We start from the raw sequence: 111,660 nt of genomic DNA, 5'->3' as shown, positions 1-111,660 counted from the left end.
CCGGGTATGCGATCGTGACGTTGTCGCTGAAGCCCGTCGGTGGCCCCCCGGGCGACGCCACGGCCGAGCAGATGGATGCCATTGCCGACCTCGCGGACCGCTACTCGTTCGGCGAAATCCGTGTTGGCCACGAGCAGAATCTGGCGCTGCCGCACGTCGCCCAGCGCGACCTGCCGGCGCTGTGGCGGGCGCTCGACAAGATCGGCGTCGCCACGCCGAACGTCAATCTGGTGTCCGATATCATCGCTTGCCCCGGGCTCGACTATTGCTCGCTCGCGAATGCGCGCGCGATCCCGATCGCCCAGGAACTGACCAAGCGGTTCGCCGACCACGAGCTCGCGCGGATGATCGGCAAGCTGCATGTCAATATTTCCGGCTGCATCAATGCCTGCGGCCATCACCATGTCGGCCACATCGGCATCCTCGGCGTCGAGAAGAACGGTGAGGAGTTCTACCAGATCACGATCGGTGGCCGTGCCGACGAGAAGGCGACGCTGGGCACGCTCATCGGTCCGGCGGTCCCCTATAACGACGTCGCCGATGTTGTCGAGGACGTCGTCGAAGCCTATCTCGCGCTGCGCGCGCGGCCGAGCGAACTGTTTATCGATACGGTGAAGCGCCTCGGCGTCGAGCCGTTCAAGGAGCGTGTCTATGCCACTCGTTAAGGACAATGCCGTCACCGCGGACGATTTCGTGCGGGTGGCCGACGACGATGCCATTCCCAGCGGTGCCGTGCTGCTGCCGGCGGCGCGTTTCCTGGTCGATCCCGAAGGCGTCCTGAAGCGCAACAGCAAGGTCGGCGTGATCTGGCCGAACAACAAGCCGATCGCCGAGCTCGCGCCCTACCTCGACCGGCTCGCGGCCGTGGCGCTGGTGTTTCCGACGTTCCGGGATGGCCGGGCCTATTCGCAGGCACGGCTGCTGCGCGAGCGGTTCGGTTATGCTGGCGAGATGCGTGCCACCGGGCAGGTGCTGCGCGACCAGTTCGTGTTCATGCTGCGTGCCGGCTTCGATGCCTTTGAAGTCAAGAAGGACAGCGACGCGGCGGCGTTCGCCAAGGTGGCGCAGCGCTATTCGGTGTTCTATCAGCCGACCGGCGATGGCCGTCTGACGGCGTCACGCCGCAGGCTCGCCGATCAGACGGAGGGCGTGCGGCTGTGAGCACGGTGGCGTCGCAGATCGAACAGGCCGGTGCGGCGGGCGCGCCGCGGCTGCTGCCGCAGGCGGCGGATCTCGACCGGCTGCTTGCGGATGCGGCGCCGGCGGCCGTCGTCGAAGCCGCGCTGAACGCGATCGGGCGCGACCGGCTGGCGGTGGTGTCGTCCTTCGGGGCGGAATCCGCGGTGCTGCTCAAGATCGTCGCTGATGTCGATCCCGCGATCCCGGTGGTGTTCCTCGATACCGGCTGGCTGTTTCAGGAGACACTGGATTACCGCGATGCGCTGACGAAGCAACTCGGCCTGCGCGACGTGCGGACCATTCATCCGTTGCCGGATGCGCTGGCGGCGCAGGACGCCGAGCGCGAGCTATGGTTCTCGGATCCGGACGCATGCTGCCGCATTCGCAAGGTCGAACCGTTGATCCGCGCGTTGCAGCCGTTCGACGGCTGGCTCAACGGGCGCAAGCGCTTTCAGGGCGGTCTGCGCACCGCGATGTCGGTGGTCGAGGCCGACGGTGCCCGTCTGAAATTCAATCCGTTGGCCAATGCCACGCCGGAGCAGCTCGCGGACATCTTCACCGCGGCGCAGTTGCCGCCGCATCCCCTTGTCGCATCGGGTTTCCGCTCGATCGGGTGTATGCCTTGCACCAGTCGCAGCGCGGCAGACGAGGATTCACGTGCGGGCCGCTGGCGCGGCCGCGGCAAGACGGAATGTGGTATTCACACCACCGCGACTTCCTAGCATGTTGCTCCCTCTTCGCCGGGAAGAATGAAATCCGGTTTCGTTGACTTGCAGGACGATCTCCCGGAGTTTGATCCGCGCTGTCGATGACGAAGATGTTGTCGAGCTGAATGGAGACTGAGATGCTGCGTCGTATTCTCCCCGTCATCGCGGGTATTGTCTGGGCGGGGTCGGCGTTCGCTGCCGATTTTTCCTTGCTGAACGTGTCGTACGATCCGACGCGTGAGCTCTATGTCGATTTCAACAAGGCGTTCGCTGCGGCCTATCAGAAGGAAGCTGGCAAGAGCGTCGAGATCAAGCAGTCGCACAACGGCTCGGGCGCGTCGGCGCGCAGCGTGATCGACGGTCTGCAGGCCGATGTCGTGACGCTCGCGCTCGCCTACGACATCGACGCGGTTGCGGCCAAGGGGCTGCTCGACAAGGACTGGCAGAAGCGCCTGCCGCAGAATTCGTCGCCGTATACCTCGACCATCGTGTTCCTGGTCCGCAAGGGCAATCCCAAGGGCATCAAGGACTGGGACGACATCATCAAGCCGGGCGTCAGCGTCATCACGCCAAACCCGAAGACCTCCGGCGGGGCGCGCTGGAACTACCTCGCGGCCTGGGGTTACGCGCTGAAGAAGTTCGGCTCTGAAGACAAGGCCAAGGCCTTCGTTGCCGACATCTTCAAGAACGTCCCGGTGCTCGATACCGGCGCGCGGGGCTCGACCGTGACATTCGTCGAGCGCGGCGTCGGTGACGTGCTGCTGGCCTGGGAAAACGAGGCTTACCTGGCTGTCAAGGAATTCGGCAAGGACAAGTTCGAGATCGTGGTGCCGTCGGTGTCGATCCTCGCCGAGCCGCCGGTCGCTGTGGTCGACAAGGTCGTCGACAAGAAGGGCACCCGCGCGGTTGCCGAGGCGTACCTGAAGTATTGGTACACCAAGGAAGGCCAGGACATCGCCGCGCGCAATTTCTACCGGCCGCGGGATTCCGAAGTTGCGGCGAAGTACGCCGGCTCCTTCGCCAAGGTCGGCCTGTTCACCATCGACGACGTGTTCGGCGGCTGGACCAAGGCGCAGAAGGATCACTTCTCCGACGGCGGCGTGTTCGACCAGATCTACAAGAACTGACATTGAGGCCTGGGGCGCCGCCGGTTCCGGCGGCGATCCCATCGCAGGGCAGAGGGCATCGTGAGCGGAGCATCGAGACGGAGCGTGTTGCCGGGGTTCGGCCTGACCATGGGCGTGACCCTGACGTGGCTCTCCATCCTCATCCTGATTCCGCTCGCGGGCCTGTTCGTGAAGACGACGGAGCTGTCGCTGGCGCAATTCATCGCCGTCGTTACCAGCCCGCGTACGCTCCATGCGCTGGCGGTGTCCTTTGGCCTCGCGTTCGCGGCGGCGCTGGTCAATCTCGTCGCCGGGGTCATCGTCGTGTGGGCGCTGGTGCGTTATCGTTTTCCCGGCAAGCGCCTGTTCGATGCCATCGTCGACATTCCGTTCGCGCTGCCGACCGCGGTCGCAGGCGTGGCACTGTCGGCGCTGTTCGCCCAGAAGGGCTGGCTCGGGGCGCCACTGGCGGCGCTCGGCATCAAGGTGGCGTTCACGCCGCTCGGCATTTTCGTCGCGATGATCTTCATCGGCATTCCCTTCGTGGTGCGCACCGTGCAGCCGGTGCTGCTCGACCTCGAAGTGGAGCTCGAAGAGGCGGCCGCGAGCCTCGGCGCCAGCCGCTGGCAGATCATCAGCCGTGTCATTGTGCCCAGCCTGACGCCCGCCATCCTCACCGGCTTCGCGCTGGCGTTCGCCCGCGCGGTCGGCGAGTACGGTTCGGTGATCTTCATCGCCGRCAACCTGCCCAACGTGTCGGAGATCGCACCGCTGCTGATCGTCATCCGTCTGTCGGAATTCCGCTATGCCGACGCCACCGCCATCGCGGTGGTGATGCTGGTCGTCGCCTTCCTGATCATTTTCATCATCAATCGCATTCAGCGCTGGGCGCAACTGCGCGCCGCGGCCGTTCATTGATCGCCATGACCCTGATCGCAACCAATCCATCCCCGACCGAAGCCAGCGCCCCGCCGTTCGACGGCGGCCGGCCGCCGGTGGTGCGCGTCGCCCCGCTGGCGCGCCGTGATGCGCGAACCGAGCCGCGCTGGGTGCGCCTCGCCATCATCGGTTTCGCCGTCGCGTTCCTGTCGGTTTTCGTGCTGTTGCCGCTGATCCTGGTGTTCGCCACGGCGTTCTCGCGGGGAGTCGGCGAGTATCTGTCGGCGCTGTCGGGATCGGAGGCGCTGGCGGCGATCAAGCTGACTTTGCTGACGGCCCTGATCTCGGTCAGCCTCAACCTGGTGTTCGGGCTGATGGCGGCCTGGGCGATCGCCAAGTTCGAGTTTCCCGGCAAGACCTTTCTGATCACCCTCATCGACCTGCCATTCTCGGTCAGCCCGGTGATTTCTGGCCTCGTGTTCGTGCTGCTGTTCGGCGCGCAGGGCTATCTCGGCCCCTGGCTGCAGGCGCATGACCTGCAGATCCTGTTCGCGCCGCCGGCGATCATTCTGGCGACGACGTTCGTGACGTTTCCGTTCGTGGCGCGGGAGCTGATCCCGCTGATGCAGGAGCAGGGAACGCAGGAGGAGGAGGCCGCGATATCGCTGGGAGCATCGGGCTGGCGGACGTTCTGGCGCGTCACCTTCCCCAACATCAAGTGGGGCGTGCTCTATGGCGTGCTGCTGTGCAACGCCCGCGCCATGGGCGAGTTCGGCGCCGTGTCGGTGGTCTCAGGCCATATTCGCGGCGAGACCAACACCATGCCGCTGCTGGTCGAGATCCTGTATAATGAATATCAGCTGGTGGCCGCGTTCGCGATCGCGTCGCTGCTCGCCTTCCTGGCATTGATCACGCTCATCGTGAAGACCGTGCTGGAAGGTCGTCTCGCAGAGGAAAAGCCAAGTGACCATTGAAGTCCGCAACCTGGTAAAGAAGTACGGCGCATTTGCCGCGCTCGACAATGTCGACCTCAAGGTCGACACCGGCGAACTGCTCGCGCTGCTCGGCCCCTCGGGATCCGGCAAGACCTCGTTGCTGCGGATCATCGCGGGCCTCGACTGGCCGGATTCCGGCACCGTCAGCTTTGATGGCGAGGACGCGCTGTCGCGCGGCGCCGGCGAGCGCCATGTCGGCTTCGTGTTCCAGCACTACGCCCTGTTTCGTCACATGAGCGTGTTCGAGAACGTGGCGTTCGGCTTGCGCGTGCAGCCGCGCGCCGTGCGCAAGAGCGAGGCGGACATCCGCAAGCGCGTCAAGGAACTGCTCGATCTCGTGCAGCTCGACTGGCTCGCCCACCGCTATCCCAGCCAGCTCTCCGGTGGCCAGCGCCAGCGCATCGCGCTGGCCCGCGCGCTGGCGATCGAGCCGCGCATCCTGCTCCTCGACGAGCCGTTCGGCGCGCTCGACGCCAAGGTCCGCAAGGAGCTGCGGCGCTGGCTGCGCCAGCTCCACGACGAGATCCATGTCACGTCGATCTTCGTCACCCATGACCAGGAGGAGGCGCTGGAAGTCGCCAACCGCGTGGTGGTGATGGACAAGGGCAAGATCGAGCAGATCGGCTCGCCGAGCGACGTCTACGACAATCCGGCGACCGCTTTCGTTCACGGCTTCATCGGCGAGTCCATCGTGCTGCCGGTCGATGTCGTCGACGGCCAGCTGCGGCTTGGCGACAAGGTGCTGGACCTGCAGTCGCAGGGCGCGGCGGCCGGCCCGTCGAAGTTGTTCATCCGCCGCCACGACGTCGTCGTCGGTCCGGCCGGCTCGGGGTCCCTGGAGGGCGCGGTGAAGCATGTGCGGGCGTTCGGCCCGACCCAGCGCGCCGACGTGGCGCTGCGGGCCAATGGCGACGAGACCCTGATCGAGATCGATGCGCCGCGCGACCGCGAGCTGCGCCCCGGCGACATCGTCGGGCTGCAGCCCAAGCGCTACCGGATCTTCGGCGCGCAGGCCTGACTGTTCCGTCGGTTCCGGCCCCGCGCCGGCTGCCGGCGGTCGGCGTTCACTTTTCAGCCACGGTTGGTGTGCAACAACCCCCTCCGAGTCGATGGTTTGGGCGGGGGTAGACTGAATGTTGCGCGCGACGATCGCGGTCTCGGTTCTTGCTGGGGTCTTTCTGCTGGGCGGCTGCGCCAGCGATCGGGACATTCCGGCGGAACAGCCTGCCTTCTATCTGAGCATGGCCCATGGCGGCGCGAAGGTGGATGCGGCGGTGGCCGCCTCGATGATCTCCGGCTATCGGCACAACAATGGTCTTGGCGCGGTCGAGGTCGACCCGGTGCTGATGCAGGTAGCGGAAGCCCAGGCGATGGCCATGGCGACGCGCAACAAGCTCGATCACAATGTCGTCGGGACGCTCGGCCAGCGCATCAAGACCTCCGGCTATGATGCCAAGGTGGCGGTCGAGAACGTGTCGGCCGGCTATCATACGCTCGCGGAAGCGTTTTCGGGCTGGCGGGACTCCCCGCCGCACAAGGCCAACATGTTGAACGGTGGTGTCACAAAATTGGGCATTGCCGCGAGTTATGCTCCAAATACCAAATACAAAGTGTTCTGGGCGCTCGTTCTGGCGGCACCCGACGCCCGATAACCTTGGTTTGAAACCATTTTGGCCGGAGCTGATTGACGGCATGGGGAACTGACGCCACGCTGAGATCCGCCTGAAACATTCATTCATTGGCCTTCATGGATACGCTCACGTCCTCGTCGCCGTCTGACGCCAAAACGCCCGCACAAGCCCAGCGCATTCTTGTGTTGCAGGGTGGCGGCGCCCTGGGATCATACCAGGCGGGCGCCTATCAGTCGCTCTGCCGCCATGACTTCGAGCCGGACTGGGTCGCCGGTATCTCCATTGGAGCGATCAATTCCGCGATCATCGCCGGCAATCCCCGGGAGAAGCGGCTGGCGCGGTTGCGGGAGTTCTGGGAGCTGGTGTCGTCACCCGTTCCCTGGCAGCCGCTGATCGGCGGCGATCGTGCGCGCCTCGCCTTCAACGAAACCAGTGCGGCGCTGATCGCAACCTTCGGTGTCCCCGGCTTCTTCATGCCGCGAATTCCGCCGGCGCTGCTGTGGCCTGCAGGCAGCGAGCAGTCGCTGAGCTTCTATGACACTGCGCCGCTGCGCGAGACGCTGGAGCGGCTGGTCGACTTCGACCGCATCAATGCCAAGAAGACGCGACTGAGCGTCGGCGCTGTCAATGTCAAGACCGGCAACTTCACCTACTTCGACAATGCCCGCCAGGAGATCCGGCCCGAGCACATCATGGCGTCGGGGGCACTGCCGCCGGGTTTTCCCGCCATCGAGATCGACGGCGAATATTACTGGGACGGCGGCGTCGCCTCCAACACCCCGCTCGACTATGTGCTCGATCAGGAAACGCGAACCGACCTACTGATCTTCCAGGTCGATCTGTTCAGTGCGCGCGGGCGGCTACCCTCGACATTGCTCGAGGCAGCGGAACGTGAAAAGGACATCCGCTATTCCAGCCGCACGCGGTTGAACACCGACATGAACAAGCGGATTCACAACACCCGTCTGGCGCTGCGCAACCTGATTGCCAAGCTGCCGGTGAATCTCAGGAACGATCCCGACGTCGCCCTGCTCAACGAGGCGGCCAAGGAGAACACCGTCACGGTGGTCCACCTGATCTACAAGAGCAAGAATTTCGAGACGTCGTCGAAGGACTACGATTTCTCGAATTTCGCCATGCGTGAGCACTGGGCGGCCGGCGAGCACGACGTCGACTGCTCGATGCGCCATCCGGAATGGCTGCAGCGGCCGCAGAACGGCGAGACCATGGTGACCTACGATCTCATCGGCGATGAACCCCTCACGCCGGATGACACAAAGGAGTGAGATGATGGCGAACTTGAAAGGCAGGACGGCGGCGGTCACCGGATCGACCAGCGGCATCGGGCTTGCGATTGCGCGCGCGATGGCAAAAGCCGGAGCGAACATCGTCATCAACGGCATGGGCAATATCGCCGACATCGAGAAGGAACGCTCGGCGATCGAGACCGATTTCGGCGTCAAGTGCGTCTATTCGCCCGCCGACATGACCAAGCCGGTGGAGATCGCCGAATTCGTCGCGCTCGGCGAAAAGACCTTCGGCTCGGTTGATATCCTCGTCAACAACGCCGGCATCCAGTTCGTGTCGCCGGTCGAGGAATTCCCGATCGAGAAGTGGGACGCGATCATCGCCATCAACCTGTCGGCCGCGTTCCATGCGATCCGTGCCGCGGTGCCCGGCATGAAGAAGCGCCAGTGGGGCCGCATCATCAACACCGCGTCCGCCCACTCGCTGGTGGCCTCGCCGTTCAAGTCGGCCTATGTGTCAGCGAAACATGGCATCGCCGGCCTGACCAAGACGGTGGCGCTGGAAGTCGCGACCTCCAAGATCACCTGCAACTGCATCAGTCCCGGCTATGTCTGGACGCCGCTGGTCGAGCGCCAGATCCCGGAGACGATGAAGGCACGCAATCTGACCAAGGAGCAGGTCATCAACGACGTGCTGCTGGACGCGCAGCCGACCAAGGAGTTCGTCACCGCCGACCAGGTCGCTTCGCTGGCGCTCTACCTGTGCGGCGACGACGCGGCCCAGATCACCGGCGCCAATCTGTCGATCGACGGCGGCTGGACTGCCGAATAAGCGCAACGCTCCGAGCGAGCCCTGAAATGCCAAGGCCTGCCCCGGATAACGGGGCAGGCCTTTGCGTTCCGTTCGCGGAAAATCAGCGTGACGCTTTGCCGAACACGAACACATGCAGGCCAAGGCGGCGGCGGGTGATCCAGAACAGCAGCACCGTCTCGAATACCAGCGACAGCGAGGTCGAGGCCGCCGCGCCGTAGCCGCCGTAGCGCGGCACCAGCATGAAGCACAGCAGCACGTTCATCGCGAACGAGGTGGCATAGGCCATCGCGCAGTAGTGCTGGTGGCCGAGCATGTTGAGCAGCCGCTCCACCGGGCCGATGGCGGCGCGGACGACAAGGCCGATGGCGGCGACGAACATGATGCCGTAGCCGCCGGTGAACTGGGCGCCGAACAGCCACAGCAGTGGCTTGCCGAGCGCGAGCAGGACGAGGGTGGCCACGAGTGAGGGCCAGAACGTCCACTTGATCGCGTAGGCGACGTAGGCCGACAGCCGTTCGGTGTCGCCGGACGCATGGTACTGGGTGAAGCGATGGGCCGTCACGGCCGACATCGCGTAGTGGATGAACGACACCAGCGCCAGCGTCTTGACCACGGCGAAGTAGACGCCGACCTCCTCGGAGGAGCGGAACTGCTGCAGCATCAGCACGTCGGTGTAGGACAGCAGCAGGTAGAAGCTCTCGACCAGCAGGATCGGCAGCGACACCGCGAGCCAGCCCGGCACGTCGTGGGTCTTCGGCCCGGGCTCGACCGTGGTGGCGAGGCGGCGGTTCAGGGCGATCATTTGACCGGTCATGGCGATCCACACCGCCGCCGCGCTCGCCAGCATGGCTTCGGTGGCCGTGAGCTGGAAGCCGAGGCCAAGAGCGCCGGCGGTGAAGCCGATGATCAGCGACTGCCGCACCACGAACTGCGGCATCAGGCCGAGGCGCATCCAGTCGTGTGAGCGCGCGAGGCCGTCCTGCACGTTGGCCACCACGAAGGCGGGCAGCGTCAGGCAGCCGACATAGAGCGGCACCACGGTGTCGGCGCCGATCCATGGCGACAGCAGCCAGACCAGGCCAGCCGCGAGCAGGGCGAACACGATGGCGACGGCAAATGTCAGCCAGCGCGATCCGGACAGGAAGCCGCGCAGCAGCGCGGTCTGGCCGGCAGCGCGGTATTCGGGAATGAGCTTCTGGGCGGATCCGGCGATGCCCAAGTCCATCATGCAGCCGAGCAGCAACACCCACGTCCAGGCGTAGACATAGACGCCGTAGTCGGAGCCGCCCATCCACCGGGCGAGCAGCACCTGGGAGAAGTAGGCAAGGCCGGCGCTGAACACACGGATGATGAACACGGTGCCGGCGAGCCGCTTGGTGACGGAGGCTTCGTGCGAGCCGCCGCTGAACAGCGCGCGCACCCGCGCCAGCAGGCTCGTCCGGTCCAGTGTCGTCGTTTCTGTTTCGATCACAGCCAAAGTCGTTCACCCCGCCGGCCCGCTTGCGGCGAGGTCTATCAACCCTTCGTTAAGAATCGGTTGGAGCCCCGCGGGCGGGGAACCAGGTTCCTAGTCCTCAGTCGCCTTGAACCGGGCCAGCCCCTTCAGCGCGAAGGGGGCGATGAGGGCGATCAGCGCTACGCCGAGCAAGGTGGCCGAGATCGGGCTCTGCAGCAGAGCCATCGGATCGCCGAGGCTGATGGAGAGGGCCCGCCGCAGCTGGCTCTCGGCGATTGGCCCGAGAATGAGGCCGACCACGACCGGGGCGATGGGGAAGTCGAACCGGCGCATCAGGAAGCCGAGCACACCGAAGCCGGCGAGCATCGACAGTTCCACCACGGATGGCTTGGCGGCAATGGTGCCCATGGTCGCGAATACTAAAATACCGGCATAGAGCCAGGGCTGGGGGATCGCCAGCAGACGCACCCACAGGCCGACCAAGGGCAGGTTGAGCACCAGCAGCATGCCGTTGGCGATGAACAGGCTGGCGATCAGGCCCCACACCAGATCCGGCCGTTCGGCGAACAGCAGAGGCCCCGGATTGAGGCCATACTGCTGAAAGCCGGCCAGCATCATCGCCGCGGTCGCGGAGGTCGGCAGGCCCAGCGTGAGCAGCGGCACCAGCGTGCCGGCCGCGGAGGCGTTGTTGGCGGCCTCAGGCCCGGCGACGCCTTCGATCGCCCCTTTGCCGAACTCCTCGGGGTGTTTGGCGAGCCGCCGTTCGGCGGAATAGGACAGGAAGGTCGGGATCTCGGCACCGCCGGCGGGCAGCGCGCCGATCGGAAAGCCGAACAGCGTGCCGCGCAGCCATGGCTTCCAGGACCGCTGCCAGTCTTCCCGTGTCATCCACAGCGAGCCGCGCACCGGCTCGAGCTTCTCCTCGGTGTGGTGACGGCGCGAGGCCACGTAGAGTGCTTCGCCCACCGCAAACAGGCCGACCGCGAGTGTCGTCACCTCGACGCCGTCGAGCAGCTCGGGCACGCCGAAGGCGAGGCGCGCCTGGCCCGTGAGCTTGTCGATGCCGATGAGGCCGAGCGTGAGGCCGATGAACAGGCTGGTCAGGCCGCGGACGGGAGAATCGCCGAAGGTCGCCGACACCGTGACGAAGGCGACGCACATCAGCGCGAAGTAGTCCTCCGGGCCGAACTTCACGGCGACGTCGACCAGCCAGGGCGCGAGGAAGGCGAGGCCCAGCGTCGCCAGCGTGCCGGCGACGAACGAGCCGATCGCCGACGTGGCGAGCGCCGGGCCGCCGCGTCCGGCCTTGGCCATCTTGTTGCCTTCGAGGGCGGTCGCCATCGAGGCGCTCTCGCCCGGGGTGTTGATCAGGATGGCGGTGGTCGAGCCACCGTACATGCCGCCATAGTAGATGCCGGCAAACATGATCAGCGAGCCGCCGGGATCGAGCTTGTAGGTGACCGGCAGCAGCAGCGCCACCGTCAGCGCCGGGCCGATGCCGGGCAGCACGCCGACGGCGGTGCCGAGGAACACGCCGACCAGGGCGTAGAGCAGGTTGATCGGCTGCAGCGCCACGGCCATGCCATGCGCGAGTGCGGCAAATGTATCCATCACAGCAGCCTTTCCAGCGGGCCTGCGGGAAGGCTCAGCGTCAGCAGGCGGTCGAAGGCGAGGTAGATCAGGAGGCTCAGCACGAAGGCGATGACGAAGTCGGTCATGGGGGCGCGGCGTCCGAAGGCGGTGGACGTGGCGACGAACAGCGCGGTGGTGGCGAAGATGAAGCCGCCGCCGAGGCCGATGATCGCGATCAGCAGGGCGAGGCCGCCGAGGATCAGCAGCACGGCGCGCGGATCGGCGCTCTCGCGCGGTGGCAGCTGGCCGCGGAGCGCGTCGAGCAAGTTGGCGATGGCAAGCAGGCCGAGCCCGCAAGCGATCACGATCGGCATCGCCTCCGGGCCCATGCCGTAGACGGTGTTGGCCTGCAGGCGGCTGGCATCCCAGACGAGGATTCCCGCGACGACGGCGAGCAGCGCAGCAATCACGATGCCGGCCGGATCGGCGCGATGGCGCGTCGGCCCAGATGACGGAGGGGTGGCGAGGGTCATGCCGCGCTCACGATTTGACGAGGCCGATCGACTTGAGCACGTCGGTGACGCGCACGGTCTCCCTCTTCAGAAAGTCCGCGAACGCGTCGCCGCCGAGATAGGCATCGTCCCAGCCCTTCTGCTTCAGCGTCTCCTTCCAGGCGTCGGACCTGACCATCTTCTCCACCGCGTCGGCGAGCACCTTGCGCTGCTCCGGCGTGATGCCGGGAGCCGCGACCACCGAGCGCCAGTTCGCCAGCACGAGGTCGATGCCCTGCTCCTTGAAGGTGGGGATGTCGACGCCGGGCAGGCGCTTCTCGGAGGTGACGCCGAGCGCGCGCAGCTTGCCGGACTTGATCTGGCCCTCGTACTCGCTGAAGCCGGAGATGCCGGCGGTGACCTTGGCGCCGAGAATGGCGGCGAGGGACTCGCCGCCGCCGGAGAAGGGAATGTAGTTCACCTTCCTGGCGTCTGCGCCCACGGTGCCGGCAAACAGCGCCGCCATGACATGGTCGACGCCGCCGGCCGAGCCGCCGGCGAACGTGACCTTGGCGATGTCGGCCTTGAGCGCGGCGGCGAGGTCCTGCGCGGTCTTGATCGGCGAACTGGCCGGCACGACGATGACCTGGGTTTCCTCGGTCAGTCGGGCGATCGGCGTCACCTGGTCGAGAGTGACCGGCGACTTGTTCATGGCCAGCGCGCCCACCATGACGAAGCCGTTGACCATCAATTGGTTGCCGTCGCCCTTCGCGCCATTGACGAACTGGGCGATGCCGACGCTGCCGCCGGCGCCGGCGACGTTGGTGACCTGGACGCTGCGGGCAATGCCTGCGGTGACCAGCGCCTGCTGCATGGCGCGGGCGGTCTGGTCCCAGCCACCGCCCGGGGCAGCCGGCGCCATCAGCTTGAGTTCGAGCTGTTGCGCGAGGGCGGGCGCTCCGCCGCCGAATGCGCCAGCCGACAGACATAGCGCGACGAAGGCGCCGGACAGGCGCAGGGCAAATGAACTCATGGGGTATCCTCCCGGCGGGCGCAGCCTGCCGGGCGGCGACCTGCTAGTTATGTTTCTGAAAATTTCAACCGGAGAAACCGCCGCTGTCCAGAAACGACTGTTCCTCGGAGGTCATCACCCGGTTGAGTACGCGGTTGCGGTGGGGAAAGCGTCCAAAGCGGTCGATGATGTCAGCGTGGATCTCGGCGTATTTTAGATTGTCCGGATCGCCGTGTGCCTGGAACAAGTTGACGCAGGCCCGCTGATCGGCGGGATCTTCCGAATGCATGAAGGGCATGTAGAGGAAGGCCCGCAGGTCCGGCTCGATGCGCTGGTCGACGGCGCGCCCGAGCGCCCGCCGTGCCACGTCGCGCGCCGAGGCATCACTGGAAAATGCTCGGGCATCGTCACGGAACATGTTGCGCGGGAACTGGTCGAGCACGATCACCAGCGCGAGCGTGCCGTCATCGCTCGTCTCCCAGTCGGCGAGTTCACCGCGGCTGGCACGCTCCCACAGGGCACGAAACTGCGCCGTGATCGCCGCGTCGAAGCCGTCGTCGCGGGCGAACCAGCGGTCGGCACCAGCATCCCGCCAGAATGCCAGCACATCGGCGGGGCCGATCTCGTGCCCCCCGCTCATGGCCGGCTGCCCGTCGTCCGCAAGCGCCTCAGCTTGCGGCCGCCATCTTCGGCTTGTCGTCGCGCAGCTCGCGGCGCAGGATCTTGCCGACATTGGTTTTCGGCAGCTCGGTCCTGAACTCGATCTGCTTGGGCACCTTGTAGTTGGTGAGCTGGGTGGCCGCGAACTTGATGATGTCCTGGGCGGTGACGTTGGGATCCTTCTTCACCACGAAAGCCTTCACCGCTTCCGTCGATTTCTCGTCGGGTACGCCGATGACAGCGCATTCGAGCACGCCCGGATGGCCGGCGATGACTTCCTCAACCTCGTTTGGATAGACATTGAAGCCCGACACCAGGATCATGTCCTTCTTGCGGTCCACGATCTTGGTGAAGCCGTCGGCATCCATGACGCCGATGTCGCCGGTGCGGAAGTAGCCGTCCGTCGTCATCACCTTCGCGGTTTCCTCCGGCCGGTTCCAGTAACCGATCATCACCTGCGGGCCCTTGGCACAGATCTCGCCGGCCTCGCCGAGCGGCACCTCGTTGTTGTCATCGTCACGGATCGACAGGTAGGTCGACGGCATGGGAAGCCCGATCGAGCCGCTGAAGCGGTCGGTGTCGGCGGGATTGCAGGTCAGCGTCGGCGAGGTTTCCGAAAGGCCATAGCCTTCCGAGAGCGGGCAGCCGGTGGTCTTCAGCCAGGCTTCGGCGACCGGCTTCTGCACGGCCATGCCGCCACCGAAGCAGATCTTGAACTTGGAGAAGTCGATCTTCTTGAAGTCGGGATGCTGCAGCAGCGCGTTGTACAGCGTGTTCACGGCCGGGAAGCTGTGGACCTCGTATTTCTGCAGCTCCTTGATGAAGCCGCCGATGTCGCGCGGATTGGGGATCAGCAGGTTGACGCCGCCGGCGCGGACCGCCAGCAGGTAGCACGCCGTCAGCGCGAAGATGTGGTAGAGCGGCAGCGCGCAGACGATAAACAGCTGGTCGACCACTGGTGGCTTGCGCAGCGCCGGCTGCAACCATGCGTCGTTCTGCAGCACGTTGGCGACGATGTTGCGATGGAGCAGGGTGGCGCCCTTCGAGACGCCGGTCGTGCCGCCGGTGTATTGCAGGAACGCAACGTCGTCGGGGCCGATCGCAGGCTTGGTGAGCTTGAGCTGGCGACCCGCGGCCAGCGCGTCGTTGAATGACACCGCGGTCGGCAGTGCGAACGCCGGCACCATCTTCTTCACCCGGCGCACCACGAAATTGACGATCACGCCCTTGAAGCCGAGCAGGTCGCCCATGCTGCCGACGATCACGTGCTTGACGCCGGTATGCGGCAATACCTTCTGCACGGTGGTGGCGAAATTCTCCAGCAGCACGATGGCTTCAGCGCCGGAATCCTGGAGCTGATGCTCGAGCTCGCGGGGCGTGTAGAGTGGGTTGACGTTGACAACGGTGTAGCCGGCGCGCAGCACGGCGGCCGTCGTCACCGGATTCTGCAGCACGTTCGGCATCATGATGGCGACGCGGGCGCCCTTCTGCAGCCCTTTGCTCTGCAGGTAGGCGCCGAGGGCGACCGACATCTCGTCGAGCTCGCCATAGGTGATCGCCTTGTCCATGCAGATGAAGGCCTTGCGGTCGCGAAATTTGGCGAAACTTTCCTCGAGCAGGGCGACAAGCGAGGCGTATTGGGTGACATCGACGTCGGCGGGAACGCCAGCGGGATAGTGCTTCAGCCAGATGCGGTCCACGGAATCTCCCCCTCAAAGGTTGGCGGTTCGTTCTTGCTCGTTCTCACGACGAGGTGGGCGTCAACCGGTCGGAAGGCCGCCATCAAGAGCAGTATCGGGCAAAGCGGCGCTGGGTTGCAAGTCGGTGCGCAATCGCCCCCGGCGCGAGCTGCGCCGGCCGCTCCGGAGTTTATCTGTCGTGGAGCGGACGTTAAAGGCTTTTGCGTGCGCGGGGCGCTGCCGTCTCGCTCAGGAGTGCGGCGTCGGATCGGTGGCGCGTTGGGTCACCGGCTTGCCGTCGGTCTTGCCGTCCTTCTTGCCCGCGGGCTTCTGCGCGTCGGTGCGCTTGGGATCAGGCTTCCTGGCGTCGGTCTTCTTGTCCCCTTTGGCGCTCTCGCTTCCGGATGCCGCGGCGGCGGTCTTGGGAGCCGTCTTGGGAGAGGCTTTGGGCTTGTCACCGGCAGCGGCAGGCTTGTCCGCGGTCGGCTTGGCGCTGGCGGAGCGCGAGGGCTTCGCGGCCGGCTTGCCCTCGGATTTTGCATCCGGCTTGGCGGCCACGGTCTGGGCGGCGTCCGGCTTCTGCCGGCCCTTGGCTCGCTTGCCCTTGGCCTTGGGGGTCTGCGCTTCCGTATCCGCGGCATTGACGGCGATCAACGCGGCGCCGGTCCGCTTCGGCCCTGTATAGACGATCACCGGTTCGGCCGCGCTGGGCGCTGCTGCCAGCAACTCCGCGGCCTTGGCCTGGCTGGGCTGCAGGCCGGCGAACAGCGACACGCCGCCCTCGCCGGCAGCCACGGTGCCGGCATTGTCGTCATCGGATTCGGGGGCCTGCTGGCGCTTGCGATGCGGTCCGCACATGTCGTCACGCAGGTTGGGCGGATCGGCGTTGACCGGCACCAGCGCGTCGACGGTGCCGAGCGACGGCGTCAGCCAGGCGAGGCCGTTGCCGGAGAAACCGCGTTCAAGCAGCTGTGCGGCCTTGTAGGCGCGCATACTGGACGACGACGCGCCGAGCACCACGGCGATCAGGCGCTTGTTGTTACGGGTCGCCGAGGCGACCAGATTGAAGCCGGAGGCGCAGATGAAGCCGGTCTTCATGCCGTCGGCACCGGGATAGCGCCCGATCAGGCTGTTGAAGTTGCGGGTGACGCGGCGGCCGAATTTGATCGCCGGGATATGCACGTAATATTCATATTCCGGCAGGTCGTGGATGATGGCGCGGGCCAGGATGGCGAGGTCGCGCGCCGAGCTGACATGCCCGTCCGCCGGGAGGCCGTTCGGGTTGACGAAATGGGTCTGCGTCATGCCGAGGCGTTGCGCAGTGCGGTTCATTTCGTCGGCGAACCCCTCGATGGAGCCGTCGAGACCTTCGGCGAGCACCACCGCCATATCGTTCGCCGACTTCACCATCATCATCTTGAGGGCGTTGTCGACGGTGAGCTGCGTGCCGGCGCGAAATCCCATCTTGGACGGCGCCTGCCCCGACGCGATCGGCGACACCGTGATCAGGCTGTCGAGCGTCTGCCGGCCGTCCTTGATTGCCCTGAGCACGACATAGGCCGTCATCAGCTTGGTGACTGAGGCTGGATACCAGGGATAGGCCGCGTTCTCGGCGTACAACACCTTGCCGCTGTCGGCTTCGATCACCAGTGCGGCTTCCGCATGGGCCGGGCGGGACGCAGTGAGCATCGTGAGGCAGGCCACCACGGCGAGGCAGCACAGCAGGGATTGGCGTGTCGAGGCGATCAGAGATGGCACTTTCCGATTCCGGTCCTTGCAAGCGGCGTTCGTCCATGACGGGCGCGAACGCTCCTTGAGTTCAACGTCCACCATCAAGCGCCCCTCGATCAAGCCGTGCACGATCCGAAGGTGGCCGACGCGCATTCATGGGACACTCGCGCGGCGGCAAACTTATCCTGTCTCGGCCAGCGGGAACAGAGGCCATGCCCTTCCCGGCGATATGATGGGATTGCCCCGGATTCCAACATGAAAGGGGCCAAATTTCGACGTCCGGTTCGATGCCGCCGGCATCGTCGATCACATCTGCGCCGCGGCGTTCGTGATCTGTGCGGGCGGCGCATCGTTCTGAACCATGAACTGGGCGCGGGCCAGATCGGCGAAATGTCCGCCTTGCGCCACGAGTTCATCGAAAGTTCCGCTTTCGATCACCTTGCCGTCCTTGAACACCAGGATTCGGGTGGCGTTGCGGATGGTCGACAGCCGATGCGCGATCACGAAGGTCGTACGGCCCTGCATCACCGCGTCGAGCGCGGCGTTGACCTTGGCCTCGGTCACGGCGTCGAGCGCGCTGGTGGCCTCGTCGAGAATCAGGATCGGCGGGTTCTTGAGCAGGGCGCGGGCGATCGACAGGCGCTGGCGCTCGCCGCCGGACAGCATGCGGCCGCGCTCGCCGGCGTTGGTCTCGAACTTGAGGTCGCCGCGGTCGATGAATTCCAGCGCCTGGGCGCGCGCGGCCGCCTCGCGCATTTCGGCCTCGGTCGCATCCGGTTTGCCGACCCGCAGGTTGTCAGCGATGGTGCGATTGAACAGCAGCGCCTCCTGGAACACGACGCCGATGTTCCGGCGCAGCGCGCCCAGCTTCAGCGCACGGATGTCCATGCCGTCGATCTTGATGATGCCCGATTGCGGATCGAAGGCGCGGTGCAGCAGTGCGATGGCGGTCGACTTGCCGGCGCCGGTCGGGCCGACGAGGGCGATGGTGTCGCCAGGCAGCGCGGTGAACGACAGGTCCTGGATCGCCGGACGCTTGCCATCGTAGGAGAACGACACGTCGTTGAATTCGACGAGACCCTGCAGGCGGCCGGGATCGATCGCGCCCGGACGGTCGCGCACCGCCGGCACCGCGTCGAGTACGTCGAAGAACTCCTTCAGCCGCGGCGCTTCCATGAAGATGCTGTTGATGAAGGACACCACCTGCTCGAGCTTCTGGATCAGCATGGTGGCGAACGACACGAACATCACGATCTCGCCGATGGTGGCGAGGCCCTGGCCGTGCAGGATGATGCCGACCACGAAGATCGCGAGAATGGTGATGGTGGTCGAGGCGCGGGTCATCACCGCGACCACGGCCCACCACGACAAAACCGGGATCTGCACCGACAGCAGCTTGTCGGCGATGCTGCGCAGCCCCTGGACCTCGGCGTCGATGCGCACGAAACTCTGCACCAGCGCGACGTTGCCGAGCGAGTCCGAAGCGCGTGCGGCGAGATCGCTGAAGTGCTGCTCGACTTCGCTCTGCATCGCATAGGTCTTGCGCACCACGAGCGTGGTGAGGACGGTGAACACGACGCACAGCACGAACAACAGGATCGCGAGCCGCCAGTTGAGGTAGAGCGACAGCGGCAGCAGCACGAGCAGCGACATGATCGCGGCGAAGTGCTCGCGGAAGAAGCCGAGCCACAGCCGCCACAGCGCATCGGTGCCCTGCAGCATCACCTTCATCAGCCGGCCGGAGTGCGTGCCGCTGTGGAACGTCAGCGGCAGCTGCAGGATGTGATCGAAATAGCTCGTCAGCACGGCTTGCCGCTGCCGGTGCGCCAGCCGGTCGGCGTGTAACGCGACCAGCACCCCGCAGCCGATGGTGAACAGGCCGAACGCCACCCAGGTGCCGAGCAGCGGCCAGACATTGGCCGGGGTCGCCGCCAGACCGCCCGTCGCCGGCGCGGTCGACAGCGCATCGATGATGCGCCCGAACAGCACCGGCTCGGCGAACTGGGCCATCGCCAGCAGCATGTTGGCGGCGGCGAGGATCCAGCCGAGCCGTCCCTCCTTGCCGAGCAGATGCAGAACACGGGCGTAGAGACGAAGAAGCGGCATTCCGTGATCCCGTCAGATGGGCAGGCGTGGAGGCCCATTGTAGTTAAGGACGTCGGGGGAATACAGCCGCCGGGCGTGCTTTTGCACTCAATTGATCCGCCGCGCGTCGGCGGGCGGCAGCAGCGTGTCGTCGACGACGTCCGAGACACGGAGGGTTTTGCGGAACTTGAAGCCGGCTGCGAGCGCGTCCCGCGCCGCGTTGAAGCGTGCCGCGTCGATGGTGCCGAGGCCGTGCGATCGCACCTCGTCGGTCACGATGTTGTCGTTGAGAACGAGGCGCAGCCGTTCCAGCTCGAGATCGCGCGAAGCACCGTCGATCTGTGCGATCACATCGTCGATTGTCTGCGCGGGGTTGTCATATGTGAGGCGGATGCCCGCGATGAGAGCGCGGAGGAAGCCGCGCACCGCGTCGGCGTGCCGCTCCGCGAATGCGGGATTGACGATCACCGCCTGCCCGTAGGCCGCGCATCCATAGTCGGCGAAGCGCAACACGGCGAGGTCATCAGCCGGAATGCCGCGGTCTTTCAGGTTGAGCGCCGACAGGTAGGAAAAGCCGGTGATGGCGTCGACCTGACCGGCGGACAAGATCGGCTCGCGCACGTTGGCGCTGATCTTCTCGATCTTGACACGTGTGGCGTCGATGCGATTGAGGCGGGCGAGATCCGGCCAGAACCGGTAGGACAGGTCACTGTCGGCGACACCAAGGGTTTTGCCCTCCATGTCGGCCAGTGTGCGAATGCCGCGGCTGCGTCGGGCGATCAGCGCATAGGGCGCGCGATCGAACACGATGAACACCGCTTTCACCGGCGGCGCCGCATCATCGTCACGAAAGCGCAGCAGGGCGTTGAGGTCCGCAAGCCCGAGTTCGCTCGTTCCGGCGGCGACACGGGCGATGACATCAGGCGACCCCGTGGCGCTGTCCATCGTGACCATCAAACCTTCGTTGCGAAACAATCCCCGGGCCGCGGCGCTGAAGAACGGTGTCATCGTGCCGTCGAACGGGCGGTCGAACGTGAAGCGCACGGCGGTGGCGGCTTCGCTGCGGTGGCCGACAAGCAGCGCCGAGATCGCCGTGTTGAGCAGGATCGCGCGGCGGGTGAAGATGCGTGGCATCGGCGAGCCGTTGAGGTCCGGGCGATGCCGGAGAGGTTGCGGTTTCGGCCCGGCGGATGAGCAAACGCGCGCCTGGGCCGGGGAATGGTAGCAGGTTACGTGGATTGGCGGGATGCGTGCTGCCAAATGTCATTTCGCCGCACCCCGGCATGGAACCCGATGAAGGGCCATTCGTTTTCCCTCGTTCGGTTCGGGAATGGACCCGGGGGATCGGAGGAGTGCTGAGATGTCGATGCGTCGGAATCTGCTGTCATCCGCGGGCCGTGGTGTGGCCCTGGCGGTGGTCGCGGCCCTCATCGCGACCGTGGTCGAGGCGCCGCCGGTGCAGGCCCGCGCGGCTGCGCCGCGACAGGCGAAGGCCGTGTCCATGGAGCTGACCTCCAGCGCGGTGACGGATTTCAGCGCCGCGCGTCGTCGTGCGCGCCGTCACTATGGCAACAACAATGCCGCGGCGATTGCTGCATTCGGCGCCGTCGCCGGTATCATCGGCGGTGTGATCGCGGAGCAGCAGCGCCGCGATTACTATCGTGACCGCTACTATTACGGCGGGCCCGGCTACTATGGTGGCCCCGGATATTATGGCCCGGGCTATGGGCCGCGCTACTATGGGGGCTGGTGAGACCCCCGCTTCAGGACCTGCCCGCCGCTGGTCAACCGGCGGCGGGTGCGGCCTTTTGCAGCCCGGCCGTTAACACCAGGGACATGTGTTTTGTCTATTCTCAGCGAGATGAGTGATTCGCTGGAACGGCTTTACACTGCGGTGTTGGCGGCGCGGGATCTCGATCCCGCCGAGTCGCGCACTGCGCGGCTGTTTCAGCAGGGCCCTGCCAAGATGGCCAAGAAGGTGGCGGAAGAGGCCATCGAGGTCGCCATCGATGCTGTCGGCGGTGAGCCGGACGCGGTCATTCGGGAAAGCGCGGACCTGCTCTACAACCTGGCGGTGCTCTGGGCCTCCGCCGGCGTGCGCCCGGCCGACGTCTGGGCCGAAATGGACCGGCGTGAACGTCTTCTGGGCATTGCCGAAAAGCTGCCTAAAAGTGCTGCGAAATTGGCCAAACAGACGGCTGCCGGCCTGAACCGGCGGCCAATTGTTGCCATTGCAGGTGATCGGCGGCACAAACAGCGCTGAATCTCGGTCAATCGTCATTGCCGACATGGACAAATCCACCGGACGGTGCTTCATCGCCCCATGCTGAGACGTATTTACGACTGGTGCGTAGCCGCCGCCGACAAGCCCTATTCGCTCTGGATCATGGGCGCGGTCTCGTTCGCCGAGAGCTCGTTCTTTCCCGTGCCCCCGGATGTCATGTTGGTCCCGATGTCGCTGGCGCGTCCGCAGCGGGCATGGCTCTATGCGGTGGTCTGCACCGTGACGTCGGTGCTGGGCGGCGTGGCCGGCTATGCGATCGGCGCGATCCTGTTCGACTCGATCGGACAGTGGTTGATCCATCTCTACGGCTATGGCGACCGTGTCGAGCAATTCCGTACGGCCTATGCCGAGTATGGCGCCTGGATCATCCTGCTCAAGGGTTTGACCCCGATCCCCTACAAGATCGTCACGATCACGTCCGGGTTCGCCGGCTACAATCTGCTGCTGTTTGTGCTGTTCTCGATCATCGCGCGGGGCGGCCGCTTCTTCATCGTCGCCATTCTGATGAACCGCTATGGCGAATGGATCCGGGTGCGGATCGAGAAGCATCTCGGGCTGTGGGTCGCCGCAGGTGTCGGCGTGCTGCTGCTCGGCTTTGTCATCGCGCTGCGGATGTTCTGACGCGATCGGGCTCGATCTGAAGCGGACAAGTGCGCCGTTTTGTGCGGAGGGCGCGCGACGCGTTGTTTTGACGCGCTCGGCCCGTATCCACACGGTGTGAAAGCGCTATAGTGTGTCCGATGATGTCTCGGCTGGCGGGGGAAGGACCGGTGCGGCAATGGGTGATCGATCGCGCATGATCGGGCGTCCGGCCCTTGTGGCGATGTGTGGCATCGCATGTACAGCTGTCATGGCCGCGACAGCATGGGCGCAAACCGCCTCCAATCCGCAGGTCCCGCTGGTGCCGCCGCCCGTGGTGCAGGTCGCGCCCCAGTCGCCGGCGCCGCTGTCGCCAGAGCGTTCGGGGCTGGTCGATGAGATCGGAAAATTCTTCAGCGATCCGCCGCTCGGCTGGCCGACGCTCAAGTCCCCGCGGCAGACAATCGACGATTTCAACACCCAGGCGAAGGATGCCACCGACAGCCTGACACGTCTTTCCAAGGGCAAGATGGTCGCCGGGCGGGTCAAGTGCCCGGTGGCGGCGAACGGGGCGCCGGACTGCAAGTCTGCGGCGGCCAAGCTCTGCACCGACAAGGGCTACAAGGACGGGCAAAGCCTTGATTCTGATTCCGCCGAAAGCTGCCCGGCCAATGTGCTGCTGTCCGGCAAGAAGGAAGACCTCGGTGAGTGCAGGGTCGAAAATTTCGTAATACGGGCATTGTGCCAGTAGTCGCGGACGACGGGCGCCATTGGTGCGGCCAGCCATACCGATTGCAAGATTGCCTTCCCTGCCACCCATCTGGCATCGTTAGCCGATGCGGGGCCGTCTGCGCCCGGCCAACAACGAACAATTTCGTTTGAGCCAAGGTTCGTTTGAGCCAAGGGTTCGTGTAAGCCAAGGGATAGGGATCTTCCGAATGACCATGCCTGCCTTGTTTAGGGGTCGTCTGTCGCTGCCGGTGATCGGCTCGCCACTGTTCATCGTCTCCAACCCTGACCTCATGATCGCGCAGTGCAAGGCCGGCATCGTCGGATCGTTTCCTGCGTTGAATGCCCGACCGCCGGAATTGCTCGATGAATGGCTGGCGCGGATCACGGAAGAACTCGCGGCCTACGACCGGGCGCACCCCGAGCGGCCGTCGGCGCCGTTTGCCGTCAATCAGATCGTCCATAAGTCGAACAACCGGCTCGATCACGATCTGGCGCTGTGCGAGAAGTATCGCGTGCCGATGGTCATCACGTCGCTGGGCGCGCGCGAGGATCTCAATCAGGCGGTGCACGCCTGGGGCGGCATTACCTTCCACGATGTGATCAACCAGAAGTTCGCCCGCAAAGCGGTTGAGAAGGGTGCCGATGGCCTGGTGCTGGTCGCGGCCGGCGCCGGCGGCCATGCCGGCCAGATCTCGCCATTCGCGTTCGTGGCCGAGACGCGGCGCTGGTTCGATGGACCGATCGCGCTATCGGGAGCCATCGCCACCGGCCGTGCCATTCGTGCCGCACGGGTGCTGGGCGCGGACTTCGCGTATATCGGCTCGGCGTTCATCGCGACCAAGGAAGCCAACGCGGTCGAGAAATACAAGGAGATGATCACCGCCTCCGGGGCCGAGGACATCGTCTACTCCAACCTGTTCACCGGCGTGCACGGCAACTACCTCAAGCCGTCGATCCTCGCCGCGGGCCTCGATCCCGAGAACCTGCCGGTGTCTGACCCGTCCAAGATGAGTTTCGGCACCGACGCCAGCGGCGAACGTGTGCGGCCGAAGGCCTGGAAGGAAATCTGGGGCAGCGGACAGGGCGTCGGCAGCATCGACAAGGTGATGCCAGCCGCCGAGTTGATCGCACGCTTCAAGAAGGAGTACGACGAGGCGGTCGATCCGCCGCTGTGATGGCTGCGCCGATGCCACGATGCTGCCGGTGCGTGCGGTCATGACTGCGGCACCTCGTGACGCAATCTTCAGGGTTGATGGAAACCGGGTGTGGACCAGCCCGCTCGCGGGCGGGCCATGGGATCCGCGTGCGCAGCATGGCTCGCCGCCGGCGGCGCTGATCGCCTGGATCGCCGAGGCCATGCCCGCGCCGGTGCCGATGCATGTCGCGCGCCTGACCATCGACCTGATGCGGCCGGTGCCGGTCGGGCCGCTGACGTTCTCGCGCGCGGTCATCCGGGAAGGGCGCAAGATCCAGCTCTGCGACGTTCGCCTGCTCGCCGATGGTGTCGAGGTGGTGCGCGCGAGCGTGCTCAAGATCAGGACGGTCGCCAACGTCATTCCGGACCCGGCGGTGACGCCGCCGCTCGACGTTCCCGGGCCGGATCAATGCCCCGAGGATGTCGGCGATTCGTCGCGCAATGTGTTTCTCAGCACCATGACGATGCGGCCGGCGTTCGGTCGTTTCATCGCCCAGGGGCCGGCGGCGATCTGGTTCCGCGCCAACCTGCCGCTGGTCGAAGGCCAGTCACTGTCGCCGCTGCTGCGCGCCGTGATTGCCTCGGATTTCTGTAACGGCACGGCGCCGACGCTGGACTTCGCGCAGTGGACCTTCATCAACGCCGATCTGACCATCAATCTTGCGCGGCAGCCGATCGGAGACTGGATTCTGGTCAACGCCGAATCCTATTCCGGCCCGGACGGGGCGGGCCTGTCGATCGCGCGGCTGGCCGATACCACCGGGTATTTTGGCCGGGCGATCCAGACACTGGTGGTGGAGCGACGCACGCCTGCGAAGGCGTGAAGGCGGGCACCGCGCCGGCCGGCGCCTATCGCTTGGTTTCGCGGCAGTCGGCGAGCTCGGCTTCCTCGCGCGAACAGAACCAGCGGTCGCCGTTGTCGGGCTGCATGGTCACGCGGGCATACCAGCGGCTGCCGGGCAGATGGTAGATGCAGGTGCCCGACCAGTTGACATGCCCCTTGATGGCACAGTCGGGCGATGGCGGGGTGGAGGCGGAGCGCCCGTGCAGCAGGGTCGCGCGTGAAGCGCGGGTGATGTCGAGGCTGCCCAGCACCGGTGCCTGCTTGTTGCGCCGGCGCCATTCGGGCGGCGCGATGAATGCCCCGGCCCACAGGCCGACCTTTGCCGCCTTGGCCTCGGCCTCGTCGGCGGCATAGTCATGCGAAATCCGCGTCACGGCGGTCGCCCAGCCGGATCGCACCAGCCATTTGGCAACGTCCTCGCCATCCATGGTGCACTTGGCCACCGAGCGGCCATAGCGGTCGGCGCGCAGAACCTGGCAGCTCCACGATCTGCTCTCGACATGCTTGGCGAGTTCGTCGCGCGCCGCCAGTCCGCAGGTCCAGCGCTCGCCGGCGGCATTGATGCACAGCTGCTCGAGCCCGGGCGCCGCGACCGCGGCGAGGCGAATGCGGGTCTTGCCGATGGTTACGGCATCGCCATTGACCACGTGGGGAATGCCGGTGATCTCGGCGGCGCAGGCGCCGCTCAGGGGTAACAGCAGCAGCGCTAGGGCGGGGACGACGACTTTCAACATCGCAGCTCCTGAAATCGATCGTGGGTGACAATGTTCATGGCGGCCGCGCCGCCCCGCGCGGCCCACCTTCAACACGCCGTATTGCCGTCGGGAACGGGCGGCAAGTCAAGGGTCAGGAGGTCAAGAAACAGTGTGATCACAGCCCAGGCGCCCGGTGTCCTGGTTCTGCGCGCGCCGCGATGTTCTCACGAGCTTTGGATACAGGCGCAGGCCGCTACAGCATCGCGACCAGCTTTTCCATGCCGATGATGCGCGCGAGGTTGATCACCTCGGCTTTCTGATCGGGGCGCATCTGCATCAGCAGCGGCATGGCCGCGGTCTTCAGCCGTTCGACTTCCGCGGTGTTGGTATCGACCGGGACCGGCTTGCCGCGGGCGTTCTTGTTGGCTTCATATATCTGCTTCACCACACCGCGCAGCGCCGCTTCGATCTCAGGCCAATAGGGCTCCTGCGCCGGGCTCAGCCTCAGGCGCTGCTTCAGGCTGGCGATCTGCGCATCGTTGAGGATGACGTTGGTCGGCTTGGCCGGCTTGGCCGGAGGCGGTGCGGCGGCGGCCTTCGGCCTTGCCGGGGCAGCCTCCGTCACCGACGGCTTCATGTCTCCGGGAAGCCCGAGATCTGGCGTCACGCCGGGCTCCGCCGAGGCGTATTGGCTCACGGGGTTGGCCGGGGCGGCCGCATCCGACAGCGCGTAGGACGCGAGCCGGAACGGCGCCGGGATCGGCAGGCGATCCGTCTTGGTATCGGCGTTGGCGGTCGGGAACTCGTGCGCCGGATCGGCCTGCCCGGCCGCGGCGAGGGACATGTCCTGGAGGTGGGCATAGCCGATGGCCGTCGCTGCCGCAGCGCCCGCAAGCGCCAGCAGTGCCGCGACGCCCAGTGTCGTTCGCAAGGTCAAGCCGTGCTCCCCACTGCTTCAACCACCCCCGACGCCTCTTCGCAAAGACTTGTTAAGTATGGCTTAACCACGTTGGAATGGTCCCTCCACAATCGGGGGAATGTTGGGCAAAGCGATGGCGGCGGACAGATATCGGCCCTGCCGGTCGATCGGCTCAGGCATGCTGCCGTGCCGGGTGTCGATGACAGCGAAGGGTGCTAACGCACCGTCGTCTCTTTCGATCCGTTCCGCTACCATTCCCCCATGTTGCAGATTTTCCGACGGCTGAACTGGCGTGATGGCCTGTTCTCGGTAAAGACCTTCATCGCCGCGATGCTGGCGTTGTATATCGCGTTTCGCCTCGACTTGTCGCAGCCGAGCTGGTCGGTGACGACCGTCTACATCGTGTCGCAACCGCTTGCGGGCATGGTGTTGGCAAAGTCTTTGTACCGCGTGCTGGGCACCCTGATCGGGGCGGTGGCGTCGCTCGTGCTGGTGAGCCTGTTCTCCAATGCGCCCGAGCTGTTCTGTCTCGCGCTTGCGGTCTGGATCGGGCTCGGCACCTCCGTCTCGATCTACCTGCGTGATGCGCCGCAGTCCTATGTCGGCATGCTGTCCGGATATTCCGCCGCGATCATCGGCCTGCCGGCAGCGCTGGCGCCGGACCAGGCGTTCGATTTCGCCGTGGCGCGCTGTCTCGAGATCATGCTCGGCATCGCCTGCGGCGCGCTGATGCACCATGTCGTGTTCCCGCAGCGCGCCGGCGACGCCTTGCGCAAGGCGCTGGACGCGACGCTGCCGAGCATGGCGAGGTGGGCAGGCGATGCCCTCGGCGGGCGCGAGGGCGAGGCCAAAGGGCTCGCCGATCGACGACAGATCATTTCGGCGGTGATCGCGCTGGATGCGCTGCGGGTGTTTGCGGTGATCGATACGCCGGCGCTGCGCGCGGTCGATGCGGTGATCCGCCAGTTCGAGGGCAAGCTCCTGTCCCTGCTGGCGCTGCTGATGTCGGTCTACGACCGTTTTGCCGTGCTGCAGGCGCGGCAGCCGGAGACGGCAGCAGTGCTGCAGCCGCTGCTTGAGCGCTCTGCCGCCCACATTGCTGCGTCGGCCGGCGCCAGGACGCCGGAGGACGCGCGCGAGGAGGGCGAGGAGGAGCGCGCACTCAAGGGCGAGATCGATGCGCGGCTGCCGCCGGTGCAGTCGTTGTCGACCGATCCGGACGCGCTCCTGGTGCGCAGCATCCTGCTGCGCCTCGGCGACGTGTTGACGATGTGGCGTGAGACGGTCTGGATCCGGACCCATATCGCGCTTGGGCGGCGTCTTCCTGGCGATGACGCGGCGCCGTCGTTCCGGCCCTATCGCGATGTCTCGCTCGCGGTGGTCGGCGGCCTCGTGTCGGCGGCGACAGTGGTGATCGCGAGCGCGTTCTGGATCCTGTCAGCGTGGCCGAACGGGCCGACGGCAGTGACCTTCGCCGGAATCATGTGCGCCGTGATGGGGGCGCGCGACAATCCGGCGGCCGCTTCTGCCCAATTCCTCAAGATGGGGCTGGTCGGCGTGCTGATCGCAGCCGTCTATTTGTTTGCGCTGCTGCCGCCGCTCGCCACATTCCCGGCGCTGGTCGTGGCGCTGGCGCCGTTCTTCCTGGTCTGCGGCCTGCTGCTGGCCGTGCCCGTGGCCATTCCCTACACCATGCCGCTGATCTTCGTCGCCGGAGGTCTGATCGGCCTCACCAATGCCATGAACTATGACTTCGCGGCCTTCATCAACGGTGCCATCAGCTATGTCGTCGGCATCGGGATCGGCGCCGCGGCGCTGGGCCTGCTGCGGCCGCTCGGCACGGAGTGGGCGGTGCAGCGCCTGACACGCGGCCTGTTCCGCGACCTGGAGCAGATCACCGGTGGTGCCGCGGTCGAACCACGCTCGATCTTCGAGAGCCGCATGTTCGATCGCATCAATGCGCTGTTCATGCGGCTCGATCCGATGGTCGAGAGCCAGCGGGCCCACCTGCAGGCGAGCCTCGCCGGCCTGCGTATCGGCCTCAACGTTCTGGTGCTGCGCAGCCTGCGGCCGGCGCTGGCGCCGCCGGTGGCGGCCTCCGTGCAGGGCGCTCTGGCCGCGCTCGCCACCTATTTCGCCGGCATGGCGCGCAGCCGGTCACCGGAGATGCCGCTGGCGATCCTGGTCAGCGCCCGGCAGCAGGTGCTCGCCGATGGTGACGGCGTGGTCTCGACGCGCGCCGCGGAGGCGCTCTACAACATCGAGGCGACGCTGCGCCTGCATGCCGGCTTCTTCCAGCCGGCGCCGGCTGCGCCCTTAATCTCCAGCGAGGCGGTGGCGACATGATCAAGGAAATCAATCTCGACGGTGTGTTCCTGCCGCCGCTGGTGGGCTATCTGCTGGGGACCACGGTCGCCTGGTATCTGGCGCGGGCGCTGCTCGACCGGCTTGGCGTCTACCGCTTTGTCTGGCACCCGCCGCTGTTCAATACCGCCCTGTATGTGATTTTGCTCGGCGCCTTCGTCACCACAACCCTCTGATCGTCCGGAAGAACGATGCCCAGCCTGACCTCCATCATTCGTGTTGCCGTGACCCTCGCTGCCGTCGTGCTTGCGGCGGTCGCCGGCTGGTATCTGTGGCGGACCTATGAGGATAGCCCCTGGACGCGTGATGGCCGGGTTCGGGCCAATGTGGTGAATGTCGCGCCCGATGTCGCCGGCGCGGTGGTCGACCTGCGGATCAAGGACAACCAGGAGGTCAGGATCGGCGACGTTCTCTTCACCATCGATCCGGCGCGCTACCAGCTCGCGCTGGCGCAGGCCGAGGCCGCGCTTGCCGGCGCCAAGACCGTCTACGACCAGCGCCAGGAGGAGCTCGAGCGGCGCGAGAAACTGAGCTCGGTGTCGATCTCGGAGGAGGCGCTGACCCAGGCCCGCAGCGCGGCGCTGTCGGCCCAGGCGTCCTACGACCAGGCGGTGGCTGCGCTCGGCGTGGCGAAGCTCAACTTCGCCCGCACCGAGGTGCGTTCGCCGGTCAATGGTCATGTCACCAACCTGCTGGTCGATCGCGGCGACTATGCCACGGCCGGCCGTGCCATGGTGGCGATCGTCGACAGCGATTCCTATTACATCGCCGGCTATTTCGAGGAGACCAAGCTGCGCAACATCAGGGTCGGTGATCCGGCGTCGGTTCGCCTGATGGGCTATCCCGAGCCGATTCAGGGCCATGTCCAGAGCGTGGCGCGCGCCATCACCGACCGCGAGAATGCCATCGCCGGCGACCTCATCGCCAACGTCAACCCGACCTTCAGCTGGGTGCGGCTGGCACAGCGCATTCCCGTCCGCATCGCCATCGACAGGGTGCCCGACGGGGTGACGCTGAGTGCCGGCATGACCGCAACCATCGTGCTGACCGACGCGCCCGGCGACCGCCGCGTCAAGGCACCTGCACGCTGAGCTCACGGCGGTGCGCTGAGGGATGGGCGGCCGTCAGCGCGATCCGATTCCCGTGGTGCGGGCCACGGAGGGGGCGCGTCACGGCCGGTGCGTGCCTGCCCTGACGCGGAGCGTCAGATCACGTTGCTCATGCCGCGGATGCGGCGCGCCATCGCGGCCATGATATACATCGCGAAATTCGGGATCTCGTCGATCATGAAGCGAAATTTGCGCTGATCGAGAACCGACAGCTCGGCGGTCTCGCGGACCCGGGCCGTCGACGTGCGCGGTGAAGCGTCGATCATCGACATGAAGCCGAGCGCCTCGTTCGGGCCGCAGATATCGACGACCGTATCGCCGATCATCATCTCGATCACGCCGGACTGGACGACATACATGCAGCTGCCGTCGTCGCCGCGGCTGAACACGATACTGCCGGCTGGAAATGTGACATTGACGCCCGCGTTGCGGGCGAACACCCGCATATCGATATCGTTCATGGTGGCCCTCCGGCAATGGATGAAGGGCGCGCGCGACCCTGCGGGCGACGACCTCGATCGAGGTCGCCGGTCCCGGCGTCCGCACACGCAAAACACACGCGTCAATCCTTGGATCTGCCGCGCTTTCCGGATCGGCACCCTCATGGCGCCAGCCGGCCCCCGTCGAAAGATCGGCGAAAATGCTAGTTCAAAACGAGGGGATGTAAACAGCTTCGGCGCGGGCATCGGGCCGGGCCGGCGCCGTGCGCCGGGGCTGTTTCCAGACGTTTCCATCACAGCGGCGATGCGCCCCTCGATGGTCGAAACCTAACGAAGCTGTAAGCTGCGGTGGGCAGGAAACGCTGCTATCAAGAAAGCGGGCAACCACACGGGAATGCGATCTATGGAACAGGATCTGCAAACTCTTGCCGTCGAGCCATCGTCTCTCGCTCTGGTGAGCTATGGCGAGTGCGTCGAGCGGCTCGCACGCGCAGTCGATCAGCACAACGACGACGATCTCGAGGAGGTTGCCCGTCTCATCGGCCAGCTCGCGGTGGTGATTGAACTCTAGCGCCTTCATGACGGCGTCAGACCTCGGGTCGGCGTCGTTGCTTCAGTCCGCCTTGCGTGGAGAACGACGGTTCATTCGCGAGCCGGGATCGTGCGATGCATGTCGCGACCTCGCTGTGGCCGGGAGCATCTCGGTTGCCGACCGCATCGAGCTTCCCGGCCCTTGATTTATTTCCAGCGCGCCAAGATGCTTTCAGTGCCTTGTTGCACCAAGGGTTGCGTCAATCGCCGGCCCTCATCTGTATTGACGTGCTGGCCATTCGCCCCAATGATCGGTTGATGAGCAGCACACGTGATACGTGGAGCTGCTGATGCTTTCAGAGGTGGCGGGGAGCGATGCGTAAGGGTGTGGGACGATGACCGATTGCACCAAAGAAATTTCTGATCTCACCCCGTATGAGACTTATCGCTGCTTCGTAGAGGCCGATATCTGGAAGGCGATCGGCGCCAACGCGCAGAGGATGTGGTCCGATTTCAGCGGCACGACAAATGGCGAATGGGGGCAAGTGATAATTGCTTTCGCATTCCTCCCGGCGCAAGCAGCAAGCTACGCTTTTCCCATCATGTTTCTCTATCGCTTGGTCCAGCGGGTCGCCTCCCCCGCGCGTGGAGCCCCGGGGCCCAAAGAGCGGCGTCTTAAAATTGGTTGGGCGATCTACCTGATATGCGCGGGAGTGATCCTATTGATATGGAATCACCAAGACCGCTTTATGTTGTTTCAGGGGGGCCTGGAGATCGCTTGCGGAATACTGATTTCAATGCTGGGGGCGTCTTGGTGGACCTCGCCGCGAGCCTATCCGGCAGATGCTGGAGTCGGATCGGCGTAACGATTCCATACCAGGCTGCGGCCGGCACACTTGATTGAGGGGGCGTCAGGTTTTCCCTTCCGACCTCGAGCGGGCAGGGAAATCGAAGGCCATGCGGAGCCATGGTTTTGAAATCGATACGATAAACTCTCAGGTGGCGTATCGGATTGGTGCCCCTGGCCGGGATCGAACCAGCACTCCTTGCGGAACTCGATTTTGAGTCGAGCGCGTCTACCAGTTCCGCCACAGGGGCCCACGAGACCCCAGCCGTGGCAACGGCAGGACCTTCGAAGCGGGCGGACTATATCCGGCCCGCCTGCCGGGTCAACCGGCCATTGGCTGAAGGGCGGGCCGTCCACCGCCCATTCGCCGGGCGCGGCGGTCCCTCTCGCGATACCTCATTCGTGAACGAAGTTGTCTCGACAGGCCGGGGTGAGCACGATAGGAGGCGAAGCCGCAGCAGGGGAGATCATCGTGAGCGTTGCAGCCAGCGTGAAGCCGACGTCATCGGGCCTGGACGGCAGCAGGGGCGCCCTGGCGGCCGGCGCCATTGCCCTGATCGCGGCGGCCACCATCGGCGGCGCCTGGTTCTTCCAGCTGGTGCTCGGCATCCAGCCCTGTCCACTCTGTCTCGAGCAGCGCTATGCCTACTATCTTGCCATCCCGCTCGCGCTGGTCGTGGCGCTCGCGGCCAGGGGCGGCGTGGCCCGCCCCTTGCTGGCGGGTGGCTTCGGGCTTCTACTTCTGGCCTTGCTGGCCAACGTGGTGCTTGGCGGCTATCACGCCGGCGTCGAATGGGGCTTCTGGCCCGGCCCGACCGACTGCAGCGGTCCGATCGCCGATCTCGGCAGTGCCGGCAGCCTGCTGGAGCGGCTCGACACCGTAAAGGTCGTACGCTGCGACGAGGTGCAGTGGCGTTTCCTCGGCCTGTCGCTCGCCGGCTACAATGTGCTGATTTCGCTGCTGATGGCGGCGTTCGCGTTGTGGGGACTGCGCGCCGCCGTGGCGCGGCGGGGCTGACGTCCCGCACATGCTCTCAGGCCGTTGCGCCCAGCGGGGCGAGGTCGGTCAGCAGCAAGGCGCAGGCTTCCACCAGACGGTCGCGGTGCCGTGGCCCCTTGGTCTCGAGCTGAATGAGGCCCTGTCCGAACACGAACGAGTAGAACAGGAAGGCGCGGGCGCGGGCATCGTCGGCGCCGAGGCCGGCCGCGACATAGAGCCGTTCGACGTTCTTCAGGCGCGCGGCATCCACCGCCGCGACGGCGTCGGCCGCCTGGGCGTCGCGGCGCGCCCATTGCCGGATCGCCAGTTCGATGGCCATCGCCTCGGCGTTGTTGCGCTCGGCATAAAGATGGATCACCGCGGCGAGACGGTCGCGCGCGGCCTGCCCATCGGGGCGGGTCTGCAGCTCGATGGCGGCGATGCGGCCGGTCGCCCAGGTCTCCAGCAGCGTGTCCAGCAGGTGCTGGCGGTCACGGAAGCGGCGGTAGAAGCCGCCCTTGGTGACGCCGAGGCTCTCGGCCAGCACCTCGACCCGGACCCGGTCGATGCCGCCGGCCGCGAGCGCGGCAAGGCCGGCCCTGATCCACATGTCGCGCCCGCTGTCATTCATCCGCCGCCCTCGATACGCTGGCGTATTGCTAGCCTGGAGTGGTGTTGATACGCTACCGTATCAGACAGCCAATTCGATCGGGCTCGATGAACCGCTAATCGTCGATTTCGTCGTCGTCGCTGCCGAACAGGTGGACGATGCCGGGTGTGGCAATCGACACGAACACGAAGCGCGCGAGGTGATGGGCGCCGACGAACACCGGGTCGATGTGCAGCGTCAGCGCCAGCGCCAGCATGGCGTCCATGGCCCCGGGGGAGAACGCGACGATCAGGTCGCTGAGGCGGGCATCGGTGGTCAGCACGATCGCGGTCACGAACACCGCGGAGATCGCAATCGCCACCGCGAACGAGCCGATGGCGGCCAGCACATGTGCGGCGAGAGTGCGGCCGCTGATGCGGGCAAACCGCGTGCCGATCAATGTGCCGATGCCGATCAGCGCGAGGGCATAGCCCCATAGCGGCAGGCCGCCCTCGATCCAGCCGCTGCCATGCAGCACGCCGGACGCCAGCATGGCGCCGAACATCCAGCTCGCCGGAAACTTCAGCCAGCGCAGCACCAGCGAGACGGCGATCGCGGCCACCGCAAGGATGGCGAGCGACAGCGGCGTCGCCGGCGGCGTGCGCAGTGTCAGGTGGGCATGCGGAGCAAGCCCCATCAGGCTCAACAGCAGCGGCAGCGCCGCGGTGAGAATGATGACGCGCAGTGTCTGCACCACGGCGATGCCCGGCACGTCGGCATTCTTCTCGGTGGCGAGCATGATGATCTGCGACAGCGCGCCGGGACTGCCGGCCAGCAGCGCCGATGCGCGGTCCCAGCCGTGCATCCGTTGCAGGTAGAAGCTGCTGCCGAACGTGGCACCGAAGGTGGCCAGCGCCAGCACCGCGATGGTGATGGGATAGTCGGCCATATTGCGCAGCATCTGCGGCGACACCATCGACCCCAGCGATATGCCGAGCGTCATCAGGACGATGTGCGACAGCACCGGTGGCAGCGCCAGCGGTCGGCCGGCGATGGCGGCGACCGCCACCGCGATCATGGCGCCGGAGATCAGGCCGCCAGGCAATTCTGTCCACCAGAACATGACGCCACCGATGCTGCCGAGCGCGAGCGTCTCGATGGTGGTCAGCGCGGCGGAGCGGGTGGGCAGCAGGCGGATCAGCGACAGGCGGTCGGGCGAGGCGAGCGGCATTGGCAGGGTCTGATGCGGCGGATCCCATCGATCCCCGTTTATCTCCTTATGGCAACGCCATCGCCACTCTGCAATCGCACCGCCTGCATGGGCTGGGGCGCCGGCTTCATGGCTGTCCGTGAAGAGTCGTGCGGCGGCGTGGATGCCATGCCTGAGCACCGCTGGAGGAGGCCCCCGGGAACGGCAACGCCGTTTCCCGGGGGCTGCAACGGTCAGTTAGCCTTGCCGGCCTTGCGCTTGCATTCGGAACGGAACTTCTTGCGTTCCTTGCCCTTCAGGCCCTTGGCGTCGGCTTCGGCGGAGCATTCCTTGGAAGCTGCGGTCTGCTCGGGTTTCGCGGCTGTGGTCTTGGCCGCTGGTGCGGCCGGCGCGGTCTTTGCTGCCGGGGCTGGCGCCGCGGGGGCCGGCGCGGGCGCAGGTGTCTGGGCGAAAGCGGTCCCCATCAGCAGCAGGGAGGCGAATGCGGCGGTGACGGCACGGGACGCAACAGTCATGGTGTGACCTCTGTTCATCGAAGAGGTGCGCACGTTCGCGGGATGCGCCTGAACCGCAGGTGAATGGCGCCGGGCGCCGCAAAACATTTCGGTCACGTTTTTTTGGCCGCTGGGGCATGGCGGCGTTGTAACGTCCGGATCGTCGGCTAGGATGCCCCGGGATCCACCGGATCTGCTTTTGCAAGGGAGATTTCGCGATGACCATTGAACGGAAGATCGTTGGCGCTGTGCTGCTGTCCGGATTGCTGTGCGCCGCAGCCTTGCCTGCCCAGGCGCTGACCATGCAGGAGTGCAGCGCAAAATATAAGGCGGCCAAGGATGCCGGCACGCTCGGCAGCCAGAAGTGGAACGATTTCCGCAAGAGCCAGTGCGGCACGGACGCGACGCCCGCAGCGGCGGCGACCCCTGCGCCGGCACCGGCGGCTCCCGCCGCGCCCCCACCTGCTGCTGCCCCGAAGACTGCGGCTGCTCCCGCCGCGGCGCCGGCGGCTCCCGCGGCCGCAGGCGCAGCCGTGTTTCCGAGCGCGGTGGACCCGAAATACGCCAGCGAAACGCCCGGCAAGGCCCGCATGCACACCTGCGTCGACCAGTACAACGCCAACAAGGCGACCAACGGCAATGGTGGCCTGAAGTGGATCCAGAAGGGCGGCGGCTATTACAGCGAGTGCACCAAGAAGCTGAAGGGCTGACCGCGTTCGCCGCGACGCCGCTCACGGCATGATCCTCAGCATGATGTGCCGGCGTCGCAAGGCGCCGGCACATGTATCTCGCAGCCTCATATCTGTCGGCCCCGCATCGCGCGGTGCCTGCTTTCCGAACGGACCTGTCGATCATCGGCCTCTCGTCGCATACGCATTCCCGGTCACGTGGCGCCTGGATCGTCGGGCTGTTCGCGCTTGGTGCTGTCGTCTACACGCTCGTCGCCTATGTGGCCTTGCCGGCGCTGTGGAAGCACTTCGAGCATGAACGTCGGCTCGCCGGCCTGCCGATGGTGACAACCACGGCCCAGGGTATTTCAGGCGACCCGATCAATCTGGCCTTCATCGGCTCGTCCCGCGATATTCTCTGCGCCATGCACGGAGCGGGCTGGTATCCGGCCGACCCTGTGACACTGCGCACCAGCATCGATATCCTCGGCAGCGTGCTGCTGCACCGTCCTTATCCGACCGCGCCGGTCAGTGCGCTGTTCTATGCCGGGCGGCGAGAGGACCTCGCCTTCGAGATGCCGGAGGGCGGCAGCGCCGATCGGCGGCACCATGTCCGGCTGTGGCAGGTGCTGGACCACGGCGATCAGGGCCGGCCGGTGTGGCTGGCGGCGGCGACATTCGATCGCGGGGTGGGGTTCAGCCACTACACCGGCGCGGTGACACACCACATTGCCCCCGATATCGATCGCGAGCGCGAGGTCATCGCGCGCGGATTGACGCAAGCGGGCCTCCTGGAGGCGCGCTATCAGGTCTCCGGCGTCGGGCCGACGCTGATCGCACGCAATGGCGGCGGCGACCTGTACTTTACAGATGGCGAGGTCTGGGTGCTGCAACTGGTTGACGCCTGCCGCAAACGCGACGAGCCACCGGTCATTGCGGCGCCGCCGATGGTGACCCAGTTCAAGAACCAGGTGTGGAAAGCGATTGCGGACGGCGTGCGCGATCAGGTCCGCGCCGTCGAGACCACAAGGAGGCCCTCGTGATTGCCAGCTTCAGCCTGATCCTGCTCTGCCAGCTCGGCGGCGAGATCGTTGTGCGCGCCATTGGCGTGCCCGTGCCGGGGCCGGTGCTCGGCTTCCTCGCGTTGCTGGTGCTGTTGCTGGCGCGCGATCGCTGGTCAGGCCTGGCGCTGGGGCCGCTGCGGCCCGGCGCGGTGGAGGGCGCGTCGAAGGCGCTGCTCGCGAACCTGTCGCTGCTGTTCGTTCCCGCCGGCGTCGGCGTGGTGCAGAAGCTCGACCTGATCGCCGCCCATGGCATGGCGATCTTCGCCGTGCTGGCGCTGTCGGTGGTCCTGACGCTGCTTGCGACGGTCGGGACCTTCCTGCTGACGGGGCAACTGCTGGGATCGTCGGGGGATGAGCCATGAACGGCACGACGAGCAGCAACCCGTTCGCGCTCTGGGTCTATCTGTCGCAGACACCGCTGCTGTGGCTCACCGTCACGCTGGTGGTCTATGCCCTGGCCGATGCCGTTTCGCTGAAGTCGCGCCGGCACCCGCTGCTCAATCCGGTGCCGCATACGATGTGGGTGGTCGGCGTGTTCCTGATGCTGACCGGGACCCCCTATGCGGTCTACTTCAGCGGCGCGCAGTTCGTGCATTTCCTGCTCGGGCCAGCCACCGTGGCCATGGCGGTGCCGCTCTATGAGAACCGCCGGATTGTCGCGCGGGCGCTGCTGCCGATGCTGGTCGCGCTGGTGGTCGGCAGCGTCACCGCCATCGCCTCGGTGGTGCTGCTCGCCCGCGCCTTTGGGCTGCCGCGGGAGATCGTGCTGGCGCTGGCGCCGAAGTCTGTCACTGCGGGCGTTGCGATGGGCATCAGCGAGACGCTGGGCGCGGATCCGGCACTTACCGCCGTCGCAGTGGTACTGACCGGCGTGATCGGGGCGATCATCGTCACGCCGATGATGAACCGGATCGGGATCAGCGACTTTCGCGCCCGCGGCTTTGCGGTGGGGCTTGCATCGCATGGTATCGGCACCGCGCGGGCGTTCCAGGTCGACGAGGTGGCCGGCGTGTTCGCGGGCATCGCCATGAGCCTCAATGCGCTGGTGACCTCGTTCCTGGTGCCGCTGGCGGCGACCGTGCTGCTGCGCTGACAAACCTCCCTTGAGGTCATCGGCGATTGTCCTCTATCGTGGTGGCTGACGGCCCCGCAGCGGGCTGCACTGAGGGAGGTTTCATGACGGATGGTCGCGCCGGAGTGACCGAATGGCGGGCGGTGGCCGACCTTCACCATGCCTATTTCACCGGCCTGATCATCTCGGTGGTGACGCGCCGCAGTGTCGGCGAGGCCGCCGAACTGGTGTTCAGGGTGTTCCGCCGTCAACACCTGGAGCGCTTTCTGCCGGGGCTCGCCAAGCTCGGTCTGTCCGCTCTGCCGCCAGCGGTCGCTGCAGCGCAGTATCACTACCTCTCGAACTGGATCGGCGGGGTCCATGTCGAGTACATGCCCGAAAACGACCGCAAGGCCTGGATCCGCTATCCCCCGCCGCGCTGGATCTGGAGCGGCACCGCGATCTGCGCCATTCCCACCGAGGTATCGCGCGCGATGCTGCGCGGTTGGCATGCCCACAACGGCGTGTCGCTCGGCAATCCGCGACTCGGCTTTGTCTGCACCAAGCAGGCCGTCGACGGCCAGGACGGTCTCGAGGGCTTCTACTGTGAGTATGACCGTGATCTCGCCCCCGACGAGCGGCTGGTGTTCGCGCGCCATCTCGAGGCGCCGGACTTCGATCCCGCCAGGGCGCCAGTGCTGCCGGCCGACACATGGCCGGTGGAGCGGCTTGCGCGGGCTCATCGCGACTATGCCATGGAGTATGTGCGCACCGCGCTGCCGATCATGATCGGCCTGTTCGGTCCCGACGAGGGCGGCCACCTGCTGCGGATCACCGGCCGCCTGATCGGGATGCAGTACGGAGCACAGACCGCCGCGGCGCTGGGGGCAGCCTCGCATGGCGGTGCGGCAGGGTTCGCTGATCTGTTGCGCAGGTTTTTTCGCGCGGCGGGCGACGAGATCGTCGAACGCTCGGAGACGACAGTCGAACAGGCACAATGGCGGCTGATGCGCGACGTCGCGGACTTTCATCCGGCGTGCCGCCTGGCGCTCTCGGGCCTCATCGAAGGCATGCTGGCAGCCCATGGCAGACACATGACCCTTGGGGTCTCTGCCGACGACGGCGCGACGGCGGGGCGCGCCGTGTGGGAGGTGCAGTCCCCACGCCGGTGAGCGTGCCACGATCCAGCATCAAGAACGATAAGTCGACATGTCCCGAGGAGGAACCACCATGACCGACCAATCAGCGATCCAGTCTTCGAGCCAGCCTGGGAGTCAGCCCTGGAGCAAGTCCTACCCGCCCGGTGTGCGCTGGAACGCCGAGATTTCGGTCATGCCGGTGCAGCAGATTCTCGAAGACGCCGCAGCGCAGTGGCCCGATCAGGCCGCCGTCGACTTCATGGGCCGCAGGATCAGCTATCGCGAACTCGACGATCTCGCGAGCCGCGCGGCCAACGGCTTTCAGGCGCTCGGCGTTGGCCCCGGCATCCATGTCGGGCTCTACCTGCCGAACACGCCGCACTATCTCATCAGCTTCTTCGGCGTGCTGAAAGCCGGCGGCACGGTGGTCAACTACTCGCCGCTCGATGCGGCGAAGGTGCTGGAGCACAAGGTCGAGGATAGCCAGACCGACGTGATGGTCACGCTCGACCTCGCGCTGCTCTACCCGCAGATGGCGCGGCTGCTCGATACCACGCGTCTGAAGACGCTCGTCGTCGGTGACCTTGCCGAAATGTCGGGGCATCCGGATGCGGTGCGAGCCCAGCTCGCTGCGGGCCAGCAGCTGGCAACGGTGACGGCCGATGATCGTCAGCGCAGTTTTCAGAGTCTGCTGAACCAGGGCGCGGACTATGTCCGCCATCCGATTGCCGATGTCGGCGACGCGCTCGCGGTGCTGCAGTACACCGGCGGCACCACCGGCCTGCCCAAGGGCGCCATGCTGACTCACGCCAATCTTTCCGCGGCGGTCGCCCAGTGCATCGAGACCACGCGCACCGAGCCGCCGGTATTGGAGCCGGGCCATGAGCGTATTCTCGCCGTGCTGCCGCCGTTCCACATCTACGCGCTGACCGTGAACATGCTGCTGGGATTGCGGATCGGCGCCGAGCTCGTGCTGCACACCCGCTTCGACGCGGCCGCGGCCATCAAGGACATCTCGGAGAAGAAGATCACCGCCTTCCCCGGCGTGCCGACCATGTTCGTCGCGATTCTCAACCATCCGAGCACCGCGACGGCCGATCTGCGGTCGCTGAAGTGGTGCAATTCCGGCGGCGCGCCGCTGCCGCTGGAGGTGCAGCAGGCGTTCGAGAAGCTCACCGGCTGCCGGCTGGCGGAGGGCTGGGGCATGACGGAGACCTCACCGACCGGCACCTTCACGCCGGTGCCGGGCCTCCAGAAGCCCGGCTCGTGCGGCGTGCCGAGCCCGGGGATCTCGTTCAAGTTCCTCAGCGTCGAGGACGGCCGCAGCCATGTGGCGCAGGGCGAGCGCGGTGAATTGTGTGTGCGCGGCGCCAATGTCATGAAGGGCTACTGGAAGAAGCCCGACGCCACCGCAGCCATCATGACGGCGGACGGCTATATGCGCACCGGTGATGTCGGTTACATGGATGCGGACGGCTACATCTACATCGTCGACCGCACCAAGGACATGCTGCTGTGCGGCGGATTCAACGTCTATCCGCGCACCATCGAGGAAGCGATCTACACCCATCCGGCGGTGGAGGAGGTCAGCGTCATCGGTATCCATGACGACTATCGCGGCCAGTCGCCGAAAGCCTTCATCAAGCTCAAGCAGGGCGCTGCTGCGTTCACGCTGGAGGAGCTCAAGGCATTCCTTGCCGACAAGCTTGGCAAGCACGAGATGGTGTCGGCGATGGATATTCGTCCCGAGCTGCCGAAGACCGCGGTCGGCAAGCTTTCGAAGAAGGAACTCTACGAGGAGGAAGAGCGCAAGCGCGCCGGCTCATCCGCCGCGTGACGCCGTGTGTTGGAGCGTAGCCCGCATGCGCGCAGCGACATGCGGGTCGCGTCCGGCGGAGTGGCAGCCGGGAGATTGCTGCGCGCATCCGGGCGACGGAGCTTGTGAGGTGGACTCAGTCCGCGAAATCGCCGGGCTGCAGCACGATCGGCTGGCCATGCGGGGTGCGGTCGGCCGCGTGGTCCCAGGCGTCGCGGTAGCGATGCAGGGTCGCGGTGCTCGTGACCTGTTTCTCCGCGACCAGCTTTTCCAGCGTCGCCAGCCAGTGGTGGTAATAGGTGTCGCCGGTGTCGGGATCGCCTGCCGCCTGCGCCGCTTTGATCTCGCGCGCCAGTGCCGCGGCCCATTCCGTCCAGGTGAACACGCCGCGCTCATGCAGCGCCAGCGCCATGGCGAACGCCTGTGCTTCCCAGGCCTCGCGAAACACCGGACCGTCGGCGTCGCGTGGAATGCCGGGGATGGCGGCGGCGGCTCGGGTCGCCGCCAGGGGGTCGAGCGCCATCACGCGGTCTCCAGGTAGGATTCCCAGGCGTCGACCGAGACCGAGGTGTTGGCGTTCGCCTGTTCGCCCCACAGGTCGCGGCCGTCGAAGCTGACGGTGTAGAGCCATTGCGGCTGCTCGCCGGCACCGAGCGCATTGGTGTCGGGGAAGACGTGGCTGCCGTGCACCAGCTCCACCGTGCCGATGTGGCCGCGGACGTAGTGCGGCAGCCGGGTGTGGGTGGGCGGGCTGATCATCCTGGCGCGGACGCGGTCGCCGATCTTGAACCGCGCCGGGGTTGTCTCCGGGCGATGGCTCGGGCTGCCGCGCCGAAGCATCGGGGGCACGTCGTCGGGCGCGAGCCTTGCGCCGTTCGGCTTCGGCGGATGCAGCGCGTGGCCGGCGGCGATTTCGTCGGTCGCGATCATGCCGCGCTCCAGCATCAGCCGCTCGAGGCCGGCGAGCCAGATCTCGTAATAGCTCTTGGCGAGATAGTCCTCGCGCGGCCGGTTCTCGCGCGCTGAGCGCGACATGTCGATGTTCCAGCCACCGGGCCGCCCCATCGCCACGGTCATCGCCATGACGCGGGCTTCCCAGCCGCCGTGAAACAGTGGCTCATTGTCTTCCTGCACCACCGGGCCGAAGCCCGGCGCGCCGCCCATGTCGTGCACGCCGTCCATCACGCCACCTCGCCGGGGTGCTTCGGCAACCCGGTGCCGATCATGCTGTCACGGGTGACGAGGTCGGCGAGCCGCTCCTCGCTCCAGCCGTCGGTGCCGGCGGGACGCTGCGGCACCACCAGATAACGGATTTCGGCGGTGGAATCCCACACGCGGATGCGGACGTCGTCGGCCAGCGTCACGCCGAATTCGCCGAGCACGCCCCGGGGATCAGATACCGCGCGCGAGCGATAGGGGGCGGACTTGTACCAAACCGGCGGCAGGCCCAGCACCGGCAGCGGGTAGCAGGAGCACAGCGTGCACACCACCATGTTGTGGACCAGCGGCGTATTCTCGACCGCAACCATGTGCTCGCCTTGCCGGCCCGAGTAGCCGAGTTCGGCGATCGCGGCGGTGGCGTCGGCCAGCAGGCGGGCGCGATAGGCGGGATCGCTCCAGGCCTTGGCCACGACGCGGGCGCCGTTGCGAGGACCGATCTTGGTCTCGTAGGTGTCGATCAGCACGTCGAGGGCCGCGGGATCGACATAGCCCTTCTCGGTGAGGATGGTTTCCAGCGCGCGCACGCGCAGCTCGACCTCCGACAGCTCGGAGTGGTCATGCGAATGGTGATGATGGTCATGCCCTGTCATGGCGGGCAGACTATCCGCAACATCGTCCGGCGTCGAGCAGTGGCGCGCGCATGGCGGCCGCGACAGGATCGCGCAACGCCGCGCGGCGTGTTACGTGTGCCTGGCCGCTGTCGGGCGCAGGCGGAAGTCGCGGCCCTCCTCGAGCCAGGCAAGGCGCTCGTCACGCAGCAGCGTGCGGCGGGTCTTGCCGGAATCATCGCGCAGGGTGACGGTCGAGACCTCGTAGCTCTCCGGGTGCTTGTTGCGGCTGAGCAGGTCGGTCAGCACCGGGCTCATGCCGTCGACCACGGCCTGCGGATCGGCTCCGCTCTTGATTTCAACGATGGCATGAATGCGGTTGCCGAGCTCGGGGTCGGGCAAGCCGACCACGATGGCGGAGTGCACGTCCGGATGCGCCATGACCGCAGCCTCGACCTCGGCGGGGTAGATGTTGGCGCCGCCGCGCAGGATCATGTCGGTGAGTCGGTCGCCGAGATAGAGGTAGCCGTCGGCGTCGAGCCGGCCGATGTCGCCGATCGACTCCCAGCCGTCGGTCCGCCGCTTCGGCGCGGCGCCGAGATAGTGATAGGTGGTGCCGACGCCGTCGGCGGGCATGAAGTAGACCTCGCCGGTCTCGCCGGCCGGCACGTCGTCGCCGTCGGCGCCGATGATGCGCACGCTGCAGGCTGCCGGATCCGGGCGGCCGACCGAGCCGCGATGTGCGAGCCATTCGGTGCCGGAGATCACGGTGCGGCCCTGGCGCTCGGTGCCGCCATAGAGTTCATAGACCTTCTCCGCGCCGATCCACGCGATCCACTTTTCCTTGAGCCACGCCGGCATCGGCGCCGCCATATGGAACACGATCCTGAGGCTCGAGACGTCGTAGCGGCTGCGCACGTCCTCGGGCAGATTCCAGATCCGGTGCATCATGGTAGGCACGAAGTTGACCCACTCCAGCTTGTGGGCGTCGATCAGGCGCAGGGCGTCCTCGGCGTCGAACTTCTTCTGGCCGGTGACGCTGCCGCCGGCAAACAGCGCATAGTGCGACACAATGAAGGGGGCGTTGTGGTAGAGCGGGCCGGGGTTGAGCAGCGCTGCGCCGAACGGCATCAGCAGCGGTGGCGCCGCCGCGGTGTCGGTGACCGCTGGCTGGTGATCGAGAATGATCTTCGGGCGCCCGGTCGAGCCGCCGCTGGTCATCGCTTTCCAGTACCGCGCGACCGGACGGTCGAGCGGCTCGTCGGTGACGCCTTCGGGAACAAAATCTTGCGGCACGGCGTTCGGTGCGTTCCAGTCCGGTTCGCCGCCGACCACCAGTGATGGCTTGAGGATGTCGAGAATAGCGGCGGCTTCGCCGCGCGGCAGCCGGTGCGACAGCGACGTCGGCGTGGCGCCGAGCTTCCACACCGCAAAGCTCGTCTCATAGAAGGCGTTGCTGTTGGGCAGCCCGATGGCGACGAAGTCGCCGGCCTTGACGCCGCGGGCGGCGAACGCCTGTGCCCGCCGGTTGGCGCCACGTTCCAGCTGCTCCCAGGTGAGGCTTTGGTCGCCGTGCCGAACCGCGACGGTGTCCTTCGGCTTGCGATCGGCATACCAGCGCGGCACGTCGGCGAGTGGAAGCAGCATGCGTTTCTCCCGAATTTTCTTGTCGTTCGCGGCCTCGGGGCGGCACGAGCCGCCGTCGAAGCGCTGGTGTCATTCTTGAACCAACGCAGGCGGTCCGTCCATAGCTGCAGCCGCGACGCGGAGCGCACGAGGGGGCGTCATGCGGCGGCCGCCGGTAAATATCATGTCGTGGAATTCGATGGGCGTAAGCAGGGCTTGCCAGCGGTGAAAACGTGCCACGGCTTGCCTCGCGAGCGGCTCCCGGCATAGCATCGTCGATGTTCCGCTGCGGCGGCTCCCTCGCTTTTTCCGTCTCACTCCCGAGGCCGACATGACCACTCCGATCACGGGCCTCGATCACGTCACGGTTCTGACCCGCGACCTTGCGATCGCGGTCGACAACTATGAAGCGTTATTCGGTCGCGGCGCCGCCTGGCGTGCGCGCGGCGACGGTACGGAAACCGCGATCTTCACCGTCGGCAACACGTCGCTGGAGCTGCTGGCGGCCTCGGGAGAAGGGCCGGCGGCGGCGCGCGTGAACGAGGTGCTGGCGCAGCAGGGCGAGGGCCTCGCGAGCGCATGTTTTCGTGTCGACGATGCGGAGCGCATGGCACGGCGATTGACGCGGCTACAGCTGCAGCCGGAAGCGGTCGTCGAGGCCAGCAGCAGCAATCTGACCGACGGCGCGACGCTGCGCTGGCGGCGGACGCGCGCCGCGACAACGGCGGCACACGGCGTGAAACTGTTCTTCATGGAGCGTGCGGCGGAGCGGCCGCTGTCGCCGCCATCGACGCCCGCCCATGTGACCGGGCTCGATCACGTGGTGGTGTCGACGGGCGATGCCGAGCGCGCGGCAGCGCTCTATGGCGCGAGGCTCGGCCTCGATATGCGGCTCGATCTGGCGCGGCAGGATTGGGGCGTCCGCCTGATGTTCTTTCGTTGCGACGACCTCACCGTCGAGGTCGCGCAGCGTCTCACGGAAACGGCAGCCGAAGCCGCCGACCGGCTGATGGGATTGAGCTGGCGCATCGCCGACGCCCATGCCGCACGAGAGCGGCTGGCGGCGGCGGGCTTCGATGTGTCGGAGGTGCGCCAGGGACGCAAGCCGAAAACGCTGATCTTCACGGTGCGCAACCGCACCTGCGGCGTCCCCACGCTGATGATCCAGCCGCCGCCAACCTGACCTCGCCGGGGCTGTCACGATGCGGGCGTAGTGCCGGCGCGCATGGCTCAGGCGTTTTGCGCCGTCTTGGTCCTAGGTCCGACGTCGGTGTGCCTTGCATGGTGCCGACCCAGCACCGCAACAGGGGCCCGCGATGAAGCCTGCGATGGATGAAGCCATGATTGATCTCGGCCATGCCGACACCGATGCCGAGATCGCCGCCTGCTTCACCGTCGTTCGGCAGTTGCGGCCGCATGTCACCGACGTCGCCGCCATGGTCGCGCAAGTCCGCCGTCAGCAGCGCCAGGGCTACCGCATTCTCGCCGCCCGCAGCGGAACGGAAGTGCTGGGAATCGCGGGATATCGGCTCACGGAGAACCTGATCTCGGGACGGTTTGTCTATGTCGATGACCTCGCGGTCGCGGAGGGATGCCAGCACGGCGGCATCGGAGCGAAGTTGCTCGATGCCGTCGCGCAGGAGGGGGTTGCCGCAGGCTGCCGGCGGCTGGTGCTCGATACCGCGGTCGCCAATGCGCAGGCCCAGCGCTTCTACTTCCGCGAGGGCCTGCTGCTGGTGGCGTTCCACTTCGCGCGTCCGTTGGTGTAGCGCGAACGATCCGGTCAGAACCGGGCCGGTACGAACATGTCCTGTGGCACCGGATCGCGCTGGTAGTCCGGGTGATGCACGCGATCCGGCAGCACCACCGGCTCGTGGGGGATCTCCTGATAGGGCACCTGGGTGAGAAGGTGCGCGATGCAGTTCAGCCGCGCCTTCTTCTTGTCCACCGCCTCCACCACCCACCATGGCGCTTCGGGAATGTGGCTGCGGGTCAGCATCGCTTCCTTGGCCTTGGTGTAGAGCTCCCAGCGGCTGCGCGACTGCACGTCCATCGGGCTCAGCTTCCACTGCTTGAGCGGATCATGGATGCGCATCAGGAAGCGGAACTGCTGCTCCTCGTCGGTGATCGAGAACCAGTACTTGATCAGGATGATGCCTGAGCGCACCAGCATGCGCTCGAAGTCCGGCACCGAACGGAAGAACTCCTCGCACTCTTCGTCGGTGCAGAAGCCCATTACCCGCTCGACGCCGGCGCGGTTGTACCAGGAGCGGTCGAACAGCACGATTTCGCCGCCCGCCGGCAGGTGGGCGACGTAGCGCTGGAAGTACCATTGCGAGCGCTCGCGCTCGCTCGGGGCCGGCAGCGCGGCGATGCGGCAGACGCGCGGATTGAGGCGCTGGGTGATGCGCTTGATGACGCCGCCCTTGCCGGCGGAGTCGCGCCCCTCGAACAGCACCACGACCTTGAGCTTGTGGTGCTGTACCCAGTCCTGCAGCTTGACCAGTTCGCCCTGCAGCTTCAGCAGCTCCCTGAAGTAGACGCGGCGGTCCATGCTCTCGCCGGCCTCGTGCTTGAGTTGCGCGGCGAGAAATGGGTCGAGGCGGCTTTCCTCGAGCTCGAGCTCCAGTTCCTCGTCGAGGCCGTCCTGCAGGTCGGCGTTGATCCGTGCCCGCAGGGCCTCCTCATTGATGCTGTCGGAATGGTCCATCTGCGGCTCCTTCCTGGCCTGGTCGTGGTGTCGATTGTCAGCAGAATTCCGCGACGTGGTGACGTGGTTGTGACACCCGCGCCGAACAGGCTGGAACAGTGGCCGGCGCCCGCTTTGGGGGGACCTTCACACCGTCGTCAAGAATGCGGTCTAGTCACGCCTGAAGCACATCGTTTGGACGGCGCAGGAATCATGGCCATGCGGCAGACCATCGACAACCTGCGGATCGCCGGCCGTGCGATGCGCTACAGTCAGTTCGTGCCCCGGCTCTACAACTACTGCCTGTCGCTGGGCTTCCGCCGCGACCGCATGATGCCGTCGCGGGCATTCTGCTCCGACGAGAGCCAGGGTTATCCGGTGATCCTGCTCGCCCAGCATTTCGGCATCTTCCCCTTCGACCATGGGCGGGTCGGCGGCAAGGTCGCGGTCAATCGCCACGGCCCGCATGCCCATCACGGCGAGGACCTTGTCATCATCCAGGCGAGCCATGTCGGCTATGATGCCGAGAGCCGCCGTTTCGGCGTCTATCGCCGCCACCGGACCAATGGTTGCGGCTTTGGTGACAACTGCGGCAAGATCGCCGCGGTGTTGCACTGGTATAAGCAGGAATATCGACATGCGGCGGAGCACGTGCGGTGCGGGCTGCTCGATGGCGAGGCGGCCGTCATCGTCGACAACCTGCTGCTCGATGAAGCGCGGCCGGAGGGCCTGTCCCTCAAGCTCGACCAGCTGATCGAGCAGCCCGATGAGCCGCTGCGGGCGATGAGCACGGCAAAAGCGTTTCGTCCGGCGCCATCCCTGGTGACGCGCCTTGGGGCCGACATCTGGCGGCAGCCGCCGGCGGCATTGGGAGCGCGGTTGACCGCCGACTTGTTCGTGTTCCGGCGCGCACCGGCTCAGGATATCGAACACTACGACCAGATCGAGAGGGCGCTCGGACCGGCGATGCCGACCCTGGTGACGTCGGATAATCCGGCGCTGGATGCCGCGCGGTTTCATACCCAGGTCGAATTCGACCGTACCTATCGCAGCATCCTGCGTGAGACGGCCTTTCGCGACAAGAATGTGCTGTTCGTGGCTGGGTTGAACATCGACGTCTCGCCGCGCGAAGGCCTGCCGTTTCCGCTGACCAAGTTCGTGCCGTGGGCCGCCTATGCCAGCCTGCGCGACGGCCGGCGGATTTTACTGGAGCAGGATGAATTCGCCGCCGTGCTGCGCCGCCAGCCGGCGGACAATCCTGACCGGCTGTCGTTCGACCAGGCGATCCGCGACATGAGCGCGGTGGACGAGGTCTCGTTCGACGCCACGCTGGGGTGACGCGGCGAGCGGTATGAGCGCTCAGCTCGCGATCCGGGGCGGGCGTGCCGCAAGCTCGGCATAATGCATCCGCACCGTGCTCGGGCCATAGGCGCGTTCGAGCCGGCGGAGCGTAAAATGCCCCTGCGCGATGCGCTGGAAATGATCCATGAAGATCACGTTCACGGTGGCGCCGCCCAGAGCGCCCAGCACCGGCAGCGCGCCGGCCGCGACCTTGTCGGAGACCACGAGGCCGAAGCGCGAGACGATCTCGCTGACGAGGCTCGTCACCACCGGAGCCGAGGCGTCGACGGCACCGCGCTCGAATGCCATGGCTGCGACGTCGTTGGTGTACTTGCTGATCAGGGCCCGCGCTGCGTAGTAGCCCATGTCGACCTTGTCCATGTCGCGTTTCGTCCCGAAGGCGAACACTTCGAGGCAGGCGAGCCGCGCTTCGATGCGAGAGAGGTCTTCGCCTTCGTGCCGTGCGATCGCGGCGATGGCGCGCAACATGAAGGTGGTGGTGAGCGGCAGCTCGACCGGCAGCGCGGCAAAGCCGAACAGGCCGCTGACGCCGCCGGTGACACCGGCCAGGAACGAGGAGAACCAGGTCGCCGGCGCCGGCGGCGGCTCGTCATCGAGCGTGTCGATCGCGACATCGAGGCCTTTCATGACGGCGCTGCGCACCATCGTGCCGATCTGGCGATTGGCGGCTTTGGGCAGCAGCCCAAGCACGCGGTTGACCGGCACGCCGGCGTAGTCTGCGAGCCGCGCGGCGAAGTTGGGGTTTTCGAGGTGTTTTACCGCGAGTTGCAGGGCCGTGCGGTCAGCCGGGAGCAGTTGGGAAAGGGGCGGCGCCGCGCTCATTGGTAGCGCAGGATCGGACGAATGCCGTTCAGGCTCGCGAGGATGGCCGAGCCATTGCTGATCAGCGCGGTGACTTCGGGCGTGATCAGGCCGCCGGGCAGGGCAAGGCCGAGCGCGACGGTGTTGAGCACCGCGACGATGCCGTAGTTCTGCTTGACCAGGCGGACCGCGCCTTGCGAGATCTCCACCGCCTTGACCAGCTTCCAGAGCGAGTCCTCCATCAGGATGACGTCGGCGGATTCGTGGGTGACCTCGGCGCCGTGCTTCATGGCGATGCCGACGTCGGCGAAGCTGAGCGCGGGCGAGTCGTTGATGCCGTCGCCGACCATGGCGACCCGCTTGCCCTCCCGCTGCAGCTCCTGGATGACGCTGGCCTTGTCGGAGGGCAGCATGTCGGCGTAGTGCCGGGTCAGGCCGAGCTCGCGGCACACCGCCCGGGCCACGACTCCATTGTCGCCGGTGAGCATGATGGTGTTCTTGATGCCCATCGCGTGCAGCTGGCGGATGACGTCGCGGCTTTCGCTGCGAATCTCGTCGGAATACGGCACGAGGCCCGCGAGCTGGCCGTCGACGGCGATGTAGAGGCTGGAATAGCCGCGCTCGTCGAGCGCCGCGCGGTCCGCCCGGGCCTCATCGACCTTGATCTCGCTCTCGCGCATGAAGCGGGCATTGCCGACATGCATGTAATAGCCGTTGACCTGCCCCTCGACGCCAAGGCCGAGGCGGTAGGTGGTCTCGTCGCATGGTGGGATGTTGACGGCGAGCTCGCGCGCCTTGGTGCGGATCGCCTCGGCGACCGGATGCTGCAGCCGTGTTTCGGCGGCAGCGGCGAGGCCGAGCAGGTGGTTCGGCGTGATGTGGTTCTGGTAGGAGATGACGTCGATCACCGCCGGCGTGCCGCGGGTCAACGTGCCGGTCTTGTCGAACACCACGGTGTCGACGTCGGCGAGCCGCTCCATGTGGCCGCCGCTCTTCATGATGATGCCGGCGCGCGCCGCGTGGGTCATCGACGACAGCACCGAGGTCGGCGCGGCGACGCGGATGCCGGTGCCGTAGTCGACGATCACCAGCGACAGGAAGCGGTTGAAATCGCCGGTGACGGCCGCGGTGCCGGCGGCGAGCGCGAGTGTCGGGGTGACCAGGCGATCGGCGAAGCGCTCGGCGTGATTCTGGATGCGGGTGTCGCCGAGCGGCGCGGATTCGACGAGGTGCACGATCTGGCCGGCGGTGGTGTCGCCGCCGACGCGCAGGGCGCGCACCGTGATCTGGCCCTCGCGGATCACGGTGGCGGCGAATGCCGCCTCGCCCTTGCCGCGGTTCACGGGCAGGCCCTCGCCGGTGATGGTCTTCTGGTCGATCGTGGCCTGGCCCTCGACGATTTCGCCATCCACCGGGATCATCTCGCCGGGATAGACCACGACGAGATCGCCGACCGCGAGCTCTACCGCCGGCACCGAGACCACGGCGCCGTCACGCACCACCCACGCGGTTTTGGACTGGAATTCGAGCAGCTCGCTGATGGCGCGGCGCTGGCCGGCGGCGGTGAGATCGCGGATCCAGTCGCCGAGCTTGATCAGCCAGGTCACGATGCAGCCGGCGAGCGGATTGCCCTGCAGCACGGAAGCTGTGATCGCCAGCGTATCGAGCACGTCGATGTTGAGCCGGCGCTCGCGGTCCCACACCTTCCAGGCGCGCTTGGCGATCGGGAAGCCGTTCCACAGCATCAGCGGGATGTTGATCGCCGCGACCACCGGATTGGCGCTGAACGCCATCACCAGCGACAGGGTCGGCAGGGCGAGGGGCGACCGCTTCGAAACGGCCGGGGGCGCTGCGGCCGCCGACGGGGCGGCCGGCGCGCTGGTGGCAATGAACGCCTTGAGCTCGTCCAGCGTGGCCGCCTTGACGCGTTCCAGCAGCATCCGCAGCAACGGCTCCTGGGCCGGATCATAATCCAGCACCAGCGAGGCGCAGTTATAGTTGATCCGTGCGGCGCGAATGCCGGGCTGGCCTCTCAGCCAGCCGAGGACGGTCTCGGCGAGCGAGCGCTTGCGGCAGAGGTCCGGGATGCAGAGCCGGACACGTCCGGGCATTGCGTGGCGGAACGAGAAGTCCATTCAGCAGCCATCCAGTCATGGGGCCGGAGCAGGGCTCAGGCTGTCGCGAGGGCCTCGTGCTGTTCCTCCGTCCGCGGCGCATTGGCCTGGATCAGGTGGTTGAGCCCGAAGATCGCGAGCGTCACCCACACCGGGGTGGCCGCATTCGCGCCGACCTCGAAGATGGTGAAGCCGGCGATGCCGACGGCCAGCAGAATCTTGAGGTCGATGACGTTGCCGCTGGCCGCCTTGATCTGGTGATCGACGTCCTTGAAGAAATCGACCACGACCTTGGCGGTTTGGGAGTGCTCGGCGAGATAGGCGGCTTCCTGCTCGATCTTGTTGGCGAGGGCGTCTATCTCGTTCGTCGGCGGCCTGTACTGTCCACCGGTGTGCTGTTCGAGCCGGCCATGGAATTCGGTGTGCCGTTCATGGTCGTAGTGCAGCACCACGCTTCCGGTGATCGGATTGACGGTAACCTGCTCGATGCCGGGAATGACGCTGAAGGTCTGCTTGATCTGCTCCAGCAGCTCCGGGTTGTCCTTCGCGGACGGCACTTTCATGCGGATGCGGCCAGGGACCTGGTGCGCGATCTGCAACTTCAATTTCGCCATGAGTGAATCTCTTGATTGTGCCGTCGCCGTCAGGACGGCATGCGGCTCCGTTGGGCCGCTGATGTCCCCGGAACTCTGACGTGACAGCTCGATGTCGGCCGACGGCGACACGTTCTGCTCCCGTCGCTCCCTGGAAGGAGCCGAAGCTCCTCCACTTCGAATCCGGTCGCCAGGATCTCCCGCGCGGCCGTCAGGCCGCCGGGCGGGCCTTGGCCTTCGCGTCCTCAGCCTCGTTCTCGGCCTGGACTTCGGCAACGATGTCGTTCACCTGCTCATGGGCCTCGGCGAACATTTCCTTGGACTTCTGAGCGAACTTGTAGGTGCCGCGCACGGTCGACTTGAACAGCGGATTGAGCGCATTACCGAGCTTGGGCAGATACTTCGGAGCCGCCACGGCCGCGACACCGAGAGCCAGGCCCGGCAGCAGCGCCGCTTCGAAGAGCGCCGCGCCGACCGCGACGACGGCGACGGTGGCCACGGTCTTGTTCAGGCCAATGCCCTCGTGCTCGTCCTCGTGCGTTTCGACGGTGTGGTCGGCCTGCGCTTCGCCATGACCATTGTGGCTCGTATGCATCGCTGAAATCCTTTGTTCACGAACGCCGCTACGTAACGGATGCTCACCCACCAATAGAGGTCGATTAAAATAGGTATATGACAGTCGGATGACGGGGCTGTCATCGACGCGGGTTCCCGTATTGGGGGGGCAGCTATCATATTGCCATTGCGGGCATTCCAGGCGGTCGACCGTCGGGGGAGGGGGCTGCGTCAGGGCCATAGCGCAGGGCCCTCCACCAGCACGGCGAAGGCGGGGGAGGATTGCTGCCGGTGCGTTTCGAACTCCCGGGCATCAAGCCGTTATCGGTGCAGCCTCCGGAAGCTTGGGCTGCCGGGCTGTTGTCCAACGCTCCCCGGGGCGAACAAGGTTGCGCGATCGCCGGCCGATCGGGCTATTGTGGCCGGCCATGATGAACGCGCGGTAACGACAGGCGGGCGCGAGAGAAAGTTGGAATGTCCAAGGTTACACGTGCGACGAAAGTGCTCGAACAGGCCGGCGTGCGGTTTACGGTTCACGCCTACGACTACGATCCGGACGCGGAACGGGTCGGGTTGCAGGCGGCGGAGGCCCTCGGCGAGACGCCGGACAGGGTGCTCAAGACGCTGATGGCGCTGGTCGATGACAAGCCGGTCTGTGTCGTCGTGCCGTCCGACCGTGAGGTCTCGATGAAGAAGCTCGCGGCTGCGTTCGGCGGCAAGGCGGCGGAGATGATGAAGCCCGCCAATGCGGAGCGCATCACCGGCTACAAGGTCGGCGGCATCAGCCCGTTCGGCCAGATGCGCCGGGTCCCGGTCGCGATCGAGGCCACCGCGCTTTCGCATGATCTCGTCTATCTCAACGGCGGTCAGCGAGGGCTGCAGGTCCGCCTCGATCCCAGGGATGCGCAGGCCTCGCTCGCGGCGCTCGTGGCGTCACTGGTGGCATGACCGTGCTGTTCATCCGCGAAGTGCCAAATTCGTGGTACGGCCTGGTTCGGCGCCTGTTCAATTTCAGGGCCGTGCCACGACGGCTGTGGAGGGAGAACATCTGATGAAGCGATTTGGTGTCACGGTCTTTCTCGCTCTGTCGTCGATGACCCATGTGCTCGCCGCCGGTCAGACACCCGATGCGACCGTGGCGGAGCTCTACGCGGCTTATGGCCAGGGCTGCGATCACGCCGAACGCAACGGTCTGGACGAGACGCTCGCAAAGCGTCTGTTCGATTCCGATCTGGCGCGCACCTACCGCAAGGCCAAATCGATCGATGCGGATTTCTTTGTCGCCGGCCAGGACTGGTGCATCACGGCGCCGGTTGCGACGGCCGCGATCTCTCAAAGCCCGTCAAAAGCCACGGTGCTGGCGACGGTGACGCTGGACGATGCGTTCGGTCAGGGCAAGCCCCAGATACGAACTCTGAAGATCAAGTTCGATCTGTCCCATGCTCCAGATGGCTGGCGAATCTCCGATGCGTTCGACGGCGATGTGTCTGCCAAGCAGACATGGCGGCGCAGCCGGTGAGCAGCAGCTGAAGCGGCTCTGTGCGGGTCGTCCGGCGGCATCAATCCGTTTGGCCAGATGCGCCGGCTGCCGGTCGCGATCGAGGCCGAGGCGCTGGCGCACGACCTCGTCGATCTCAACGGCGCTCCCGTTCGCAAAGTTTTGTCGCGACGCCTCGAAATCGCTTGCGCAGGGTCAATGGACGGTAATTTGATATGTGGCAGATTCTCTTGTCATGAAACCGACGGGCCGGGCGGCTGCGTCGGTCGCTATGAGGCGCCACGCGGTCGATATGGCTCTTTCCCCCGAACAGGTCCAACGGGCCGCCAGCGTGCGCGAACGGCTTCTCGCGAGTGCCGCAACCGTGCTGGTAACGACCGGCGTTCATGCCCTGACACTGGATGCCGTGGCCCGGGACGCGAAAGTCAGCAAGGGCGGACTGCTCCATCACTTCTCCACCAAGACCGAATTGCTGCAGGCGTTGCTGGAAGATTCCTATGCCAGGTGTCTCTCCAAGATCGATGAGCTGGCCGCGAGTGATCCCGACGCGTATGGACGGTTTACACGCGCCTATATCCGCGCATCGCTGGCAAGCGACCTCGGCAATGCCCAGGCGACTGTGGTGATGGCGTTGCTGCTCGATCCCGCGCTGCGGGCCGAGTGGCTGCAGCGGGTGGAATCGCTCCTGCAGAAAGACCTCAACGAAGACGATCCGGCGCTCGCCAAGATCCTGCGCCTCGCGGCCGACGGTCTGTGGTTGTCGGATGCGTTCACGCTGCACACGATCTCCGCGACTGAACGGGCCGAGCTTGAACAGCGGTTGGTCGAACTGACCCGCTTCCGCCCCCCGTCCTGACATCCGTGTTCAGCCGGCCGAGCTGCATGCGCACACCGCACCGGCCGCGGCGTGCCGCACTCTGAACTGGCCTCCATGAGCGCTCGGGTTCGGGGCGGACCGTTGCCGCATGCGCCTCATCGTTGGGTGTCGGGGAGCCCATCTCGCCTGCGCACGCGCGCAAGCGATGTTGCGGCGCAAAAAATGTCAGTTGACGACAAACCGTCCAGACGGTATCTTATGAAAGAGTGGAACGCGCCGTCCGCGTCGCGCGGACGTGGAAATTTTGGTGAATTCAAGTGTCTGGAAAGTCGACGTGGGCTGTCCGCGCGGCCGGGCTGGCGGCCGCCGCCCTGGTGCTGGTCGGGTGTGGCGAGGGCAAGAAGGCGGCGGATCAGTCACCGCCTCCTGTCGCCGTCAGCGTCGTGACGGTCACGCCGCAGACCCTGCAGCTCGTCAACGATCTTCCAGGGCGCATCGCGCCGACGCGCATCGCCGAGGTGCGGCCGCGCGTCGCCGGCATCCTGGTCGAGCGTGTGTTCAAGCAGGGCACCATGGTGCGCGAGGGCGACGTCCTCTATCGCCTCGACCCCGCGCCGTTCCGCGTGAAGGTCGATAGCGCCAAGGCGGCGCTGCGGCGCGCCGAGGCGACGCGCATCCTTGCCAAGCAGCAGGCCGAACGTCAGACCCAGCTCAAGGAGCGCGATGTCACCACGGGGCAGCTCTATGAGAAGGCGATTGCCGAGCTCGCCCAGGCCGAGGCCGACGAGGCTTCCGCCCGTGCGGGTCTCCAGGCCGCCATGCTCGATCTGGAATACACCGAGGTCCGCGCGCCGATCACCGGCCGCATCGGCCGTGCGCTGGTGACCGAGGGCGCGCTCGTCAGCGCCGGTGACAGCCAGACGCTTGCGACGATCCAGCAACTCGATCCCGTCTATGCCGACTTCACGCAGTCGGCGAACGAACTGCTGGCGCTGAAGCGCGCCGCCAAGGCCGGCCACGGCGCCGTGGACGGCGATATCGCGGAGGTCTGCTTGCGCTTCGACGACGGCTCGGCCTACGCGCATCGCGGACGGCTGCTGCTGTCGGAAGCCGCTGTCGACGCGACCACCGGCCAGGTTACCCTCCGCGGCGAGTTTCCGAACCCGGATAACGATCTGCTGCCAGGCATGTATGTGCGGGTGCAGGTCGTCCAGGGTGAGCAGCAGAACGCGCTGTCGGTGCCGGAACGAGCCTTGCAGCGCGATCCCGGCGGCCAGGCGCAGGTCTACGTCGTCGATGCAGAGCGCCGGGCCGAACTGCGCAAGGTGACGCCGTCGCGGCTGGTGAACGGACGCTGGATCATCGCGAGCGGCCTCAACCCCGGCGACAGGGTGGTGGTTGAAGGCTTCCAGGCCCTGTCCGCCGGCGCGATGGTCGACGCCAAACCCTGGCGCATGCAGACGGCCGACGAGGCCGGCGCATCTCCCAATCAGGCGATCAAGTAAGAGCCGACGTCCATGTCCGAATTCTTCATTGCGCGGCCCGTGTTCGCATGGGTCGTCGCCATCTTCATCATGATCGGCGGCGCGCTGGCGATTCCGTATCTGCCGGTGTCGCAGTATCCCAACATCGCGCCGCCGCGCATCTCTGTCAGCACCAGCTATCCCGGAGCGTCCTCGGAAGAAATCTACCAGGGTGTCACGCGGCTGATCGAGGATCAGCTCAACGGCATTCCCAACCTGATGTACTTCGAGTCGACCGCGGACGCGACGGGCTCGGTGCAGATCGACGTCACCTTCAAGCCGGGCACCTCGGTGGCGCAGGCGACCGTCGACGTGCAGAACCGCATTCGCCGCGTCGAGTCGCGGCTGCCGCGCGCCGTCATGCAACAGGGCATCACCGTCGAAGAGGGCTCGGTGTCGTTCCTGATGTTCATCTCGGTGCAGTCGAGCGACCCGTCCTTCGGCGACGTCGCGCTTGGCGACTACATCACGCGCAACGTCCTCAGCGAGATCCGCCGCATCGACGGCGTCGGCAAGGCGCAGCTGTTCGGCACCCAGCGCGCGATGCGCGTCTGGATCAACCCCGACAAGATGCTGGGCCTCGGCCTGACGCCGGCCGACATCATGGCGGCGATCACCGCCCAGAACGCGCAGGTTGCGGCCGGCCGGATCGGCGCCCAGCCCAATCCGATCTCCCAGGACGTTTCCGCGCCGGTGGTGATCAAGGGCCAACTCGGCACGCCCGACGAGTTCAGCTCGATCGTGCTGCGCGCCAACCGCGACGGCTCGTCGGTCCGCCTGCGCGACGTCGCCCGCGTCGAGGTCGGCGGCGAGGACTACAACTTCTCGTCGCGCCTCAACGGCAAGCCGGCGGCGGCGATCGGCGTGCAGCTATCCGCGACCGCCAACGCGCTGTCGGTGTCTAGGCTCGTCAACGCCAAGATGAAGGAGCTGTCGCGCTACTTCCCGAAAGGCGTCACCTACGAGATCGCCTACGACACCACGCCGTTCGTCAAGGCGTCGATCGAAAAGGTGCTCCATACCCTGGGCGAGGCGCTCATCCTGGTGTTCATCGTGATGTTCCTGTTCCTGCAGAACATCCGTTACACGCTGATTCCCACCATCGTGGTGCCGATCGCACTGCTCGGCACCTGTGCGGTGATGTACGCGACCGGGTTTTCGATCAACGTCCTGACCATGTTCGCCATGGTTCTGGCGATCGGTATTCTTGTCGACGACGCCATCGTGGTGGTCGAGAACGTCGAACGCCTGATGGCGCAGGAAGGGCTGTCGCCCCGGGCGGCGACGCGCAAGGCGATGACCCAGATCGGCGGTGCGATCGTCGGCATTACGCTGGTGCTGACGGCGACCTTCGTGCCGATGGCGTTCTTTCCGGGGGCGGTCGGCATCATCTACCGCCAGTTCAGCCTCACGATGGTCGTCTCGATCCTGTTTTCGGGTTTCCTCGCGCTCACCCTGACGCCTGCCTTGTGCGCGACCTTCCTCAAGCCGATCCCCGCCGGCCATCATGAGAAGGGCGGTTTCTTCGGCTGGTTCAACCGCACCTTCGACAGGCTTGCCGGGCGCTATCGCCTGTCCGTCGGCTGGATCACGGGGCGCGCCGGGCGCATGATGGTGATCTATGTGGCGCTGCTGGTCGGCGTCGGCTGGGCGTTCGTCAGGCTGCCGTCGGGCTTCCTGCCGGTGGAAGACCAGGGCTACGTGATCGCCGATATCCAGGCGCCGCCGGAGGCGAGCCAGACGCGCACCCTGAAATCGCTCGAGCAGGTCGAGCAGATCTTCGCAAAGGAGCCAGGCGTATCCGGCGTCTTCTCGGTGACCGGCTATAGCTTCTCCGGCAACGGCCTGAGCTCGGCGATCGCCTGGATCACGCTCAAGGACTGGGACGAACGTGGGGACAAGGATGCGGCCGGCGCGATCGTCGGACGTGCGAACGGCGAACTCGGCAAGGTCGGCGACGCCACGGCCTTCGCCCTGTCGCCGCCGCCGATCGATGGCCTCAGCAATTCCACCGGCTTCACATTCCGCCTGCAGGACCGCGGCAACCGCGGCACGGAGGCGCTGGCGCAGGCGGCGAGCCAGTTGCTGGCAGCCGGCGCGAAGAGCCCGGTGCTGACCGGCCTGCGCATCGAGGGCCTTGCCAATTCGACACAGCTCAATCTTGTCATCGACCGCGAGAAAGCCAACACGTTCGGCGTGTCCTTCGCCGATATCAACACCACGATCTCGGCGAGCCTCGGCTCGTCGTATGTCAACGACTTCCCGAACGCCGGCCGCATGCAGCGCGTCACCGTGCAGGCGGAGGAGGATAGCCGCATGCATGCGGACGACCTGCTCAAGCTCAACGTGCGCAATGCCAGTGGCGGCATGGTGCCGCTGTCCGCGTTCGCCCGCGCCGAGTGGGCCAAGGGCACGATGCAGGTGGTCGGATTCAACGGCTATCCCTCGATCCGCATCTCCGGCGAGGCCGCGGCCGGCCGCTCGTCGGGCGACGCACTCAAGGAGATGGAGCGGCTGGCGGGGCAGTTGCCCGACGGTTTCGGCTTTCAGTGGGCGGGCCAGTCGCAGGAGGAGATCGAGTCCGGGACCCAGGCGCCGTTCCTGCTCGGCCTCAGCGTCCTGTTCGTGTTCCTGCTGCTCGCCGCGCTCTACGAGAGCTGGTCAATCCCGTTGTCGGTGATGCTGGTGGTGCCGCTCGGCATCATCGGATCGCTGCTCGCCGTGATGCTGCGCGACATGCCGAACGACATCTATTTTAAGGTCGGCCTGATCGCGATCATCGGCCTGTCGGCGAAGAATGCGATCCTGATCGTGGAGTTCGCCAAGGACCTGCATGCGCAGGGCAAATCGTTGCGACAGGCGGCGATCGAGGCGGCGTTCATTCGCTTCCGGCCCATCCTGATGACGTCGCTGGCCTTCATCCTCGGTGTGACGCCGCTGGCGATCGCGACCGGTGCCAGCGCCGGCAGCCAGAACGCCATCGGCACCGGCGTCCTCGGCGGCATGATCTCGGCGACGGTGCTCGCGGTGCTGTTCGTGCCAGCGTTCTATGTCTTCGTGCTCAAGCGCATGGGGGTCAAGCATGTGCGCAAGGATGACGAGACGTCCGAGGAGGCGCCGCCCCCCCGCGACTGTCTTTGGCGGTCTGTTCTCGATGCCGGTGATACGCGCTAGGTGCTCGCCGTATCCAGGCGCTCGATCTGGCTTTTCGTCAGTTCGAGCTTCGTCGCTGCGACCAGTGTTTCGACATGGGCGGGCTTGGTGGCGCTGGCGATCGGCGCGGTGATGGACGGCTTGGCCATCAGCCAGGCCAGCGCGATCGCCGCGGGCTCCGCGCGTGTTTCAGCCGCGATCTCGTCGAGACCGGCCAGGATGCGCATGCCGCGCGGATTCATGTATTTGGGGATGCCACGCGCGCCGCGCGGGCTCTTGCCGTAGTCCGCCTCGGAGCGGTACTTGCCGGTCAGGAACCCTGCCGCGAGCGAGAAGAAGGTGATCACGCCGAGGTCGTTGGCCTCGCAGACGCGCTGCAGCGCACCTTCATAGCTCGCACGTTCCGCCAGGCTGTATTCCGGCTGCAGGCACTCATAGCGCGGCAGGCCATTCTGTTTGGAAATGTCGAGGGCGTTCTGCAGCCGGGCGGCGGAGAAGTTCGACGCGCCGATCGCGCGGACCTTGCCGGCCTTGATCAGTTTGTCGTAGGCGGCCAGTGTTTCTTCCTGCGGCGTCGTCTCGTCGTCCTTGTGGGACTGGTAGAGATCGATGGTGTCCGTCTGCAGCCGTCGCAGCGAATCCTCGACAGCGCGGGCGATATAGTCGGGCTTCAACCCGACCCTGCCATCGCCCATGTCCATGCCGACCTTGGTGGCGAGGATGATGCGCGCGCGATTGCCGCGCGCCTTCATCCATTTGCCGATGATGGTCTCGGATTCACCACCGGTGTGGCCCGGCACCCAGCGCGAGTAGACGTCGGCGGTGTCCAGGAAGTTCAACCCATGGTCGAGCACGGTGTCGAGCAGCCGGAACGACGCGCTCTCGTCGACGGTCCAGCCGAACACATTGCACCCGAAGCACAGCGGAGGAACGGTGAGGCCGGAGCGGCCGAGCGGACGCAGCTTCATGAGCATTTTTTCCATGGTTCGCAGAGGGCTGGGTGAAAAAAGGATGAGACAGATCGCCCGGCTTTGCAAGCGCCCACCGGCGTGCCGTGTCGGGGCCAAGCGAAAGCGATGGAGACGTGGTAGGATAGCCGCGCGAGTGCATGCGCTTGGGCGATTGATGCAGGTCGGTCGTCGCGAGGGGCAGTTCACCTGTCGTTTACTCGAAGCTTCGGAGGCGTGCGATGGTTGTCCGGTTGCACACTGGCTCGTTCTCTCATGTCCTTGAACGGATCGGGCTCGCCACCGCGGGCGCATCGTGCGGGCTGTTCGTCGCCGCCTACCTGGCGAAGAACGGAACCCCGTTGTTCGAATCGATCGGCTTCTTCCTGCTGGCGATGCTCTGCGGTGCGATCGGTTTCTACATCGGCATTGATATGCCGCGACGAGACCTTCACAATGTGGAGCCGAAAATAGGCGGGGTCATCCTGGAAGCGGACCCGGTCGAAACGCTCAGTGCGATCGGGACCTTTGCCGCTCCAGTGGCCGCTCTGGTCGCGGTGTCGCACATCGTGCTCGACATCAATTCGGACGGCTTCTGGGTGCCGGCCATTGGCGGCGTGTGGCTGGCCGGCGTTATCTTGCAGATCGCCGCGGGTGTTTTCGCGCGGCTGGGACGCTGAACCGCTGAATGCGCGACGGAGCCGCGCTTGTGCGGATCTCGTCGCGCGCGGCGCGGACGTGCCGTCGGCGTCCACGGGGGAAGCGTCTGCGCCGGTGAATGGGGAGCGTGAGTTGAGATTGTCCTTTCATGGCGCCGATCGCAGCGTCACGGGATCCTGTCATCTGATCGAGTGCGCCGGCAAGCGGATCCTGATCGATTGCGGCCTGCATCAGGGCAGCCGGGAGCTGGATGATGAGAATGCCGAGCCGTTCGACTTCGATGCGGCAGACATCGATTATATCCTGCTGACGCACGCCCATCTCGATCATTGCGGCCGCCTGCCGCTGCTGGCGAAGCGCGGTTTTCGCGGCGAGATCATCACCACGGCGGCCTCTCGTGAGCTCGTCCGGCTGGTGCTGCTGGATGCGGCCCATCTCCTGGAAGAGGAGGCGCGGCGACGCGAGCGCCGCAGCAGGCCATGGGCGACCTCGCGGGATCAGGCTCGTCCGCTCTATTCGACGCTGGATGCGCTGAACTGCCTCGATCGTTTTGGCCGCATAGCCGTTTATGGCGAGCCGCTGCAGGTTGCGCCGGGCGTGCAGGCGACCTTCATCGATGCCGGCCACATTCTCGGGTCGGCCAGCATCGTCATCAAGCTCGACGAGGGCGGTCGCTCGACCAGCGTGCTGTTCTCGGGCGATCTCGGCAATGCGGGACGTCCGCTGTTGCGCGGGCCAGACGCGCCGCCGCAGGTCGACGTCGTGGTGATGGAGACGACTTACGGCGACCGTCTGCACAAGCCGCTTGGACCGTCGATCGACGAACTGATCGGCGCCATTGCCGAGACCTTCAGGCGCGGCGGCAACGTCGTCATCCCGACCTTCGCGCTCGAGCGCGCGCAGGAGCTGCTGTTCGTCCTGAGCGAGGCGGTGAAGGATGGACGGCTTGCGCCTTCGCTGCAGATCTTCCTGGACTCGCCGATGGCCATTTCCGCCACTGAGATTTTCGGACGCCATCCGGAATGTCTCACCGCGGCGGCCGCCGAGCTCTTCCGCCGGGGGCGCGATCCGTTCGATCTGCATGGCCTGCACTTCTCGCGCGAGACCGCAGAATCGATCGCCATCAACACCATTCGCGGCGGCGCCATCATCATGGCGGGCGCGGGCATGTGCACCGGCGGGAGGGTGCGTCATCACCTCCAGCGCAATCTCGGCCGCGAGCAGTCGAGCGTCGTCTTCGTCGGCTATGCCGCCGCAGGAACGCTCGCACGGCGCATCATCGACGGGGCAAGGGAGGTGATCGTCCTCGGCGAGGAGATTCCAGTCAAGGCCCGGATCTACACCATCAACGGCTTCTCGGCACATGCCGATCAGGCGGAGCTTCTGGCCTGGCAACGGCAGACCCGCGCGCGGCGCACGTTTCTCGTTCACGGCGAGGAAGGGGCGATGACGCGGTTCGCGGCGCGACTCGCCGCGACCGAGGTAGTGATGCCCGAGAGCGGCCAGAGCTTCGAGTTGTAGAGCACGCCCTGCGCCTGATGGCGCTGGGCGGCCGCAGGAGAGCCGCGCCTGCGGTCCGGCGGATCCAAGCGACCGCCGCGGTGAACAGCTCGGCTTGTCCTGTATCGGACACCGGTTTGGGACATAAAAGAGTGTAACGGAATCGACTGGCGCCCATTCAAAGTTGCATTGTGATTGTCGAAAAGCGGTTGTGCGCGCAGAAATCCAGGGATTCTCGCCCGCGCGTCGGCGCCACTGCTAGATGCCGGTCCAGCCAACCGGGTCCTGAAAATTCCCCGAGCTTGCCATGGTGTCCTCGCCCTCCGGCGCGAGGGGCTGGGTCGCGCCCGTTGCGATAAGCGCTATGGCGGTTTGGGGCGACCCCTGCAGGGCTGCGCTTCGAACGCCGTCAAGCACCGAGCGTCTTCCTGCATGCCAAGTTTCCCCTTTCGCCGAGGGTAGAAACCGTCTGATATAGAATGAGGTAGATGCAATCGAAGGCCACCTGCTATAGCGGGGACGTAAGAAGGCACTCGGAAAGACTGGTTTGGCCGCAGAATGGGCAATCATTCACTTTCGTTCGGGCCATTCCGTCTCAGCCCTGAACGCAGGGCTCTATATCGGGACGGCAAACCGGTCCGTCTTGGCAGCCGGGCATTGGATCTTCTTATCGCGCTCGTCGAGAACGGCGAAAACCTCACCAGCAAAGAAGCCCTGATAAAGCGCGTTTGGCCCGACACTTTCATCGAAGAAGCCAATCTCAGGGTCCACGTTGCCGCGCTGCGGAAGTTGCTTGGCGACCAGAGCGGAGGTTTGCAGTACATAAGCACAGTTTCCGGCCGGGGTTATTGCTTCGTGGCTCCGGTCGTTCGGGTCGAGGACATGCCGGCCGATCTCGTCCTGGAGGCCGAAGCGATCTCGTGCACGGGGTCTGACCTACCGCGCTCGCTGAGCCGTATCATCGGCCGCGAACAATGCGTCGAAAATCTCTGCGATCAGCTATTGCGTCATCGGTTCGTTACGATCGTCGGACCGGGCGGCGTGGGAAAGACCACGGTGGCTATCGAAGTCGCGGCCAGGCTGGTTGACGACAGACGGTGTCAGCTGTGCTTCGTGGAACTCGCCCATCTTACGGATGGCCGCCTGATACCCGGCGCGATGGCCTCCGTTCTTGGATTGCCGCCGCTTGGCGATCAACCGCTGGCGTCGTTGACGGGCCAGATCCGAAAGGAGTCGATGCTGATCGTGCTCGACAATTGCGAGCACCTGCTTGATTCGGTTGCTCCGTTGGCGGAAGCGCTTCTGAAAGCGGCGCCCGACGTTCGTTTGTTGACGACAAGTCGTCAGCCACTCGGAGCGGAAGGCGAGTTTCTCGTCCATCTGTCCGGTCTCGATTTTCCGTCGACCGAAGACATTACGACGCTCTCGGAGGCCCTCGCGTTCCCGGCCATCGAATTATTCGCCGAACGGGCCGCCGCCTCGTTCGACAACTTTCGGCTCGACGAAAGCAATTTCTCGGCGGTCGGCCAGATTTGTCGTCGACTCGACGGGATTCCGCTGGCCATCGAACTGGCTGCCGCGCGCGTGAACCTCGTCGGCGTCGATGGGCTGGCTGCCCAGTTGCACGACAGCTTTGCCTTGCTCACCAGAGGGCGCCGGACTGCGTTGCCGCGTCATCAGACTTTGCGAGCGACCCTGGACTGGAGCTTCAATCTGATTCCGGCGGAGGAAAAGCTCGCTCTCGCTCGCCTGGCAGTGCTGATAGGTCCGTTCACCATGGAAACGGCCATTGCTTTGAGCGCGGGAGACGGTGAGCTCGCGAAGAACGACGCAGAACGAGTGCTCGGCTTGATAGAAAAGTCCCTTATCACGACGGATCTGACCGGCAAGATCGCCCGGTACCGGCTGCTAAGTACGACGCGCGAGTACGCGCTGGAAAAGCTCCGGCAAAGCGGCGAACAAGACTTGCTCCACCTGAAACACGCGTTGCATTTTGCGCGCCTCGCGCGGAGGGCGAGATCCGACTGGGAAACCGTGCCTGCCGCCGAGTGGATCCACTACTACGGTCACACCATCGACGATATGCGCGCGGCAATCGACTGGGCGCTCTCGTCGTCCGGGCAGCAAAGCGTCGCCTTCGATATCACGATAGACAGCGCACCGCTTTGGTTTCGGTTGTCGTTGATGGATGAATACCGCGAACGGCTTCAAAGAGCCCTGGCTTGCCCGGATATCGACCTTGCCAGGAAGTCCCGTCTGCGGATAGCGCTCGGGCACGCCATTTGGTACGCGCAAAACGACGTGCCCCTGATGGAGGAGAACTTCACCAAAGCGCTCGAAATAGCCGAGCATATCGACGACCGATCCGCTCAGCTTCAGTCGCTTTGGGGAGTCTGGGCCGTGCATCGGAGCCGTGGTGAATATCGAAAGGCGTTGGCTCTCGCGAAACGATACGAAGCGGTCGCCAATGCGTTCGGGGATCCGAAGTCGAAGTCCCTCGCAAATCGCATACTGAGCGTCAATCAGCACTATCTCGGAGATCAAGAGGAGGCTCGGCGTCTCGTCAAGATGGTGCAGGCCCAACTGACGCCTTCGGTGCGATCGGTCAACAACGATTTTCAACTCGACGCACATGTCGCGACGACCGCGTTGCTATCGCGTATCGATTGGTTGCAAGGCTTCCCCGATCAGGCCAAAGCGAGAGCTCGCCAATCCGTCGAGGCTGCCCTGAAAACGAGTCACGTTCTTTCTCTCGGCTACGCGATCTGCATGGCCGGCTGCCCGGTTGCGCTCTGGACCGGCGACATTGCGGAAGCCGAATGTAACCTTCGCCTATTGAACAAGTACGTGGCGAGCAACCGCCTTTACAGCACCTGGGGCCGCGCCTTCGAAATCACCATGCGTCTTCGCGAACGCACGGATACGGACTCCCTGATCGCGCAATATATCGAGGCGAGGTTGGATGTATGCTCACTATCCGTTCTTGCGGACCTCAACATCGACGACCTGAACCCCTCCGAACTCCCCGAGCCGATCGCGGAGGAACTATGGAACTACCCTGAACTGCTGCGGATCAAGGCGGAGTTCGTGTTGTGCAAGGGCTCATCAGTGGCTGCCCAAAAAGAAGCGGAAGAATTGCTGCTGAAATCCCTGGATCGTTCCAAGTCGCAGCGCCTGCCGTCGTTCGAATTGCGGACTGCCGTTTCGCTGGCGCGGTTATGGGGGTGCACGGCGCGTGTCGCCGAAGCACGATCGATGCTTGAAACGAGCTATGGCAAATTTACCGAAGGCTTCGCCACGACCGACCTCATCAATGCCGATCGCCTGATCGCCGAACTCGGTTAGCGAAACCTGGAACGGGTTCTACTGGCCTAGGATTGAGCGGCCACGTAGCGAAACGAGTCGACACCTGCCCGCTCGGCGTAGCCTATGCCGGGATAGGTCCAATGGTAGCCGAGCAGTTTTATGCGATCGCGGGCGGCGCGCTCGATCAGCCGTGCCCGGTTCTTGATGGCAAGGTCGGGCAGGGTGTCGTACCCGAATCTCGCTTTCGGATGCTGAAAAGAAGCGATTTCGTTAGTGGCAGCGTCCGCGCTGACGATCAGGCCGTCGCCACCGGCTATCTCGAACGATAGATGGCCCGGCGTATGACCGGCGGTGTCGAGCGCCCGCAACCCCGCGACGATATCGTCGCCGGGCATCAACATGACCACGCGATCCTTGATCGCTCCCAGGTCGCGCCGCGCGCCTGCGGCGAATTCATGAAGCTCGGCCGGCATATTCGTCAGATAATCCGGATCCATCCAGAAATCCCATTCGGCCGCCCCGATGTAATAGCTGGCATTCGGAAACCTGAGAGAACCTGTCTCGGTCAGAGTACCCCAGATGTGGTCGGGGTGAGCGTGGCTGAAGACGACTTTGGTGACTTCGGTCGGATCGATTCCGCAGAGATGCAGGTTCGCTGAAAGTGCGCCATCGGTGGGTTGATATTTTTTTCCCGCGCCGACGTCGATGATGATCAAGTCGTCGCGTGATCGAATGACCGGAATGTTCGTTTTTGAGATCACGACCCCGGATTTTGGATCGCCCGTGACGGAGAGAATATTCGCGCGTTCGTCCGACGGTCGGTCGGGTGCAACGATATCGATTGGTACGGTTATGAAGCCGTCGCTCGCAACGGTTATTTCGAAGCTGCCTTGAGAAAATTGATAGCCGCCCGTGATCGCACATGATGTTCTCGAGGACGGCCGTCGTCCTGTCGGATCGCTCATTGGTAGATTCCTTTCCTGGCTTGCGTTTCGCGAATGGTCCCGATCAGCGCTCGCGCGATCTCTACCGGGGCCTGAACGCTGTTGCCGATGACGATGAGCCTTTCCGAGATACCCTTCGGATGAGGGTCGGCTCGGCTTGGCGTCAGGGCGACGGGCTTACCGGCCGCCAGGAGCTCGGCGACTATTGATCCCGCCGAACTTGCTGCTCCGGACTGCCAAGCGAGTTCCGGCCGACCGACGCAAAAGGCTGCGTCGAAATCCTCCATGTAGGCCTGGTCGAGGCGGAGTGTATCGGCGAACGCGTCGAGAGCGGAGCGATCCTGCTTCAGACGCGCGATGTCCGTCGCGGAAGCATCGTTTCCGCTTTCGACCATCCGCATAGGTCCGCCTTGCGGAGATGCGAGCACGACTTCGATGCCCGCATCCAGGAATGTGTAATACGGCAGCGCGGCCCATTCGAGCGCAATGGCCGGATTCGCATCTTCCGCTGCGGCAACCTCTGGCGACAGAATCATCAGAATTCGCATGTTCTATGTCTACAAATGCGAGCACCTGCGCCCGCGAGGAGGTCGGCCGAGAGGACGCTAGACCGAGGACGCCAGGGCAAACAGCCGAGGCCGGAAGTTACGGAACGCCAGATAGCCGGCCAACGTGAACAGCCCCAGCACCGATACCTGTGCGATCAGGAAGGGAGGTTCGGTGCCTGTCGGCGCGAGCGCGTGCAGCGGACCGATCTTTTGGAACGACTGCGCGACCGCGACGAACACGTTCAGATAGAGCGCCATCACCGCGCAGACGACATAGACGCCGCGTGCCGCATGGACATGCGGGAGGAAGTACAGCGCGGCGACCGCGCCCGCCAGCACGCAGAGTAGAATGATCCCGACGATGCGAGGCGGGTCCAAACCGAACGGCGCGAGCGGGAAGCCGGTGACGCCGGTCAGGATGGTGGTGATGAGAAACGAAGCCGTCCACGAGGGATGGTGACGGCCGTTCACCATCCCGATCACGCATATTAATCCGGCCGCGATGCCGACCAGGCTCAAGCCCACATGCAGTTCAAGGAAGAGAGGCGTCGGAATTCCCCAGGTCATGTCGTTCTCCCGTCGGTTAGTCCTTGATGAAGGCAAGCAGATCGCGATTGATCGTCTCGGCCTCCGTGGTTGGCATCCCGTGCGGGAACCCCTTGTAGGTCATCAATGTACCCTTCTTGAGGAGCTTGGCCGACAACGGGCCGGCGTCGGCGTAGGGAACGATCTGATCGTCGTCGCCATGCATGACCAGCACGGGCACGTTGATCTTCTTGAGGTCTTCGGTGAAGTCCGTTTGCGAAAAGGCGACGATACCGTCGTAATGCGCCTTGGCCCCTCCCATCATGCCTTGCCGCCACCAATTCTGGATTACGGCTTCCGAGGGTTTGGCGCCCGGCCGGTTGTAACCGTAGAACGGGCCCGCAGCGACGTCGCGATAGAACTGGGAGCGATTTGCGGCCACTTGTGCCTGGAAGTCGTCGAACACTTTCTTCGGCAAACCACCGGGATTCGCCGCGGTCTGGACCATCAGCGGCGGTACGGCGGCGATGAGGGCAGCCTTTGCTACACGGCTGTCGCCGTGACGTGCGATATAGTGCACCACCTCGCCGCCGCCGGTGGAGTGGCCGACGTGAATCGCATTCTTCAGATCGAGATGTTCGGTCACGGCGGCGAGGTCGTCGGCGTAGTGATCCATGTCGTGCCCTTCGGCGCCCTGGCTCGAACGGCCATGGCCGCGCCGGTCATGCGCGATCACGCGGTAGCCTTGATTGAGAAAAAACATCATCTGGGCATCCCAGTCATCGGCCGACAACGGCCAACCATGGCTGAAGACGATTGGCTGTCCTTTGCCCCAATCCTTGTAGAAGATTTCCGTGCCGTCCTTCGTCTTGATCGTTCCCATGAGCGTGTTTCCGTTGCTGGATGATTGAATGGCCGAGGCCGACGGTCGATCGCTTGCTCCTGCGGATGTCGGGGTCCTGCATAGAACCGATGCAGCAGCCATGATGGAGCCTTGCAGCATCAGGTTGCGCCTCGACGTTCTCCAAACGGCACCGATCATCTCGTCCTCCTTCGCCCTTGCCATGTCCGGAGCATCGACCTGTCGGCGGCGCAACGCCAATTAAGGTTTGAAAATTTTCGAAAAGAATAGGTCCGACATCGCACCTGACGCCCTCCTTAGCGTCGGGTTCCTGTTTGAGTCGCCTCGAACAGGAGCCATGCGCGACGCTCGGCTCCGTCGATTCAGTTCTCGAGCAGGCTCGCAGTCGCAACGTCTTGATCTTGATCGCGCAATTTGTGGGTCTCGCGCATATTGGCCGTGAGCCGGATGTTATCGTCGCGCAATTCCGCGAGCATTTCCTGCGATCCGACGAAGTCCGCATCGTTGTCGATTATGCGTTACGTACGCTTCGAGTGACCGAGGGACCGCCGCGTCGTTCCTCCTATCTTGCGAACGCGCCAACTGCGAAAGACATGGTTCGTGCACAACGGCCCGAATGTCCGACAATCCTGCGATGGAGGTTGTGCGGACGATGAGAACTGCCTCTGGCGAAATGCCGCCTCCGCTGCTCGGCATGGCAAACAGGGACACGACGGCGCGCTCGAACCGCTCGGCCTCAAGGGCCGGTACCAACGACGGGCGGGCAGCGATTGACGGGTTGGCGACCGTGATCGATTTCAGATGGCTGTGCTTGATGAGAGCGGCTGCGATGCAGTCGGCGACGCGCAACCGGTCGGCGGTCGCTGCACGGGTCAGCCCGCCATGGTCGGGCCACTGACCAGGGCCCGGACTTCATCGAGAAGCCGGCGCGCCGCCTTTTGACCGCCATTTGAGTCCCAGCACACCTGGGCCGCAGCGCCGCCTACGGATCGAGCTCCGTATCCCAGTAGAGGTAGTCGAGCCAGCTCTCGTGCAGGTAGTTCGGCGGAAACATCCGGCCGTTACGGTGCAACTGATGCACTGTCGGCGCATAGGGTGTTTGCCGCGGGAACATATGGGCCTGCTGCGGTGTCAGGCTGCCTTTGCGCAGGTTGCAGGGCGAGCAGGCGGCGACGACGTTTTCCCAGGTGGTCTGCCCGCCCTTGGAGCGCGGGATGATGTGGTCGAACGTCAGGTCGTCCGTCGAGGTGCAGTACTGGCAGGAGAACTTGTCCCGCAGGAAGACGTTGAAGCGGGTGAATGCCGGGTGCGTGGTCGGCTTGACGAAGGACTTGAGCGAAACGACGCTCGGCAGCTTCATCTCGAAGGACGGGCTGTGAACCGCATGGTCGTAGTTGGCGACAATGTTGACGCGATCGAGAAACACCGCCTTGATCGCATCCTGCCACGACCAGAGCGAGAGAGGGTAGTAGCTGAGCGGCCGGAAGTCCGCGTTCAACACCAGTGCCGGCCACCCGCCTTGTGGAACATGTGCGTTCAAGTAACGCTCCCGATGTCCCGATATCGAGGCGTCCCGATCTCCGAGGCGTCCCGATATCGACGTGTCCGACCTCGCAGGCGGCGCGTGGAGCAACGCTCCCTACGGCTGCGAAGCAGCATCGACTTCAGATACTACATGCAGCGTGACGGGATTGTGAAGACCGTTTGCGCAGGATCGCCCCGCGTCTGAGATCGGCGCAAATCGGGCGGAAAATCGCCGTGATCCCGGCAGAGGCTGCGCCGTGTGCGGATGGCGCCAGAGGTTGCGCACAGCCCCGGCGGCATGTGGTGCACAGCGATTCGCGCGGTGCCGGGAGGTATTCAGCGGGACAGCTTTGCTGTCGCTCCGGCGCGCGGGGGCTTGCGTGATGCTGTGGTTTTCGGCGCCGGGGCGCCGCCCGATCGGGATGGCTCGGGAGGCAGCACGGCCTCGAAGCCGGGCGCCTTTGCGATCCGGTAGTACGCCCAGAACAGATGCGCGGCGGCGCCGCGCCAGGGGCGCCAGACGTCGCCGATTGCGGCCATCTGCTTGACCGTCGGCCGCTGCGGCAGTCCGAACGCGATCCGGATCGCTTCCTGGATCGCGAGGTCGCCGGCCGGCCAGGCGTCACCATGGCCGAGGCAGAACAGCAGGTAGATATCGGCGGTCCACGGGCCGATGCCGTGCAGTGCGATCAGTGCGGCGTGGGCGTCGTCGGCCGGCGTCTCGGCAAGGGCCTCGAGGTCGAGGCGCCCCTTGGCGATCTCGCCGGCGATCAGCTTCAGCGTCTTGATCTTGGCGGCGGAGAGGCCGAGGCGGCCCAACCGATCGGCACGGGCGCGGCGAATCGCGTCCGGGTGCATCGGATCGAATGCGGTGCTCACGCGGGCCCAGATCGCGGCCGCGGCCTTGGTCGACAACTGCTGGCCGCAGATCGCCGCCGCAAGGCCGGGAAAGCCTGGCTCGCGCTGGCGCAGCGCCGGCATGCCGGTCTGGGCGAGCAGCGGCTTGAGGCGTGCATCGTGTTCAGCGAGCACCGCCAGTGCCTGCTCGAGATCGTTCTGGGAACGCAAATGGCTGGTCATGACGTGCACAGCATGATGGGATTCCCATGCGCGTGCAAATCGCGTCACGGCGAATCCGGTTGTCGGGTTGTGATGCAGCGATCATAGTCACCGCCATGTCGCCACCCGTTTTCCGTTTTGCGCCGAGCCCGAACGGCTATCTCCATCTCGGCCACGCCTATTCTGCGCTGCTCAACTTCGATCTCGCACGCCAAAGCGGCGGCACCTTTCTGTTGCGGATCGAGGATATCGACGCGACACGCTGCCGTCCGGCATTCGAGGCCGCGATCTGCGAGGATCTCGCCTGGCTCGGCATCGATTGGCAAACGCCTGTGCGCCGGCAGTCCGAGCACATGGATGTGTATCGCGCGGCGATCGAGCGCCTCGACCGGGACGGGCTGATCTATCCAGCGTTCGAGAGCCGTGCGGAGATAGCCCTGCTCGTCGCCGCGCGCGAGGCCGAGGGACCTTGGCCGCGCGATCCCGACGGCGCGCCGCTCTATCCCGGCGACGGGCGCCACGAGACGGATGCAGCGCGTGCGACCAAGAGGGCCGCAGGCCTGCCGTTCGCACTGCGGCTCGATATGGCGGCGGCGCTCGGTCGGGTCGGGCCTCTGGCCTGGCGGGAGAACGGTGTCGGCCCGAGTGGTGAAACCGGTGCCGTGAATGCGCAGCCGGAGGCCTGGGGTGACGTGGTCATGGCTCGTAAGGAGATACCCACCAGCTATCACGTTTCGGTGGTGGTCGACGACGCCCTGCAGGGCGTGACCGACGTGGTGCGCGGCCAGGACCTGTTCTGGGCGACCAGCGTGCATCGGTTGCTGCAGGAACTGCTGGACCTTCCGGCGCCGCGCTACCGGCATCATGGCCTTGTTCGCGACGGAGGCGGCGACAAGCTGTCTAAATCGGCCCGGGCGCCATCGCTGCGGGCGTTGCGGGCGGCGGGGACGACCCCGGCCGAGATTCGCCAGCGGGTCGGTCTTCCCCCGGCGCGGGCCTGAAAGCCGCTCGGCAGGGCGCCTGGCGTGACTCTGCGTCCCCGGCCGTGCCAAAATGCGAGTCGGGACAGGGGATTAGATGGATGGCAGCGAGGTCGCGCTCACCGCGCCCACTGACGCGCAAGGCGCGGCCGGCAACAAAGCCGCGCCCGGCCAAGGCGGCTGGGCGGGCGGTGCCGGCATCCAAGGCGCGGGTCTCCGCCAAGGCCAAACCGGTCCGTGCCGCCCGCCCGGCGGCCGAGGCTCCCTCCCTGGTGGAGGCGGCGCTCGCCACGTTTGCCCATGAGGTGCGGACGCCGCTGACCGGGATTCTCGCGGTCTGCGACCTCCTGGCGACCTCGGATCTCGACGTCCGGGAGCGGCGCTGGGCCGAGACTATCAAGGCCAGCGCCGATCACCTGTCGGCGCTGGCGACGCTGTTCGTGGATGCGGCCCGCAGCGGCCGCGCCGGGCTCGATTTGCGACAGGATTTCTTCGATCTCGGCGCACTCGCCCGCATCGCGGGCGATTCGCTCGCCGGCCGTGCCGCGGCCAGGGGGCTGCGCGCGACCGTGCGGCTGCCGGACACTCTTCCGGGCTTCGTGATCGGTGATCCCGTACGCCTGCGGGCGGCGCTCGAAAACCTGATCGACAATGCGGTCAAGTTCACCGAGCAGGGCTCCGTCGAGCTGAAACTCGGCGTCAGGCGGCTGCGCCGGGAGACGATCTCGGTGATGTTCGCGGTGTCCGACAGCGGCATCGGTCTTTCTCTCGGTGAGATCAAGCGCCTGTTCCGTCCGTTTTCGCAAGCCAATGTCGGGATTGCGGCGCGGTTCGGCGGCGCCGGTCTCGGCCTGGCGTCGGCGCGCCAGATCGCGCGGGCCATGGGGGGCGACATCACCGTGCAGTCGCGTCGCGGCGGCGGCACCACGTTCACACTGACGGTGACGCTGGCGCGCGATCCTGCAGGACGGACCGCGGATATCGCTGCAGGGGCCGAAGTTGCAAGGCGCCCGGCGCTGCGCATCCTCAGCGTCGAGGACAATCCATTCGGTCGTGTGGTGCTCAACACCATCCTCACCGAGCTCGGTCACCACACCGAGTTCGTTGGTGACGGCGAGGCCGCCATCGCCCGCGTCAGTGATCGCCGCTTCGATGCGGTGCTGATGGACATGGTGTTGCCGGGCATTGGCGGGGTCGAAACCATCCGGCGGATTCGTGCGTCGGAAAAGAACGCGGACCATGTTGCGATCATCGGCGTGTCCGGCCGTGGCGATGACGAAGGAGCTGCGCGTCGCGCCGGCGCCGACGCCTTCCTGCTGAAGCCGGTCAGTCCGCGGGCGCTGGCGACAGTCCTGGGTGAGACGGTGCGCGCTCCGCTTGCCGCGACTTGATGATCGCGGCGTTCAGCTCGCCGCCATAGACGAAAATCGCGGCGATGAAATACAGGAACACCAGCGCGATCACCACCGAGGCGAGGCCGGCATAGGTGGTGACATAGTTGTTGGCAAAGCGCGCCAGATACTGGCCGAACACCATGCCTGAGATCAGCGATGCGGCGATGGTGAAGACGATGCCCGGCAGGATCTGTGCCAACGTGCGCCGTCCGGCCGGCAGCCAGACATGCAGAATGAACAGCGCCACGATCAGCGCCAGCACGGCGATGCCATAGCGTGCCACGTTGAGCATGTGGGCGTTGGTCTCGATCATCAGCGGAAAATGCCGCCGCGCGGCGGCGATGATCAGCGGGCCGAGCACGATCAGGAACGACAGCGCCAGCGACACCACGGCGGCGATCAGTGTATAACCAATGGATTCCAGCCGCAGCCAGTACCAGCGGCGGGCCTCGGCCACGCCATAGGCACGGTTGAGGCCGACGCGCAGGCTCTCCACGCCGTTGGAGGCGAAGTAGATCGCGAGCACGAGGCCGACGGTCAGCGCATCGCCGCGGGTCGTCGTCAGCACGTCATGGATCTCGCCTGACAGCGCGTCGGCGACCTGGGTCGGCCAGGTCTGCAGCAGCAGTGCGGCGGCCTGGTCGGCGAGCTCCTTGGAGCCGAGGAAGCCGGCCAGCGACGTGATGACGATGAGAAACGGAAACAGCGCCATCAACGCCGACAGCGCGATATGGCTGGCGATGGCCCAGCCGTCGTCGGCGAGAAACGTGTAGAACGCATCCAGCCCGATGTGAACAACGTACCGAAGCTGCTTCACCGCGCACCCTGCAAGGGGAGTTCGAACCGACGCTGCAGACATGAGTGATTGCGGCGGCGATAGCAAGGGCTATCACGCCGATGGCGCCGGACGTGCGGGGGTGATATGAACCGCCGATGACAACGCTTTTTGCCAATATCCTACTTCCCGTCGCGGTTGCTGCTGTCGCGGTGGTGCTGCTGCTCGGGCTCGTCAACATGATGCGCGGCGGCTCGCCCAATACCTCGCAGCGGTTGATGCGGCTGCGGGTGCTGTTGCAGTTCGTCGCGATCGTGGTCGCCATGCTGGCGGTCTGGTCGATGGGGCGCTGACACCGCGCCGGCCGGACGGCGCACGACATCTGAATGAGGGTCTCCATGGTTGTCCTGAACCGGATCTATACCCGCACCGGAGATGACGGCACCACGGCGCTCGGCACCGGCGAGCGCCGGCCGAAATACGATCTGCGTGTCGGCGCCTATGGCACCGTCGACGAGACCAACGCGGCGATCGGCGTGGTGCGTCTGCATCTCGCCGAACAGCCCGAGCTCGATGCGATGCTCGGCCGCATCCAGAACGATCTGTTCGATCTTGGCGCCGACCTCGCGGTCCCCGCGCGCGAAGGCAAGGCGGAGCGGCTGCGGGTGCTGTCGAGCCAGGTCGACCGGCTCGAAGCCGATATCGACCAGCTCAACGCCGATCTTGCGCCGCTGACCTCGTTCGTTCTTCCGGGAGGCTCCCCGGCGGCTGCATACCTCCATGTGGCGCGCACGATATGCCGCAGAGCGGAACGGATGGTGGTCGAGCTGGCGACAAAGCCGGACGAGCCGGTCGGCGAGCCGGTGATCAAGTATTTGAATAGGCTCTCGGACTTTCTGTTCGTCGCGAGCCGTTTCGTAAACGGCCGCGGGGTGCGGGACGTGCTTTGGATCCCCGGCCAGAACCGCTAAAATCGCGCCGGGTTCCAGCGCTCGCGCGTTGACCGGGGTGGACGGGACCATTAGGTTCCGCCGCCAACAGAACAGCTCAAGAGAAAGGGGACCGATGAAGGTTTTGGTGCCGGTAAAGCGGGTCGTTGATTACAACGTCAAGATCCGCGTCAAGAGCGACGGGACGGGCGTCGAGCTCGCCAACGTCAAGATGTCCATGAACCCGTTCGACGAGATCGCCGTCGAGGAAGCCCTGCGGCTGAAGGAAGCCGGCAAGGCGACCGAGGTGGTCGTGGTGTCGATCGGCCCGGCGCAGGCATCGGAAACCATCCGCACCGGTCTCGCGATGGGCGCCGACCGCGGCATCCTCGTCAAGGCCGATGGCCAGGTCGAGCCGCTCGCGGTCGCCAAGATCCTCAAGGCCGTCGCTGAAGAAGAGAAGCCGGGCCTCATCATTCTCGGCAAGCAGGCGATCGACGACGATTCCAACCAGACCGGCCAGATGCTGGCCGCGCTGCTGAACTGGTCGCAGGCGACCTTCGCCTCGAAGCTCGAGGTGGATGGCAGCGACTTCAAGGTCACGCGCGAGGTCGACGGCGGCCTGCAGACCGTCAAGGTCAAGGGCCCGGCGATCGTCACCACGGACCTGCGCCTCAACGAGCCGCGCTACGCCAGCCTGCCCAACATCATGAAGGCGAAGAAGAAGCCGATCGCCGAGAAGGCGGCCGCCGACTACGGCGTCGATCTCACGCCGCGCCTCGAGGTCGTCAAGACAACTGAACCGGCGGGCCGCAAGGCCGGCGTCAAGGTTGCCTCGGTGGCCGAACTGGTGTCGAAGCTGAAGAACGAAGCCGGGGTTCTGTGATGACAACGCTGCTGATTGCCGAACACGACAACGCGTCGATCAAGGATGCGACCAACAAGGCGCTCACGGCGGCCGCGGCGCTCGGCGCCGAGGTGCATGTGCTAGTCGCCGGCGAGAACGCCAAAGGTGCGGCTGAGGCTGCCGCCAAGCTTGCCGGCGTGACCAAAGTGCTGCTCGCCGACAGCGCTGCCTATGCGCACGACCTCGCCGAGCCGCTGGGCGCGCTGATCGTCTCGCTCGCCCCTGGGTATGACGCGTTCGTCGCGCCCGCGACCTCGCGCTTCAAGAACGTGCTGCCGCGTGTCGCCGCCCTGCTCGACGTCATGCAGGTGTCGGAGATCACCAAGGTGGTGTCGCCCGATACGTTCGAGCGCCCGATCTATGCCGGCAACGCGATCCAGACCGTCAAGAGCAAGGACGCCAAGAAGGTCATCACGGTGCGGACCTCGACGTTCGCTGCGGCCGGCGATGGCGGCAGTGCGGCGATCGAGGCGGTCAACGCGGCGGCTGACCCGGGTCTGTCCAGCTTCGTTGGCGAGGAAGTTGCCAAGAGCGACCGTCCGGAGCTGACCTCGGCCAAGATCATCGTCTCCGGCGGCCGCGCCATGCAGAGCCGCGAGAACTTCGCCAAGTACATCGAGCCGCTGGCCGACAAGCTCGGCGCCGGCGTCGGCGCCTCGCGCGCCGCGGTGGATGCCGGCTACGCCCCCAACGACTGGCAGGTCGGCCAGACCGGCAAGGTGGTCGCCCCGGAGCTGTACATCGCCATCGGCATTTCCGGCGCGATCCAGCATCTCGCCGGCATGAAGGACTCCAAGGTCATCGTCGCCATCAACAAGGACGAGGAGGCACCGATCTTCCAGGTCGCCGACTATGGCCTCGTGGCGGACCTCTACCAGGCGGTCCCGGAACTGACCGACGAACTGGCCAAGCTCGGCCGCTGAACGATCCTGCCGCCCGCCCGCGTCCGAGGGCGCGGGCGGGCGTTGTTGCCTGCAAAGGCGCCCGGGAGGTCGGTGGCTTCCGCCCCGGCTGGCCCTTTCCTGCGAATCGACCTGTCCAATCCCCGTCCCGAACACCGGGACCGCACGCCATTCGGGGGAAGTACGGGCGGGGGTGTTCTCTGCAAACGTTCCATGTAAGATAGGCCCGCTTCGCCCGCGATGTGCGTGGCGCGATGGCCGATGAGAAGGCGAAATGGCGGTGACTATCAAGAAGATCGGTGTGATCGGTTCGGGCCAGATGGGCAACGGGATCGCACATGTATCGGCGCTGGCCGGTTTTGACGTGATCCTCAACGATGTCTCCGCCGAGCGGGTCAAGTCGGCGCTGGCCACGGTCAACGGCAACCTGTCGCGGCAGGTCGCCAGGAACCTGATCAGCGAGGAGGCCCGCAAGCAGGCACTGGGGCGGATCCAGGCCTCTGAAAGCTTCGATGACCTCGCCGACTGCGATCTCGTGATCGAGACCGCGGTCGAGAAGGAAGAGGTCAAGCGCAAGATCTTTCACGATGTGTGCGCGGTTCTAAAGCCCGAGGCGATCGTCGCCTCCAACACGTCGTCGATCTCGATCACGCGGCTCGCCGCGTCTACCGATCGGCCGGAGCGCTTCATCGGCATCCATTTCATGAATCCGGTTCCGGTCATGGAACTGGTCGAGCTGATTCGCGGCATTGCCACCGACGACACCACCTTCGAAACCTCGAAGGAGTACGTCAGCAAGCTCGGCAAGCAAGTGGCGGTGTCGGAGGATTTCCCCGCCTTCATCGTCAATCGCATCCTGCTGCCGATGATCAACGAGGCGATCTATACGCTCTATGAAGGCGTCGGCAATGTCGAGGCGATCGATGCGGCGATGAAGCTCGGCGCCCATCATCCGATGGGGCCGCTGGAGCTCGCCGACTTCATCGGGCTGGATACCTGCCTCTCGATCATGCAGGTGCTGCATGAGGGGCTGGCCGATTCCAAGTATCGGCCGTGCCCGCTGCTGGTGAAGTATGTCGAAGCCGGCTGGCTTGGCCGCAAGACGCAGCGCGGCTTCTACGACTACCGCGGCGACAAGCCGGTGCCGACGCGCTGAGTGCGTGATCGCCCGCCGGTCGTGCGATCCGGTGTCCTCCGAGACCTGTCAATCCTGTTCAGCTTCACGGCGGGCGGTCATGTTCGTTGCGCCGCCCGGCGTTGTGTCACGCCGCCGTGACCTTCGGACGCAAGTCGCGGCCGGTCGCGCCTAACTTTTATTAACCACTACCGTCTAGGGTTCCCGGCGGAAGTGATGGAGTAGCGTATGGACATGGGTCTGGTGATGGCCGCGATGAGCATGCAGACGGCGAATCTGCAGAGCAACATCGCCATGCGCATGATCAAGATGAATAACAACTCGCAGGCCGAGGCCGCGCAGGTGCTGCTTGGCGCCGGGGCCAATGGCGCGTCGCAGGCCAACCTTGCCGCTGGTGTCGGCAGCCGCCTCGACGTTTCGGCCTGAGCACCGTCGCGAACGCTGATCCTATCGACCTGACGCCGGTTGTCGCCGTATCGTGATCGTGGCCGCACCTGCAGCCACAACTCCATGCCTCCTAGTCCGGTCGCCGGATCGAACGCCTCGCTGAAGCGCTCCAGAAGGTCGGGCCACCGGGCGCCGACCGTCATGGTTCGGCTCCGCTATTCGCCGGTGTCCATCGTGCCGGCCTGGTCTATGACCGAGAGGATGTTGCCGGCCGGATCCTTGAACCAGGCGATGGTCGGCCCGTTGCCGCGCTTGATGCCTTTGGCATCGGTCTTGAGGCCGGGCATGTCGTAGATCTCGAAGCGTACGCCGCGCTTGGTCAGCCCGTCGACGGCCGCATCCACGTCGGGCACCGGAAAGTTCAGCACGGTGAAGCTCGCCGGCGTGTGATTGGGCTTGGGGTAGATCAGCACGGTGGTGCCGCCGCCGAGATGCAGCTTCAAGAGTCCGTAGTGCTCGGAGACGTTCAGTCCTAGGACCTCGCCGTAGAATGCGCGGCTCTTGGCCACGTCATGGGTGGAGAAGCCGCTGAATGCCTTGCTCGTCGCCAACATGGTGGTGCTCCCTGCGTTTGCCATTGCGCCCCCGTGAGGCGCGGTCCGGACGCGATGCCGCCGGACCGCGCGCCGATCGCTACATCTCGATCAGCACCTTGAAGCCGCCGTAGAACATGCGCTTGCCGTCGAACGGCAGGGCTTTTGGATTCATCATTTTGGCGAGGCGCGGATCGCTCATCACCTTGGCGTTGACCCGGTCGCGGTCCCGGCGCGACTTGTAGACGATCCAGGAGAACACCACGGTCTCGCCTGCTTTGAGCTTGACGCTCTGCGGGAACGAGGTGAGCTTGCCTTTCTTCACGTCGTCGGCGATGCACTCGTGGTAGCTGATCGCACCGTGCTCCCGCCAGACCTTGCCGGCCTTGCGGGACATGCTGCGGTAGGCTGCGAGATTCTTCTTCGGCAGCGGCAGGACAAATCCGTCGACATACATGGTCTGCTCCCTGATGTGGCGCGGAGCAGCGGGGCTTACGCCGCCGCTCGCAGGATTTCGGCGATGTCGAGCTTCACCATCTTCAGGATCGCGGCCATGGCGCGGTTGCCCTTGTCCGGATCCTTCATCACTTCGCCGATGATGGTTGGCACCACCTGCCATGACAGTCCGAACTTGTCGGTCAGCCAACCGCATTGCTGCGGGGCGCCACCCTCGATCAGGCGATCCCAGTAATAGTCGATCTCGTCCTGGGTCTCACAGTTGACGACCAGCGAAATCGCCGGGCTGAACTTGAATTGTGGTCCACCATTGATGCCGATGTAGGACTGCCCGTTCAGTTCGAACGCGACCACCATGACGTTGCCCTTGGGGCCGGGGCCTGCATCGCCGTAGCGCGACACCGCGGTGATCTTCGAGTCCTTGAAAATCGAGGCGTAGAAATTCGCGGCGTCTTCGGCATTGCCGTCGAACCAGAGCGACGTGGTGATCTTGGACATGGCCGGCCTTTCGTCGGGAGCAATGTCGAACTCTGACCGAGGATCAGGCCGCGGCCGGCTGTCGGGCGGGATAAGGATCGCGCCAGGCTGGCAAGGCCTCGAGGTCGGCGTGCCAGCGCGCGATGTTGGGGAATTCCGCCAGCGGAATGTGCGCCGCCTCGGCATAGGGCAATCCGGTCGCGAGCGCGAAGTCCGCGACCGTGAGGTCATCGCCAAACACGGCGCGGCGATCGCGCAAATGATGGTCGAGCACGGCGGCGTTGCGCCGGAAGAAAAGCGTTGCCTCGTCCACCACGGCAGCGTCCGTCGGCCCCATGCCGATGATCGGTTTGATCAGGTACTCGAAGTACAGCGTGCCGGTGTGGCGGCTGAAGTGCTGCGCATTCCAGCTGAGCCAGCGCATCACCTCGATCTGCTGCGCGCCGTCGCTCGGCCACAGCTTGGAGCCGGCCTTGCGGGCGAGGTAGCACATGATGGCGTCCGATTCCCACAGCGATACCTCGCCATCGATCAGCGTCGGCACCCGGCCATTGGGGTTGATCGCGAGAAACTCAGGACTGCGCTGCTCGCTCTTGCCGAGATCGACGTAGACGAAGGTCACGGGCATGTTCAGGTAGCGGGCGATGGCGCAGGCTTTGCGAGGATTGAAAGTCTCTGCGTAGAACAGTTTCATGGCGGCCTCTCCTTAAGGGCTGTCAGGCGAACATCTTCTCGAGCTTGTCGAGCGTGCCGGTCCATCCGCGCCGGTGCCCGTCGCGGGCTGCTTCGTCGAAGAACTGGCCATGGTTGAGGGTGAGCAGCGAGCCGTCGGCATCTGGCTTGATGGTCACGGTGACCACGGAGACGCGCTCGGGGGTCGAGTGCCAGGCCCAGCTGAACACCAGGCGCTGATCGGCCACGACCTCGCGATAATTGCCGCCGACCTCGTGATACTCGCCGTCGACGGTGGTGAAGCTGATGCGGAAGCCGCCGCCGACCCGGACGTCCATGTCGGCCTTCACCGAGCCTGCGACGGTCTCCGCCGGTCCGAACCAGCGGATTATTTTTTCGGGGTCCGTCCAGGCGGCGAAGACTTTGGCGGGGGCGGCGTTGAGGCGGCGGGCGAGGGTGAGGCTTGGCTGGGTGAGCATGAATCGTCCTCAATAAAGTTGGCCAGGCGGTCGAGCGCTGCGGTCCAGAAGCGCTGGTAGCGTGTGAGCCATTCCATCGCCTCCTCCATGGGGGCTGCGTTCAACCGGCACACCACGGTGCGGCCGGTCTTGGTGCGGGTAACGAGGCCGGCGTCTGACAGCACGTCGAGGTGCTTCATCACCGCCGGCAGCGACATCGGCAGCGGCTTGGCGAGCTCGCTGACCGACATGCCGTCCCGCGCCTCCAGCCGGGCCAGCAGCTCCCGCCGGGTCGGGTCGGACAGGGCCGCAAAGGTGCGGTCGAGAGGGGCTGTTTGATAGTAAACCATGTGGTTAAGTATATGCTGATGCGAACGCGCGTCAAGAGGCGTGTCTCAACGCGTGGATCGGGAAATGCGGCGGGACCTTTAAGGCTTCAGGGCGGCCTGGATCAGCTTGATGGCGTCGTCGCTCGCCCATTCGGCGGGACCCGCGATGGTGGCGATTTCGCAGCCATTGCCGTCCACCAGCACCGAGGTGGGCATGCCGAGCGCCCGGCCGATTCCTTTAAGCTCCTGGAATACCTTGGCTTTCTGATCAAAGAAATAGCCCAGGCGCGACAGCCCGCCCTCTTTCAGGAAGGCCTTGGGCTTCTCTGGATCGCGGGTGTCGATGTTGATGGCGACCACCTCGAAATCCGGTCCGCCGAGCTTGGCCTGCAGGCTGTCCAGCGCCGGCATCTCCTTGCGGCAGGGCACGCACCAGGTGGCCCACAGGTTCACCAGCACGGTCCGGCCGCGCCAGTCGGACAGCTTCTTCTGCTCGCCGGAGGCGGTTTCGAAGGCGAGGTCGGGAATCTTGAGCGGTGCCGAGGCCATGGTCAGCGCCGCGACCTCGCCATGGGCCAGCGGTGCGATCTTGCGCGACAGCGCCACCGCTGGCCGGCAGGCCGGATCGCCGCCCGATCCATTGCGCATCAGGCCGCCAATCCCGTATATCCCCGCGAGCCCGATCACGGCACCGGCGGCAATGGCGCCGAGCACCATCGGGATGCGCCGGGTGGTTTTCCGAGACGGCTGTTCGGTGGCAGGTGCTTTGTCTTCAGTCATGGTCTCTCTTCGCGCCGGCGGTTTTCCAGTGATCGTCAGGCGAATACAACGAGTGGTTTGCGATGAGCAATAAGATGTGGGGCGGTCGGTTCGGCGAAAGCCCCGATGCGATCATGGAGGAAATCAACGTCTCCATCGACGTCGACCGGAACCTCTATGCGCAGGACATCACTGCGTCAAAGGCGCACGCTGCCATGCTCGCCGCTCAAGGCATCATTACGGCGAACGATGCAAAAAACATCGCCAAGGGTCTAGACACGATTTTGTCAGAGATCACCAAGGGCGCCTTCACCTTCAAGCGCGCGCTCGAGGACATTCACATGAATGTCGAGAGCCGCCTCAGCGAGCTGATCGGCCCAGCCGCCGGCCGGTTGCACACCGCGCGGTCGCGCAACGACCAGGTCGCCACCGATTTCCGTCTTTATGTCCGCGATGTCATCGACGAGACAGATGCCGCGTTTGCCGCGTTCCAGCTTGCGCTGGTCGAGCGTGCGATCGAGCATGCCGGCACCGTGATGCCGGGCTTTACCCACCTGCAGACGGCGCAGCCCGTCACCTTCGGTCATCACCTGATGGCCTATGTCGAGATGGCAGCGCGCGATCGCGGCCGTTTCCGCGATGCGCGCAAGCGCCTCAATGAAAGCCCGCTCGGCGCAGCTGCGCTCGCCGGCACCTCGTTTCCGATCGACCGCGCGGCAACGGCCAAGGCGCTCGGCTTCGACCGGCCGATGGCCAACTCGCTGGACGCGGTATCCGATCGCGATTTCGTGCTCGAAGTGCTGGCCGCGGCGTCGATCGCTGCGATGCATCTGTCGCGCTTTGCCGAAGAGATCGTGATCTGGACGTCGCCGCTGGTCGGCCTGGTGCGACTGTCGGACAAGTTCACCACCGGCTCGTCGATCATGCCGCAGAAGCGCAATCCCGATGCAGCGGAACTGGTGCGTGCCAAGACCGGCCGCGTGATCGGCGCGCTCAACGGCCTGCTGATCGTGATGAAGGGATTGCCGCTCGCCTATCAGAAGGACATGCAGGAGGACAAGCAGGGCGCCATGGAAGCGTTCGCTGCGCTGTCGCTGGCGGTCCGCGCCATGACCGGCATGGTCCGCGACCTCGAGCCTGATGCGGAGCGGATGAAGGCGGCCGCCGGTGAGGGCTACGCCACCGCGACCGACCTTGCCGACTGGCTGGTGCGGACGCTGAAGATGCCGTTCCGCGAGGCCCATCATGTCACCGGCCGGATCGTGGCCCGGGCGGCAGCCGATGGCCTTGCCCTGCACGACGTGCCGCTCAAGGTGATGCAGGAAATCGAGCCGAAGATCACCCGTGAGGTGCTTGGCGTGCTCACGGTCGACAGCTCGGTGAAGAGCCGGACGAGCTTTGGCGGCACCGCGCCCAAGAACGTGCTGGCGCAAGCCAAAGGCTGGCTCAAGCGGCTGGAAAAAGAGCAAAATTCGGGCTGAGCGGCAAAAAACGGAGGACCGCAGGGGCTCGCCAAAACCGGGCGACCTCTGTAAGGTCCGCCGGCATCCCGCGTGCCCCTGGCAGACGCCTGTGAGCACCTTGGTGCGCGCCAGAGCGGGATGCTCCGACTGGGATACCAGGGAATTCGATCGTGAAGCGTACGTCTGATTTCAGTTCCTCGAAGGTCGCGCTGGTTCTGCTGGCGGTCGCTGCGCTGACGCTCGGTGCCTGCGGGCGCAAGAGCGGGCTCGACCTGCCGCCAAGCGCGTCGTCAGCACCGGTCGCGTCGTCGAACGCGCCGGAATCCCATGCGAACTCGGCTGGCGATTCGCTGTTCGGCTCCCCCGCGGCGGATCGGCTGGGCAACGTGCCCAAGGGGCAGAAAAAAACCACGATTCTCGATCCGATCCTGGATTAGTTCGCCAGCCCGGCCATCGTATTCACCTTCGCGGCAAGGCGCTGCGGAGACCATGCCGGACTACTTCATGCCGAACCTGCCATCTTCATGGCATGCGGCGCGTTATCAATCGGGGCCTGTGCTGCGCCATGCATCACTTCGACTATCGCAACGGCGTGCTTCATGCTGAAGGCGTCGATCTCACCGCGCTCGCAGCCGAGGTCGGCACGCCGTTCTACTGCTATTCCACCGCGACACTGGAGCGGCATTACCGCGTGTTCGCCGAGGCCTTCGCCGACGTGAAGGCGACGGTGTGCTACGCCATGAAGGCCAATTCCAACCAGTCGGTGCTGCGCACCCTGGCACGGCTCGGCGCCGGGGCGGACGTGGTGTCGGGCGGCGAGATGCGCCGCGCGCTGGCCGCCGGCATCCCGGCGAAAAAGATCGTGTTCTCCGGCGTGGGCAAGACCGCAGCCGAGCTGCGCGCCGCGCTCGACAACGATATCTTCTGCATCAACGTCGAATCCGAGTCCGAGCTCGAATTGCTGTCGCAGATCGCAAGCTCGCTCGGCCGGAAGGCGCACATCTCGGTGCGCGTCAATCCCGACGTCGACGCCAAGACCCATGCCAAGATCGCGACCGGCAAGTCCGAGAACAAGTTCGGCATCCCGATCAGCCGTGCGCGCGCAGTCTATGCCCGTGCCGCGCAACTGCCCGGCATTGATGTCGCTGGCGTCGATATGCACATCGGCAGCCAGATCACCGACCTGCAGCCGATGACCGATGCGTTCGCGTTGCTCGCCGATTTCGTGCGCGAGCTGCGTGCCGACGGCCACGTCATCTCGCATGTCGACTTCGGTGGGGGTCTCGGCATTCCCTATCATGCCGACCGGCCGGTGCCGCCGCTGCCGACGGCCTATGCCGACATCGCCAAGCGCGCGGTGCGTGATCTCGATGTCGAGCTGCTGTTCGAGCCGGGACGGCTCATCGTCGGCAACGCCGGCATCCTGGTGACGCAAGTGCTCTATGTGAAGCGCGGCGACGCCAAGAATTTCGTTGTGATCGACGCGGCCATGAACGATCTGATCCGCCCGACGCTGTACGAGGCGCACCACGATATCCTGCCGGTGCGGCAGGCCGCCGCCGGCGCGCCGACCATCGTCGCCGACGTCGTCGGCCCGGTATGCGAGACCGGCGATTACCTTGCGCTCGATCGCACGCTGGCGGAGCCGAAGGCCGGCGATCTCTTTGCGATCATGACCGCCGGTGCTTATGGCGCAGTGCAGGCCGGCACCTACAACACTCGCGCGCTGGTGCCGGAGGTGCTGGTCAGGGGCGAGCAGTACGCGGTGGTGCGCCCGCGCGTCGAGGTCGAGGCGCTGATCGCGCTCGACCGCCCGGCGCCCTGGCTGGACTAGAGTGTTTTCGAGCGAAGTGGGCACCGGTTCGCGTGAGGAAAACGCGTCAAAAGAAAATTTAGAGCGCGTTCGCGAACGCGCTCTGGCGCCGAGACCTCACGCTTTCGGCGCGACGTCGAGCCGCGCCACCCAGCCCTCGAGATCCGGCCGCGGCGCGGGATAGCGCTTGAGCACGTCCGGATCGTGGCCGGGCACGATGTGCTGCCCGGATGCGGCGAGCGCCTTCAGCCTGTCGTAGCCTGCGACAACGGCCTGCGTATCGTAGACGATCGGAAACACCTTCCCCTGGTCGAGATGGCTGTAGAGGTGGCTGGCGTCCGACGCGAGCACCACCGGCCCCCGCGCGGTCGTCACCCGCACGCTCTGCAGGCCCTTGGAGTGGCCGCCGATGTGATGGACGGTGATGCCCGGCGCGACCGTGCCGTCGCCATCGTGGAAGGTGACACGATCAGTGAACACCTTGTGCACCATGGCGGCGACGTCATCAGCCTCGAACGCGACGCGCATCGCAGCGTCGCACATGCAGCGGCCGGTGGCGAAGTGCATCTCGCATTCCTGCAGGTGATATCGCGCCCGCGGAAACAGACCGTAGTTGCCGGCATGGTCATAATGCAGGTGGCTGATGACGACGTCGGTCACCTCGTCGGGCTGGATGCCGACGGCTTGCAATCCTTCGGCGACCGGCCGCAGCAAGGTGCGGCCGCGTTTCCTGGCCATGGCCTCGTCGAAGCCGGTATCGACGACGACGGTGCCGTGCTCGCCCCTGATCGCCCAGACGTAGAAATCGAGCGCCTGGGACGCCTCGTGCGGGTCGCCGCCGATATAGTTCTGCGCCGCGGAGCGGCCGCCATGGTGGGCGTAACGGATGGCATAGATTTCGTGCGTCGATCCGGTCATTGGGCGGTCCTCATTGCAAGCTGCATCAGCTTTAGCGCGGCGGAAAACGCTTCGTCACGCTCTTGTGAGCGCGCATGCGCGGTTCTCGACCGCCGTTTGCGGATGGCTGCCTTTCCCGGCGAATCGCCGCGTTCTGGCACGGAACTGGCATCGCCCGCACAGCCGGTTTGATGTGGGCATCATCGCGTGGCCGGCGATCCGCCGTGCCTCATTGCCGCCGCCGTGCTAGGCTGACTTCTCGGTATTCCAGGAGACCGGTTTGAAGCCATCGCCCCCAGACGCCCCGGACACGGCGCAGCTCCGCCTGGCGCAGGCGCTGCAGCGGGCGCAATGGGCGATCGCCTGGGAGCGGCTGTGGCCGCATTTGGCGCGCGTGCTGACCGTCGTCGGCCTGTTCCTGGCGCTGTCCTGGGCAGGCCTGTGGGTGGCGCTGCCGTTCAGCGCGCGGATGATCGGCGTCGGACTGTTCACGGTCCTGGTCATCGCTGCGCTGGTGCCGCTGGTCCGGTTCCGCTGGCCGACCCGTGATGATGCGCTGCGCCGGCTCGACCGGGGCGCCGGCATTCCGCACCGTCCTGCGACCGCGCTGACCGATACCCTGCGGTCGGCGGATCCGGTGGCGCAGGCGCTGTGGCAGGCGCAGCGCGAGCGCACGCTGGCCGCGCTCAAGCGCATCCGCGCCGGCCTGCCGTCGCCGCGTCTTGCGCTTCATGATCCCTGGGCGCTGCGCGGGCTGGTCGTCGTGCTGATGGCGGCGACGTTCGTGGCAGCCGGCGGCGAGCGGGTGGCGCGAATCGCCTCCGCTTTCGACTGGAACGGCCTCCTGGTCTCGCCCGATATCCGCGTCGATGCCTGGGTGACCCCGCCGGCCTACACGGCGCGGCCGCCGGTGATCCTGTCGGCCACCGCCGGCCGCGAGACGCCGGGCGCGGCTGATGCGGGGACGCTGTCAGTCCCCGCCGGCAGCACGCTGATCGTGCGCACCAGCGGCAGCAAGCTCGATGTTGCCGTTACCGGCGGCGTCGCTGAAACCGCGCCGGCGGAGGATGCGCCGAAAGGAGCAACGGAGCGCCGCTTTACCATCGCCGGGGACGGCAGCGCTCATGTCCGCAGCCCGTCTGCGCAGCCGCTGTGGACCTTCAAGACCCTGCCCGATCATCCGCCGACCATTGCGCTCGCGAAGGATCCCGAGCGTCAGGCGCGCGGTGCACTGCTGCTCGCCTACAAGATCGAGGACGATTACGGAGTCACCGAGGCCCACGCGCAGTTCGCCGCGCAGCCCAGCGCGGTGCCGCCTGCTGGTGAAACGGCTGCGCCGGCGCGACCGCTGTTCGATCCACCCCAGTTCCCGCTGGTGTTGCCGAATGCGCGAACCCGCAACGGCGTCGGCCAGACTGTCAAGGATCTCAGCGAGCATCCCTTTGCCGGCGCCGACGTCACGCTGACGCTCAGTGCGCGCGACGAGGCCGGCAACGAGGGCCGCAGCGAGCCATTCACCATGCGCCTGCCGGAGCGGGTGTTCGCCAAGCCGCTGCCGCGAGCGCTGATCGAACTGCGGCGCATGCTGGCGCTCGACGCCAACCAGAACGCCCAGGTGTACTCGGCGCTCGAGGCGCTGATGATCGCGCCGGAACTGTTCACGCCCGAGCTTGGACAGTATCTCGGTGTGCGCAGCGTGACGGCGCAGCTCGATCGCGCCCGCACCGACAACGATCTGCGTGAGGTGGTGGCTGGCCTCTGGGCCCTGGCGGTGGCGATCGAGGACGGCAATATCTCCGACGTGGAAAAGGCGTTGCGTGCCGCCCAGGATGCCCTCAAGCAGGCGCTGGAGCGCGGCGCCAGCGACGAGGAGATCAAGAAGCTTACCGAGCAGCTGCGTGCGGCGCTCGACAATTACCTGCGTCAGCTCGCCGAACAGCTCAAGAACAACCCGCAGCAACTGGCGCGTCCGCTCGATCCCAACACCAAGATGCTGCGCCAGCAGGATCTCAATGCCATGATCGAGCGCATGGAGCGGCTGTCACGCTCCGGGGACAAGGATGCCGCGCGGCAATTGCTCGACCAGCTGCAGCAGATGCTGGAGAATCTGCAGATGGCGCAGCCGGGCCAGGGCGAGAGCGACATGGAGCAGTCCATGAACGAGCTCGGCGATGTCATCCGCAAGCAGCAGGCGTTGCGCGACCGGACCTTCAAGCAGGGCCAGGACTCGCGGCGCGACCGCATGCGCGGCCAGCAGGGCGACCAGAATGCAATGAACGACCTGCGCCAGGACCAGCAGGCGTTGCGCGATCGCCTGAAGAAGCTGCTCGACAACCTGAACAAGCAAGGCATGGGGCCGCAGCAACGCGGTCAGCGCGGCCAGAACGGTGAACAGGGCCAGCAGGGTCAGCAAGGCCAGGGCGGTGACGAGGCAGGCGGCCTCGACGATGCCGATACCGCGATGGGCGACGCCGATGGCCGGCTCGGCGAAAGCAATGCCGACGGTGCGGTGGATGCCCAGGGGCGGGCGCTGGATGCACTGCGCCGCGGCGCCGAGCAGCTTGCCCAGGACATGCAGCAGCAGATGGGCGATGGCCAGGGCGATAGTCCCGGCAATCGTGTGGGGCGCCAGGAAGGCAGCGGGCGCGATAGCGACCCGCTGGGGCGGCCATTGCGGGGCCGCGAGCATGCCGATGACTATTCGGTCAAGATTCCCGGCGAGATCGATGTCCAGCGTGCCCGCCGGATCCTGGAGGAACTGCGCCGGCGTCTCGCCGATCCGCAGCGTCCGCAGGTTGAGCTCGACTACATCGAGCGCCTGCTGAAGGATTACTAACGCGCAACGTCAGGTCGAGCGGCCGTCGCGCGAGGCCAGCGCCCTGGCGACGGCGGCGCGAATATCCGTCACCGAGAACGGCTTGGTCACCACGTCGTGGACAATGGCCTCAAGTCCCGACGCCCGCTCGCGCTGGTCGGCGAAGCCGGTCATCAGCAGGATGGTGAGGTCGGGAAAGTCGCGGGCGACCGTCAGCGCCAGCGCAATGCCGTCCATGATCGGCATCTTGATGTCGGACAGCAGCAGGTCGAAGCCGCCGTTCTCGCGGCTGAGGATTTCGAGCGCTTCGGCACCGTCTTCGGCGGTGACGGTGTCGTGCCCGTCCATGGCGACAGCGCGGGCCACCAGGGTGCGCATCGAGTCTTCGTCGTCGGCGATCAGCACACGGGGCATCGGCACGTTATCCCACAAGCGCGGCCGCGCAACGGTGCGGGGCCTGCTTCAGACCTGCGGGAGGATGCCGGTCTTGTCAAGGTTCCGGGGGGCGGTTACTTCGCCGTGACCAGGGGGCCGGACTGCCTCGCGATCCTTTGTCCGGTCGCCGACGGTCGCGTTCGCGGCTACATCGCCAGAAAGCCGCCATCGACCGGAATCATGGTGCCGGTGACATAGCTGCCGAGGGCCTCGGACGCGAGGAACACCGCGGCTCCGACCAGTTCCTCGGGCTCGCCGACACGGCCGAGCGGCACCCGCTTCAGCAACAGGTCACGCTTTTGCGGATCGTTCTCGATCCAGGGATTGATCGGCGTGCGGATGATGCCGGGCGCGATGCCGTTGACGCGAACGCCGAACGGCGCGAGCTCGACCGCAAGCTCCTTGGTCAGCAGCAGCACGGCGCCCTTGCTCGATGCGTAGGCTGCGCCCTTGGTGGCGAGCCCGAGGAACGATTGCACGGAGCCGATGTTGATGACCGCGCCACGGGTGCGCTTGAGCTGCGGCAGCAAGCTCATGGTGGCATAGTACGTGCCGTCGAGATTGACGCCGAGCACGCGCTTCCACGCTGCAAGGGCTTCCTCGCTGTCGCTATCGCCGCGGAAGATGATGCCGGCGTTGTTGATCAGGATCGATATGTCACCGGCCTCGGCCTCCACGCGTCCGGCGAGCGCCGCACCGGCGGCGCGATCGGCGACGTCCCAGACGTAGGACCAGGCCTTGCGGCCGCTGTCTCGAATCAGACGCGCGGTTTCCGCTGCTGCGTCCGCATTGACGTCGGTGACGACCACATCGGCACCCCAGCGGGCGAGCCCGACAGCAAGGCCGCGGCCATTGCCCTGGCCGGCTCCGGTGACGAGGGCGATACGTCCTTTCAGCAGGTCGTGCATGTCGAGATCCTCCTTACTGCCCGGGACGGGGCGTGGTGACGACGGTGTGTTCCTCGACCGTCAGCGAGGTGACCGTGCCGACGAATTCGCGGGCGTCGGCGACCACCTTCTGCCAATCCGGTGACGCCAGTACACGGTCCATGGTCGCGGCGTCCGCGAACCACAGCTCGGCGAGGCCGTCGATCGAGCTGCCACCGGCCGTTCCCTGCCGGACGCGGTTCTGCACATAGCCGGCGACGCCCTGAACCTGGCGCACGATGGCGGCGTGCTGGATGAGCCAGCGACGGTCGAATTCGGCGTCGTCGATGCCGTCCTTGCGGGTGAGTAGAGACATGCGCTTGATCATGCGGCCCTCCGTCGTTCCGTTCACTGTTTGAAGTCGGCGGGCTTCAATGCGGTGGTGACCGCATCGCTGTAGGTCGCGAGCTTGCCGTCCTGCCAATGGGCCCATTTGTAGTCCGGGCCGGCGAGCGCCTCGTGCTGCGTCGGCGAGAACGGGCGGTCGTAGGCCTTGATATAGCCGTCGTGCGGGCTTTTCAGGTTTTCGAGCGCGGTGCGCAGGGCGACGCCGTCCGTCGTGCCGGCCTGGGTGATCGCCAGCGCCAGCAGCATCATGGCGTCATAGGTGTGGGCGGCGAGGTGGAAGGCGCCTGGATTGAGCTTGGGGCCGAGCCGGTCGAACAGCTGCTGCTGGTGCGGCGTGCGCTCAGGTCCCACGGTGCGCAGGAAGATCGGCCGGTCGGCGAGCTTGGGCCCGGCGGTATCGATGAAGCTGGGGTTGTCGGCTGCCCAGGAGCTCAGCACCTTGGGGAAGTAGCCGATCTTGTCCATGCTGCGCAGCAGGTGACCGAGCGGCGCGCCCTGCGCCCACACCACCAGCGTGTCGACGCCAGCGGCCTTGAGCTTGGTGAGCTGCGAGGTCATGTCGGTGTCGGCGACGCCGAACTTCTCGATCAGCACCGGCTTGACACCGAGCAGCGCACCGACCTCGGTCATGTCCTTGAGGCCGCCCTGGCCGTAACCGGTGGTCTCGACCGCGTAGGCGATCGCCTTGGCGGCTGGGTCGGCCTTGGCGTAGGCGAGCAGGCCGCCGACCTGGGCGCGGTCGCTCATCGAGACGCGGAACATGTAGTTGTCAGCGCCTTCGTTCAGCGGTCTCGTGATGTCGCTGCCCGATGCCAGCGGCACGATCACGGGGATGCGCTTCTGGTTGGGAATCTGCTTCCAGGCCATGGCATTGCCCGAGTTGGTCGGACCGAGGATCGCGACCACCTTCTCGCTGTCGATCAGGTCGCTGATGTTCTGGATCGATTTCGGCGGCAGCGCGAGATCGTCACGGGCCACGACAACGAGCTTGCGGCCCAACAGACCGCCCTTGGCGTTGAGGTCGTCGGCGGCGAGCTGCATGGCGAGCACCGCGGCCTGGCCGCTCGAGGCCGACGGCGATGCGGAGAGATCGCCGTTGAAGCCGATCTTGATGTCCGGTGCGTTCTGTGCGGCCGCGGCGCTGCTGAGCAGCATCGCGGCAGCGAGTGCGAGGAGGGAATGGCGTCGTGAAAGCATGAGGGGGCCTCGATCGCGTGACGGGAGGGCGGCGCCGATAACAGGCGCACGTCGTCTCGATCCCGGAGCGGAGGAGGTCCGCGTCCGGGTGGGGTGATGGCGGATTGTGAGGGAGGCGATTAGCTGGCGGCGGCCGGCGAATAGCGATCGATGCCGGTCTGGATCCACTTGGTGTACATGGACAGCAGCTCGGGCGAGGCCGGGTCGAGCTTCATGATGCCGCCGATCATTTCGCTGGCGAACATGAAGGCGATCCAGGCGGTGAGCTCGACGATCTCCTCGTCGTTGAAGTGGCGGCGCAGTTCGTCCCAGATCGCGTCGTCGACACCGGTCGGGCGCTGCGCGACGGCGCGGCCATAAGCGACGGCGGCGGCGAGGCGGGGGTCGTCATAGGTGCCGACCGGCTGCCCGAGCGAGGCGCAAAACGCGCAGCCGCTGTGCTGGGCCACCATGCGCCGCACCTCTTCCTTCAATGCGGGATGCAGCACACCGGAAAACCGCATCGCTTCGTCCATCGCCATCCAGCCCTTCGAGATGTCGGGGCGCAGGCTCATGATCTTGCGGAAATGGCTGCCGGGAACGGTGGTCTTTCCTTCGAGGCGCGGCATCGTGGTGTTTCTCCCTGTGGTGCGGTGTCGCGGCTTGGACTGGCGTTTCCGAGCGAGACCCACTGGGTCGCCCCGACATCCTGCGCGTTTCTGTCCCCTGATGATAAGCATATGGCGAATGAATTTGTAAATGACAAATAATCCCACGATATGGGAATGATGAAATAGTTCGTCGTATACGAACAGACGCGCCGCCTCGCCGCCGCGCTGCGGGCGCACGGTCAGGCGAGAGATGAAGCGGCTTTAGGAGGGCTGGTTCAGGCGCCGCCGGCAGCGATGTCGCGGCGGTTGAAAAACCGCACCACAATCTCCCGCCCGTCGGCTGGTGGCGAGGCGAGGCGCGACTTGAACCACGCCTTCTCGCCCGGCTTCAGCACCGGCTGATCCAGCACCGCATTCCAGGCATAGATTTCGGTGCCATTGGCATCACGCACCAGGAAGCGCAGGCGGGGAATCTCGATCGGCTTCTTGGCAATATCGATGATGTTGCCCTCGATGATCAGCACCGGCTTGTTTTCGACGAGCTCGGTGGAGATGCGGACGTCCTCGAAGGCGAGCCCGCGCAGGTTGATCGGCAGGCCGACGGTGCGGAAGAAGGCCGCGGTCTGCGGCATCATTCGCACCACATCGGCCCGCCAGACGATCAGGCCGATGACCAATGCGCCCATCACCGCACAGGCGATCGGTAGTCCGAACGGCAAGGCGCCGGGGCGGGCGAGCGGTCCGAGCGACAGCGCCGGCAGCCCGAGGCGGGCGAGCCACGAGCGGGAGCTCTCTCTCTCCTCCTCCACGAGGTCGCTGTCGTTCTCCCGGGCGAGGGCGGTCCATTCGGCATCCTGTGCCGGTGCGCCGGCGTCGTACGCGTCGTCGTCGGGCAGGTCGCTGGTGATGGACGGGCTTTCGACCTCGGGGATCGGATCGTGGGCGGCATCGTCGGCGTGATCGTCGTGCGCCGAGATTCCCCATCCCTCGTCGTCCTCGTCGACAGCGGGGGTCAGCGCGTAGGGCGCCTGCTCCGGATAGGCGAGCCAGGTCTCGCGGCAGCGGGCGCAGCGCACCGTCCGTCCAGTCGTGCCGAACGTCGCCGGATCGACGGCGTAGGATGTCGCACAATGAGGGCAAACGATCTGCATGGAACCTGTCGCCGGACCGAGACCGTTGAAGTGTTAGCATCCGTCCGTTAACGAACCGGAAACCATAACGGACGCACAACCGGCTTCGGGAACGGCGGCTTCTGCGCGGTCGCCGGCACAGCCCTACGGCGGGATGCGTAACATTCTGAATTTGATGGTCTTTTGACGGTGCTGCGGGATGCCCGGCGCCGCCAGGCTGCGGGCGAACGGAGCTGACCTTGGTCCGGTTCGAAAACGTCGGTTTGCGCTACGGACTCGGTTCCGAGGTTCTGCGCGACCTCTCTTTCCAGATTCCGGCCCATTCCTTCCAGTTCCTCACCGGTCCCTCGGGGGCCGGGAAGACCTCTCTGTTGCGGTTGCTGTTCTTGTCGCTGCGTCCCACGCGTGGCCTGATCAACCTGTTCGGGCATGACGTTTCGCTGCTCGGCAAGGACCAGATCGCTGACCTGCGCAAACGCATCGGTATCGTGCTGCAGGACTTCCGCCTGCTCGACCACATGACCACATACGAGAACGTGGCGCTGCCGTTCCGCGTGATGGGCCGCTCGGAATCGAGCTACCGCAAGGAGGTCATCGACCTGCTGCGCTGGGTCGGCCTCGGCGAGCGCATGGATGCGCTGCCGCCGATCCTGTCAGGCGGTGAGAAGCAGCGCGCGGCGATCGCCCGCGCGGTCATCGCGCGGCCGCTGCTGCTGCTTGCCGACGAGCCGACCGGCAACGTCGATCCGACGCTGGCGCGGCGGTTGCTGCGGCTGTTCATCGAGCTGAACCGCTCGGGGACGGCTGTGGTGATCGCGACCCATGATATCGGGCTGATGGACCAGTACGACGCACGGCGCATGGTGCTGCACGAAGGGCGGCTGCACATCTATGAGTAGGACCGGCGGCGATCGCCGCAGCATGATGGATCTGGGGCGCGACGAGCGCCCGCAACTGCCGGCGAAAGCGCGCAATGCCTCGCCGATCGTGCCGCGCGCGTCGATCTCGGGCCGAGCGCTGGTCGCGGTGGTGGCGATCATGACCTTTCTCGCGTCGCTGACGACCGGCGCCGTGCTGCTGGTACGGGCTTCGGCAGCCGAATGGCAGTCCGATGTCGCCAGCGAGATCACCCTGCAGGTGCGGCCGGTCGCCGGCCGTGACATCGAGAAGGACCTGCGCGCGGTGGTCGAGGTCGTGCGTGCGCAACCCGGCGTCGTGGATGTGCGGCCTTTCACCAACGAGGAATCGGCCAAGCTGCTGGAGCCCTGGCTCGGCACCGGCCTGTCGCTGGAGGACCTGCCGGTGCCGCGCGTGGTCGTCGCGCGTATCGCTGCGGACGGCGCGCTCGATCTTGCCGGCCTGCGCAGCCGGGTGGCGCAGGTCGCGCCGTCGGCCAGCGTCGACGACCATCGCGCCTGGATCGAACGGATGCGCTCGACCACCGGTGCGACGGTGTTCGCGGGCATCGGCATCCTGATCCTGGTGATCATTGCCACCATCATCTCGGTCTCGTTCGCCACCCGCGGCGCCATGTCGACCAACCGTCCGATCGTGGAAGTGCTGCATTTCGTCGGCGCCGGCGACCGCTATATCGCCAACCGCTTCCTGCGGCACTTCCTGCTGCTCGGCTGCGAGGGCGGGCTGATCGGTGTGGTCGCGGCCATGCTGCTGTTCGGGTTCTCCGAATCGATCGGCCGCTGGTTTTCCGGCACCCCGGTCGGCGACCAGTTCGCCGCGCTGCTCGGAACCTTCTCGCTGCGGCCGTCCGGCTATCTCATCCTGCTGCTGCAGGCGGCATTGATCGCCGCGATCACCGGCTGGGCCTCGCGCCGCACGCTGTTTGCGACGCTGGAAGACATCGATTGACCCGCGGCCACGCCGGGAGCCGTTTTGGGGTCGCAGCAAAGCCGGGATTTGCGCTAGACTCCGCGCTGTTCCCCGGCGCTGGCCCGGCAATTGGCCGGCGCGGGGACTGTTGAGGATGGGAAAAGGGGGATCGCCCGAGGCCGGGCCTGAAAGGGGGGCTGTCGGGGCGGAGAGATGGCGCAGGAGCCGAACGACCTCGTCATGATGACGCATGCCGGACATGCGATGCCGACGCGCGCGCCACGCAGGCGACGACCGTTCCTGGTCGCGCTGCTGGCTGTGCTGCTGGCCGCCGCGGGCATCGGCATGATCGGGGTGATCGGCTTCCTGATCTTCCTGGCGCGCTTGCCAGTATCGGAGGTCACGCCGCCGCACGATGCCGACGGCATCGTGGTCCTGACCGGCGGCTCGTCGCGCATTTCCGATGCCATGGAGCTGCTGGCCGTTGGTTATGGCAAACGGCTGCTGATTTCCGGGGTGCATCCCACCAATGGTGTCTCCGATATTCAGCGGTCGTTGCCGGACAGCCAGCCGCTGCTCGGCTGCTGCGTCGATCTCGACCGCTCGGCCGTCAACACCCGCAGCAACGCGGTGGAGACGCGGCGCTGGGTGCGCGAGCGCGGTTTCCGCTCGCTGATCGTGGTGACGTCCAACTATCACATGCCGCGCGCCATCGTGGAGCTGTCGCATGCGATGCCGGACGTCGCATTGATCCCGTTTCCGGTGGTCGGTGACAAGTGGAATGACGAGCCATGGTGGGCAAGCGGCGCGGCGATGCGGCTGCTGGTGCTGGAATATGCCAAATACGTTGCTGCTGAAGTGCGTGTGCGGCTCGACAAGCTTGGCTTGAGCACGATGGTGGCGGCCGGTGATCCGTCGCCCGGCAGCCATACTCGCAGCGACCTGAGCCACCACGGCGTGAGACACGATGTCGCGCGCCGGTCCGGTGTCTCGATGAACTAGGAATGGCCATGCTCTCGATTTTTCTGCGCTCGCTGATCTTCAACATCCTGTTCTACGTCGTGCTGGTATTCTGGGTTCTGGTGGGAATTCCGACCTACGCGATGCCGCGCTGGGGAATCCTGAACATCGCCCGGTTCTGGGCGCGCAGCAGCATCTGGTTGATGCGGGTGATCTGCAACACCAGGGTCGAGTACCGTGGCCTCGACAAGATCCCGAAAGGCCCGCTGCTGGTCGCCGCCAAGCATCAATCGATCTGGGAAACCTTCGCACTGCTGCAGTTCTTCGAGGAGCCGCTCTACATTCTCAAGCGCGAGCTGAAGTGGATTCCGTTTTTTGGCTGGTATCTCGCCAAGGCCGACATGATCGGGGTCAACCGCGGAGCCGGTGGCCGCACCCTGCTGGAGATGGCGCGAGCCGCCCACGACGAGGTGCAGCGCGGCCGTCAGCTCATTATCTTTCCCGAAGGCACACGCCGTCCGGTCGGGGCCGAACCGCGCTACAAGTACGGCGTCGGCCAGATCTACGTGGATTGCGAGGTGCGCTGTCTGCCGGTCGCGCTCAACTCCGGCCTGTTCTGGCCACGCCGCGCTTTCATGCGTTACCCCGGCACCATCGTCGTCGAATTTCTCGATCCACTGCCGCCGGGCCTGTCGCGCGACGACTTCCTCGCGCAGGTGTCGAGCGCGATCGAAACCGCCACCGACCGCATTGTACGGGATGGGCGCGAGGAGCAGGCACGGCTGTTCGGCCGGCCGCTTCCGGCCGACCAGCCATCGTCGGTGTGACGGATTTGCCGGCCAGTCAGTGATGCGCGGCGACGTCGCCGCGCAGCCGTGACGCAAGCTGGCGTAGCGCGGCATCGTGAATGCCGCGGGCTTCGAGCGCCTTTACCGTCGACAGCACGTAGTCGACATTGGCCCCCGAGCTGCCATGGCCCTGTCGCACGTAATGCAGCTGCTGTTCCAGGCTGAGGCGGCCGGCATACTGGTCATGGCCGCGGTCCGAGACATAGGCCAGCGCGCTGACCCGCTGCTGGGCATGGTTGTTCAGCCAGACCGAGCGTTTCACCTCGCGATAGACGCCCGTGACCTGTTCCCGGGCGCGCAGGTAGGCGATCGTCGCGGGGCGCTGCGCCGGCGCGACGCGGAACGCGGTGCCCTGGCAAGCGCCGCCGCGGTCGAGGCCGAGCACGAGGCCGGGCTTCTCGGGGGTGCCCCGATGCACGAAGGAGTAGATGCAGAGCGCGCGATGTTCCCCGATCAGGCGCGCCGGCACCTGTTCGACGAAGGCAAAGCCGGGATTCCAGATCAGGGAGCCATAGCCGAAGACCCACAGGTCACCCTCGGCGAAGTCGGCCTCGGACAGGGTTTTTGCCGTCATAGCGTCCACTTGATTGCACCCATGTCTGTGTCATGCACGGCGCGGGAGTTCAATGCCTTTAGTTGCCCGCAAATTCTGGATATGTATCCGCCCCAATGGGGCGCCCAACCGCGCCCGCGATCGAGGTTTGTTGATGCCAGTCACCGTTGCCCCGCCGCGCCGCCGCTCCCGCTGGCCGCTCTATGCCGTTCCGATCGTGGTGTTGATCCTGGCGGCGGGCTGGAGCGCGTTCTGGTTCTACGCCTCCTCGCGGATCGACAGTGAGCTCGACGGCTGGCGTGCCCGCGAGGCCCGGTCGGGGCGGATCTACGACTGCACCAACCGCTCGGTTGCCGGCTTCCCGTTCCGCCTCGAGCTGCATTGTAATGGCGCCAGCGTGTCGCTGGTGTCGCAGACCGCGGAGCAGGTCGCGAGCCGCACGCCGATGACCGTGCGCCTGGCCGACATCTTCGTGATCGCCCAGGTCTATGATCCGCAGCACATCATCGCCGAGTTTACCGGGCCGGTCAGCTTCACCGATCTCGGCCAGCAGCCGTCGTTCGTCGGCAACTGGAGCAAGGGGCGCGCCAGCGTGATCGGTCTGCCGCTCGCGCCGCAGCGCACCTCGTTCGAATTCGATTCCCCGGCGCTCGACCGCATGGTCGACGATCGCCCGGTGCCGCTGCTGCGCGCCAGTCATCTCGAATTCCATGCCCGTCTCGCCGAAGGCTCCGTGGCCGACAACCCGGTGATCGAAACAGTGTTGCAGCTCCAGGGCGCGAGCGTGCAGGGCGTGCACGCCGTGCTGCAGGAGCCGTTCAACGCCGACATCCGTGCCAGGATCCGAGGGCTCAAGGATCTGTCGCCGAAGCCGTGGCCGGTCCGTTTCCGCGAAATTCAGGCGGCGGGCGGCCGTATCGACATCACCCAGTCGCGCATCGAGCAGGGCGAGCTGTTGTCGCTGGCGGCGGGCTCGCTCGGCATCAACACCAACGGCAAGCTCGACGGCCAGCTCGAGATGACCGTCGCGGGCCTCGACAAGATCATTCCGGCGCTCGGGCTCGACCGTCTGATCGATCAGGGCGTGTCGCAGGCGGCCATCGACAAGATGGCGCCGGGCGTCAACGCGCGGGACGTGAACAACGTCATCGGCGCGCTCGACAAGATGATTCCCGGGCTCGGCAACCTCGCGCGCAAGAACGCCAATGCGGGTCTCGCGGCCGGCATCAACATGCTGGGCCAGCCGACCACGCTCGAGGGACGCAAGGCGCTCGCGCTGCCGCTGCGCTTCGTCGACGGCGCGATCTTCCTCGGGCCGCTGCAGGTCGCGCAGACCCCGCCGTTGTACTGAGCGGTGTTCGCATCACTCGACGTCGCCGTGCAATCGCAGGCCTACTCGTCCGTCTCGTCGTCGGTCTTCGGCAGCGGCGCGTGGGGCCGGCCGAAGTCAGGGCTCGCGGTTTCCTGGCCGAGGTTGACAATGCCGCGGCGGATCGCGCGGGTGCGGGTGAACTGATCGAACAGCACCTCACCGTCGCCACGGCGGATCGCCCGGGTCAGCTTCGACAGATCCTCCTGGAAGGCGCCGAGCATTTCCAGCACCGCGTCCTTGTTGCTCAGGAACACGTCGCGCCACATGGTCGGATCTGATGCGGCGATGCGGGTGAAGTCGCGAAAGCCGCCGGCGGAGAATTTCAACACCTCGGAACGGGTGACGTCTTCCAGCTCGTCGGCGGTGCCGACGATGGTGTAGGCGATCAGGTGGGGCAGGTGGCTGGTCACGGCCAGCACCAGGTCATGATGTTCGGCGGTCATCACCTCGACATTGGCGCCGAGCGTCCGCCAGAACACCGTGAGCCGTTCTACAGCGGCGGTATCGGCGCCTTCCGGCGGGGTCAGGATGCACCAGCGGTTGATGAACAGTTCGGCAAAACCGGCATCAGGCCCCGAGTTTTCCGTACCTGCCACCGGGTGGGCCGGAATGAAATGGACCGTCTGCGGCAAATGCGGCGCCATGGCGCGCAGCACCGAGCCCTTGACCGAGCCGACGTCCGAGACGATTGCGCCAGGCTTCAGGTGGCCGCCGATGTCCTGCGCCACCTTGGCGCAAATGCCGACCGGAACACAGGCAATGACGAGATCGGCATCGGTGACGGCATCGGCGTTCGTATCCGCCACCCGGTGTCCGAGCTGCAGTTCGACAGCACGCGCGCGCACCTCCGGCGAGGCATCGGTCACGACCAGTTCGCCGGCAAGGCCAAGCTGGCGGACGGCCCGTGCGATGGACGAGCCGATCAGCCCGAGGCCGATCAGCGCGATCCGAGGAAATTGCGGTTCTGTCGTCACCTCAGCGCCCCATGAATTCGGTCAGCGCCGCGATCACCAGGCGGTTGGCCTCTTCGGTTCCAATCGTCAGCCGCAGCGCGTGCGGCAGCTTGTAGTTCTTGAGCGCGCGCAGGATCAGGCCACGCTCGGTCAGGAATGCGTCGGCATCCTCGGCGGTCTTGCCCTTCTCCAGCGGGAAATGGATCAGGATGAAGTTCGCCACGCTCGGCGTCACCTTCAGGCCGAGCTTGCCGATGGCCTCGGTCAGCTTCTCGCGCCACTTTTCGGTATGGCTGCGCGCCTTTTCAAAGTGTTCGGTGTCCTCCAGCGCGGCGACGCCGGCGAGCATCGCGGGCGTCGAGACGTTGAACGGCCCGCGGATGCGGTTGACCGCGTCGACGATGTGCGCAGGGCCGTACATCCAGCCGATACGCAGTGCGGCGAGGCCGTAGATCTTGGAGAAGGTGCGCGTCATCACCGTGTTCTCGGTGGTGGCGACGAGCTCGATGCCGGTCTCGTAGTCGTTGCGTGAGACATAGTCGCAGTAGGCCGCGTCGATCACCAGCAGCACATGGGAAGGCAGGCCGCTGCGCAGGCGCTTGACCTCGTCGAACGGCAGGTAGGTGCCGGTCGGGTTGTTGGGGTTGGCGAGCCACACCAGCTTGGTGCGCGGCGTCACGGCACGCAGGATGGCGTCGACGTCGGCGGTGAAAGCGGTCTCGGGCACGATGACGTTGGTCGCGCCGTTGCTGAGCGTTGCGATCGGGTAGACCAGGAAGCCGTGGGTGGTGTGGATCGCCTCGTCGCCTGGGCCGAGGTAGACATGGGCGAGAAAATTCAGGATCTCGTCCGACCCCGCGCCGCAGATGATGCGGTTGGGATCGAGGCCGAACTTGCGGCCGATCGCGTCGCGCAACACTTGCGACGAGCCTTCCGGATAGTCCTCGAGATGCGCGGCGGCGGCGCGATAGACTTCGATGGCCCTGGGCGAAGGGCCGAACGGTGTCTCGTTGGCGGAGAGCTTGAACACCCGGCCCGAATGCCCGTTCCCGCTCTTGCCGGGCGTGTACGGGGCAATCTCGAGAATGCCGGGCTTCGGCACGGGACGGGACATCAGCTCGGACTCCAAAAAACTCAAAATCAGGCAGGGCGCCGCGTCAGGCACCGGCCTCAGCACCGTTCGCCGGCACCGTATAGCGCGTCGCGTGGCTGCCGACGAGGGCCGCCGAGCGGATCGAGGTGCCGGCAGCGACCAGCGTCGAGGTGATCCGCGACAGCGGATGCTCCCGCGACACCGACACCAGCAGGGCCGCGCCGTCGAAGGCGCCATCGGGCACCGCGATGATCTCGGCGAATGGTGACAGCGCGCGCGCGACATTGGCGTTCCAGCCCGAGACGCGGATGCTCCACATCTCGATGTCGGTGACCATGGCGTTGTCGGCGACCCGCGAGATCACGAACACCGGCAGCGCGGCGGGGTGGTCGGCACGCTCGATGAAGGGCAAGCGGGCAATGATCTTCGGTGCGCCGGCGGCTTCCAGCGGGATCCACCACGGTGAAATGCTGGCGGTTGCCGGGACGAGCGCCAGGTCACCTTTCGACTTGGCAGCCGCCTCGACCGCTGCCGGCGCGCTGAAATGCGCTGTGAACGGCACGGTGAAGCCGAAATGGAAGCGGGCGGAATCGCGCATCGCGGACTCGCCGGGGGAGAGATCGGCGTGCACGGCGAACGGTGCCTGCACATAGGTGAACGTCGCGATGATGACGCGCCAGATGCTCTCCACCGTATCGAGCGGCAGGATGCCGTGATGGCGCTGCACCAGGCGCCGCATCATGTCGGCCTCACGCGCCGGACGGAATGCCGAGCCGACTTCCTGCGTCTGCTTCACCGCGATCAGGCGATCGATGATCTCGGCGCGTTGCATCAAAAGCTCGTGCACCTGCTCGTCGATGCGGTCGATCTCGCGACGCAGTTCCTGCAGCATCGGCGGGGCGGGGGGAGCCTTGGACATCTGTGTTCAAAACCTTGCGATGGCGTTCGCTCTGCCCTGCAAGGGCCGGATCGGTCAAATTGGCAGGGTTGGCAAGGCATTGATAGGAAAGACGAGGGGCGAAAGCAAAGAAAACATGGTCAGTGCAGGCCAGCCTCGTCGCTGCCGGCCGAGGGGCGGCGATCCCCGATCTTGACGGGACAAAGCCGGGGGACTATGAGCATTACTGTTCCGTGGTCATTTGAGCCGGCCGGCTTGCAGCCACGTTAAAAAACTCGCTAAACAGGCCGGGGACAGATGAAATCCCGGCCGAACTGTGGTTCGTGCCGGTTTTTTTATGGCCGGACCCCGGTGAGATCGATCGGTTGGTCTGGAGACGCCATGTCCATGCGTGCCGCAGCAAGATTGTCCGCTCAGCCATCGTCCGGGTGCCGGCGAGGCGCACACGCCGGTGTGCGCAGGACAGCCGGCGCGCAGTGTCTCGGGGAGGTCGCATGGATACGTTGAATCAGCCGTCAGCCCGGATGGAGGCTCATGCGCGCGAGGCCGATCAGCCGAGCTCGCAGGTCGCGGTGTTCGGCAGCGACACACCGCTCCATCTTGATTGCGGCTTCGACCTCGCGCCGTTCCAGATCGCGTATCAGACCTATGGCCAGCTCAATGCCGCGCGCAGCAATGCGATCCTGATCTGCCATGCGCTGACAGGCGATCAGCATGCCGCCAACATCCACCCGGTCACGGGCAAGCCGGGATGGTGGGACATCATGATCGGCGCTGGCAAGCCGATCGATACCGACCGCTATTTCGTGATCTCGTCGAATGTGGTCGGCGGCTGTCTCGGCAGCACCGGACCGGCCTCGCTCAATCCCGCAACCGGCAAGCCGTGGGGCCTCGATTTTCCGCTCATCACCATTCCCGACATGGTGCGGGCCCAGGCGATGCTGGTCGATCGTCTCGGCATCGACACCTTGCTGGCCGTGGTCGGCGGGTCGATGGGCGGCATGCAGGTGCTGCAATGGGCAGCAGCCTATCCGCAGCGGGTGTTCGCGGCGTTGCCGATCGCCTGTGCGACGCGCCATTCGGCACAGAACATTGCGTTTCACGAGGTCGGCCGCCAGGCGGTGATGGCCGATCCGGACTGGTGTCAGGGCCGCTATTTCGAGCACGGTCTGCGTCCGCAGCGCGGTCTCGGCGTCGCGCGCATGGCCGCGCACATCACCTATCTGTCGGATGCGGCGCTGCATCGCAAGTTCGGACGGCGGCTGCAGGACCGCGCCTTGCCGACCTTCTCCTTTGATGCCGATTTCGAGGTCGAGAGCTATCTGCGCTATCAAGGCTCATCGTTCGTCGAACGCTTTGACGCCAACAGCTATCTCTATCTGACGCGGGCGATGGACTATCTCGATATCGCGGCGGATCACGACGGCGTGCTGGCGCGCGCGTTCCGCGGCACGCGTACGCGCTTCTGCCTGGTGTCGTTCACCAGCGACTGGCTGTTCCCGACCGCCGAGTCGCGCAACGTGGTGCATGCGTTGAACGCCGGCGGCGCACGGGTCTCGTTCGCCGAGATCGAGACCGACAAAGGGCACGACGCATTTCTGCTCGACGTGCCTGAATTCCACGATATCGCGCGCGCCTTCCTCAACTCGGCCGCCGTGGCGCGTGGCCTCGGCAATACGGATGCAACGACATGACGGCACAGAGCGAAGCTCTCCAGGCGACAGGCGGTCTTGTGCGCCCCGCCGATGCCTATCGCGGCGACCATCTGCTGGTCGCGGAAATGGTCGCGCCGGGATCGCGGGTCCTCGATGTCGGCTGCGGCGAGGGAGACCTGTTGCGGTTGCTGGAAAGCCGCGGCGTCGACGGCCGTGGCATCGAGCTGTCGCGCGAGGGCGTCAATCACTGCGTCGCCAAGGGGCTTGCGGTGATCCAGGGCGATGCCGACACTGATCTCGTCAACTATCCTGACGACTCCTTCGATTACGTGATCCTGTCGCAGACGCTTCAGGCGACGCGCCAGCCCAAGGTCGTGCTCGAGCACCTCTTGCGCATCGGGCGCCGCGCCATCGTCTCGTTCCCCAATTTCGGGCACTGGCGGATGCGGCTGCAGCTACTCGTCAAGGGCCAGATGCCGCGCACCGAGCATCTGCCGGCGACATGGTACGACACCGCCAACATCCATTTCTGCACCATCAAGGATTTCGTGCAGCTGTGCGACGAGATCAACGTCAAGATGGAGCGCGCGGTCGCGCTCAATCTCAACGGTCTGCCGCTGCGGCTCAATGCGCCGTGGTGGTTCTGGAACATGTTCGGCGAGCAGGGCGTCTTTCTTCTCAGCCGTGGCAGCCGTTGAACGATTAACCTTCGCTTCAGCAATCGGGCGCCAACGCGGCGTGGAACCCCACTGAATCGTCACATTGTGATCGCGACATCACCACGAAATGATTGCGCTGCGACCACATTGTGCCTTGCTCTCGTCACATCAGATTCGTCTTTCGCGCACGGATAACGGGCCCCTTAAGGGGCCCGTTGGATTTGGGGGTGTCACTAGGGATACATGATGATCGAATCGACTACGTTTCGCCTGCCGCTGCGGCATGTCGCGCTCGCGCTGTGTTCGGTGGCAATCGTCGCGCTTGCGACACCGGCTTCGGCGAGGCCCTCTCACGGCGCGAGCCGTCATTCTCACGTTCATAGCCACTATGTTCGCCACCAGGCCGTGCGGCATTCCGGCCGGCACTATCGGCATGCGCGCCGCGCTGCCGGCGCGCGGGGCGAGGCTTCGATGTCGCCTTCGATGTCGCCTTGGGAAAATCCGGCGTTCGCCGGCCCGGCGCCGAGCTTTGGTGGTTCGGATGTCGTCGCCGAAGCGCGCCGCTACATCGGCAGCGGCAACCCCACCGACCGCCGCAGCCTGTGGTGTGCGCGGTTCATGAACATGGTGCTGCAGCGTTCAGGCCATAAGGGTACTGGCTCCGACATGGCGCGTTCGTTCGCGAGCTATGGCCAGCGTGTTTCCGGTCCGCAGGTCGGCGCCATCGCGGTCATGAGCCGCCGCGGCGGCGGCCATGTCGGCGTCGTCAGTGGCGTCGATGCCAACGGCAATCCGATTGTCGTATCAGGCAATCACGGGCATCGCGTGGCCGAGGCGGTCTATCCGCGCTCGCGCGTCTACGCTTACGTCATGCCTCAGAGCTGACCTCGTCGCTCACCACGATCGGGTCGCCGCTGGCCACTTCGCCATCGGCGACCACCTCGGCATAGACGCCGCAGTCGTCATGCCCGTATTGCCGCATCATGTCATGCGGCAGGCCGAGATCGCGGAGTCCCGTCACGGGATCCACATTGATGGCGGCGCAGCGCATGATCCGCTTGGTGACCTTGAGCCGCGCTCCGCCGATCGCCAGCGTCCGGCCGATCAGGCCGAACTCGTGCCAGGCCGGCCACCCCGTCACATAGAGATTGGCGCGAAAGCGCAACGGGTGTACCGGCTGCCCGACCAGGGTGGCGAGATCAGCGACACTCGCCAGGTTGATGACCGACAGCACCTTCTTCGGCGTATCCGAGAAACTGTGGCCGGGGGCGAAGAGCACCTTCGGCGGCCCCCGCAACTCCTTGACGAATGTCTTGGCGACGAACTGTTCGATCACGGCGCGGCCTTCGTCGCTCTGCAGGTCGCCGCAGGCGACCTCCTGTCCGTGATGGCGGATGGTCAGGACGTGGCTATCTTGGTCGTAGCTGGTCTCGAACGTTGCCAGGCGCTCGTTCCGCATCAGCATCAGGAAGTTGATTTTCGGAAAATGCCGCGGATCGGCTGCCGTGAAGCCACTGGGGCCGTTCTCGATCGCGTAGCGCCGGTCGCCGGGGAGGGGCTGGCCGACGCGCAGCGTGACGCTGGCCAGCGGCTCGGGGGTGAGGCCCTTGACCGGATAGCGGTAGATGCTGGCGACAGTGCCGCTCGCGCTCATGGCTCATTGGTAGAAAATTGCGCCCCGAGTCGCCAGACCTGTTCGGATCAGATGTGGGGCCTCCGGGAAAATCCCGTCTTTTCCAGCCCCGGCCCCTTCCGCCGGGCAGCTGCAGTTCCCACATTGGGGCAGGATCGGGGCATTGACCGAACCGGAACCAGAACGACCACGGGCGTGTTGACGAACATCAACGACGCACGGGGAACACCCAATGACGATGCCAGCGAATGTGCCTCCGGGGCATTCACGGCAGGCCGAGGGAAAGGACCACTATGAATATCGAGAAGTACACTGAGCGCGCGCGGGGATTCATCCAGTCGGCGCAGTCGCTGGCGTTGCGCGAGGGGCACCAGCAGTTCACCCCGCTGCATATCCTGAAGGTGCTGCTGGACGACGGCGAAGGTCTCGCCGGCGGGCTGATCGACCGCTCCGGCGGCAATTCCCGTGCCGTGCTGCGCGCCACTGAGACGGCGCTGGCCAAGATGCCCAAGGTCTCCGGCAGCGGAGCCGGGCAGGTTTACCTTGCGCCTGCGACCGCGCGGCTGTTCGAGGCTGCGGAACAGGCGGCCGAGAAGGCCGGCGACAGCTTCGTGACTGTCGAGCGGCTGCTGCTGGCGCTGACGCTGGACAAGGATGGCGAGGCCGGCGCGCTGCTGAAGCAGGGCGGCGTCACGCCACAGAACCTCAACACCGCCATCAACGCGCTGCGCAAGGGCCGCACCGCGGACAGCGCCTCGGCGGAGAATGCTTACGACGCGCTGAAGAAATACGCCCGCGACCTGACCCAGGCGGCGCGCGACGGCAAGCTCGACCCGGTAATCGGCCGTGACGAGGAGATCCGCCGCACCATCCAGGTGCTGTCGCGCCGGACCAAGAACAACCCGGTGCTGATCGGCGAGCCCGGCGTCGGCAAGACGGCGATCGTCGAGGGGCTGGCGCTACGCATCCTCAACGGTGACGTGCCGGAGAGCCTCAAGGACAAGAAGCTGCTGTCGCTCGACCTCGGCGCGCTGATCGCGGGCGCGAAGTATCGCGGCGAATTCGAGGAGCGGCTCAAGGCCGTGCTGCAGGAGGTCACCTCCGCCGAGGGTGGCATCATCCTGTTCATCGACGAGATGCACACCCTGATCGGCGCCGGCAAGGCTGATGGCGCGATGGACGCGTCGAACCTGCTCAAGCCGGCGCTGGCGCGCGGCGAACTGCACTGCATCGGCGCCACCACGCTCGACGAGTATCGCAAGCACGTCGAGAAGGACGCGGCGCTGGCGCGGCGCTTCCAGCCGGTGTTCGTCAGCGAGCCGTCGGTCGAGGACACCATCTCGATCCTGCGCGGCCTCAAGGACAAGTACGAGCAGCACCACGGCGTGCGCATCACCGACGGTGCCATCGTCGCCGCGGCGACGCTGTCGAACCGCTACATCACCGACCGTTTCCTGCCCGACAAAGCCATCGATCTCGTCGACGAGGCCTCGGCGCGGCTGAAGATGCAGGTCGATTCCAAGCCTGAGGAGCTCGATTCGGTCGACCGCGAGATCATTCGCCTGAAGATCGAGCAGGAGGCGCTCAAGAAGGAGACCGATGCCGGCTCCAAGAGCCGCTTGCAGACGCTCGAGACTGAGCTTGTGGATCTCGAGAAGCGCTCGGCAGACCTGACGTCGCGCTGGAGCGCGGAGAAGGGCAAGCTGTCGGACGCGCAGAAGCTGAAGGCGGAACTCGACCAGTATCGCGTCGAACTCGCCAACGCGCAACGTCGCGGCGAATTCCAGCGAGCTGGCGAACTTGCCTATGGCCGGATTCCGGAACTGGAAAAACGGCTCGCCGAGATCGAGGCCAACGAGGCCAGCGGCGCCATGGTGGAGGAGGCGGTGACCGCCGACCATGTCGCGCAGGTGGTGTCGCGCTGGACCGGCGTGCCGGTCGACAAGATGCTCGAAGGCGAGAAGGAGAAGCTCCTCAAGATGGAGGACAGTCTTGCCAGGCGCGTGATCGGTCAGAGCGAGGCGGTGCGTGCGGTGTCGACCGCGGTGCGCCGCGCCCGTGCCGGCCTGCAGGATCCGCACCGGCCGATCGGCTCGTTCATGTTCCTGGGGCCGACCGGCGTCGGCAAGACCGAGCTGACCAAGGCGCTCGCCGAATATCTGTTCGACGACGAGACAGCGCTCGTGCGCATGGACATGTCCGAGTACATGGAGAAGCACTCGGTGGCCCGCCTGATTGGCGCGCCTCCCGGCTATGTCGGCTATGACGAGGGCGGCGCGCTCACCGAGGCGGTGCGCCGGCGGCCTTACCAGGTCGTGCTGTTCGATGAGATCGAGAAGGCGCACCCGGACGTGTTCAACGTGCTGCTGCAGGTGCTCGACGATGGCCGCCTGACCGACGGCCAGGGCCGTACCGTGGACTTCCGCAACACGCTGATCATCATGACGTCGAACCTCGGCGCCGAATTCCTGGTGAACCAGCCCGAAGGGCAGGACACCAGTGCCGTGCGCGACCTGGTGATGACGGCGGTGCGGGCGAACTTCCGGCCCGAGTTCCTCAACCGTGTGGACGAGATCATCCTGTTCCATCGGCTGCAGAAGAGCGAAATGGGGCGGATCGTCGAGATCCAGTTCGGCCGGCTGCAGAAGCTGCTCGAGGACCGCAAGATCGCGCTCGAGCTGGAAGCCTCGGGCCGCGATTGGCTCGCCGAGAAGGGCTGGGATCCGGCCTATGGCGCCCGTCCGCTCAAGCGGGTGATCCAGCGCAGCGTGCAGGATCCGCTCGCCGAGATGATTCTCGGCGGCGACGTGCGCGATGGCGACACTGTGAAGATCGCGGCCGGCAAGGACGGCCTAACCTTCAACGGCAAGGCCGTCGAAGGCTTCGACGACGAGGTCTTCGCTGCACGCAGCTCATCCCGCGCGACGCGCGGCAACGACGGGCCGCATACGACGCACTGAGCGACGACAGCAAGTTCACTGCAAGGGCCGGGGGATTCCCCGGCCCTTGGCGTTTCTGTCTCCGGATATGGCTAACGTTTCATAACCGCTCGCATCCGGAACCTGCGACATTCTGGGCGAAATCCTTATTTCCTTCGACCTAAAGTTGACGAAGTCGAGGGGGAAGCGCCATGCGAACGATCTTCAAGACGGTGAAGCTCGCAGGACGCGCGGCGGTCTGGCGACCGACACGCGATATTCCGGATGTTGGCGCGCGGGCGCTCCTTGGGTGGTGCTTTCTCTACCTCACGATCGATATTGCGACGCAATACGCGCGCAGCTACTCGATACTGACCTTCGATCCGTATGGTCTGAACGGTTCGATCGCTTTCCTGGCGGGTTATCTCGCCATCGTCGCGCTGTTCATACCCTCCTCGCGGAGGATGGTGTCGCTGGTGGCACTCGTGGTGCAAGGCATCATGCTGGCACTCGTTGTCCAGCTTGCGCTCAGGTTTTTTCCAGACCTGCAGTCATGGTGGCGCGACAACGCGCCCTCGTGGGGCTGGTTTCTTGCCTTCTTCGCCTGGATCGCAGGCATCTATGCGGCACTGCTGAGGAGCGGTGACAACCGACCGGGCTGGTTGCGAACGCTGACGATCTCGTTCGGTCTTGCCGTCGCAGTGACGGTATTCGGGAATATCTTTCCCTATGCTCCGACTTTCATCGGCAAGGATTACAACCAGTCGAGCTTCAATCTATGGGAGGCGATTCGCCAGGCGCAGCGGCGCGCCGCCGAGGGCGAAGAGCTGCGCCGGGTTGATCGCGCGGCTGTCGAGCTCGCTCAGGCGCGATTGATGGATGCCGCGATCGGCGGCCTGAAGCCGCAGCGACCCGGGTATGTCGATATCTATACGATCGGCGCAGCCGGATGGTCGCCGCAGGATGTCTTCCTGAAAGAGCTCGATGGCGCGTTGGGCGTATTGGGGAGCGCGCTGGATATCGAGGGGCGAACGCTGCGTCTCGTGAATCATCCGGATACGGTGGCGAATACGCCGGTCGCATCGCGCCAGAATTTCGCTGCTGCTGTTCGCGCGGCCGCGAAGACGATGGATCCGGCCGAGGACGTCCTGGCCATTTTCCTGACGTCGCACGGTTCGTCCGACGGGGTGGCTCTTCGGCTTCACGGAGCTTTCTACGGTAGTTTGTCCCCAGATGATGTCGCTGAGACGCTCAGGGCTGAAGGAATCCGGAATCGCATCATCATCGTTTCCGCCTGCTACTCCGGCATTTTTCTGAAGCCGCTGGCGGACGAGCATTCGATCGTGATTACTGCGTCGGATGAGAACAACTCATCGTTCGGCTGCTCGAATGAGCGCGAGTGGACGTATTTCGGCGACGCGCTTTTCAATCAGAGCCTTCAGCCCGGTGTCGATTTGCCGGCGGCGTTCGCGAAGGCTTCGAACCTGATTGCGGAATGGGAAATGCGCGACGGGCTGCCGGCTTCCCACCCACAGGCGCATTTCGGCAATGCGTTGCTCCAGAAACTTGCTGCCGCCGCGACGCAGGGACGAGAAGCTGCTGCGGGCCGATAGCCGTTTCCGGATCGATGCAGCGGCCGTCACAGGTCGATTATCGAGGGAAAATATGCCGGCGCTCAGCGGCTCGAGGTCGTCCCGACCGAATCGAGCGCGTCCTGGTTGGAGAAGCTGAAGCCCTGGCCCTTGCCTCCGGTCCGGGGGGGCGGAGCGGGCTGGTTCTGCGCGACACGGGCGGGGCCGCCGCGGCTGTTCATCATGCCGTCGAGGCGGTCGCGCTCCTGCTCGAAGCCCGCAAGCAGGTTGCCGTCGAGCGAGCGGCCGCGCGGCAGCTTGACGCGCATTGGGTCGACGAAGCGGCCGTTGACCAGGATCTCGTAGTGGACATGAGCGCCGGTCGAGAGGCCGGTCGAGCCGACGAAGCCGATCACCTGGCCCTGGCGTACCCGCTTGCCGGGCTCCATGCCCTTGGCATAGGCGCTCATATGGCCGTAGGCGGTCTCATAGCCGTTGGGATGCTTGATCCGGATGTACTTGCCGTATCCGCCGGACCACTCGGCCTTCTCCACCACGCCGTTGCCGGAGGCGAAGATCGGCGTGCCGTAGGCGGTCGCCCAGTCCACGCCGGTATGCATCTTGGTGTAACCGAGGATCGGGTGGCGCCGTCCGCCGAACGGCGAGCGCATGATGGCGTTGTTGACCGGCTTGCGCACCAGGAACTTCTTCGCGCTCTTGCCGCTCTCGTCGTAGAAGTCGACCACGCCGTCGTCGGGGGTCTGGAACCGATAGTATTTCTTGGT

The 111,660-nt window shown here is 65.6% G+C and carries 113 protein-coding genes, 1 tRNA gene and 1 riboswitch (2 of these 115 cut by a window edge); of the genes, 61 read left to right on the top strand and 53 right to left on the bottom strand.

The window, feature by feature from the left end:
• From AB4Z37_RS24720 to AB4Z37_RS24675, 10 genes are all read left to right on the top strand, one after another.
• Positions 1–665: the 3' end of a nitrite/sulfite reductase gene (locus AB4Z37_RS24720; protein WP_441519397.1), read on the top strand. The gene continues 991 nt to the left of window position 1, outside the view; 665 of the gene's 1,656 nt are visible here — the last part of the coding sequence; the start codon falls outside the window, past its left edge; the stop codon is at positions 663–665.
• The gene (locus AB4Z37_RS24715; protein ID WP_441519396.1) at positions 652–1,161 is read left to right on the top strand and encodes a DUF934 domain-containing protein; all 510 of its coding nucleotides are present in this window, start codon (positions 652–654) and stop codon (positions 1,159–1,161) included. The genes AB4Z37_RS24720 and AB4Z37_RS24715 overlap by 14 nt, the downstream gene beginning before the upstream one ends.
• Positions 1,158–1,901, top strand: coding sequence for a phosphoadenylyl-sulfate reductase (locus tag AB4Z37_RS24710; RefSeq protein WP_441519395.1), 744 nt, complete (start codon positions 1,158–1,160; stop codon positions 1,899–1,901). Before AB4Z37_RS24715 ends, AB4Z37_RS24710 begins: the two co-directional genes overlap by 4 nt.
• A gap of 122 nt (positions 1,902–2,023) precedes the next feature.
• Positions 2,024–3,013: a sulfate ABC transporter substrate-binding protein gene (locus tag AB4Z37_RS24705; RefSeq protein WP_441519394.1), complete on the top strand. Its 990-nt coding sequence runs from the start codon at positions 2,024–2,026 to the stop codon at positions 3,011–3,013.
• 60 nt (positions 3,014–3,073) lie between these two features.
• Positions 3,074–3,910, top strand: coding sequence for a sulfate ABC transporter permease subunit CysT (cysT, locus tag AB4Z37_RS24700; RefSeq protein ID WP_441519393.1), 837 nt, complete (start codon positions 3,074–3,076; stop codon positions 3,908–3,910).
• A gap of 5 nt (positions 3,911–3,915) precedes the next feature.
• Entirely contained in the window at positions 3,916–4,845 is a 930-nt protein-coding gene (cysW, locus tag AB4Z37_RS24695) for a sulfate ABC transporter permease subunit CysW (protein WP_441519392.1), read from the top strand.
• Positions 4,835–5,884: a sulfate/molybdate ABC transporter ATP-binding protein gene (locus tag AB4Z37_RS24690; RefSeq protein WP_441519391.1), complete on the top strand. Its 1,050-nt coding sequence runs from the start codon at positions 4,835–4,837 to the stop codon at positions 5,882–5,884. The genes cysW and AB4Z37_RS24690 overlap by 11 nt, the downstream gene beginning before the upstream one ends.
• Positions 5,885–5,999: 115 nt before the next feature.
• Positions 6,000–6,518, top strand: coding sequence for a CAP domain-containing protein (locus AB4Z37_RS24685; RefSeq protein ID WP_441519390.1), 519 nt, complete (start codon positions 6,000–6,002; stop codon positions 6,516–6,518).
• A gap of 95 nt (positions 6,519–6,613) precedes the next feature.
• Entirely contained in the window at positions 6,614–7,783 is a 1,170-nt protein-coding gene (locus AB4Z37_RS24680; protein WP_441519389.1) for a DUF3734 domain-containing protein, read from the top strand.
• 4 nt (positions 7,784–7,787) lie between these two features.
• Positions 7,788–8,576, top strand: coding sequence for a 3-hydroxybutyrate dehydrogenase (locus tag AB4Z37_RS24675; RefSeq protein WP_441519388.1), 789 nt, complete (start codon positions 7,788–7,790; stop codon positions 8,574–8,576).
• Positions 8,577–8,658: 82 nt separating this feature from the next.
• Here the strand turns inward: AB4Z37_RS24675 and AB4Z37_RS24670 are convergent, their stop codons facing one another.
• The 9 genes from AB4Z37_RS24670 to AB4Z37_RS24630 form a co-directional block, all read right to left on the bottom strand.
• Complete coding sequence (locus AB4Z37_RS24670) at positions 8,659–10,035, bottom strand: oligosaccharide flippase family protein (RefSeq protein ID WP_441519387.1); 1,377 nt, start codon at positions 10,033–10,035, stop codon at positions 8,659–8,661.
• Positions 10,036–10,125: 90 nt separating this feature from the next.
• Positions 10,126–11,625: a tripartite tricarboxylate transporter permease gene (locus tag AB4Z37_RS24665; protein ID WP_441519386.1), complete on the bottom strand. Its 1,500-nt coding sequence runs from the start codon at positions 11,623–11,625 to the stop codon at positions 10,126–10,128.
• Positions 11,625–12,119 (bottom strand): tripartite tricarboxylate transporter TctB family protein, encoded by a 495-nt coding sequence (locus tag AB4Z37_RS24660; protein WP_441519385.1) that lies wholly within the window; start codon positions 12,117–12,119, stop codon positions 11,625–11,627. The genes AB4Z37_RS24665 and AB4Z37_RS24660 overlap by 1 nt, the downstream gene beginning before the upstream one ends.
• A gap of 7 nt (positions 12,120–12,126) precedes the next feature.
• Entirely contained in the window at positions 12,127–13,110 is a 984-nt protein-coding gene (locus AB4Z37_RS24655) for a tripartite tricarboxylate transporter substrate binding protein (protein WP_441519384.1), read from the bottom strand.
• A 64-nt stretch (positions 13,111–13,174) separates the two neighbouring features.
• A complete protein-coding gene (locus AB4Z37_RS24650; protein WP_441519383.1) occupies positions 13,175–13,729 on the bottom strand; it encodes a DUF924 family protein in 555 nt (184 codons plus the stop codon).
• Positions 13,730–13,757: 28 nt separating this feature from the next.
• Positions 13,758–15,449 (bottom strand): long-chain fatty acid--CoA ligase, encoded by a 1,692-nt coding sequence (locus AB4Z37_RS24645; protein ID WP_441519382.1) that lies wholly within the window; start codon positions 15,447–15,449, stop codon positions 13,758–13,760.
• 228 nt (positions 15,450–15,677) lie between these two features.
• Complete coding sequence (locus AB4Z37_RS24640) at positions 15,678–17,186, bottom strand: serine hydrolase (protein ID WP_441519381.1); 1,509 nt, start codon at positions 17,184–17,186, stop codon at positions 15,678–15,680.
• Positions 17,187–17,465: 279 nt separating this feature from the next.
• The gene (locus AB4Z37_RS24635; protein ID WP_441519380.1) at positions 17,466–19,265 is read right to left on the bottom strand and encodes a glucan ABC transporter ATP-binding protein/ permease; all 1,800 of its coding nucleotides are present in this window, start codon (positions 19,263–19,265) and stop codon (positions 17,466–17,468) included.
• An 87-nt stretch (positions 19,266–19,352) separates the two neighbouring features.
• Positions 19,353–20,378, bottom strand: coding sequence for an ABC transporter substrate-binding protein (locus tag AB4Z37_RS24630; protein WP_441519379.1), 1,026 nt, complete (start codon positions 20,376–20,378; stop codon positions 19,353–19,355).
• A 226-nt stretch (positions 20,379–20,604) separates the two neighbouring features.
• Here AB4Z37_RS24630 and AB4Z37_RS24625 point away from each other — a divergent pair, with 226 nt between their 5' ends.
• The 6 genes from AB4Z37_RS24625 (at position 20,605) to AB4Z37_RS24600 (ending at position 24,858) form a co-directional block, all read left to right on the top strand.
• Entirely contained in the window at positions 20,605–20,997 is a 393-nt protein-coding gene (locus AB4Z37_RS24625; protein ID WP_441519378.1) for a hypothetical protein, read from the top strand.
• A gap of 108 nt (positions 20,998–21,105) precedes the next feature.
• Positions 21,106–21,507 carry a phosphoribosyl-ATP diphosphatase gene (hisE, locus tag AB4Z37_RS24620; RefSeq protein ID WP_441519484.1) on the top strand — a complete coding sequence of 134 codons (402 nt, stop codon included), beginning with the start codon at positions 21,106–21,108 and terminating at the stop codon, positions 21,505–21,507.
• A 60-nt stretch (positions 21,508–21,567) separates the two neighbouring features.
• Positions 21,568–22,149, top strand: a complete 582-nt coding sequence (locus AB4Z37_RS24615; RefSeq protein ID WP_441519377.1) for a YqaA family protein — start codon at positions 21,568–21,570, stop codon at positions 22,147–22,149.
• 229 nt (positions 22,150–22,378) lie between these two features.
• Complete coding sequence (locus AB4Z37_RS24610; RefSeq protein ID WP_441519376.1) at positions 22,379–22,858, top strand: hypothetical protein; 480 nt, start codon at positions 22,379–22,381, stop codon at positions 22,856–22,858.
• A gap of 187 nt (positions 22,859–23,045) precedes the next feature.
• Complete coding sequence (locus AB4Z37_RS24605; RefSeq protein WP_441519375.1) at positions 23,046–24,014, top strand: NAD(P)H-dependent flavin oxidoreductase; 969 nt, start codon at positions 23,046–23,048, stop codon at positions 24,012–24,014.
• Positions 24,015–24,054: 40 nt separating this feature from the next.
• Positions 24,055–24,858 (top strand): thioesterase family protein, encoded by an 804-nt coding sequence (locus tag AB4Z37_RS24600; protein WP_441519374.1) that lies wholly within the window; start codon positions 24,055–24,057, stop codon positions 24,856–24,858.
• Positions 24,859–24,883: 25 nt separating this feature from the next.
• Here the strand turns inward: AB4Z37_RS24600 and AB4Z37_RS24595 are convergent, their stop codons facing one another.
• Together AB4Z37_RS24595 and AB4Z37_RS24590 are read right to left on the bottom strand one after the other, a co-directional pair.
• Entirely contained in the window at positions 24,884–25,612 is a 729-nt protein-coding gene (locus AB4Z37_RS24595) for a thermonuclease family protein (protein ID WP_441519373.1), read from the bottom strand.
• Positions 25,613–25,826: 214 nt separating this feature from the next.
• Entirely contained in the window at positions 25,827–26,510 is a 684-nt protein-coding gene (locus AB4Z37_RS24590) for a hypothetical protein (RefSeq protein WP_441519372.1), read from the bottom strand.
• Between the two features lie 243 nt (positions 26,511–26,753).
• Between AB4Z37_RS24590 and AB4Z37_RS24585 the strand changes: the two genes are divergently transcribed.
• From AB4Z37_RS24585 to AB4Z37_RS24575, 3 genes are read left to right on the top strand one after another with little or no spacing between them, the layout of a single operon-like run.
• Complete coding sequence (locus tag AB4Z37_RS24585) at positions 26,754–28,838, top strand: FUSC family protein (RefSeq protein ID WP_441519371.1); 2,085 nt, start codon at positions 26,754–26,756, stop codon at positions 28,836–28,838.
• The gene (locus AB4Z37_RS24580) at positions 28,835–29,032 is read left to right on the top strand and encodes a DUF1656 domain-containing protein (RefSeq protein ID WP_441519370.1); all 198 of its coding nucleotides are present in this window, start codon (positions 28,835–28,837) and stop codon (positions 29,030–29,032) included. Before AB4Z37_RS24585 ends, AB4Z37_RS24580 begins: the two co-directional genes overlap by 4 nt.
• 15 nt (positions 29,033–29,047) lie before the next feature.
• Entirely contained in the window at positions 29,048–29,947 is a 900-nt protein-coding gene (locus AB4Z37_RS24575; protein WP_441519369.1) for an efflux RND transporter periplasmic adaptor subunit, read from the top strand.
• 113 nt (positions 29,948–30,060) lie between these two features.
• On the opposite strand, the gene AB4Z37_RS24570 is transcribed toward AB4Z37_RS24575, so the two are convergent.
• Entirely contained in the window at positions 30,061–30,426 is a 366-nt protein-coding gene (locus AB4Z37_RS24570) for a Crp/Fnr family transcriptional regulator (RefSeq protein WP_441519368.1), read from the bottom strand.
• A 382-nt stretch (positions 30,427–30,808) separates the two neighbouring features.
• Here AB4Z37_RS24570 and AB4Z37_RS24565 point away from each other — a divergent pair, with 382 nt between their 5' ends.
• Together AB4Z37_RS24565 and AB4Z37_RS24560 are read left to right on the top strand one after the other, a co-directional pair.
• Positions 30,809–30,976: a hypothetical protein gene (locus tag AB4Z37_RS24565; protein ID WP_441519367.1), complete on the top strand. Its 168-nt coding sequence runs from the start codon at positions 30,809–30,811 to the stop codon at positions 30,974–30,976.
• 355 nt (positions 30,977–31,331) lie between these two features.
• Entirely contained in the window at positions 31,332–31,802 is a 471-nt protein-coding gene (locus tag AB4Z37_RS24560; protein ID WP_441519366.1) for a hypothetical protein, read from the top strand.
• A gap of 147 nt (positions 31,803–31,949) precedes the next feature.
• On the opposite strand, the gene AB4Z37_RS24555 is transcribed toward AB4Z37_RS24560, so the two are convergent.
• Positions 31,950–32,034: transfer RNA gene (locus AB4Z37_RS24555), tRNA-Leu, on the bottom strand.
• A 239-nt stretch (positions 32,035–32,273) separates the two neighbouring features.
• Here AB4Z37_RS24555 and AB4Z37_RS24550 point away from each other — a divergent pair.
• The gene (locus tag AB4Z37_RS24550) at positions 32,274–32,801 is read left to right on the top strand and encodes a disulfide bond formation protein B (RefSeq protein ID WP_441519483.1); all 528 of its coding nucleotides are present in this window, start codon (positions 32,274–32,276) and stop codon (positions 32,799–32,801) included.
• 16 nt (positions 32,802–32,817) lie between these two features.
• Here the strand turns inward: AB4Z37_RS24550 and AB4Z37_RS24545 are convergent, their stop codons facing one another.
• The 3 genes from AB4Z37_RS24545 to AB4Z37_RS24535 form a co-directional block, all read right to left on the bottom strand.
• The gene (locus AB4Z37_RS24545) at positions 32,818–33,393 is read right to left on the bottom strand and encodes a TetR/AcrR family transcriptional regulator (protein WP_441519365.1); all 576 of its coding nucleotides are present in this window, start codon (positions 33,391–33,393) and stop codon (positions 32,818–32,820) included.
• A gap of 94 nt (positions 33,394–33,487) precedes the next feature.
• Positions 33,488–34,582 (bottom strand): AbrB family transcriptional regulator, encoded by a 1,095-nt coding sequence (locus tag AB4Z37_RS24540; protein WP_441519364.1) that lies wholly within the window; start codon positions 34,580–34,582, stop codon positions 33,488–33,490.
• Positions 34,583–34,794: 212 nt separating this feature from the next.
• Positions 34,795–35,076, bottom strand: a complete 282-nt coding sequence (locus AB4Z37_RS24535) for a PsiF family protein (RefSeq protein WP_441519363.1) — start codon at positions 35,074–35,076, stop codon at positions 34,795–34,797.
• Positions 35,077–35,273: 197 nt separating this feature from the next.
• On the opposite strand from AB4Z37_RS24535, the gene AB4Z37_RS24530 reads away from it, so the two are divergent.
• The 6 genes from AB4Z37_RS24530 to AB4Z37_RS24505 all read left to right on the top strand — a co-directional run bounded on the left by AB4Z37_RS24530 (position 35,274) and on the right by AB4Z37_RS24505 (position 40,814).
• Positions 35,274–35,765 carry a hypothetical protein gene (locus AB4Z37_RS24530; protein WP_441519362.1) on the top strand — a complete coding sequence of 164 codons (492 nt, stop codon included), beginning with the start codon at positions 35,274–35,276 and terminating at the stop codon, positions 35,763–35,765.
• A gap of 71 nt (positions 35,766–35,836) precedes the next feature.
• Positions 35,837–36,766, top strand: a complete 930-nt coding sequence (locus AB4Z37_RS24525; RefSeq protein WP_441519361.1) for an LssY C-terminal domain-containing protein — start codon at positions 35,837–35,839, stop codon at positions 36,764–36,766.
• Entirely contained in the window at positions 36,763–37,149 is a 387-nt protein-coding gene (locus AB4Z37_RS24520; RefSeq protein ID WP_441519360.1) for a CidA/LrgA family protein, read from the top strand. The genes AB4Z37_RS24525 and AB4Z37_RS24520 overlap by 4 nt, the downstream gene beginning before the upstream one ends.
• Positions 37,146–37,880: an LrgB family protein gene (locus AB4Z37_RS24515; protein WP_441519359.1), complete on the top strand. Its 735-nt coding sequence runs from the start codon at positions 37,146–37,148 to the stop codon at positions 37,878–37,880. Before AB4Z37_RS24520 ends, AB4Z37_RS24515 begins: the two co-directional genes overlap by 4 nt.
• Positions 37,881–37,963: 83 nt before the next feature.
• Positions 37,964–39,010, top strand: a complete 1,047-nt coding sequence (locus AB4Z37_RS24510; protein ID WP_441519358.1) for a hypothetical protein — start codon at positions 37,964–37,966, stop codon at positions 39,008–39,010.
• 58 nt (positions 39,011–39,068) lie between these two features.
• Positions 39,069–40,814: a long-chain-fatty-acid--CoA ligase gene (locus AB4Z37_RS24505; protein WP_441519357.1), complete on the top strand. Its 1,746-nt coding sequence runs from the start codon at positions 39,069–39,071 to the stop codon at positions 40,812–40,814.
• Positions 40,815–40,929: 115 nt separating this feature from the next.
• Here AB4Z37_RS24505 and AB4Z37_RS24500 read toward each other — a convergent pair whose 3' ends face one another.
• The 4 genes from AB4Z37_RS24500 to AB4Z37_RS24485 all read right to left on the bottom strand — a co-directional run bounded on the left by AB4Z37_RS24500 (position 40,930) and on the right by AB4Z37_RS24485 (position 44,209).
• Entirely contained in the window at positions 40,930–41,316 is a 387-nt protein-coding gene (locus AB4Z37_RS24500; protein WP_441519356.1) for a nitrile hydratase accessory protein, read from the bottom strand.
• Positions 41,316–41,975: a nitrile hydratase subunit beta gene (gene nthB, locus AB4Z37_RS24495; RefSeq protein ID WP_441519355.1), complete on the bottom strand. Its 660-nt coding sequence runs from the start codon at positions 41,973–41,975 to the stop codon at positions 41,316–41,318. Before nthB ends, AB4Z37_RS24500 begins: the two co-directional genes overlap by 1 nt.
• Positions 41,975–42,604, bottom strand: coding sequence for a nitrile hydratase subunit alpha (gene nthA, locus AB4Z37_RS24490; protein WP_441519354.1), 630 nt, complete (start codon positions 42,602–42,604; stop codon positions 41,975–41,977). Before nthA ends, nthB begins: the two co-directional genes overlap by 1 nt.
• 90 nt (positions 42,605–42,694) lie before the next feature.
• Entirely contained in the window at positions 42,695–44,209 is a 1,515-nt protein-coding gene (locus tag AB4Z37_RS24485; protein WP_441519353.1) for an AMP-binding protein, read from the bottom strand.
• A 310-nt stretch (positions 44,210–44,519) separates the two neighbouring features.
• Here AB4Z37_RS24485 and AB4Z37_RS24480 point away from each other — a divergent pair, with 310 nt between their 5' ends.
• Positions 44,520–45,371, top strand: coding sequence for a VOC family protein (locus tag AB4Z37_RS24480; RefSeq protein WP_441519352.1), 852 nt, complete (start codon positions 44,520–44,522; stop codon positions 45,369–45,371).
• A gap of 157 nt (positions 45,372–45,528) precedes the next feature.
• Positions 45,529–45,957 (top strand): GNAT family N-acetyltransferase, encoded by a 429-nt coding sequence (locus AB4Z37_RS24475; RefSeq protein WP_441519351.1) that lies wholly within the window; start codon positions 45,529–45,531, stop codon positions 45,955–45,957.
• 14 nt (positions 45,958–45,971) lie between these two features.
• Here the strand turns inward: AB4Z37_RS24475 and ppk2 are convergent, their stop codons facing one another.
• Complete coding sequence (gene ppk2 / locus AB4Z37_RS24470; protein ID WP_441519350.1) at positions 45,972–46,898, bottom strand: polyphosphate kinase 2; 927 nt, start codon at positions 46,896–46,898, stop codon at positions 45,972–45,974.
• Between the two features lie 198 nt (positions 46,899–47,096).
• Between ppk2 and AB4Z37_RS24465 the strand changes: the two genes are divergently transcribed.
• Positions 47,097–48,215 (top strand): hypothetical protein, encoded by a 1,119-nt coding sequence (locus tag AB4Z37_RS24465; protein WP_441519349.1) that lies wholly within the window; start codon positions 47,097–47,099, stop codon positions 48,213–48,215.
• A 21-nt stretch (positions 48,216–48,236) separates the two neighbouring features.
• On the opposite strand, the gene AB4Z37_RS24460 is transcribed toward AB4Z37_RS24465, so the two are convergent.
• The 4 genes from AB4Z37_RS24460 to AB4Z37_RS24445 all read right to left on the bottom strand — a co-directional run bounded on the left by AB4Z37_RS24460 (position 48,237) and on the right by AB4Z37_RS24445 (position 52,342).
• Positions 48,237–49,061 (bottom strand): EcsC family protein, encoded by an 825-nt coding sequence (locus AB4Z37_RS24460; protein ID WP_441519348.1) that lies wholly within the window; start codon positions 49,059–49,061, stop codon positions 48,237–48,239.
• Complete coding sequence (locus AB4Z37_RS24455) at positions 49,058–51,175, bottom strand: heavy metal translocating P-type ATPase (RefSeq protein ID WP_441519347.1); 2,118 nt, start codon at positions 51,173–51,175, stop codon at positions 49,058–49,060. The genes AB4Z37_RS24460 and AB4Z37_RS24455 overlap by 4 nt, the downstream gene beginning before the upstream one ends.
• 35 nt (positions 51,176–51,210) lie before the next feature.
• Positions 51,211–51,768: an HMA2 domain-containing protein gene (locus AB4Z37_RS24450; RefSeq protein WP_441519346.1), complete on the bottom strand. Its 558-nt coding sequence runs from the start codon at positions 51,766–51,768 to the stop codon at positions 51,211–51,213.
• A gap of 190 nt (positions 51,769–51,958) precedes the next feature.
• Entirely contained in the window at positions 51,959–52,342 is a 384-nt protein-coding gene (locus tag AB4Z37_RS24445; RefSeq protein ID WP_441519345.1) for a DUF5132 domain-containing protein, read from the bottom strand.
• 434 nt (positions 52,343–52,776) lie between these two features.
• On the opposite strand from AB4Z37_RS24445, the gene ybaK reads away from it, so the two are divergent.
• From ybaK to AB4Z37_RS24420, 5 genes are all read left to right on the top strand, one after another.
• The gene (gene ybaK / locus AB4Z37_RS24440; RefSeq protein ID WP_441519344.1) at positions 52,777–53,250 is read left to right on the top strand and encodes a Cys-tRNA(Pro) deacylase; all 474 of its coding nucleotides are present in this window, start codon (positions 52,777–52,779) and stop codon (positions 53,248–53,250) included.
• A gap of 145 nt (positions 53,251–53,395) precedes the next feature.
• Positions 53,396–53,821: a hypothetical protein gene (locus AB4Z37_RS24435; RefSeq protein WP_441519343.1), complete on the top strand. Its 426-nt coding sequence runs from the start codon at positions 53,396–53,398 to the stop codon at positions 53,819–53,821.
• 271 nt (positions 53,822–54,092) lie between these two features.
• Positions 54,093–54,656, top strand: a complete 564-nt coding sequence (locus AB4Z37_RS24430) for a TetR/AcrR family transcriptional regulator (protein WP_441519342.1) — start codon at positions 54,093–54,095, stop codon at positions 54,654–54,656.
• A gap of 278 nt (positions 54,657–54,934) precedes the next feature.
• Complete coding sequence (locus AB4Z37_RS24425; protein ID WP_441519341.1) at positions 54,935–56,122, top strand: efflux RND transporter periplasmic adaptor subunit; 1,188 nt, start codon at positions 54,935–54,937, stop codon at positions 56,120–56,122.
• 12 nt (positions 56,123–56,134) lie between these two features.
• Positions 56,135–59,314 (top strand): multidrug efflux RND transporter permease subunit, encoded by a 3,180-nt coding sequence (locus tag AB4Z37_RS24420; RefSeq protein ID WP_441519340.1) that lies wholly within the window; start codon positions 56,135–56,137, stop codon positions 59,312–59,314.
• Here the strand turns inward: AB4Z37_RS24420 and AB4Z37_RS24415 are convergent.
• Positions 59,311–60,261, bottom strand: a complete 951-nt coding sequence (locus AB4Z37_RS24415; protein ID WP_441519339.1) for an aldo/keto reductase — start codon at positions 60,259–60,261, stop codon at positions 59,311–59,313. The genes AB4Z37_RS24420 and AB4Z37_RS24415 overlap by 4 nt on opposite strands.
• Positions 60,262–60,482: 221 nt before the next feature.
• Here AB4Z37_RS24415 and AB4Z37_RS24410 point away from each other — a divergent pair, with 221 nt between their 5' ends.
• The 3 genes from AB4Z37_RS24410 to AB4Z37_RS24400 all read left to right on the top strand — a co-directional run bounded on the left by AB4Z37_RS24410 (position 60,483) and on the right by AB4Z37_RS24400 (position 65,745).
• Positions 60,483–60,920, top strand: a complete 438-nt coding sequence (locus AB4Z37_RS24410) for a hypothetical protein (RefSeq protein ID WP_441519338.1) — start codon at positions 60,483–60,485, stop codon at positions 60,918–60,920.
• Between the two features lie 112 nt (positions 60,921–61,032).
• Entirely contained in the window at positions 61,033–62,421 is a 1,389-nt protein-coding gene (locus AB4Z37_RS24405; RefSeq protein ID WP_441519337.1) for an MBL fold metallo-hydrolase RNA specificity domain-containing protein, read from the top strand.
• 537 nt (positions 62,422–62,958) lie between these two features.
• A complete protein-coding gene (locus tag AB4Z37_RS24400; protein ID WP_441519336.1) occupies positions 62,959–65,745 on the top strand; it encodes an ATP-binding protein in 2,787 nt (928 codons plus the stop codon).
• 26 nt (positions 65,746–65,771) lie between these two features.
• Here the strand turns inward: AB4Z37_RS24400 and AB4Z37_RS24395 are convergent, their stop codons facing one another.
• The 6 genes from AB4Z37_RS24395 to AB4Z37_RS24370 form a co-directional block, all read right to left on the bottom strand.
• Positions 65,772–66,671, bottom strand: coding sequence for an MBL fold metallo-hydrolase (locus AB4Z37_RS24395; protein ID WP_441519335.1), 900 nt, complete (start codon positions 66,669–66,671; stop codon positions 65,772–65,774).
• Complete coding sequence (locus tag AB4Z37_RS24390; RefSeq protein ID WP_441519334.1) at positions 66,668–67,198, bottom strand: hypothetical protein; 531 nt, start codon at positions 67,196–67,198, stop codon at positions 66,668–66,670. Before AB4Z37_RS24390 ends, AB4Z37_RS24395 begins: the two co-directional genes overlap by 4 nt.
• A gap of 57 nt (positions 67,199–67,255) precedes the next feature.
• On the bottom strand, positions 67,256–67,765 hold the full coding sequence (locus AB4Z37_RS24385) for a hypothetical protein (protein ID WP_441519333.1): 510 nt from the start codon (positions 67,763–67,765) through the stop codon (positions 67,256–67,258).
• Between the two features lie 16 nt (positions 67,766–67,781).
• Positions 67,782–68,606, bottom strand: coding sequence for an alpha/beta fold hydrolase (locus AB4Z37_RS24380; protein ID WP_441519482.1), 825 nt, complete (start codon positions 68,604–68,606; stop codon positions 67,782–67,784).
• A 961-nt stretch (positions 68,607–69,567) separates the two neighbouring features.
• Positions 69,568–70,125 (bottom strand): HNH endonuclease, encoded by a 558-nt coding sequence (locus AB4Z37_RS24375; RefSeq protein WP_441519332.1) that lies wholly within the window; start codon positions 70,123–70,125, stop codon positions 69,568–69,570.
• Positions 70,126–70,445: 320 nt separating this feature from the next.
• Entirely contained in the window at positions 70,446–71,189 is a 744-nt protein-coding gene (locus tag AB4Z37_RS24370; RefSeq protein ID WP_441519331.1) for a DNA-3-methyladenine glycosylase family protein, read from the bottom strand.
• 95 nt (positions 71,190–71,284) lie between these two features.
• Between AB4Z37_RS24370 and gluQRS the strand changes: the two genes are divergently transcribed.
• Together gluQRS and AB4Z37_RS24360 are read left to right on the top strand one after the other, a co-directional pair.
• A complete protein-coding gene (gene gluQRS / locus AB4Z37_RS24365) occupies positions 71,285–72,169 on the top strand; it encodes a tRNA glutamyl-Q(34) synthetase GluQRS (protein WP_441519330.1) in 885 nt (294 codons plus the stop codon).
• An 80-nt stretch (positions 72,170–72,249) separates the two neighbouring features.
• Entirely contained in the window at positions 72,250–73,539 is a 1,290-nt protein-coding gene (locus AB4Z37_RS24360; protein ID WP_441519329.1) for an ATP-binding protein, read from the top strand.
• Here the strand turns inward: AB4Z37_RS24360 and AB4Z37_RS24355 are convergent.
• A complete protein-coding gene (locus tag AB4Z37_RS24355; RefSeq protein WP_441519328.1) occupies positions 73,475–74,401 on the bottom strand; it encodes a YihY/virulence factor BrkB family protein in 927 nt (308 codons plus the stop codon). The genes AB4Z37_RS24360 and AB4Z37_RS24355 overlap by 65 nt on opposite strands.
• 74 nt (positions 74,402–74,475) lie before the next feature.
• Between AB4Z37_RS24355 and AB4Z37_RS24350 the strand changes: the two genes are divergently transcribed.
• The 6 genes from AB4Z37_RS24350 to AB4Z37_RS24325 all read left to right on the top strand — a co-directional run bounded on the left by AB4Z37_RS24350 (position 74,476) and on the right by AB4Z37_RS24325 (position 78,616).
• Positions 74,476–74,670, top strand: coding sequence for a twin transmembrane helix small protein (locus AB4Z37_RS24350; RefSeq protein ID WP_441519327.1), 195 nt, complete (start codon positions 74,476–74,478; stop codon positions 74,668–74,670).
• A 45-nt stretch (positions 74,671–74,715) separates the two neighbouring features.
• Positions 74,716–75,288 (top strand): cob(I)yrinic acid a,c-diamide adenosyltransferase, encoded by a 573-nt coding sequence (locus AB4Z37_RS24345; RefSeq protein ID WP_441519326.1) that lies wholly within the window; start codon positions 74,716–74,718, stop codon positions 75,286–75,288.
• Positions 75,289–75,382: 94 nt separating this feature from the next.
• A complete protein-coding gene (locus tag AB4Z37_RS24340; RefSeq protein WP_441519325.1) occupies positions 75,383–76,132 on the top strand; it encodes an electron transfer flavoprotein subunit beta/FixA family protein in 750 nt (249 codons plus the stop codon).
• Positions 76,132–77,076, top strand: coding sequence for an electron transfer flavoprotein subunit alpha/FixB family protein (locus AB4Z37_RS24335; RefSeq protein WP_441519324.1), 945 nt, complete (start codon positions 76,132–76,134; stop codon positions 77,074–77,076). The genes AB4Z37_RS24340 and AB4Z37_RS24335 overlap by 1 nt, the downstream gene beginning before the upstream one ends.
• Positions 77,077–77,329: 253 nt before the next feature.
• Entirely contained in the window at positions 77,330–78,211 is an 882-nt protein-coding gene (locus tag AB4Z37_RS24330; protein ID WP_441519323.1) for a 3-hydroxybutyryl-CoA dehydrogenase, read from the top strand.
• 207 nt (positions 78,212–78,418) lie between these two features.
• A complete protein-coding gene (locus AB4Z37_RS24325) occupies positions 78,419–78,616 on the top strand; it encodes a hypothetical protein (protein WP_441519322.1) in 198 nt (65 codons plus the stop codon).
• 176 nt (positions 78,617–78,792) lie between these two features.
• Here the strand turns inward: AB4Z37_RS24325 and AB4Z37_RS24320 are convergent, their stop codons facing one another.
• From AB4Z37_RS24320 to tlpA, 7 genes are all read right to left on the bottom strand, one after another.
• A complete protein-coding gene (locus AB4Z37_RS24320; protein WP_441519321.1) occupies positions 78,793–79,191 on the bottom strand; it encodes a VOC family protein in 399 nt (132 codons plus the stop codon).
• A gap of 79 nt (positions 79,192–79,270) precedes the next feature.
• The gene (locus AB4Z37_RS24315) at positions 79,271–79,627 is read right to left on the bottom strand and encodes a DUF1428 domain-containing protein (protein WP_441519320.1); all 357 of its coding nucleotides are present in this window, start codon (positions 79,625–79,627) and stop codon (positions 79,271–79,273) included.
• 35 nt (positions 79,628–79,662) lie between these two features.
• Positions 79,663–80,124 carry a VOC family protein gene (locus AB4Z37_RS24310; RefSeq protein WP_441519319.1) on the bottom strand — a complete coding sequence of 154 codons (462 nt, stop codon included), beginning with the start codon at positions 80,122–80,124 and terminating at the stop codon, positions 79,663–79,665.
• A gap of 43 nt (positions 80,125–80,167) precedes the next feature.
• Positions 80,168–80,797, bottom strand: coding sequence for a glutathione S-transferase family protein (locus AB4Z37_RS24305; protein WP_441519318.1), 630 nt, complete (start codon positions 80,795–80,797; stop codon positions 80,168–80,170).
• A 22-nt stretch (positions 80,798–80,819) separates the two neighbouring features.
• Positions 80,820–81,254 carry an SRPBCC family protein gene (locus AB4Z37_RS24300; protein WP_441519317.1) on the bottom strand — a complete coding sequence of 145 codons (435 nt, stop codon included), beginning with the start codon at positions 81,252–81,254 and terminating at the stop codon, positions 80,820–80,822.
• A complete protein-coding gene (locus AB4Z37_RS24295) occupies positions 81,164–81,583 on the bottom strand; it encodes an ArsR/SmtB family transcription factor (RefSeq protein ID WP_441519316.1) in 420 nt (139 codons plus the stop codon). The genes AB4Z37_RS24300 and AB4Z37_RS24295 overlap by 91 nt, the downstream gene beginning before the upstream one ends.
• 78 nt (positions 81,584–81,661) lie before the next feature.
• Positions 81,662–82,342, bottom strand: coding sequence for a thiol:disulfide interchange protein TlpA (gene tlpA, locus AB4Z37_RS24290; protein ID WP_441519315.1), 681 nt, complete (start codon positions 82,340–82,342; stop codon positions 81,662–81,664).
• Positions 82,343–82,404: 62 nt separating this feature from the next.
• Here tlpA and argH point away from each other — a divergent pair, with 62 nt between their 5' ends.
• The 3 genes from argH (at position 82,405) to lysA (ending at position 85,618) form a co-directional block, all read left to right on the top strand.
• Positions 82,405–83,802: an argininosuccinate lyase gene (gene argH, locus AB4Z37_RS24285; protein WP_441519314.1), complete on the top strand. Its 1,398-nt coding sequence runs from the start codon at positions 82,405–82,407 to the stop codon at positions 83,800–83,802.
• A gap of 152 nt (positions 83,803–83,954) precedes the next feature.
• Entirely contained in the window at positions 83,955–84,221 is a 267-nt protein-coding gene (gene lptM / locus AB4Z37_RS24280) for an LPS translocon maturation chaperone LptM (RefSeq protein ID WP_441519313.1), read from the top strand.
• Between the two features lie 128 nt (positions 84,222–84,349).
• Complete coding sequence (lysA, locus tag AB4Z37_RS24275; protein WP_441519312.1) at positions 84,350–85,618, top strand: diaminopimelate decarboxylase; 1,269 nt, start codon at positions 84,350–84,352, stop codon at positions 85,616–85,618.
• A 96-nt stretch (positions 85,619–85,714) separates the two neighbouring features.
• Here the strand turns inward: lysA and AB4Z37_RS24270 are convergent, their stop codons facing one another.
• A complete protein-coding gene (locus AB4Z37_RS24270) occupies positions 85,715–86,515 on the bottom strand; it encodes an N-acyl homoserine lactonase family protein (protein WP_441519311.1) in 801 nt (266 codons plus the stop codon).
• A 259-nt stretch (positions 86,516–86,774) separates the two neighbouring features.
• Here AB4Z37_RS24270 and AB4Z37_RS24265 point away from each other — a divergent pair, with 259 nt between their 5' ends.
• Positions 86,775–89,330, top strand: coding sequence for a TIGR02302 family protein (locus tag AB4Z37_RS24265; protein WP_441519310.1), 2,556 nt, complete (start codon positions 86,775–86,777; stop codon positions 89,328–89,330).
• 9 nt (positions 89,331–89,339) lie between these two features.
• On the opposite strand, the gene AB4Z37_RS24260 is transcribed toward AB4Z37_RS24265, so the two are convergent.
• The 6 genes from AB4Z37_RS24260 to AB4Z37_RS24235 form a co-directional block, all read right to left on the bottom strand.
• Positions 89,340–89,723: a response regulator gene (locus AB4Z37_RS24260; RefSeq protein WP_441519309.1), complete on the bottom strand. Its 384-nt coding sequence runs from the start codon at positions 89,721–89,723 to the stop codon at positions 89,340–89,342.
• Positions 89,724–89,890: 167 nt separating this feature from the next.
• Positions 89,891–90,652: an SDR family NAD(P)-dependent oxidoreductase gene (locus AB4Z37_RS24255; protein ID WP_441519308.1), complete on the bottom strand. Its 762-nt coding sequence runs from the start codon at positions 90,650–90,652 to the stop codon at positions 89,891–89,893.
• A gap of 13 nt (positions 90,653–90,665) precedes the next feature.
• Entirely contained in the window at positions 90,666–90,998 is a 333-nt protein-coding gene (locus AB4Z37_RS24250) for an EthD family reductase (RefSeq protein ID WP_441519307.1), read from the bottom strand.
• Positions 90,999–91,018: 20 nt separating this feature from the next.
• Entirely contained in the window at positions 91,019–92,215 is a 1,197-nt protein-coding gene (locus AB4Z37_RS24245) for an ABC transporter substrate-binding protein (RefSeq protein WP_441519306.1), read from the bottom strand.
• Between the two features lie 119 nt (positions 92,216–92,334).
• Positions 92,335–92,823 (bottom strand): carboxymuconolactone decarboxylase family protein, encoded by a 489-nt coding sequence (locus AB4Z37_RS24240; protein WP_441519305.1) that lies wholly within the window; start codon positions 92,821–92,823, stop codon positions 92,335–92,337.
• Positions 92,824–93,080: 257 nt separating this feature from the next.
• On the bottom strand, positions 93,081–93,956 hold the full coding sequence (locus tag AB4Z37_RS24235; RefSeq protein ID WP_441519304.1) for an MJ0042-type zinc finger domain-containing protein: 876 nt from the start codon (positions 93,954–93,956) through the stop codon (positions 93,081–93,083).
• 218 nt (positions 93,957–94,174) lie between these two features.
• On the opposite strand from AB4Z37_RS24235, the gene ftsE reads away from it, so the two are divergent.
• The 4 genes from ftsE (at position 94,175) to AB4Z37_RS24215 (ending at position 97,549) form a co-directional block, all read left to right on the top strand.
• Positions 94,175–94,834 carry a cell division ATP-binding protein FtsE gene (gene ftsE / locus AB4Z37_RS24230; protein ID WP_441519303.1) on the top strand — a complete coding sequence of 220 codons (660 nt, stop codon included), beginning with the start codon at positions 94,175–94,177 and terminating at the stop codon, positions 94,832–94,834.
• Positions 94,827–95,801: a cell division protein FtsX gene (locus AB4Z37_RS24225; protein ID WP_441519302.1), complete on the top strand. Its 975-nt coding sequence runs from the start codon at positions 94,827–94,829 to the stop codon at positions 95,799–95,801. Before ftsE ends, AB4Z37_RS24225 begins: the two co-directional genes overlap by 8 nt.
• Positions 95,802–96,002: 201 nt before the next feature.
• Complete coding sequence (locus tag AB4Z37_RS24220; protein WP_441519481.1) at positions 96,003–96,764, top strand: YdcF family protein; 762 nt, start codon at positions 96,003–96,005, stop codon at positions 96,762–96,764.
• A gap of 8 nt (positions 96,765–96,772) precedes the next feature.
• Positions 96,773–97,549 (top strand): lysophospholipid acyltransferase family protein, encoded by a 777-nt coding sequence (locus tag AB4Z37_RS24215; RefSeq protein ID WP_441519301.1) that lies wholly within the window; start codon positions 96,773–96,775, stop codon positions 97,547–97,549.
• Positions 97,550–97,565: 16 nt separating this feature from the next.
• Here AB4Z37_RS24215 and AB4Z37_RS24210 read toward each other — a convergent pair whose 3' ends face one another.
• Positions 97,566–98,144 carry a gamma-glutamylcyclotransferase gene (locus AB4Z37_RS24210; RefSeq protein WP_441519300.1) on the bottom strand — a complete coding sequence of 193 codons (579 nt, stop codon included), beginning with the start codon at positions 98,142–98,144 and terminating at the stop codon, positions 97,566–97,568.
• 130 nt (positions 98,145–98,274) lie between these two features.
• Between AB4Z37_RS24210 and AB4Z37_RS24205 the strand changes: the two genes are divergently transcribed.
• Entirely contained in the window at positions 98,275–99,474 is a 1,200-nt protein-coding gene (locus AB4Z37_RS24205) for a DUF2125 domain-containing protein (RefSeq protein ID WP_441519299.1), read from the top strand.
• Positions 99,475–99,515: 41 nt separating this feature from the next.
• Here the strand turns inward: AB4Z37_RS24205 and AB4Z37_RS24200 are convergent, their stop codons facing one another.
• The 3 genes from AB4Z37_RS24200 to AB4Z37_RS24190 are packed head-to-tail and all read right to left on the bottom strand — an operon-like array spanning position 99,516 to position 102,460.
• Positions 99,516–100,469, bottom strand: coding sequence for a prephenate/arogenate dehydrogenase family protein (locus AB4Z37_RS24200; protein ID WP_441519298.1), 954 nt, complete (start codon positions 100,467–100,469; stop codon positions 99,516–99,518).
• A gap of 1 nt (position 100,470) precedes the next feature.
• Positions 100,471–101,562: a histidinol-phosphate transaminase gene (gene hisC / locus AB4Z37_RS24195; RefSeq protein WP_441519297.1), complete on the bottom strand. Its 1,092-nt coding sequence runs from the start codon at positions 101,560–101,562 to the stop codon at positions 100,471–100,473.
• Positions 101,563–101,605: 43 nt separating this feature from the next.
• Entirely contained in the window at positions 101,606–102,460 is an 855-nt protein-coding gene (locus AB4Z37_RS24190; protein WP_441519296.1) for a chorismate mutase, read from the bottom strand.
• Between the two features lie 202 nt (positions 102,461–102,662).
• Positions 102,663–102,742, top strand: a riboswitch (SAM riboswitch).
• Positions 102,743–102,933: 191 nt separating this feature from the next.
• On the opposite strand from AB4Z37_RS24190, the gene metX reads away from it, so the two are divergent.
• The 3 genes from metX (at position 102,934) to AB4Z37_RS24175 (ending at position 105,638) form a co-directional block, all read left to right on the top strand.
• A complete protein-coding gene (metX, locus tag AB4Z37_RS24185) occupies positions 102,934–104,133 on the top strand; it encodes a homoserine O-acetyltransferase MetX (protein WP_441519295.1) in 1,200 nt (399 codons plus the stop codon).
• Positions 104,130–104,792 (top strand): methionine biosynthesis protein MetW, encoded by a 663-nt coding sequence (metW, locus tag AB4Z37_RS24180; protein ID WP_441519294.1) that lies wholly within the window; start codon positions 104,130–104,132, stop codon positions 104,790–104,792. The genes metX and metW overlap by 4 nt, the downstream gene beginning before the upstream one ends.
• A gap of 207 nt (positions 104,793–104,999) precedes the next feature.
• Positions 105,000–105,638, top strand: a complete 639-nt coding sequence (locus AB4Z37_RS24175; RefSeq protein ID WP_441519293.1) for a TIGR02594 family protein — start codon at positions 105,000–105,002, stop codon at positions 105,636–105,638.
• Here the strand turns inward: AB4Z37_RS24175 and AB4Z37_RS24170 are convergent.
• A complete protein-coding gene (locus tag AB4Z37_RS24170) occupies positions 105,622–106,407 on the bottom strand; it encodes an MOSC domain-containing protein (protein ID WP_441519292.1) in 786 nt (261 codons plus the stop codon). The two genes, AB4Z37_RS24175 and AB4Z37_RS24170, sit on opposite strands and share 17 nt — an antisense overlap.
• Positions 106,408–106,679: 272 nt before the next feature.
• Here AB4Z37_RS24170 and clpB point away from each other — a divergent pair, with 272 nt between their 5' ends.
• Together clpB and AB4Z37_RS24160 are read left to right on the top strand one after the other, a co-directional pair.
• The gene (gene clpB, locus AB4Z37_RS24165) at positions 106,680–109,346 is read left to right on the top strand and encodes an ATP-dependent chaperone ClpB (protein WP_441519291.1); all 2,667 of its coding nucleotides are present in this window, start codon (positions 106,680–106,682) and stop codon (positions 109,344–109,346) included.
• Positions 109,347–109,516: 170 nt separating this feature from the next.
• On the top strand, positions 109,517–110,917 hold the full coding sequence (locus AB4Z37_RS24160; protein WP_441519290.1) for a C13 family peptidase: 1,401 nt from the start codon (positions 109,517–109,519) through the stop codon (positions 110,915–110,917).
• Positions 110,918–110,979: 62 nt separating this feature from the next.
• Here AB4Z37_RS24160 and AB4Z37_RS24155 read toward each other — a convergent pair whose 3' ends face one another.
• Positions 110,980–111,660, bottom strand: the 3' portion of a protein-coding gene (locus AB4Z37_RS24155; RefSeq protein WP_441519289.1) for a peptidoglycan DD-metalloendopeptidase family protein. The gene runs 1,425 nt beyond the window's last position; only the last 681 of its 2,106 coding nucleotides appear in the window; its start codon lies beyond the right edge, outside the window — the gene reads right to left on this strand; it ends in the stop codon at positions 110,980–110,982.

The organism is Bradyrhizobium sp. 2TAF24 (genome assembly GCF_052115025.1).
Taxonomy (GTDB): domain Bacteria; phylum Pseudomonadota; class Alphaproteobacteria; order Rhizobiales; family Xanthobacteraceae; genus Bradyrhizobium_A.
This window is presented reverse-complemented; position numbering and strand designations above follow the sequence as displayed.

Coding starts and splice junctions, on each gene's coding strand:
- AB4Z37_RS24715 (WP_441519396.1), top strand. CDS start 652: ATGCCACTCGTTAAGGACAATGCCGTCACCGCGGACGATTTCGTGCGG.
- AB4Z37_RS24705 (WP_441519394.1), top strand. CDS start 2,024: ATGCTGCGTCGTATTCTCCCCGTCATCGCGGGTATTGTCTGGGCGGGG.
- cysW (WP_441519392.1), top strand. CDS start 3,916: ATGACCCTGATCGCAACCAATCCATCCCCGACCGAAGCCAGCGCCCCG.
- AB4Z37_RS24685 (WP_441519390.1), top strand. CDS start 6,000: ATGTTGCGCGCGACGATCGCGGTCTCGGTTCTTGCTGGGGTCTTTCTG.
- AB4Z37_RS24680 (WP_441519389.1), top strand. CDS start 6,614: ATGGATACGCTCACGTCCTCGTCGCCGTCTGACGCCAAAACGCCCGCA.
- AB4Z37_RS24675 (WP_441519388.1), top strand. CDS start 7,788: ATGGCGAACTTGAAAGGCAGGACGGCGGCGGTCACCGGATCGACCAGC.
- AB4Z37_RS24665 (WP_441519386.1), bottom strand. CDS start 11,625: ATGGATACATTTGCCGCACTCGCGCATGGCATGGCCGTGGCGCTGCAG.
- AB4Z37_RS24660 (WP_441519385.1), bottom strand. CDS start 12,119: ATGACCCTCGCCACCCCTCCGTCATCTGGGCCGACGCGCCATCGCGCC.
- AB4Z37_RS24655 (WP_441519384.1), bottom strand. CDS start 13,110: ATGAGTTCATTTGCCCTGCGCCTGTCCGGCGCCTTCGTCGCGCTATGT.
- AB4Z37_RS24650 (WP_441519383.1), bottom strand. CDS start 13,729: ATGAGCGGGGGGCACGAGATCGGCCCCGCCGATGTGCTGGCATTCTGG.
- AB4Z37_RS24635 (WP_441519380.1), bottom strand. CDS start 19,265: ATGCCGCTTCTTCGTCTCTACGCCCGTGTTCTGCATCTGCTCGGCAAG.
- AB4Z37_RS24630 (WP_441519379.1), bottom strand. CDS start 20,378: ATGCCACGCATCTTCACCCGCCGCGCGATCCTGCTCAACACGGCGATC.
- AB4Z37_RS24625 (WP_441519378.1), top strand. CDS start 20,605: ATGTCGATGCGTCGGAATCTGCTGTCATCCGCGGGCCGTGGTGTGGCC.
- hisE (WP_441519484.1), top strand. CDS start 21,106: ATGAGTGATTCGCTGGAACGGCTTTACACTGCGGTGTTGGCGGCGCGG.
- AB4Z37_RS24615 (WP_441519377.1), top strand. CDS start 21,568: ATGCTGAGACGTATTTACGACTGGTGCGTAGCCGCCGCCGACAAGCCC.
- AB4Z37_RS24610 (WP_441519376.1), top strand. CDS start 22,379: ATGGCCGCGACAGCATGGGCGCAAACCGCCTCCAATCCGCAGGTCCCG.
- AB4Z37_RS24605 (WP_441519375.1), top strand. CDS start 23,046: ATGACCATGCCTGCCTTGTTTAGGGGTCGTCTGTCGCTGCCGGTGATC.
- AB4Z37_RS24600 (WP_441519374.1), top strand. CDS start 24,055: ATGACTGCGGCACCTCGTGACGCAATCTTCAGGGTTGATGGAAACCGG.
- AB4Z37_RS24595 (WP_441519373.1), bottom strand. CDS start 25,612: ATGTTGAAAGTCGTCGTCCCCGCCCTAGCGCTGCTGCTGTTACCCCTG.
- AB4Z37_RS24585 (WP_441519371.1), top strand. CDS start 26,754: ATGTTGCAGATTTTCCGACGGCTGAACTGGCGTGATGGCCTGTTCTCG.
- AB4Z37_RS24580 (WP_441519370.1), top strand. CDS start 28,835: ATGATCAAGGAAATCAATCTCGACGGTGTGTTCCTGCCGCCGCTGGTG.
- AB4Z37_RS24575 (WP_441519369.1), top strand. CDS start 29,048: ATGCCCAGCCTGACCTCCATCATTCGTGTTGCCGTGACCCTCGCTGCC.
- AB4Z37_RS24570 (WP_441519368.1), bottom strand. CDS start 30,426: ATGAACGATATCGATATGCGGGTGTTCGCCCGCAACGCGGGCGTCAAT.
- AB4Z37_RS24565 (WP_441519367.1), top strand. CDS start 30,809: ATGGAACAGGATCTGCAAACTCTTGCCGTCGAGCCATCGTCTCTCGCT.
- AB4Z37_RS24560 (WP_441519366.1), top strand. CDS start 31,332: ATGACCGATTGCACCAAAGAAATTTCTGATCTCACCCCGTATGAGACT.
- AB4Z37_RS24545 (WP_441519365.1), bottom strand. CDS start 33,393: ATGAATGACAGCGGGCGCGACATGTGGATCAGGGCCGGCCTTGCCGCG.
- AB4Z37_RS24540 (WP_441519364.1), bottom strand. CDS start 34,582: ATGCCGCTCGCCTCGCCCGACCGCCTGTCGCTGATCCGCCTGCTGCCC.
- AB4Z37_RS24535 (WP_441519363.1), bottom strand. CDS start 35,076: ATGACTGTTGCGTCCCGTGCCGTCACCGCCGCATTCGCCTCCCTGCTG.
- AB4Z37_RS24530 (WP_441519362.1), top strand. CDS start 35,274: ATGACCATTGAACGGAAGATCGTTGGCGCTGTGCTGCTGTCCGGATTG.
- AB4Z37_RS24525 (WP_441519361.1), top strand. CDS start 35,837: ATGTATCTCGCAGCCTCATATCTGTCGGCCCCGCATCGCGCGGTGCCT.
- AB4Z37_RS24515 (WP_441519359.1), top strand. CDS start 37,146: ATGAACGGCACGACGAGCAGCAACCCGTTCGCGCTCTGGGTCTATCTG.
- AB4Z37_RS24510 (WP_441519358.1), top strand. CDS start 37,964: ATGACGGATGGTCGCGCCGGAGTGACCGAATGGCGGGCGGTGGCCGAC.
- AB4Z37_RS24505 (WP_441519357.1), top strand. CDS start 39,069: ATGACCGACCAATCAGCGATCCAGTCTTCGAGCCAGCCTGGGAGTCAG.
- AB4Z37_RS24500 (WP_441519356.1), bottom strand. CDS start 41,316: ATGGCGCTCGACCCCCTGGCGGCGACCCGAGCCGCCGCCGCCATCCCC.
- nthB (WP_441519355.1), bottom strand. CDS start 41,975: ATGGACGGCGTGCACGACATGGGCGGCGCGCCGGGCTTCGGCCCGGTG.
- nthA (WP_441519354.1), bottom strand. CDS start 42,604: ATGACAGGGCATGACCATCATCACCATTCGCATGACCACTCCGAGCTG.
- AB4Z37_RS24485 (WP_441519353.1), bottom strand. CDS start 44,209: ATGCTGCTTCCACTCGCCGACGTGCCGCGCTGGTATGCCGATCGCAAG.
- AB4Z37_RS24480 (WP_441519352.1), top strand. CDS start 44,520: ATGACCACTCCGATCACGGGCCTCGATCACGTCACGGTTCTGACCCGC.
- AB4Z37_RS24475 (WP_441519351.1), top strand. CDS start 45,529: ATGATTGATCTCGGCCATGCCGACACCGATGCCGAGATCGCCGCCTGC.
- ppk2 (WP_441519350.1), bottom strand. CDS start 46,898: ATGGACCATTCCGACAGCATCAATGAGGAGGCCCTGCGGGCACGGATC.
- AB4Z37_RS24465 (WP_441519349.1), top strand. CDS start 47,097: ATGCGGCAGACCATCGACAACCTGCGGATCGCCGGCCGTGCGATGCGC.
- AB4Z37_RS24460 (WP_441519348.1), bottom strand. CDS start 49,061: ATGAGCGCGGCGCCGCCCCTTTCCCAACTGCTCCCGGCTGACCGCACG.
- AB4Z37_RS24455 (WP_441519347.1), bottom strand. CDS start 51,175: ATGGACTTCTCGTTCCGCCACGCAATGCCCGGACGTGTCCGGCTCTGC.
- AB4Z37_RS24450 (WP_441519346.1), bottom strand. CDS start 51,768: ATGGCGAAATTGAAGTTGCAGATCGCGCACCAGGTCCCTGGCCGCATC.
- AB4Z37_RS24445 (WP_441519345.1), bottom strand. CDS start 52,342: ATGCATACGAGCCACAATGGTCATGGCGAAGCGCAGGCCGACCACACC.
- ybaK (WP_441519344.1), top strand. CDS start 52,777: ATGTCCAAGGTTACACGTGCGACGAAAGTGCTCGAACAGGCCGGCGTG.
- AB4Z37_RS24435 (WP_441519343.1), top strand. CDS start 53,396: ATGACCCATGTGCTCGCCGCCGGTCAGACACCCGATGCGACCGTGGCG.
- AB4Z37_RS24430 (WP_441519342.1), top strand. CDS start 54,093: ATGGCTCTTTCCCCCGAACAGGTCCAACGGGCCGCCAGCGTGCGCGAA.
- AB4Z37_RS24420 (WP_441519340.1), top strand. CDS start 56,135: ATGTCCGAATTCTTCATTGCGCGGCCCGTGTTCGCATGGGTCGTCGCC.
- AB4Z37_RS24415 (WP_441519339.1), bottom strand. CDS start 60,261: ATGAAGCTGCGTCCGCTCGGCCGCTCCGGCCTCACCGTTCCTCCGCTG.
- AB4Z37_RS24410 (WP_441519338.1), top strand. CDS start 60,483: ATGGTTGTCCGGTTGCACACTGGCTCGTTCTCTCATGTCCTTGAACGG.
- AB4Z37_RS24400 (WP_441519336.1), top strand. CDS start 62,959: ATGGGCAATCATTCACTTTCGTTCGGGCCATTCCGTCTCAGCCCTGAA.
- AB4Z37_RS24395 (WP_441519335.1), bottom strand. CDS start 66,671: ATGAGCGATCCGACAGGACGACGGCCGTCCTCGAGAACATCATGTGCG.
- AB4Z37_RS24390 (WP_441519334.1), bottom strand. CDS start 67,198: ATGCGAATTCTGATGATTCTGTCGCCAGAGGTTGCCGCAGCGGAAGAT.
- AB4Z37_RS24385 (WP_441519333.1), bottom strand. CDS start 67,765: ATGACCTGGGGAATTCCGACGCCTCTCTTCCTTGAACTGCATGTGGGC.
- AB4Z37_RS24380 (WP_441519482.1), bottom strand. CDS start 68,606: ATGGGAACGATCAAGACGAAGGACGGCACGGAAATCTTCTACAAGGAT.
- AB4Z37_RS24370 (WP_441519331.1), bottom strand. CDS start 71,189: ATGACCAGCCATTTGCGTTCCCAGAACGATCTCGAGCAGGCACTGGCG.
- gluQRS (WP_441519330.1), top strand. CDS start 71,285: ATGTCGCCACCCGTTTTCCGTTTTGCGCCGAGCCCGAACGGCTATCTC.
- AB4Z37_RS24360 (WP_441519329.1), top strand. CDS start 72,250: ATGGCAGCGAGGTCGCGCTCACCGCGCCCACTGACGCGCAAGGCGCGG.
- AB4Z37_RS24355 (WP_441519328.1), bottom strand. CDS start 74,401: ATGTCTGCAGCGTCGGTTCGAACTCCCCTTGCAGGGTGCGCGGTGAAG.
- AB4Z37_RS24350 (WP_441519327.1), top strand. CDS start 74,476: ATGACAACGCTTTTTGCCAATATCCTACTTCCCGTCGCGGTTGCTGCT.
- AB4Z37_RS24345 (WP_441519326.1), top strand. CDS start 74,716: ATGGTTGTCCTGAACCGGATCTATACCCGCACCGGAGATGACGGCACC.
- AB4Z37_RS24340 (WP_441519325.1), top strand. CDS start 75,383: ATGAAGGTTTTGGTGCCGGTAAAGCGGGTCGTTGATTACAACGTCAAG.
- AB4Z37_RS24335 (WP_441519324.1), top strand. CDS start 76,132: ATGACAACGCTGCTGATTGCCGAACACGACAACGCGTCGATCAAGGAT.
- AB4Z37_RS24330 (WP_441519323.1), top strand. CDS start 77,330: ATGGCGGTGACTATCAAGAAGATCGGTGTGATCGGTTCGGGCCAGATG.
- AB4Z37_RS24325 (WP_441519322.1), top strand. CDS start 78,419: ATGGACATGGGTCTGGTGATGGCCGCGATGAGCATGCAGACGGCGAAT.
- AB4Z37_RS24320 (WP_441519321.1), bottom strand. CDS start 79,191: ATGTTGGCGACGAGCAAGGCATTCAGCGGCTTCTCCACCCATGACGTG.
- AB4Z37_RS24315 (WP_441519320.1), bottom strand. CDS start 79,627: ATGTATGTCGACGGATTTGTCCTGCCGCTGCCGAAGAAGAATCTCGCA.
- AB4Z37_RS24310 (WP_441519319.1), bottom strand. CDS start 80,124: ATGTCCAAGATCACCACGTCGCTCTGGTTCGACGGCAATGCCGAAGAC.
- AB4Z37_RS24305 (WP_441519318.1), bottom strand. CDS start 80,797: ATGAAACTGTTCTACGCAGAGACTTTCAATCCTCGCAAAGCCTGCGCC.
- AB4Z37_RS24300 (WP_441519317.1), bottom strand. CDS start 81,254: ATGCTCACCCAGCCAAGCCTCACCCTCGCCCGCCGCCTCAACGCCGCC.
- AB4Z37_RS24295 (WP_441519316.1), bottom strand. CDS start 81,583: ATGGTTTACTATCAAACAGCCCCTCTCGACCGCACCTTTGCGGCCCTG.
- tlpA (WP_441519315.1), bottom strand. CDS start 82,342: ATGACTGAAGACAAAGCACCTGCCACCGAACAGCCGTCTCGGAAAACC.
- argH (WP_441519314.1), top strand. CDS start 82,405: ATGAGCAATAAGATGTGGGGCGGTCGGTTCGGCGAAAGCCCCGATGCG.
- lysA (WP_441519312.1), top strand. CDS start 84,350: ATGCATCACTTCGACTATCGCAACGGCGTGCTTCATGCTGAAGGCGTC.
- AB4Z37_RS24270 (WP_441519311.1), bottom strand. CDS start 86,515: ATGACCGGATCGACGCACGAAATCTATGCCATCCGTTACGCCCACCAT.
- AB4Z37_RS24260 (WP_441519309.1), bottom strand. CDS start 89,723: ATGCCCCGTGTGCTGATCGCCGACGACGAAGACTCGATGCGCACCCTG.
- AB4Z37_RS24255 (WP_441519308.1), bottom strand. CDS start 90,652: ATGCACGACCTGCTGAAAGGACGTATCGCCCTCGTCACCGGAGCCGGC.
- AB4Z37_RS24250 (WP_441519307.1), bottom strand. CDS start 90,998: ATGATCAAGCGCATGTCTCTACTCACCCGCAAGGACGGCATCGACGAC.
- AB4Z37_RS24245 (WP_441519306.1), bottom strand. CDS start 92,215: ATGCTTTCACGACGCCATTCCCTCCTCGCACTCGCTGCCGCGATGCTG.
- AB4Z37_RS24240 (WP_441519305.1), bottom strand. CDS start 92,823: ATGCCGCGCCTCGAAGGAAAGACCACCGTTCCCGGCAGCCATTTCCGC.
- AB4Z37_RS24235 (WP_441519304.1), bottom strand. CDS start 93,956: ATGCAGATCGTTTGCCCTCATTGTGCGACATCCTACGCCGTCGATCCG.
- AB4Z37_RS24225 (WP_441519302.1), top strand. CDS start 94,827: ATGAGTAGGACCGGCGGCGATCGCCGCAGCATGATGGATCTGGGGCGC.
- AB4Z37_RS24220 (WP_441519481.1), top strand. CDS start 96,003: ATGATGACGCATGCCGGACATGCGATGCCGACGCGCGCGCCACGCAGG.
- AB4Z37_RS24215 (WP_441519301.1), top strand. CDS start 96,773: ATGCTCTCGATTTTTCTGCGCTCGCTGATCTTCAACATCCTGTTCTAC.
- AB4Z37_RS24210 (WP_441519300.1), bottom strand. CDS start 98,144: ATGACGGCAAAAACCCTGTCCGAGGCCGACTTCGCCGAGGGTGACCTG.
- hisC (WP_441519297.1), bottom strand. CDS start 101,562: ATGTCCCGTCCCGTGCCGAAGCCCGGCATTCTCGAGATTGCCCCGTAC.
- AB4Z37_RS24190 (WP_441519296.1), bottom strand. CDS start 102,460: ATGTCCAAGGCTCCCCCCGCCCCGCCGATGCTGCAGGAACTGCGTCGC.
- metX (WP_441519295.1), top strand. CDS start 102,934: ATGGATACGTTGAATCAGCCGTCAGCCCGGATGGAGGCTCATGCGCGC.
- metW (WP_441519294.1), top strand. CDS start 104,130: ATGACGGCACAGAGCGAAGCTCTCCAGGCGACAGGCGGTCTTGTGCGC.
- AB4Z37_RS24175 (WP_441519293.1), top strand. CDS start 105,000: ATGATCGAATCGACTACGTTTCGCCTGCCGCTGCGGCATGTCGCGCTC.
- AB4Z37_RS24170 (WP_441519292.1), bottom strand. CDS start 106,407: ATGAGCGCGAGCGGCACTGTCGCCAGCATCTACCGCTATCCGGTCAAG.
- clpB (WP_441519291.1), top strand. CDS start 106,680: ATGAATATCGAGAAGTACACTGAGCGCGCGCGGGGATTCATCCAGTCG.
- AB4Z37_RS24160 (WP_441519290.1), top strand. CDS start 109,517: ATGCGAACGATCTTCAAGACGGTGAAGCTCGCAGGACGCGCGGCGGTC.